This is a genomic window from Paenibacillus sp. MER 180, from assembly GCF_023713665.1.
GTDB lineage: Bacteria > Bacillota > Bacilli > Paenibacillales > Paenibacillaceae > Paenibacillus_B > Paenibacillus_B suaedae.
In genome coordinates this window covers 1-83734 of the sequence record NZ_JAMAVT010000024.1, presented here as the reverse complement: position 1 = coordinate 83734, position 83734 = coordinate 1, and the positions used below count along the sequence as shown (strand labels likewise).

Below are 83734 nucleotides of genomic sequence, written 5' to 3'. Positions count from 1 at the left end.
GACTTCCCTGCTCGGTACGAGCATCTTCGCAAATTGCACTCAAACGATTGAACCGCCGTATACCGAACGGTACGTACGGTGGTGTGAGAGGTCGGCTACTCAATTAATGGGTAGCCTCCTACTCGATCATGCTCATTCAAAATTAGGGGCACCCTCTGGTTCCATTGTGTAGGAGTTATAAGAGAATTAGGTGAATCATAGAGATGCCCAATCCGAGCTTATGCTTGTAAATCCGGCCAGCGCAGCAGCAAGATCGATTGCGAGAATCCGCCGCCGAATCCATACAGTAAAGTGAGTGCTCCCGGTTTCAGACGGCCGTCTGCTAATCCTCCCGCTATCGCCAGCGGAATACTGGCTGCAGATGTATTACCATAATATTGGACACTAGTAAGCGTGCGCTCAAGCGGAATCCCACTTCGTTCACATATGGACTCTATCATCCGTAGATTTGCGCTGTGTGGCACAAAGATGTCAATTTGCTCTGTCGTGTAGCCAGTGTCTTGAAGCAATTGCTGAATGCCTACCGGAACTTGGCGGAGCGCCCACTTAAGGACTTCGCGCCCATTTTGAACTAACGTACTGTCAGGTTTCATCTCCACATCGCCAATCCGATCGGCGACAGCCTTGCGATGCAAGATCCCGCCTAAGTCTCCTGTCGTTAATGATCCAGAAGCAAGGAAACAAGATTGCTGCTCAGCAGTCCCAGCTTCTAGAAGAATCGCTCCAGCCCCATCTCCGAATAAGATGCAAGTGCTTCGATCCGTGTAATCAACCGTGCGGGTGAGCACTTCGGTTCCAATTACTAATACTTTGCGATGCATACCAGCATCAATGAGTCCTATCGCCAATTGCATGGCACTAACAAATCCTGCACATGCATTCGATATATCAAGCGCCATTGCTTGAGGGATGCCAAGTCTTCCTTGAATGATGCCAGCCGTGCTTGGGAAGAAGGCATCTGGTGTTGATGTTGCTACAAGTACTGCATCAACCGTTTGCAGATTAACATGATACGTGTCTGCCAGATTCTTAGCAGCTTCGAACGCAAGATCGCTGGCATATGTTCCTTCATCTACAATCCGTCGTTCAATCATGCCCGTTCGTTGAACAATCCATTCATGGTTCGTATCAACCATGTGCGACAGATCCTCATTTGTTAAGCGGCGCTCAGGCACATAGGTGCCGAATGCTGTAATTTGCGCTTTGGTGTGCAGTTTCACCGTTTGCATGCTTATCCTCCTTCTTTATGTTCGGACCGAAAGGGAGCGTGCGATCCAAGTAAATCGAGATGAATGAACGCCTAAACAAAAATTAGTGTATATAATTTAAATTAGTACCAGGTACTATAGTCTAATACTAATATGATAATACGTCCGGTAAAAAATTGTCAATCCATGCCTTTGTAATTTGCACGATTGGGGAATTCGTCATTCTTTTTAGGACAAGCTGATAACAAGATGCAAGGAGTGGAAGTATCGGAAAAACCTATCGGCATAACATCAGGCGGTCAGCGCATGCTAACATTGTTGGCACCTCAATTATGAACTGAACAAGGAGGAACATTGATGCGAGCAAAAGCAGTTTTGCTAACGTTGACGGCAGCATTAGTGATGACAATGGGGCTTACAGGTTGTGGAAATCGGGACAATATGTCCACGAAGAGTGTGCGTCAGCATAATATGAATTATGGCAATGATGGTGTAAGACCGCTCGGAACGGATCATCGTTATAACGCGAACCGCTACAATACGAACTTCTCGGGTGATGGACTACGTTCCTATAACATGAATCAGTTCAGCCCAGATGGTTATACACGTGGTTACGGTTATGATGGAGGTTACCGCACCAATAATTTCAACAATGGTACGTATGGACAGTATGGTACGTATGGTAACAATGGTACGTATGGTAACAATGCCTTTAACGGAGGGCGCTACGGCACTCATTCCGCGAACAAGCTGGAAATGAACCAAAAACTGGCCAAAAAAATCGCTTCCATTAAGGGTGTGAAGTCGGCACATGTCATGATGACGAACAACAACAATGCTTATGTTGCTGTTGTAACTGATCATTCATCTAAAGGAGTTCACAGCAAGAGCGTTAAGCCAGGACAAGGACCACGGCCATACTCTGCTGGCAGCCTCGGTTCTTATGACGGTACGTCTAATGTGAATGATAACATATCTGGTGACTTGAAGGCACACATTGCCAACGCGGTGAAAAAGGAAGATCCGAGCTGCAATAATGTGTATGTATCTGCCAATCCAGACTTCGTCAACCGCATGAATGAGTACAGCAAGCAAGTAAGTGCAGGCCATCCGATTGCAGGATTTGCTAATGAATTCTCTGAGATGGTGTACCGTTTGTTCCCAACCAATGTAACAAATCAATCGTACAATCATCCAACTCGCTTGCACAATATGGCTCCAGGAACAGGAACAACAGGAACTCGTTAATTTCACGCTTCGAACGGACTTCATTCCTCACTCTGTTGAGGGCGGAGTCCTGTTTACATATTCGGATAAGGGTAGCATTCGACGAACATAAGGAATTATACGGTTTTAGCCAAACAAACACGTTAGTTAGCCCATTTTTGCGCATTACCGCACCAAGTGTAATGGCTCTTCATAGTATAAATTTGACTGTATCCCTAAACCTTGTTAAATTACAAAAACTCGGGCAAGGAGGGGTGACACTTGAAGGGTAGCGATCACAAAAATAAGTTTCTACTGACTAATCGTGAGCGCGAAGTTTTTGAATTATTAGTTCAGGACAAAACGACCCGTGATATTGCACAACAATTGTTCATTAGTGAGAAAACCGTTCGAAATCATATTTCGAATGTGATGCAGAAATTGAATGTAAAAGGTCGTTCGCAAGCGGTAGTCGAGCTAATCAAGCTTGGGGAGTTAAAAATCTAACAATAAGCTAAGCCCATCGCCCTGACAATTCAGCCTTCTGGAACACATCGGTTGATGTGGGAAGGAAGGTCTTTGATGAGTAGGTCCGGATGACAGACTCGGATAGATTCGAGCGTATACCCATGCTGCATAGAACGAGCATCGTGGCAAGTACGCTTTATTTTTTGTTCCGATGGTCATGCCCTGCAATCAACAAATGGCTTCCCGAATACGATGCAGGTATCGTTTCGGGAAGCCATTCTTTTTTATGCGGATATGGTTGTAACCAAGGTATGATAACAACAGCTGCTTACATATGCGTGCTGCCTTTTACCCATACGCGTTCAATGTCCAGATCAGCATCTGTCCATACCAAGTCAGCTTGCTTGCCAACTTCGATGCTGCCTGTATAGCCGTCGATTCCAATTTGCTTCGCAGGATTCAAGCTTGCAAGGCGTGATACTTCATGCAGCGGGAGTCCTGTAAATTGAATCATATTCTTCACAGCCTGAATCATCGTAAGTGTACTGCCTGCGAGCGAACCGCCGTCAGTCAATCGGCATACGCCTTCCTTCATCGTTACAGCGAGACCGCCAAGATCATACTGTCCATCAGGCATACCAGCTGCGGACATCGCGTCTGTAATCATTACGAGCTTGCCGGAAGCCTTCGTACGGCTCAGCATCTTGATGCAAGCAGGGTGTACGTGAATTCCGTCGGAGATAATCTCAGCTGTAATGCGGTCATCGGTAAGCACGGCTCCGGCTACACCTGGATCACGATGGTGGATTGGAGTCATTGCGTTGAACGTGTGAACCGCTTGGTTCAGACCAGCATTGGCTGCGGCCGTCACTTGATCGTACGTAGCTGCTGTATGTGCTGCAGCAGCATTTACGTCGTGAGCGCGAAGCCAGCGGATGGCTTCCGTAGCGTTGTTACGCTCAGGCGCTAAGCTCACTTGCTTCATCAGGCCAGGGAAGCGTGCATGCCAATCCTCGAACCAGTCGATTTGAGGATCGATCATGTAGATATCGTTCTGTGCGCCCTTGTACTTCGGATTCACGAACGGACCTTCCAAGTGAACGCCTGCCAATTGAGTATACTTCATGCCTTGCTTGATGTAGGCATCAACCGCTACCATAACACGATCCAGTGCTTCATGAGATTGTGTCATCGAAGTAGCGAGCATAGCAGTTGTACCGTGCTCCATATGGAACTTCGTAATTTTATCGTAAGATTCGGCATTTGCATCCATGAAGTCTGCGCCGAAGCCGCCATGAATATGCAGATCGACAAAGCCTGGTAGCACCCAGCCGCCCTTAGCGTCTACTGCTTCCTTGCCCCAAGCATCCTGCTCAGGCTGTGCCAATTCTGACCACTTTCCAATAAAGGAAATAAGGCCATCTTCTACCCGAACGACTCCATCATACAATACGCCGTTCGGTGTTACGACATTTGCATTGGTTAGGGTAAACGTTGAATTAGCCATGGAAATGTTGTGCCGCCTCCTTGTCAAGCAAAACTACTACATTCGGATGAGTTTGCAACAATGATGCCGGAATTTCTGTTGTAACCGGGCCAGTCAAAGCGCGATGAACAATGTCAGCCTTGTCCGCACCGCGAACAACGAGCATAATCATTTTAGCCTTCAAGATCGAGCCAACGCCCATTGTTACCGCTTGTGTTGGCACTTCATCAATGGAATCGAAGAAGCGCTTGTTCGCTTGGCGAGTCTCTTCTTTCAATTGGACAAGATGTGTGCCTGCATGCAGATTTTGGTCTGGTTCGTTGAAGCCAATGTGACCATTGTGGCCAAGGCCAAGCAGCTGCAGGTCGATGGATGCATCAGAGAGCATCTCATCATATTGCTTGCACTCTTGTTCCAAGTCGGCTGCATTGCCGTTTGGTACACGAGTGTTCTCTTTATTGATATCGATATGATCGAACAATTGCTTGTTCATGAACGACATGTACGATTCTGGATGGCCTTCAGGCAGACCAACGTATTCGTCCAGGTTGAAGGAACGCACATTTTTGAAGCTTACATACTTTTTCTCATTCAGGCGAATCAGCTCTTGGTAGATGCCGATTGGCGTACTGCCAGTTGCCAAGCCGAGTACGGCATTAGGCTTTGTCTGGATGAGGCTTGCAAAGATGCCTGCAGCGATTTGGTTTAATTCCTCGTTTGTTTGGAACGTTAAGATGTTCATGAACTGAGTTACCTCCCTTTATCTTTACGGTACTTGCGTACCATGCGATACGACTGTTCTAGCTTCGGAATATGATCATCGAACTGCTCCGTGACCATTCCCGCGAACAAAATATCAATTATATGGAGCTGTGCGATACGGGAAGCCATGTCACCGCGACGCATGCCTTCTTCGAGAGAAGAAGCAGATAAATGAATATCAGCAAGACTAGCGAGGCGATTAGAACCAACCTTCGTTAGTGAGATGGTGGTCGCGCCGCGCTCCTTGGCGCATTGCAGCGCATCGATCGTCTCTGGTGTCTCTCCAGAATAGGAGATGGCGAACGCCACATCAAGCTCATTCAAGTTGGCGGCGGATGTAATCTGCATATGCGGATCGGAGAAGCAGGTCGCGCGTTTGCCAACACGAATCAGCTTCTGGTAGAAGTCCAGTGCTACGATACCGGACGTTGCCATTCCGTACAGATCAATCTGTCTTGCCTGCTGAAAAGCATGCATTGCCCGCTCCAGCGTAACCATGTCTAATAGCCGCGTCGTGTCGGATATCGAGCGTATATGATTGGACTCGATGGCCGTAATAATATCGCGCAGCGGATTACCTGCGATAATGTCCTGATAGGATAGTGGTGTGGACTGCTGTGCCATGTCGGCCGCCAGCTTCGTCTTGAAGTCCGGGAATCCACGGAAATGAAGGGTTTTACAAAATCTAGTGACGGTTGCGGGTGAAGTGCCGGATTGTTCAGCCAGCTCTGTGATGCCCATCGTCACTACATTGCCCGGAAACTGCAAAATATAGTCCGCCACTTTGCGCTCCTGCGGGTGAAAATCTTGAACCTGCTGCCGGATCGCATGCAAAATGCTCGACAAAAATATCATCCTCTTACGTGAAAAATGGTGAAAATAATTTTAACCATATATCTAATCTTGATGAAAATTATTTCAATATCATCATAGTCAATCCACAGCAGAAACACAAGCTGATTATGCAAAATACCACAATTTCCTCACAAATCATTTCGCGACCGTCAATTGCTCGAATCCGCATGGTTGTCCAGCTGCCGCTGCTCCCGGAAATCACGTGGCGCTATGCCAAGGCGAGTTTTGAACGTTCGATGGAAATAGGAGTAACTTTGAAATCCACACATTTCAGCAATTTGCTCCAACGGCATATATCCATGCAAAATCCGTTCGCAAGCCATCGTCAATCGGAGTTGGATGGCATAGTCCATGACGGATTGATGGAATGTTTCCTTGAAAATATGTGATGCTCTGGACACACTTAGCTGCACGCGGGTTGCAACATCCTGCAGCGTAAACGGCTCTGTAACATTCATTTCAATATAATGCTTCATTTGATGGGCGACCTGCTCACTGCGATTGCGATTCAAATAAGAGGGATGTGCGCGTTCATTTAAGGTTCTCTCCAACATGCGGAAGTAAGCAAAGCTTAGGTGTCTAACAATATCGTTCATGTTGTGGCTTCCATAGAGCCGCTGCTCCTGCATAATCTCCCGCCATATCGACAGAAGACGATCGTCGATTCCGATGTCTACCTTGCCCTGAGTGGCAACCTGGTTCCACCACGCTTGTACCCATGGACCATTCAATATGAAGTAGTAGTCGAGGCTGTGCACTTTTTTGTGAGGGATGCCTGATTCGGGGTGGCGGTACCCTATTTTCAAATCATAATGAGAGCCCGGAGACAGCATGAGCATATCGCCAGGTGTAATTTCCGTATATTGATCATCCATCCAGACATGAGCATTGCCTTCCAACTGTATGCGAATGAGGTAATGCTCCAGCTTGGGGATGACGAGAGTGAATGGCTTCGTGTGTCTCGCATGCCCGGAGTACATAATCGTAAATTCTTCTTGATTGATAGCAGATTGCGACATATTCTCCTCCATCATGTCCATATATGTGTCTACGCTCTTTACAAAGAGTATAGCAAAGATAGCAAGATTGTTCATGTTAAAAGGATATCCTTCATTCACACCCCGAAAGCAATGTGGCACAATGAAATCAGTTCATTGAAAACCTTTTCAAAAAGTAAGCCGATATCATAATCGTTCATAACGATTTATACAAAATGAGGTGGATCCATTGAAAATTGGAGTACAGCTTTATACATTGCGCGATGAGATGCAAAAAGACTTTATCGGAACACTGGAGCAAGTGGCGTCTATGGGCTATGAAGGTGTAGAATTTGCCGGCTACGGCGGATTGGCGCCGGAGAAATTAGCAGGTGAACTGAAGCGCCTGAATTTGAAGGCGGCCGGGTCTCATGTCAGCATCGAGCAATTGACTGAACACCTAGATGAGCAAATTGAAATGAATCTTGCCATCGGCAACCGGAACATCATTTGTCCGGGAATTCCGAAGCTGCACGAAGCCGATGAAGACATCTTGGAAGAGTCGGTTCGCGCGCTTGCAGCTGTTGCAGAGCGACTTGCAGCGCATGGAATTAAGCTGGGCTATCACAATCATGGATATGAATTTGAAGCTAAGATTGGGCAGGAGACGGTTTTTGATTTGCTGTTCGGCAAGCTGCCTGAAGACAGTCTCTTCGCGGAACTGGATGTATGTTGGGTGAAGCATGGTGGTTTCAACCCGTTGGAAGTAATCGCTCAATATTCAGGTCGTGTTCCGTTCATTCATTATAAGGATCTCAAATATGATGGAGACGGCAAGCCAATGACAATGGAGCTTGGTCAGGGTGAACTCGATTTAGTGGGTGTAGCTCAAACTGCTCGAGAAGCAGGAACGGAATGGCTTATCGTAGAGCAGGATGATTGTCAGCGTGCACCACTTGATAGCGTGCGCGGAAGCCGTCAATGGATTAAGGACAATCTCGGACTTTAATAGAAGACTTCAAGAGAAAACTTCAAGAGAAAACTTCAAGAGGTACGACCTCTACACATATTACAGTTGAATACATGACCTACACCATCAATCTAAACTCGGGAGGAATAGATTCATGTCAAAAGTATATAAAATTGCGATTATCGGATGCGGCGGCATTGCCAATGCCAAGCACATGCCTAGCTTGGCCAAGCTGAAAAATGTTGAAATGGTAGCATTCTGCGACATTGTTGAGGAGCGTGCGGTTGAGGCGAAGGAAAAGTACGGCACACCGGATGCTAAAGTCTATACCGATTATAAGGCTGTATTGGAAGATAAGAGCATCGACATCGTTCATGTATGTACGCCGAATGATTCCCATGCAGAGATTACAATTGCTTCGCTGGAGAGCGATAAGCATGTATTGTGTGAGAAGCCAATGGCGAAGAAGGCGGAAGATGCACGCCGCATGGTTGAAGTGGCGAAGCGTACAGGCAAGAAGCTTACAGTAGGCTACAATAACCGCTTCCGCAGTGACAGCCGCTATTTGAAGAAGCTGTGTGAAGAGGGCACCTTGGGTGAGATTTATTTCGCCAAAGCGCATGCGATTCGTCGCCGCGCGGTTCCTACATGGGGCGTGTTCTTGGATGAAGAGAAGCAAGGCGGAGGTCCGCTTATCGATATCGGTACACACTCGCTGGATATGACGTTGTGGATGATGGACAACTACGAGCCGCATATCGTGCTTGGCAAGGCTTATCATAAGTTGAGCGGCCGTGAGAATGCAGCGAACGCTTGGGGTCCATGGGATCCAGCGAAGTTCACGGTTGAAGATTCCGCGTTCGGGATGATTGTGATGAAGAACGGAGCGACAGTTATTTTGGAATCCAGTTGGGCGCTTAACGTAACATCCAACATCGAAGCGAAGTGCACGCTATGCGGTACAGAAGGCGGCGCAGATATGAATGACGGCTTGACGATTAACGGGGAAAGACACGGCCAACTGTACGATCAAAAATTCCATTTGACTGCAAGTGGCGTTGATTTCTATGAAGGTGAGTCTGATAATCCGCCAGATGTAGAGATGCATATGTGGATTGATGCGATTGAAAATGACAAGACGCCAATCATTACGCCGGAACAAGCGTGCGTCGTTTCTGAGATTTTGGAAGCCATTTACGAATCCTCGCGCACAGGCAAAGCAATTTACTTTGACTAATCGGAATAAGCAGCACGAATGCACATGAATCGTACCGAAGGAGGCAAAGAACACTCATGAAATTAGGCGTATTCTTAGTTCTGTACGGACAATTGCCATTAGAAGAGGCATTGGATACAGTAGCAGCTAAAGGTGTGGAAGCTGTTGAGATAGGTACTGGCGGGTATCCAGGTGCGAAGCATTGCAACCCGCATGAACTGTTAGCTAGTGAGGCGAAGCTCAAGGCATTTAAGGAAGCTGTTGCTTCCCGGGGCTTGACGATCAGTGCGCTAAGCTGTCATGGCAATCCGCTTCACCCACAGAAGGATATTGCGAAGCAGTATCATGAAGATTTCATGGCGACGCTGGATCTCGCTGCGAAGCTGGAAGTGCCAGTTGTGAACGGCTTCTCCGGCTGCCCGGGTGACCATGAAGGTGCGAAATACCCGAATTGGCCTGTGGCACCATGGCCTACAGACTATCAGGAAATTCTGGACTGGCAGTGGAAGGAAAAGGTTATTCCGTACTGGACAGAGGTGGGCAAGTTAGCCACTGAACGCGGCTTGAAGATCGGACTCGAGCTGCACGGCGGCTTCTCCGTTCACTCGCCAGGTACGATGCTTCGTCTCCGCGAAGCGGCAGGCGAGGCAATCGGAGCGAACCTTGACCCGAGCCATATGTGGTGGCAAGGCATAGATCCGGTACAGGCAATCCGTATTCTGGGGCAGGCGAATGCCATTCATCACTTCCATGCCAAGGATACGACCATTGATCCTGTGAACATCCATAAGCACGGGATAACAGATATGCAGTCTTATACGATGATGTTGGATCGCGCTTGGCAGTTCCGTACTGTTGGTTATGGTCATGATACGAAGACATGGGCTGATATAATTAGTGCCCTTCGCCTTGTCGGTTATGACTATGTTGTGAGCATAGAACATGAGGATGGCTTGATGTCCGTTGATGAGGGCTTCACGAAAGCTGTTGAGAATTTGAAGCCGATTTTAATGAAGGAACCGATTGGCGAGATGTGGTGGGTCTAGGCCTCAAATCATGCACGCCAAGTAACGTGATATAGGCATCGCATCTTCCTCGTTCTCGTGCATCAATGGATGAATGGAAGGTGCGATTGCTTTTCTAACTAAGATGTTATCATTAATGAGCTTATCTATATGAATGGACAAAGGAGCATGCAGCGATGACAAAACAAAACGTAACGATCTGGAATGAATACAGACATGAACAACACAACAAGACCGTAGCTGATATTTATCCGCAAGGGATTCATACAGCGATCGGCGAGGGACTGGGTCAGGAGTTTCATGTGCGCTATGCAACGCTCGATATGCCTGAACATGGGTTGACTGAGGAAGTATTGAATGAGACAGACGTATTGATTTGGTGGGGGCATAAGGCACACGAAGAGGTGGACGAGGCGATTGTAGAGCGTGTCTATCAACGCGTGCTTCACGGGATGGGGCTAATTGTACTTCATTCCGGTCATTTCTCGAAAATTTTCAAAAAGCTTATGGGAACCGGCTGTGATTTGAAATGGCGTGAAGCGAACGACAAGGAACGGTTGTGGGTCGTAGCTCCAGGGCACCCGATCGCAGAAGGAATTGGGGAGTATATTGAGCTTGAAGCGGAAGAAATGTACGGCGAGCACTTCGACATTCCGGCACCGGATGAGCTTGTATTCGTCAGCTGGTTTACTGGCGGAGAAGTATTCCGCAGCGGCTGCTGCTATCAGCGCGGCATGGGCAAAGTTTTCTACTTCCGTCCAGGTCATGAGACATATCCAACCTATTACAATGAGCAAATCCGTCGTGTCATCGCCAATGCGGTGAAGTGGGCGAAGCCGTCGGAACGCACATATCCGAAGTATGGCAACGCTCAGCCGCTTGAACCATTGAATTAATGGGACAAGTTAGACAACATGCACGGATTTCGTTGGAGTTATCATCATACAGCCTAATGTAATTTGAAAGAAAGAGTGGGTATAAACATGACATCAATTGAATCTTCACAACCATTACGCGTCGGAGTTGTTTCAACAGGCAACATATTCCGTGGGGCGCATATGCCTGCATTTCTCTCAAATCCGCATGTTCAGATCGTCGCTGTATGCGATCCGCATAAGCCATCTGCTTGCCAAGTTGCGGATCAAATTGGTCAGGTTCGAGTCTATGAAGACTGGCAGGAGATGCTTGAACACGAGGAGTTGGATATTGTAGATATTTGCTCCCCGAACTATTTGCACGCTCCAGTTGCGATTTCTGCCTTAGAAAAAGGGTTGCACGTATTCTGCGAGAAGCCTGATGCGACGAATCCAGAAGATGCGGTACGTATGCAGCAGGCTGCCGAGAAGTCGGGCAAAGTGCTGATGGTCATGCGGAATAATCGCTTCCGCTCGCGTTCTCAATTTCTAAAACAGTACATTGATGAAGGACAGATGGGGCAGATATACACGGGAAGATGCGGCTGGGTGCGCAGATATGGCATTCCAGGTGCAGGAGGCTGGTTCACAACCAAATCCAAATCTGGAGGAGGGCCTCTGATCGATTTGGGTGTGCATATGATCGACTTGGCCATCTGGCTGATGGGCAATCCGAAGCCAGTTGCAGTATCAGGAGCGACATACGGCCATTTCATGGATAAAGCCGCTCCATCAGGTAGTCGGGATACGTTCAATGTAGAGGATCTGGCAACTGGATTCATTCGCTTTGACAATGGGGCGACGCTCCAGTTGGAAGTAAGCTGGGCTTCACATATCGAGAAGGAACAATCGTTTGTGGAGCTGCGCGGGACACAAGCTGGCTTCAGCCTGCATGATAATGAGCTTCAGATGTTCACAGTTGCAGCTGGCAAGCATATGAACATGAAGCCGGAAGGATTTACAGACGGATCAGGACATAAGGAGAATGTGGATCACTTTGTCGATGTGATATTAGGCAAAGCTGATCCGATATTCACACCAGAACAGGGTGTAGACATGATCCGCATACTAAATGCGATTTATGAATCAGCGAAGCTTGGCCAAGAAGTAAGATTGTCTCTATAGCCATTCATGCTGATGTAAACCTGAGAACAAATGTGCTTTACGCTCATTTGTTCTCAGGTTTTTTTGTGTTCAACAAGCACATCCTAAAATTTACGTATGGTTCATGGTATGGACAACTCGCGACTATTGTCGGGAAGCCTTGTTGCCTATTCTGTCATGAAGTCGTCGGTGTTCCAGGCTGTCCAGAAGCAGGACAAGCATCCCATCTTCATCGGCCATCGCGAAGGGTGGACACTGGAGGGGGAAGTATGGCATCCTGAGAAGGATGGACGCATTCATATGAGGCCATTTCCTTGGAATGCAAAATGGAAGCATTCATATATTGCCATCTCCTTGGAATGCAAATCGTTCCGTACTGACGATCAGATCTGGGTTCGATTTGAGATAGAGGCTGTATTTGGATTGCGCTATTTGCAATCACTGTACTTATATGGAGAGCGATTCAGCGGAGACGGAAATAACGGAAACTAAGGGAGGAGCCATCTCCAATGAATTTGAAGAGAAATCGATCGATAGGTATAAAGATCATAGGGGGCGCCTTATTCATTGCATTAATATGGGTTGCTGCGGATATGTGGTATTCAGACACGAAGCAGGTTGCTGCTGTTCCTCTGCAGCTAACGGAGCAGCAATCGCCGCTCCTGTTGTTTGTCGCGAAACACATGATGAGCAGCGATGGCGGAGTCTTTACGAATTTGCGTGACGACTTGCCCGAGTCAGAGCATCAAGCAGCCAATCATCAGATGCTCTCAGAATCAACAGGGCTGATGATGTTGTATGCAGTACAGATGAACAATCGTAATCTGTTCGATAATCAGCTCGCGTTTTTGCAGCGGCGTCTATTAGCGGAGAAAGGCTACGTCCGCTGGCGCTACTCCCCTAAGCATGAACCGACTGACGTTAATGCGGCGGTCGATGATCTGCGTATTGCTCGGGCACTGCTCGATGCGGATCAATTATGGGGGGTCGAGGAAGCAAGACGGATTGCGAAGGGAATCAGCAAGACGCTGTTGGATGGCAATGTGAGCAAGGACTACATGTTCGACCATTATGATTGGAAGTATAAATCCCGCTCAGACCGTGCAACGATCTCCTATATGGATATTCATACGATGGGAATGCTGGCTGTGTTCGATAAGAAGTGGGAGACGGTTCGGAATAACAGTTTGCAGCTAATGAAGAAGGGCTCGCTTGGGAACGGGTTGTTCAAGACGTACTGGACACCTGATCAAGGTTATTCCTCAACGGGATCCATCAATATGATCGATTCCTTATATACTGCGTTGTACTTGGCGGAAGAAGGCGAGGATGTAAGTGCGACAATCCGATTTCTGAAACAGGAATGGAGCCTCCACAAAGGGAAGATCCCGAGTGTATACGCAGAGGATGGGAGTGTCCGAGAAACCTTTGAATCTCCATCAGTTTATGCGCTTGCTGTTCGGATCCTCCAGCTGAAGAATGAGCATGGACTTGCGGAGCAATTGAAGCGGAGAATGTATGAATTTGCCGTGCAGCGTTCCTCCTCGCCGAATTTCGGCGGCTTTGTCGAAGAGAAGGACAATAGTGCCTTCTCATTCGACCAGCTGCAAGTATTGTTGACGGAAGTCAATCCTGTAGGAAGCAAGAAGAATGAAATCAAGGGAAAGTGAAGTAAACGGAAACGAAATCTACAAGTAGATACGATGATGGATGAACTGGTTTAGGTTATAGGAAAGGGACTGCCATGGCAGATAGTCACTTATCTGTTGGGCGGTCCTTTTACATAATAGAAATAGGTAATGCTGTAGGAAACATTGCTTTTAGATCCTAACTCGATACAATGAAATGGAGAAATAAATTGAGGTGACAGGTATGAAAGAATGGTACGAGCGGAGTTTCGGTCGCGACTATTTAGTTGTATATAAACATCGTGATTTTCAAGGGGCCGCACAAGAAGTGCATCGGATGATGAAGTGGCTGGAGCTGCCCGAAGCAGCCTCTGTGCTGGATCTATGCTGTGGGATGGGCAGGCACTCACTGGCGCTCGCGGAAGCTGGGTACAAGGTGACAGGAGTAGATTTGTCTGAGGTGCTTCTACGAGAGGCGGCGAAGCTGGATGAAGAGCATGTCGTAACCTTCTTGGCAGGGGACATGAGAGAGCTACCAGTGGAGGGGGCGTTTGATGCCGTTGTGAATTTATTTACGTCTTTTGGATATTTCCAAGCGGATGAAGACAACGGCCAGGTATTCCATGAAATTCATCGGGTGCTCCGGCCGGGCGGGCAATTTATTATAGACTTCTTAAATCCGAGCTATGTTATGCAGCATCTGGTTCCAGTATCTGAGCGCCAAGATAAGGGGACATGGATTCAAGAGAAGCGGCATATTGAGAATGGATTCGTGAAGAAGGAAATTACGTTGACGGATGAGGGCACAGGGGAACAGCGCCATTATGAGGAGCGTGTTAGACTGTATGAATTAGGCGATTTCCATCATATGATTGAAGAGGCAGGGTTGCAAATGGAGAAGGTATATGGTGGGTATGATGGTTCCTTATACAATGAAGCCGTTTCTTCTCGACTCATCATGGTTGGAACACGTCCGGAGTAAGTCCGAACTAGCAATTGGCAGCGATAACATGGGTGCATTAGACCGGTATAGATGATTAAATGTTGACTCAATCTTTGGATGAGGGGGAACAAGTAATGAAGTTGCAGCAGGTGAATGCGAATATTTATGTAGCCAGAATGCCGCTCCCTAACTCACTTCGGTGGGTGAATACCTATTTGCTTCATGGCTCAGCAGGCTGGACTATCATTGATCCGGGGCTTCGTAACAATGAGACAGAGAGTGCATGGGTCAGCTTAATGGGGGAAATGGACATTCATGCTGGCAACACGGCTTCCATTGTGCTGACACATTACCATCCTGATCATAGCGGGATTGCCGGCTGGCTTCAGCAGCAGTTGTCCGTACCCGTATGGTTGTCGGAAATAGGCTGGAATCACGTTGAGAGACTGTGGGATGGGAGATCTCCTATGACTGTGGACATGCAGCAGTTGTACCGTAAGCATGGGGCGCCGATAGCGGTAGTGGAATCCATCGGAGTTCATATGGATAGCTTCATTCCCCAGGTAACCCCGCTGCCCGATATATCGTTCATTAGGGATGGAGATTTGGTGACGCTAGGGGATGATGCTTGGCAGGCACTTGAGACAGGAGGGCACGCACCAGGCCATATGAGCTTCTATCATGCGGAAGAGCGTATAATATTGTGCGGTGATCACGTTCTGCCGCAAATAACGCCGAATGTCAGCTTCATGCCGAATAGTGATCCCGAGCCACTGCAGTCCTTCCTCATCGGGCTTGAGCGTCTTGCTGCTCTGGATGTAGAACTGGCGCTTCCAGGGCATCGACATCCATTCCAACATTTCAGGAGTCGTGCGGAAGAGTTAATCCAGCATCATGAAGCACGTCTGCAGGAGATGCAGGACGTGCTCCACAAGCCGATGACAGCCTACGAGCTGTGCTGTGCCAGCTTCGGTACGCTGGATCGTCTAACTGTGCACCAATTCCGCTTTGCAATGGGCGAGACTCTGGCTCATCTCGTCGAACTTCAACGGCGCGGCTTAGCGATGACTACTTCTGCTTCTGGCGAGTTCATGCTGTGGAAGTCATCATAAACTACATAGATTGCATTTCTTGCTCGCGTTCCGCCTGCTTGCGGTGAGCAATTCGACTGCTTGCCGCAGCGGCAATGGCGCCTACGATATCATCAAGGAACGTATGGATCTGCCCGCTATCCTTATTGTTTAATCGTTCCAAGACTCCTGGCTTCAGTTTATCAACATATCCGTAATTGGTGAATCCGATGCTTCCATATACATTAACAATGGAGAAGGCTAGAATTTCGTCCACGCCATACAGTCCCTCATCATTCTCAATCATTTCCTGCAGCGCGGGTGTCAGCTTCCCTTCTTCTGCCATGATATCAAGCTGGATACCGGTCAGAACCGCATTTTGAACCTCACGTTTGCGCAGCACCTGTTCCACATTGTAGATACAATAGTCGATTGTCAATTCAGGGAAATATTTTTGTTGCAAGAACATAACCAACTCTGCAATTTCTTCTACGCGAACTCCCCGTTTATGCAGCCACTCGCGTGTCTCAGCTTCGACTTTCTCACTGTCTAGGCTATACGCCTTGGCAGTATGTTTATGATCTGTCATGGAAGTCACCTCTATCTCTTTGTCATCATTCCTATACCTATCATTTTGCACCATTGCATGAGGAAAGTATACGACAATGATATACCCAATCCCTGCTTTCCTTACTCTCTTTCTCTTGTATTTTCTCGTTGCAATATAGAAACCTCGTCATGTTTTGGACAGCCCTCTCGTATATATAGGTGTATGACGAAGGGACGCCTTATGCACGCATTATATAAGGAAACGGGCTCCCGCTGATCACACGATAGATGCATAGAGGAGGTTGCTTCGCCTATGGTGCGGACACAATATTTCCGACAAGGTGTACTGGCAGCAGTACTGACGCTGCCCTTGCTATTAACAGCTTGCAATGGCACGAGCGGTGCGATCGATCCGCCGCCAGCAGATGTTGAGGCTAAGATGATGACTGCAACAGATGGTAAGAGCGAATTAACTGTTAATCCAATGGATGCAGCGCAGCAGCAAGCGAATATGACGATATATGCACAGGATCGCCATGGCTACTTGGCTCCAATATCGTATCAATGGAATTCCGAGGATCCGGCGGTAGTGGCGCAGGCGTCACTGGAGATGCTGGTGAAGGACGGGGTGCATAAGGGAATGCTGCCTCCGGGCTTTACGGCCACGCTGCCGAAGGGGACGAGCTTGAAGGTAACGCTCAAGCCGGAGCAGAAGACTGCATTTGTGGAATTATCGAAGGAGTTTGCCACTTACGACAAGAACGATGAGCGCAAGGTGATGGAGTCTATCACGTGGACGCTTACTTCTCTGCCGAATGTAGATCAGGTGCAATTATGGATGGATTCTAAGAAGCTGTCTGAGATGCCAGTAGACCACACCCCAATGGATACGCCGCTTTCCAGACAATTAGGAATTAATTTAGAGAAGGATTTGTCGGTCAATTATCTGCGCTCCATGCCGGTTACGTTGTATTTTTCCAGTTACAGTGAAGAGGGGAAGGCTTATTTTATTCCTGTGACTAGACTGGTTGAGCCATCATTGGATTCAGTGAGAGCAACACTGGAACAGATGATATCCGGGCCGTTGAATAAGAAAGCGATGAACATGGTCATGACCAAAGAAACGAAAATTAATGATATTATGGCCAACGGCGATACACTGACAGTGGATCTCGCTGATACGATGTTCGAAAAAGGGGATCAAGTTCCTGCGGAATTGGTGAAGGCGGTTGTTCTATCGCTTACTGAACGGCAAGGAGTGAAGAAGGTTCAGTTGAAAATAAACGGCAATATGGATATTCAAGGAACAGACAAGATAAACTATTCGGAGCCGGTCACGCGGCCTGTTGTAAATATGGCTTGGAAAGGATAGATGCTTTTCGCCAAGCTCTTTGGTAGAATAGGGGATGTTACTTTTTACGGACGACAGTGGAAATGTAGGAGGCACTATTAAATGAGAAGCAACGGACGCAAGGCGGATGAACTCCGCCCGGTTACGATTCGAACAAACACGAACAAATACGCGGAAGGATCCGTATTCATCGAAGTAGGCGACACGAAGGTGCTGTGCACGGCTACGGTTGACGAGAAAGTTCCTCCTTTTATGAAGGGGCAAGGTAAGGGCTGGATTACGGCAGAATATTCGATGCTCCCACGTGCAACGCAGACACGCAACCAGCGTGAAGCGAACCGGGGCAAGTTAACTGGCCGTACGATGGAAATTCAACGGCTGATTGGGCGGGCTCTACGCTCGGTTGTTGACTTGCATGCATTAGGTGAGAGAACAATTACGCTTGATTGCGACGTTATTCAGGCTGATGGTGGTACACGTACCACTTCTATCACCGGTTCCTTTATTGCGATGGCAATGGCGATTCATAAAGTGGCGAACCAGCATTCATTGAATAAATACCCGATTACAGATTTCCTTGCATCGGTTAGCGTTGGTGTCATTCAAGGAAATACGCTTCTTGACTTGAATTACGAAGAAGATTCTTCAGCGAAGGTCGATATGAATGTTGTGATGACAGGACAAGGCAAGTTCGTTGAAGTGCAAGGTACGGGGGAAGAGAGTCCATTCTCACGTGAAGAGCTTAACCAACTCCTTGCCAGCGCGGAGAAAGGGATCTTGGAGCTTGTTGAGATGCAGAAGGAAGCACTTGGCCCTATTGCAGACAAGATCGCTGCACGGGCAGCATTGGAGCGTGGGGAGGCAGCCGGTCATGCATCTAGCAAGTAATACGATCATTATTGCGACGAGCAACCAAGGCAAGCTGAAGGAATTTCAGCTTGCTTTCGCCTCGCTTGGCAAGCGTGTGCTCAGCATGGCAGACTATCCGCAATTGCCTGAAGTAGTAGAAGACGGAGATACCTTCAAGGCAAACGCGCTGAAGAAGGCACAGGAAGTCGCTGAAGCGATTCAACTTCCTGTTCTTGCTGATGATTCAGGACTTTGTGTGGAGCGCTTAGAGGGTGCCCCTGGCGTGTATTCTGCACGATATGCTGGTGGGCATGGCGATACGAAGGCGAACAATGCCAAGCTTCTCGAAGAGTTGGAGAAGCTGCCGGTATCCCGTACAGAACATGAGGAGCTGGGAGAAGTAGCAGAGCATGTACGGAGTGCGGCTCAATTCGTCTGCTGCCTCGTGCTGTATGATCCAGCAGAGAAGCGGTATGTCGATGTCACGGGCACATGTGATGGATTCATCATTGATGAGGCGCGTGGAGAGCATGGATTTGGCTACGATCCGCTCTTCTATGTTCCTGCATTCGGCAAGACGATGGCGGAGCTGTCTCCAGAGCAGAAGCAGAGCATTAGCCATCGCGGCAACGCGATTCGCAAGCTGCTTGAAGTGATGAAGGCGGAGCAAGCGGAAGTATAGCGGGTAGCCGCAAGATGCATCTTGATCCGCGTGCTGAATCCTGATTACTACATGTTACATAGCTGCATAATGTATGTTCCTCTTGTAGAGAACAAACGCACAGAAGCATTTTTAACCTATTTACAACGGAATAACAAGCATCGGAGGGCACCTTACTGCATAGTTAGTTAAGGTGTCCTTTTTTTCACATCAAAATACTCAGAATTGATACTTTCCAACATCGGAAAAATATGAGAAAATATTGGGCAATAAGGCGAAGGAGGATTGGTTAAAGATGAGTGAAGCTCCACGTGAATTTGGATTGGAAACTTTAGCTGTGCATGCAGGACAGGAGGTTGACCCGACTACATTGTCCCGCGCGGTTCCGCTGTATCAAACAACGTCTTACGCGTTTAAGGATACTGATCATGCTGCGGACTTATTTGCTCTGAAGGAATTTGGCAACATTTATACACGGTTGATGAATCCTACAACAGATGTGTTTGAGAAGCGAGTCGCTGCCTTGGAAGGCGGTGCAGCGGCGCTGGCCACTGCCTCTGGTCAGGCTGCGATTACGTACGCTATATTGAATATCGCGGGAGCAGGGGATGAGATTGTCTCTGCGACGAGTCTGTATGGCGGAACGTATAATCTGTTCTCGACAACATTAGCAAAGCTCGGCATTACGGTTCGGTTCGTTGATTCCAGCGATCCGGAAAACTTCCGCAAGGCGATTACGAGCAAGACGAAGGCGCTGTATGCGGAGGCGATCGGCAACCCTAGGGGCGATGTTCTCGATATTGAGGCAGTAGCCGATATCGCACATGATCATGGTATTCCGCTCATCGTAGACAATACATTCCCAAGCCCATTCCTGCTTCGCCCCCTTGAGCATGGTGCGGATATTGTAGTTCATTCCGCAACGAAGTTCATTGGCGGTCATGGCACCTCGATTGGCGGGGTAATCGTAGATGGAGGCAAGTTCGATTGGGCTGCCAATGATAAGTTCCCGGGATTGACAGAACCGGATCCTAGCTATCATGGGGTTGTATATACGGATGCTGTTGGGCCAATCGCATACATTATTAAGGCCCGTGTGCAATTGCTGCGCGATATGGGTGCTGCCATTTCTCCATTCAACGCATTCCTGCTTCTTCAAGGGCTCGAGACGCTTCACCTGCGTATGGAGCGCCATAGTGAGAATGCATTGAAGGTTGCTCAGTTCCTTGAAGCACATGAAGGTGTACAGTCGGTCAGCTACAGTGGTCTGTCTAGCCATCCATCTTATGAGCTTGCGCGGAAGTATTTGCCGAAGGGCCAGGGTGCCATCTTAACATTTGAGATTAAGGGCGGAATCGAAGCAGGACGCCAAGTGATCAATCACGTCAAGCTCTTCTCTCATCTTGCGAATGTTGGTGATTCGAAGTCGCTCATTATCCATCCTGCCAGCACAACGCATCAGCAATTGAGTGAAGATGAGCAAATTGCTGCAGGTGTAAATCCAGGACTTATTCGTTTATCTATCGGTACGGAATCCATTGACGATATCTTATTTGATTTGGATCAGGCGATTCGTGCAAGTCAGCCTGCTGCTGTCAAATAAGAAGCCATAAAAACAAAGACACACGGACGATACGCTGCTGCGTATCCCGTGTGTCTTCTTTTTATTGGATGAATGAGCTCTTGTGGGCTTCAGGTTACCATGCTACACGAATGCGGTATTCTCGCAGCCAAGTGTCCATTTGAAGCAAATAAGCAAATAATTGAGGGCCGGACATCAGTTGACCGAACCAAGGAAAGTTCGAGCTCGCTTCCTCGGAGGCTGCGATACTGCGGATTCGCTCCACATTCACAAATTGATGGAGTGGGGATGATGTATCATCCAGCCGCTCCAACGCAAGACGACGAACGGTATTCAAGTAGTTCGGATTGTGGGTTTTCGGATAAGGGCTCTTCTTGCGGTACAGTACATCTTCCGGCAATACGCCTTCAAGTGCTTTGCGAAGCAGACCCTTTTCTCGCCCACCATATGTCTTAATGCTCCATGGAATGTTGAATACATACTGGACGAGGCGGTGGTCTGTATAAGGTACACGAACTTCTAATCCTACCCCCATGCTCATTCTGTCCTTGCGATCCAGCAAGGTAGGCATGAAGCGGGTAATATTGAGATAGGACATGACCCGCATCTTGGCGGCTTGTGCATCTTCGCCAGGCAGCACAGGGACTTCGCGAACGGCATCTGCATACCGATCGGCTACGTACTGCTCTGCGCGAAGCAAGGAAGCGACTTCAGGCTTCAGGAGGCTGGAACGCAGTGGGGTAGCTAGTGCCCACGGGAAGGTACCGGCATTCAGGGCATCTTCTCGATGGAACCAAGGATATCCGCCGAATACTTCATCGGCTGCCTCGCCGGAGAGAGCGACAGTGGCGCCTTGCTTGATTTCCTTACAGAATAAGAGGAGAGAACCATCAATATCGGTCATGCCTGGCAAATCACGAACCTTCACAGCCTGTTCTAGGGAGGCGACAAGCTCAGGGGTATCGAATTTGATCCAATGATGGGTTGTGCCAAGTTCCTCCACCATACGGTAAATCCAGGGCTCATCGGCATTGGGCTGAAATGCATGAGATTGGAAGTACAGATCGTTATCAACATAATCGACCGAGTACGTATGCACCTGGCCAAGTTTATGCCGCTCGTAATGTTGAACGGTAAGGGCCGTCAGCGCACTGGAGTCCAGCCCGCCAGATAACAAGGTGCAGACGGGTACATCAGAGATGAGCTGCCGCTCAACGGTATCCTCCAGCAGCTCACGCACATGTCTAGCTGTCTGTTCGGCGTCCTCTTCATGCGGGATGCTCTCCAGCTTCCAGTAGCAATGAATTCTAAGACCATCCGGACTGTACTTCAAGGTGTGGCCTGGCCGCAGTTCTGATAGCGCTTGGTATATACCGTGTCCCGGAGTTCGAGCGGGACCAATCATCCATATTTCAGCGGCTCCCTCCAGCCCGATGACCGGTTCGATGTCCGGGTGAGCAAGCAATGATTTAGGCTCAGAACCGAATGCGAACCAGCCCTCGCCCTGTGAATAGAACAATGGCTTTACCCCGAGCCGATCACGAGCCATGAACAGATGTCTTTCCGATTCATCCCATATTGCAAAGGAAAAGATACCGTTAAATCGTTCAACACAAGCCTCTTTCCACTCCAAATAGGCAACAAGCAGAACTTCCGTATCACACTGCGTGACAAATGAATGCCCGCGGCTGATTAATTCTGTTCTTAATTCCTTCATATTGTACAGTTCGCCATTATATACAATGGCAAACACCCCTTGCTCCGTGTGCCGAATCATCGGCTGGGCGCCATTCGCGGGATCAATGACAGATAAGCGCCGGTGCCCCAGCGCACATGAACTGGTTAACCATGTTCCCTTCGCATCCGGCCCACGAGCGGATAATGTTGCGGTCATTTGTTCGACAACACCAGAACATTGGGTCAAATCACGGTTCCAGTCAATCCATCCTGTAATTCCACACATGTTACGTTCATCCTTTCCGCACCAATCTGTCCATCCGGAAGAACGAGCACCGGCATGCTGGAAGATTGAGATAATACCATGGGTATGCGCAAATCGGCATAAGATGTATGTCCATCGGGAGATGATAAAAAAAGCTTCACATAAAAGCTGAACCCCGAAGTAAACAGGGCGAGGCAATGGCCCTTAAATGGAAAGGAGGTGCTCCATGGAGCGCCAGCCTTATTATGTATCCGTACAGAATCATTCTGTTGTTGCGGAACAACATGCAGGGAGTTATGAATTTGTAGTCCATGTAAATGAAGCGGAAAGGGATGAGCTTCAAAGGCTGCTGAATGAAGTGGGGGATGCCGAAACGGATCAGATGCGGGATAGCCTCTTGTTATTGACAAGCCTATCGGATGATACGATTAACGTTCCGTATCAGCATAACCTCAACAAAGTATATGCCTACATATACAAATTCGGGACTACTGATACCAAGCGGTTTGTGGAGCAAATTTTAAATAAGGAGTGAGTCAAAAATGGAATTTAAGGCTGCAAAATTTCGTCGTCCTGTTGAAATCGAAGGGCGTCTGTGTGCAGAAGTAGGACTTATCCCTGATGATGACAAGGAGACTCCTCTACTTGCGTATGTGGCTCCTGTACGAAATGGTGGTTATGAGATTGTTCGCCTTCTGCGCAACGATGCGCATTATGAAGCAGATTGGTATGACAACAATTTGCATAACGCCTTCGAGGAAATCGCTGCGGAGGAATTCATTATAAGCAATAACGAAATCAGCTGCAGTGATCGCGATTCGATTGTTGATGCTGTCTTAGGTTCCACAGAAGTTCGAGCAGCGGTGGACGAGTTGTTTCAATTAGACACGTAATGCTATCCGTTATCATGCAGCGGAAATGGTTCGCTTTCTTATCATCGGCTTCGTGGAAAGAAATGATCAAGGAACGATGAAGGGAGGTGAGAAACGATGTCAGAGCAATTCAAGCAAAACAAGGGCAATAAATATGCCCATCAGAAGAAACATGCGGATGCCGTACTATCGAAAAACTTCAAGCATCCAGGCGAGAAGAACCATTGGGAGTTTCACAATAAGTAAATAAGTAAGTTCTGTATCAAAAGAAGGCGGCAATTATACAAGGCTCTGCGATAAGCAGAGCCTCTCATGCAGAGGTATTCTGGGATCGATGTGAGTGGGAAATAAAAAAAAGCCTCACCAACCAATAAAAGGTTCTGTGAGGCATGTTCATGTTATATTAGTAAGCAAATGAATGGCGTCCCAGGAGGGATTCGAACCCCCGACCGACGGCTTAGAAGGCCGTTGCTCTATCCAGCTGAGCTACTGGGACATGAATAAGTTAAATTTAGAACATAAATGATTGTATCAAAGAAATTGACTCTTAGCAATAGGAAAATGAAAAAATATTAATTTACATATCTTTTACAGTTTGAGTATCAGGAAAGCACATATGGTGACCGCGCAGGATAAAGAGTGAATATGATATAATGCATCATATAAGAAGCTCACCTAATTGAGGGAGAACGAGCTGCATACATAGGAGAGATTATCGTAATATATAGGCGCAGTACAGAAAGCAGGTGTTCGTATGACAGAAGATTACAAAGAGCCGGCAAAGAATAATGTCATCCTGTTTCCGAAAACTCATGATTACTACCAAATTGAGCTGACACGGATGCTGGAATCTGAGCGTTACGGCGAAGCAATTGCCTTTCTTCAATTCCTGCTGACATGTGATGGTGAGGACGAACGGATTCGGGAAGAGTGGGACGCGCTGCTGCAATGGCTCGTGTCGGCGTTCCCGGAGGCAGAAAATGCTGCTCGTGATTTGAATATGGCTGAGGGAATAGCCAGTTGGCCGGAGTCCACACCGGAAGAGGAGTCTGAAGAGACCGAACAAGATATCCTGCGACGCCAATTCCAGCAGAAGCTGAATGCGGATGGACAATATACAGAGCGATTGTTTGCTACCCTTGTAGAGGGAGAGATGGATGACCGCAAGCTCCTTATTCTTGAGCAGCTTGCAGCAGCAGAAGATCCGGGTGTTGATGAAGCTTTGGCTAAACTGCTCAAAGAGGAGAACCTTAACTCCTTGCTTCAATTCGGAATTCTTCAAGTTATGAAGAGACGGGGAATGCATGGAGAAATCCGCTTCCCTCGCGGGCAGGAGTCGCTGGTCGTACAAATAGAGGATACTCCGCTTGATAATTCGGGGTTCCCAGAGGCCGCCAAGGCACCAGCGGTGCGTGTGAACGAGGCTGCTTCTGTAAGAGAGCCTTCTCTCGCTTATTTTGCTCAGGAGATATGGCAGCAGTATTTGAAGCATATATACGGTTCTCCATCCTATGAACAGTTGTGCGGGCATGGGCAAGATGATTCGAACGCTTGGGCGGCGGCGCTGCATTTCATCGTGGCTCGAATGCTACGTGTCGACGAAGAAGTAGAAGTGAAGCAGCTGTACGGTGTCACGAATGAACTGCGTGTGCAATATGAGCTAGCGCTCCGATCATTAAATCGATCATTGCGCGTACAGTCATAGGATCTGAGGCTAAGCAATGAACGGTCGATAGCGCTTTCGTAGAAGGACGAATGTGGGAATGACGCCCTCCTTGAAAAAGTTATCGTAGTCGGCTATACTAAAATGGTTATTCTGGACGTGTTATGTTAGGTACACTCTAGCCATGATCTTTTTTTGGAGGGGAAGGCATAAAATGAAAGCAACTTGGGAAAAAATAGAGAAGAACATTGGGGTATTGGAAGTAGAGGTTAATGAAGATCGCGTAGCAGAAGGATTGGACTTGGCATTCAAAAAAGTGTCCAAGCGTGTTAACGTTCCTGGCTTCCGCAAAGGTCGCGTACCTCGCCCAATTTTCGAAGCAAAATATGGTGTGGAAAGCTTGTATCAAGATGCGATTGACATCATCTTGGGCGAAGTTTACACACAAGCTGTAAAAGAAACAAACATCCAACCGGTTGATCAGCCGGAAATCGAAGTTGAACAATTTGCAAAAGGCAAAACGTTCAAGTTCAAAGCAAAAGTAACAGTTAAACCTGAAGTGAAGCTTGGCGACTACAAAGGTCTTGAAGTGGAAGCTAAGGAAGCTGAAGTTACTGAAGAAGAGCTTGACGCTGAATTGAAGCGTCTGCAAGAGCGTCATGCTGAACTCGTTATTGTTGACGAAGAAACAGCACAAAAAGGCGACAGCGTTGTTATGGACTTCGAAGGATTCGTTGATGGCGAAGCATTTGAAGGCGGCAAAGGCGAGCGCTACACATTGGAGCTTGGCTCTAACACGTTCATTCCTGGATTCGAAGATCAATTGGTTGGCCTTGGAACAGGCGACTTCAAAGATGTTGAAGTTACATTCCCTGAGCACTACCATGCAGAGAACTTGGCTGGCAAGCCTGCAACATTCAAAGTAAAAGTTCATGAAATCAAGCGCAAGCAGCTTCCGCAGCTTGATGATGAGTTCGCTAAAGACGTTAGCGAGTTCGAAACTTTGGATGAGTACAAAGCTGATCTTACAAAACAGTTGAAAGAGCGCAAAGGACGCGAACTGGAAGCAGCTCGTGAAGCTGAGCTCGTTGAAAAAGCATCTGCAAATGCAGAAGTAGAAATTCCACGTGCGATGATCGAGACTGAAATTCAGCACATGGTTAAAGACTTGGACAACCGTCTTCGCATGCAAGGCATGAACATGGATATGTTCTTGACATTGTCTGGCCAAACGATTGCAGACTTGCGCGAGCAAATGCAACAAGAGGCTGACAAGCGTGTGAAAAACAACCTCGTTCTTGAGCAAATCGCGAAAGAAGAGAACATCACAATTTCCGAAGAAGAGCTGCAAGAAGAGCTTGATAAAATGGCAGCTTCTTACCAACGTTCTGCGGACGAAATCCGCTCCATCTTGGAGAAGAACGGCACGATTGAAAACTTGCGTGAAGAGGCTGCTCTTCGCAAAACAGTTAAGTTCATTGTGGATAACAGCAAGAATTAATTGCATATCGGCTGCAACTGCATCATGCATGTGAGAGCGGCGTAACAGGATAAGGCACGTTACTTTTTAAGGGCGTGCCTTATTTTTTACCACCTGTCTGGTGAAAGTTTGCTGGATTGTAAGTTCTTGATTCACTACATAACGTTTCACCACCCAGTAATGGGTGTACATAATCAGTATGTAACATATTAGGCGATTCCGACCCGCGAGAAGTCACGAATATAGAGCTTAATTGCAGGGATTACGGGCATTTGCCGCACATAGAATAATGGTAATCGGTGTAAAAATGACACCACGTTCAGAAAATGTTAGAATAGAAATGTAAAGCTATGTAAAGAAAAGAGGTCGGTACCATGAATTTAATCCCGATGGTCATCGAACAGACAAATCGCGGCGAACGCTCTTATGATATTTACTCGCGTCTGCTGAAAGATCGCATTATCTTTCTGGGCAGCGCCATCGATGATGACGTAGCGAACAGCGTCATTGCGCAGTTGTTGTTCCTTCAAGCAGATGATCCAGAGAAGGACATTTTCTTGTATATCAACTCACCGGGCGGTTCAGTTACGGCCGGCATGGCAATTTACGATACGATGCAGCATATCAAACCTGACGTATCTACAATCTGCGTAGGCTTGGCTGCAAGTATGGGTTCGCTCTTGCTGACGGCTGGGGCACCAGGCAAGCGCATTGCTCTGCCGAACAGTGAGATCATGATTCACCAGCCGCTGGGTGGCGTGCGCGGTCAAGCGTCCGACATTAAGATTCATGCGGACTGGATCTTGAAGACAAGACATAAGCTGAACCAAATATATGTGGATCGCACAGGTCAGCCGATTGAGAAGATTGAACGCGATACGGATCGTGACAACTTCATGAGCGCTGATGAAGCGAAAGAATACGGTCTTGTTGACCAAGTTTTACATCCGGCAAGCCCGGGGCTCAAGTAAGGGGGGACACCGATTGTTTAAATTTAATGATGAGAAGGGGCAATTGAAGTGCTCGTTCTGCGGCAAGTCGCAGGAGCAAGTACGCAAGTTGGTTGCCGGTCCTGGCGTATATATATGTGACGAGTGCATCGAGCTGTGCAATGAGATTGTAGAGGAAGAGCTCGGTCACGAAGAGGAAGTTGATCTGAAGGATATACCGAAGCCGAAGGAAATTCGTGCGATTCTGGATCAATATGTCATTGGTCAAGAAATAGCGAAAAAGTCGTTGTCCGTAGCGGTATATAACCATTACAAACGGATTAACACCCAGAACAAGATTGAGGATGTTGAGCTGCAGAAGAGTAACATCTTGCTTGTGGGGCCTACTGGTTCCGGTAAGACACTCTTGGCGCAGACCATGGCTAAAATCTTGAACGTGCCATTCGCAATTGCGGATGCCACATCGCTTACAGAAGCAGGTTATGTGGGCGAAGATGTTGAAAATATTCTGCTGAAGCTGATCCAAGCGGCAGACTATGACGTGGAGAAGGCGGAACGCGGTATTATTTACATCGATGAAATCGATAAAGTAGCTCGCAAATCCGAGAATCCTTCGATTACACGCGATGTATCTGGCGAAGGGGTACAGCAGGCATTGCTGAAAATTTTGGAGGGAACCGTTGCTTCTGTTCCGCCGCAAGGTGGCCGTAAGCATCCTCACCAAGAATTTATTCAAATTGATACGACGAACATCTTGTTCATTTGCGGCGGTGCGTTTGACGGACTGGAGCAAATTATCAAGCGTCGTGTAGGGAAGAAAATTATTGGCTTCAATGCTGATGGTGGTCAGAAGGATTTGAAGCCTGGCGAATACTTGACGATGACACTTCCGGAGGATTTGCTGAAATTCGGACTTATTCCTGAATTTGTTGGGCGTCTTCCAGTCATCTCGACGTTGGAGCCGCTTGATGAGCATACATTGGTTCGTATCTTGAGCGAGCCGAAGAATGCGCTGACGAAGCAGTACCAGAAGTTGCTTGAGATGGACAATGTGAAGCTTGACTTCGAGTCTGGCGCACTGGAAGCCATTGCTCGCGAAGCGATCAAGCGCAACACTGGAGCGCGTGGATTGCGTGCCATCATCGAGGGCATTATGCTTGACGTGATGTATGAAGTGCCATCGCGCGATGATGTAACAACATGTGTCATTACGGAGCAAGTAGTAAAAGAACGAATGATTCCGGAACTGACGACAGATAAGAAACAAGAGGAAAGCGCCTAATAGGCGCTTTTCCGTCCGTTTCCGACATGGGAGAGAATGTATCATGTATTTGCGACATCAGACTAGAGCTGTAAAAGTGGGCGATGTAACGATTGGCGGCAACAATGAGGTTGTCATTCAGAGCATGTGCACGACGAAGACGGCAGATGTAGAAGCCACTGTTGCGGAAATTCATCGACTTGAAGAAGCTGGATGCCAGCTTGTTCGGGTTACGGTCAACAATGAGGAAGCAGCGGATGCGATTAAGGAGATTAAGAAGCGTATCTCGATTCCGCTCGTTGCTGACATTCACTTTGACTACAGGCTCGCTTTGAAGGCGATTGAGAACGGTATTGACAAGGTCCGGATCAATCCGGGCAATATTGGGCGCCGTGAGAAAGTGGAAGCGGTCGTGAAGGCGTGCAAAGAGCGCGGCATTCCGATTCGAATCGGTGTTAATGCAGGATCGCTGGAGAACCACCTGCTCGAGAAGTATGGATATCCAACGCCAGAGGCGATGGTCGAAAGTGCTCTATTCCATATCGGAATTTTAGAAGAACTTGATTTCCACGATATTATTGTCTCGTTGAAGGCATCAGATGTGCCTATGGCCATCGCTGCCTATACAAAGGCTTCTGAGGTAATTCCGTACCCGCTTCACTTAGGGATTACAGAAGCTGGAACACTGTTCTCAGGGACGATTAAGAGTGCGGCAGGGCTCGGAGCCTTGTTATCACTTGGAATTGGCTCGACGGTTCGTGTCAGCTTGAGTGCGGATCCAGTAGAAGAAGTGAAGGTTGCGCGTGAGATGCTGAAATGTTTCGGCTTGATTTCCAATGCAGCTACACTTGTATCATGTCCAACATGCGGCCGACTTGACATCGATTTGTTCTCGATTGCGAACGAAGTAGAGGAGTATATCTCCAAAGTGAAAGTTCCAATTAAGGTATCGGTGCTTGGTTGTGCGGTAAACGGTCCGGGCGAGGCTCGTGAAGCGGATATCGGCATCGCTGGAGCTCGTGGTGAAGGGCTGTTATTCCGCTACGGAGAAATGATTCGTAAAGTACCGGAGGCAGAGCTTGTCTCTGAGTTGAAGAAGGAAATCGACCATATCGTCGCTGAATATGAGCGTACGGGTCAGATTCCAGGGCGTAAGCACTAATCGAAATATAAGAAGCTATCTTGTTATCATATGATACAAGAACACCCACATGCAGCAGTGGCGCATGTGGGTGTTTTCTTTGTCTGTATCCAAGTTTCTAATTCAATGATCTCGTTCATGTGTCAGACGAGTTAGTAACCTCAGCGATAGGAGCATTGGTTAGTGAGGGAGCATTTTGCTGCATTTTGCTGTTTCCGTTGAATTTGCCGCCTTCTTTGATAATGAAGGATTGGCACAATACATTGCCTTCCAATCTGCCAGAGCTCTCGATGATGACACTTTCTGTGACGTTGACATCACCTTGCATGAACCCTGCGATAACTAGGCTGGAAGCTTGAATATGGGAATAGGCTTTGCCCGACTCTCCAATAATTACGTTCTGACTGCAATGAACATCACCAGTAATGGTTCCCTCGATCCGTAGGTCAGTTTCGCATACAAGCTTTCCTTCAATTGTAGTAGCCTGTCCAATTAAGGTGTCGGTTCCGCTAATTTTTTTGCCAGAGGATTTGGCGAACATATCGTGCTCCTTTCTTATATAAAAATCTTATTCAGGAGTGTTTACATAAGTCATTGGATCAATAGGCTGTCCGTTCTTACGAATTTCGAAATGTAGATGAGGCCCTGTGCTCCGACCTGTTGTACCGATTTTGCCAATGAGTGTCCCTTTTTTCACCGAATCTCCGCTGGCCACAACTCTCTCGCTTAGGTGCAAGTAGCGTGTAGTAAGTCCGCTGCCATGATTCACGATGATATAATTCCCCTTCAGCTCATCCCTGTCGGAATCAATGACGACCCCTTCGGCAGTAGCGTAAACCGGATCGCCTGTATCTCCGCCTATATCTAATCCAGCATGGAATGCTTCACTGCGTTGAAACGGATCACTGCGTTCTCCGAAAAGAGAGGTGATTCGTGTGCTACCTGTTGGCCATAGGGTTGGTGTAGCGTTCAACTGCTGCTGGAAGGCTTCGGCATTCTTAAACAGAGAAGGCATTGTTCGTTCCCAATCCTGCCACTTCTTATTCATATGATGGAGCTGCTTATTCGTGTTCTCCCATGCTTCAAGTGGTGAGACAGGCTTTTGGTCGCTGCTGTTCACTTCTGTGGCGGCAGAACGAAGCATCGACAACTTAGATGCAGGAAGCATAATATATTCACCGCCTAGCGGCAAAGGCAAGGAAGCGGTATCGCGCTTGGATGACATCGAATTGGGCTTACCCATGCTAGGAGACTGCTTGCTATTCTTTGGGTGGTTAGCGCCAGTTGGAACTTGTAAATAGGATTGCAATTGCTGTTCCCATTGTGAGATTTTGTCCATTTTCTGTTTCATATCGTTGGAAGAAGCGGTAATAATGGATAATTGCTTGTCCATCTCTGCTAACAGTTGATTCTTCTCCTGCAGCTCAAGCTGTAATTGTTCATGACGAGCAACAATATCATGCATGGTAAATCGTTGAATGACTAACGATAAAAGTAATGCGCTAATCCCGCCAATGACAATAAACATGACAAGTTTAACCACAACAGTTGGAATACTGTATTGAATAACTGGCCGATTTGGTCCTCGCATGAGCATCCACGTCCAGTGGCGATCGTTTGATTTCGTCATATTTCAAGGATTCCTCCTTAACGACACAAAGGTAAAATAAGCTAGAAACGTTTACATAACATTCCTATTGTACATGATTTTCGGTGAAAAGTAAGTAGATAATGCAACGATTCGACATAAAAATCGGTTTGTGTCGAATGACAAAAAGGTAAATTTTATCACTAATTGAAAAATGATAAAAAACATTTTGCCATCGCCCGCGATTTACGCTACAATCAGTTAGTACCGTGTTAGCAAAGTTGACATATGCGTACGACAGGACTAGACAATAAGAGAGGTGCGATATATTGATCGATCAACTTCAGGATTGGATCGGGAAGTTTAATGATTTGTGGTATTTGATGCTTATATTTGTCCTAGTAACAGCAGGATTATATTTCTCATTCCGCACAGGCTTCGTGCAGCTTTCTGCAATTAAAGAAACATTCCGTCTTATTTTGGGACGGGATAAAGGAAAGCCATCCGGTGAAAAGCAAGGCGTTTCCTCTTTCCAGGCATTCGCAATGAGTACAGCCTCACGTGTCGGTACGGGGAATTTGGCTGGAGTCGCTATTGCTATTTCGTTAGGTGGCCCTGGCGCTGTATTCTGGATGTGGATGATTGCCATTATTGGTGCGGCTTCGGGGTTTGTCGAATCGACATTGGCACAAGTGTACAAAGTGCGTGATGGCAAGCATTTTAGAGGCGGCCCGGCTTACTATATGGAACGGGCGTTGAACGCACGTTGGTTAGGCATTATTTTTGCAGTCCTCATTATTTTCAGTTTCGGATTCGTCTTCAACTCTGTGCAGGCTAATACTGCAAGTGCAGCATTCCAAGATATATTTAACTTGGATCCGATTTGGATGGGGATCATCTTGGCGGTTCTTGTTGTCCCAACGATATTCGGAGGGGTTCAGCGGGTTGCGCAGGTTACTGCGACCGTAGTTCCTATCATGGCGCTAGCATATATGGCCATTGCTTTGTTCGTCATGCTGGTCAATTTTAGCGAAATTCCGGAAGTGTTTGCTTCTATTATAAAAAATGCCTTTGGATTTGAGGAGGCGCTGGCTGGCGGTGTAGGCGCAGCGGTGATGAACGGAATTAAACGTGGTCTGTTCTCGAACGAGGCCGGGATGGGTAGTGCTCCGAATGCAGCGGCGACAGCCAATGTTAGTCATCCAGTCAAGCAAGGATTGATCCAGTCGTTCGGGGTATTCGTCGATACATTGCTTGTTTGTTCGTCAACAGCGTTCATTATCCTGTTTTCTGGGATTTCAACGACAGGCGAGCAGAACGGCATTCGATTGACTCAACATGCGCTTGCGACTCAGGTTGGGGATTGGGCGCACATTTTTATTGGCTTAGCTGTCTTTTTATTCGCATTTACTTCACTTATTGGAAACTACTATTACGGTCAAAGCAACATCGAATTCATTACAAAGAAAAAGGGATGGATGCTTGCCTATCGGTTAGGTGTTGTAGCGATGGTTCTCTTCGGTTCTGTTGCGAAGATGACTCTAGTTTGGAATTTGGCAGACTTGTTCATGGGCTTCATGGCGTTCATTAATCTTATTTCCATTATGCTGCTTGGTAAAGTGGCTTTTGCGGCTTTGAAAGATTATATGGGTCAGCGTAAGCGTGGCGAGGAGCCAGTCTTCTATGCGGATTCTGTTCCAGGACTGAAGCATGCAGAATGTTGGGAAAGAAATAATAACTCATAATCGCATACGCTTATAATGCATCCGGCAAAGGGTAATACTACCAAGTAGTAAACTTTGCCGGATTTTTTTGTCCTTGCGAGGGCGTTATGGGAGGATGAAACGATGAATTTAAGCGTAATATTGATGCTGATCAATGCGTTCTTTGCCGTAGTTATTGGCATATACTTCTGGAATCTGCTGCGCAGTCAGAAAGGAAATCGCACAGCTGTTGATCGAGAATCGCGCAAGGAGATGGATAAGCTGCGCAAGCTAAGGTCTATTTCCTTGACGAAGCCGCTAGCAGAGAAGACAAGACCTGCGATCATGAGCGATATTGTTGGGCAGAAAGATGGATTGAAGGCGCTCAAAGCTGCTTTGTGCAGTTCGAACCCGCAGCATGTGATCATCTATGGCCCACCAGGCGTAGGTAAGACGGCTGCTGCGAGAGTAGTGCTGGAGGAAGCGAAGAAGAATGCGAGCTCGCCATTTACAATGGAATCCAAGTTCACTGAAATAGATGCGACGACAGCAAGATTTGATGAACGTGGCATTGCCGACCCATTAATTGGCTCGGTTCATGATCCTATTTATCAAGGTGCTGGTGCGATGGGAGTCGCTGGGATTCCACAGCCGAAGCCGGGAGCGGTGACGAAGGCACATGGGGGCATGCTGTTTATTGATGAGATTGGTGAGCTTCATCCGATACAGATGAATAAACTGTTGAAGGTACTTGAAGATCGTAAAGTATTTTTGGAGAGCGCTTATTACAATTCGGAAGACTCGAATGTACCTTCGTATATTCACGATATTTTTCAAAATGGATTGCCTGCGGACTTCAGGCTTGTGGGAGCGACGACCCGCTCTTCCCAAGAACTCCCGCCAGCGCTTCGTTCACGTTGTATGGAAATCTACTTCAGGCCGCTGCTTCCTGATGAAATCGGAGCTATTGCAGAAAACGGGCTGAAGAAAATTGGCTTCCCGCACTCGCCAGAAGCGGTAGATATGGTGAAGAAGTACGCGACCAATGGGCGTGAGGCGGTGAATATTGTCCAACTGTCGGCTGGACTGGCGATGTCAGAAGGGCGGACATCGATTGATGCGGCTGATGTAGAATGGGTTGCCAACAGCAGCCAGATTGCTCCGCGTCCTGATCGCAAAGTTCCCGCAGAACCACAGGTTGGTCTCGTGAATGGCTTGGCTGTGTACGGTCCTAGCATGGGAGCGCTGCTGGAAATTGAAGTGAGTGCGATCCGTGTGAAGAGTGGGCACGGCAAGTATACAATTACGGGTGTTGTCGAGGAAGAAGAGCTGGGCGGTGGAAGCCGAACGCTGCGCCGCAAGAGTATGGCGAAGGGGTCTATTGAGAACGTATTGACCGTGCTTCGCAGCCTGGGACATGAGACATCCAACTTCGATTTGCACATTAACTTCCCAGGCGGATCGCCAGTAGATGGTCCATCCGCGGGCATGGCAATGGCGATAGCCATCGCATCAGCATTGAATGGATGGCCTGTGGACAATAAGCTTGCGATGACAGGTGAAATCAGTCTTCATGGGCGCATTAAGCCGGTCGGCGGCGTACTTGCGAAGGTGGAAGCGGCTTTTCAAGCAGGAGCAACTCGCGTGCTTATTCCGAAGGAGAATTGGCAGGATATCTTCGCAGGCTTGGATGGAGTGCAAGTCATACCCGTCGAACACATTGAGGAAGGCTTCCAACATGCATTCGGCAGTGAATGGAAGGGAGATGCAGAGCATAAGCCGCAACCGTTCGAACGTGCCGTGGGCACCTCGCTGCCGTTGCTGCATGCAGAAGGATCGGAGAAGAATAGCAGTTCTTCTGATGGGAGCAGCTATAGCTGATCGGCCTGTGGAAAATTGGTGTTTTACTTGAACATTTGATAAAATGTTGGATGCAATGTACTAGATAGATCATGATAGCCATGGGGGTGCCGAACGATGGGGCTTAAATCGAACAAAGACCGCCGCCTGCCTCTGCTCCCGCTACGAGGCTTGCTCGTGTACCCGAGCATGGTGTTGAACTTGGATGTGGGGCGCGATAAGTCGGTACGGGCACTTGAACATGCGATGCTGGAAGATCAATTGCTGCTGTTGTGCACGCAGTCAGAGGTCAGCATCGAGGAGCCTTCTCAGGATGATATTTTCCGTATAGGCACGATAGCGAAGGTTCGTCAAATGTTACGTCTGCCTAATAACACAATACGTGTGCTTGTTGAGGGTGTTGAGCGCGCTGAGATCGTTGAATATGTGCCTAATGAGGAGTTCTATGAGGTTCAGGTGCATGTATTGCATGAAGAGACGTCGGGTGATCCTTCAGAGACAGAAGCGCTCATGCGCATGGCATTGACCCAGTTCGAGAACTATGTGCAAATGTCGAAGAAGGTGTCGCCTGAGACACTAGCTTCCGTAACGGACATCGAAGAACCGGGGCGGATGGCGGATGTAATCGCCAGCCACTTGTCCATCAAGCTCAAAGATAAACAGGCGCTTCTGGAGACGGTGGATAGCAAAGCCCGTCTGCATAAGCTGCTTGAGCTGCTCAATAATGAGAGCGAAGTGCTGGAGATGGAGAAGAAGATTGGCCAGCGCGTGAAGAAGCAGATGGAGAAGACACAGAAGGAATACTATTTGCGTGAGCAAATGAAGGCGATCCAGAAGGAATTGGGAGATAAAGAAGGCCGCACGGGCGAGGCCGAGGAGCTGCGTGCCCAATTGAAGGAGCTCGAGGCTCCGGATAAAGTTCGTGAGAAAATCGGCAAAGAAATCGATCGATTGGAGAAAATGCCGGCTTCTTCCGCAGAAGGTTCGGTGATTCGAAACTATATCGATTGGCTGCTTCAGATTCCGTGGGCTCAGCTCTCGGAGGATGATCTGGATCTGAGCAAGGCAGAATCCATTCTGGAGGCCGATCATTATGGACTTGAGAAGCCGAAGGAACGTGTCCTTGAATATTTGGCTGTACAGCAGCTAGTCAAAGAAATGAAAGGGCCGATTCTATGCCTTGTTGGTCCGCCGGGTGTCGGGAAAACGTCGCTTGCAAGGTCAATTGCGAAATCGCTTGAACGGAAATTTGTTCGTATCTCGTTAGGTGGGGTGCGTGACGAGGCGGAGATTCGCGGTCATCGTCGTACCTATGTAGGTGCGATGCCAGGACGAATTGTTCAGGCGCTCAAAAATGCGGGCACGATGAACCCAGTAATGCTGCTTGATGAAATCGACAAGATGGCATCTGACTTCCGTGGGGATCCGGCATCTGCACTGCTGGAGGTATTGGATCCAGAACAGAATAATGCATTCAGTGATCATTTCGTTGAGCTCCCGGTCGACCTGTCCAAGGTTCTGTTCGTGACAACTGCCAATGCGGTTCACAATATACCGCGTCCGCTGCTAGATCGGATGGAACTGCTGTCCTTGTCTGGATATACGGAGCTTGAGAAGCTGGAAATCGCGAACAGGCATCTGCTTCCGAAGCAGAAGGAAGCCCATGGATTGCAGGCGAATCAGCTGACGGTTCAAGAGGACTGCCTTCTGAAAGTGATTCGTGAATATACACGTGAAGCGGGAGTTCGTCAACTGGAACAGCAATTGGCTGCGCTATGCCGCAAGGCTGCAAAGCGAATTGTATCTGAACAGGTGGAAGACATACAGATTCACGCCCAGCAATTATCCGAATATTTAGGTGTAGCTCGATATCGCTATGGTCTGGCAGAACAAGATGATCAGATAGGAACGGTGACAGGTCTTGCGTGGACCGAAGCGGGAGGGGATACGCTTAATATTGAGGTTACCGTTGTTCCTGGTTCCGGCAAGCTGCAATTGACAGGCAAGCTTGGCGATGTCATGAAGGAGTCTGCACAGGCTGCATTTAGCTACATCCGCTCGAAGGCGGCGCAGTGGGGATTGGAGCCCGACTTCCATGAGAAGCTGGATATTCATGTCCATGTCCCAGAAGGAGCGATTCCGAAGGATGGCCCTTCCGCCGGAATCACAATTGCGACGGCACTTGTATCGGCGTTCACTAATCGGTATGTATCCAAGGATGTTGCAATGACCGGTGAGATTACATTGCGCGGGAGAGTACTCCCGATTGGTGGATTGAAAGAGAAGTCGCTGGCCGCGCTTCGTGCAGGAATCAAGACGGTTCTGTTCCCGCATGACAATGAACGCGATCTAGCGGATATCCCGGATACAGTACGGCGGGAGCTGACCTTTATACCAGTAGCTCATATGGATGAAGTGCTGCAGCATGCGTTGCTGGAGGCGACTTCATCATAATGGCATAGCAACAAGACGGATGCGCGTGCAGCGCATCCGTTTTTCTTTTTGTGAAATGACGGGAATCGTGTACAATTGTACAATAGACAGAACAGAATGTAAGGTGAGGATAATCGCGTATGAAAATAACAAATGCTGAATTTATTATTAGTGCTGTTGGATCTGCACAGTATCCAGATGACGGGTTCCCGGAGATTGGTCTGGCAGGCCGATCGAATGTAGGGAAGTCATCGTTAATCAATCGCATGATTATGCGCAAGAACTTGGCGCGTACAAGCTCGCAGCCGGGAAAGACACAGCAGTTGAACTACTATCGCATTAATGACAATATGTATTTCGTGGACGTGCCGGGATACGGGTATGCAAAGGTATCGAAGACGCAGCGCGCTGCGTGGGGACGCATGATTGAAGCGTACTTCCAAGAGCGTGAGACACTTCGCCTTGTGCTGCTGGTTGTTGATTTGCGCCATGCGCCTACAGCAGACGATTGCATGATGCATGACTGGCTTACGCATTACGGCGTCCCGGTATGTGTGGTTGCGACGAAGGCTGATAAAATATCGAGAAACCATCTTCCGAAGCATGTGAAGCAAGTTCGTACCACCCTTGGGTTGTCATCGGATGCTCCGTTTGTCATGTTCTCCGCGGAGACAGGACAAGGCCGTGAAGAGTTATGGGACATTATTAACCAGCATGCAAGCGTTAATTCGTAAGCATGTTGGATAAAAAGCGGGGTAGTTCCGGCCTCAGTCCGTTTTTTTGCGAAATGCACCATAAAATGGCGGCTCATGAACAGGAATTCATATTCTCCCTGTAGTATAATAAACATGTATAAATATTATATGTTGAATACAGGTAAGGAGAGTTTTTATGGCTCGGCGGTTAGCCACAGAGTATGTGAAAGCCAGTTTACAGTTAACGGAAGCTCAATTGACCCGATTTGTGCAATCGCTCGCGAAGCAATCTATTGTGGGGCGGGTGAAAGTATTAGAAAACGGTAATCAAGAGGTGGTTCTTGAGGACGGCCAGGGTGATGAGATCATATTCCTGTTCGAGAAACAAGGCAATCGGTATGTCTGTGTAACGTCTTGCCGCTTGGTTCATCCGAAATTGACACAAGTGATGCATAAGCTTGTGGCGACATTTCGTGGCGAAGCGGTAGTCAATCGGATTTTTGCGGGATTTACAATCACTTATTATTACGCAGATGGGGCTGTTCGCAAGATTGTAGAGCAGAAGGAAGAGCCTCGCGTTATTTTCGAGCATAAGGATACGGTACAGGACTTGCATAACATGTATCGTAACGAACATGTAGAAATACGAATTGCGAGTATTAAGGAGCGCATCAACAATTTGCTCGATAAGCGCAATCGAAGCCTGTCAGCAGATGAGGTTCAAGCTGTAGATCAGCAGCTAACAGCACTGGCAAAGCAATTGTTCATCTTGGAAGCCTGAGCGGCACTTGAATATGAAAGAACTTAAGGCGTATGCCTTAAGTTCTTTTTTTGTTCTACAGCGAATATTGGGCGGGCGTACTAGACACCTATTAGAGGCTTTCGCCATATAGTAGACAGGGAAAATGGAATAGTCAGGGGATAAGTGGATAAAAAAGTGTTGCATTTATGTGAGTAAGATGTTATTTTTAATCTCGTTGAAAACAATATAGGAACCAGGATTCACTCAGGACATTGCATGTTGCGAGAGATTTTTCCCTCGGGAAGTGAATGACGTAGGTCCTAGCGGATGAAATTATTTTTTCAAACATTTTATTCCTAGGAAGGGGGAACCGAAAGATGGAATACTCAACTTTCGGAAGACATGTTGCTGTTGACACGTGGGGAGTCGACTTCGATTTGCTGAACAATGCTCAATTGCTTGAAGCACAACTGGTAGAAGCCGCTGAAGCGTGTGGTGCAACGGTCTTGTCTGTTCAATCTAAACAGTTTGACCCACAAGGGGCAACAGTTCTAGTTATGTTGTCAGAAAGTCATCTTTCAATCCACACTTATCCTGAACGTGGATTTGCAGCAATCGATTGTTACACTTGCGGAGAAACAGTAGACCCGCAGCTAGCCATTGATTACCTGGTCTCTGTGTTGAAACCGGAGAAAACGTACGCGAAGAAACTTATTCGCGGATTAGGCGAATTGCAAGTGGTTACTCCGGATATGAAAGTATCCGAATTGGTATAAACGACAATAAAGTCCCGCTCATCCTCGTGCTTGGCACAGGGTGGAGCGGGCTTTTTTTATTCTTATAGAGAGTCAACCTCATAGCTCGGTTATTTGTCCACTTGTTGCTCCATAAGCTATATACATAATCATATATAGTAGGAGAATGCTGATGAGACCTAGACGATTTCGAGGCGGTATCGTATGGATGGTTGTGTTGTTCATGCTGTTAATATGGCCTTCCATTCAAGTGTACAACTTATTCTCTCCGAAGGCAGAAGCGTCCGATCCGCTTAAAATGCTGTACGAAGTAGCTCAATTTCAAACGAACCTGTTAAAAGGATCATTGCAGGAAGCGGCGCGATATGACTCGACAGAACCACTTCAAAAATTGAAGCTTGTTGCTTATTCAGCAGCATTTGCACATGAAAGACTGGTTCGTGCGGCAGGGAAGAAGCAGCTGCCAGAGCTGCCAAGCCTAAATAAGGTTGTAGAAACCATCACATTGATGCAGTTAAATGGCGATCGCCCATTAACGGACAGTGAAAAAGAGATGATCAGCATGAGCGCTGAGGCAATGACCCGACTCTATGACAGCTATGCGCTCGTCTATAACAGCAGCGGGGGATGGATCGCATCCAAGCGTGAAGAACTGGTTAGCGCAGACAAGGATTTGAAGGAAGTGCTGGAATCTTATTTTACACCGAAGTGAACTGGCAAAAAGTACATAAAAAAAGAATGACATTGGGGCGTTGCAATGATAGTATAAGGTGCAGTTAGCCCGTACAAACTAAAATTTGACATGCATTTCATAATATTTTCAAATTACGAACGAATGTTCTTGTTGATCTATGTTATAATGATTATCATCTGAGAATGTACTAAATTTTGAAAAGCAGGTGAAATGAATGCACATCATCGTCGTCGGCATGAACTATCGTACGGCGCCCGTAGAAATTCGGGAGAAGTTTGCGGTGCCCGAAAGTGATTGGCAAGAGGCGCTGAGACAATTGAGACAGACGAAGAGCGTGCTCGAATGCGTGATGGTGTCGACATGCAATCGCACAGAACTGTATGTGGTTGTCGACAGATTGCACATGTGCGGTCACTTCATCCGCAGCTTTATGGAGACGTGGTTCGGCATTTCCAGACAGCAATTTACACCGTACCTCTATATATATGAAGATGATCAGGCTGTCGAGCATTTGTTCCGAGTCAGTTGCGGCTTGGATTCCATGGTCATCGGCGAAACGCAAATTTTAGGCCAAATCCGTAATGCCTTCTTGTTCGCGCAAAATGAAGGGGTAACCGGGACGTGGCTGAATACAGTATTTAAGCAGGCGATAACACTCGCGAAGAGAGCACATGCCGAAACAAGCATTAACGAAAATGCGGTATCGGTCAGCTATGCCGCAGTGGAGCTTGGCAAGCGAATATTCGGATCGTTCCAAGGAAAGAAGGTGCTCATTCTAGGCGCAGGCAAAATGAGCGAGCTGACTGTGAAGCACTTATATGCCAACGGGGCTGCGGAGGTAATGGTGGCAAACCGTACCCTATCTCGCGCGGAAGAGCTGGCGAAGCAGTTTAACGGCCGGGCAGGTACGCTTGATGCGGCCGAACAGATGCTGGTTGAGGCTGATATTGTGATTAGCTCAACGGGTTCGAAGGAATATGTACTGACAGCGGATGATGTGAAGCGGGCGATGAGCAGGCGCAAATCTCGGTCGCTGTTCTTCATTGACATTGCCGTGCCGCGTGACCTGGATCCGGCGATTAGTGACGTGTCGAATGTATTCTTATATGATATCGATGATCTGCAAGGTATTGTGGAGAGCAATCTGGCACGTCGCCGCAAGGAAGCGGCGAAGATCGAAGCTTTCATCGCAGATGAACTCGAGGAGCATCGTCATTGGCTCAAAATGCTGGGTGTAACTCCGATGATTCGGTCTTTACAGTCCAAAGCAGAACGTATCCATCAGGATACGCTGCAAAGCTTGTTCAATAAGCTTCCCGAGCTGTCTGAACGGGAAGAAAAATTGATACGCCGTCTGACGAAGAGCATGTTGAACCAAATGATGCACGACCCAATTAATCAAATTAAAGAGCTCGCCGCTGAGAAAAATGGGGACGAGGCATTGCGGTTATTTTCGCAAATTTTCGCACTGGAGCAGCCAGAAGCAGGTGGCAAGGAGGAGCGAGGCAAGGAACAGCCCTCATCCCAAGTCACCGTGAATCGAAATACGGAACCCGAGCGGGGGAAGTCTGTGCTGTCTTGGGCAGCCGTCACATGGTAGAGGAAGAACAGGAGGCGGCAGGCATCGATGGTTACGAATAGTTGGATTTACGATGCGATTATCTACACATACGCCCTGAGCCTTCTGTTTTATTTTTCCGATGTGGTAGGAGTCAATCGGAAAGCGAAGCGGATGGGTGCAGGGCTTCTTACTTTTGTATGGGTACTTCAGACGATCTTCTTGATTGTGAGAATGGTGAGGCATCAGGATGTACCCGTTTTTAGTAGTTTTGAATTTATGTTTTTATTTTCATGGTTCCTCGTGACCGTATCCATTGTCATTAGCAGGTTCTTTCATATCGAATTTATCGTTTTTTTCGTCAATCTTATTGGGTTTGCCTTATTGCTCGTGAACATGCTTAACGACCCGACAATGCCTGCATCGATGAAGGAATGGGAGATGATGCGCAATTTGCTCTCTTTCCATATCTCGCTTGTAGCCTTTGGTTTCGCGGCCCTGACGATTAGTGCCGTATTCGCGGGCATGTATGTATTTCTTCATCATAAGCTGAAGGCCAAGCAATGGTCTGACGCAGTGCGGCGCTTGCCTAGTCTTGAACGAATTGAACGCTTTTCGTTTCTGGCTGTCGTAATTGGCATTCCGATGATTTTACTGTCGCTTGCCGTAGCAGTTGGGGCTATTCTGCTCGACAATCGTACGGAATTGCTGATTGATTTTAAGATATGGTTTACGTTATTAGCGCTTTTATTCTATGGCTCTTATATTGTGAAACGCTCGCGTAATGATTCAACAGGATTTCGACTTTCTTTGTTGAATTTAGGATGTTATGCGGTAATGATGCTCAATTTCGCATTGAATTCATTGTCGACATTTCATCGCTGGATTGGAGTGTAGCGAATGGGAGATTCCCCTCTGTATCCGATTATGCTGAAGCTTGTTGGCAAGCCATGTACGGTGATTGGCGGCGGCAAGGTAGCTGCGCGCAAGGTTCGTCACTTGCTGGCGAGTGGTGCTGAAGTGAAAGTGGTCAGTCCCGTATTGACTGCAGAGCTTTGGCACTTTGTCCATGAAGGTAGCATTGTTCATATCGCAAGAGAGTATGAAGAGGGGGACGCCATTGGAGCGCTGCTTGTGTTTGCTGCGACAGATCACTGTGAAGTGAATGAGCGAGTAGCTGAGGAAGCGAGGCGCCGTGGGGCGCTCATCAATATTGCTCATAGTCCGGAACAGAGTGACTTCGCCAATCCTGGGACGGTGCAGCACGGAGATGTTCATCTCGCTGTATCAACTGGCGGCGCTAGTCCAACCTTGACGAGAAGCATATTAGCCAAGCTGTCCAAGTTAATGGACGATGAGTTGGCGCAAGTAGCGGAGATGCTGCTGCACGCACGCAAGGCTTCGCATGATGTGCTGCCAGACACGGTAGATCGCCAGCGAGCAATGCGGCACTATGCAGAAGAATGCTGGCGGGCCTATGAATGTAATGTCACACTTCCCAAATGGGAGGACTGGGTCATGGCGTGGCTCGCAAATATCAATAAATGAATGAATACTATAGGCAAGCAGGAGGGGAACTAGATGCGTACTATCATTGTTGGGACAAGGCAGAGCGCCTTGGCATTGACGCAGACCGGGCATGTGATTGCGGCGTTGGAGACCATTTGCAAAGAGAACAACCTTCCGTTCCGATTCGAAATTAAGAAGATCGTAACGAAAGGAGATCGCATCCTGGACGTCACCTTGTCCAAGGTTGGCGGCAAAGGGTTGTTCGTGAAGGAGATTGAACAAGCGTTAATGGATAAGGAAGTGGATATCGCGGTTCACAGCATGAAGGACATGCCTTGGGAACTTCAGGATGGACTGACGGTTGGCGCTGTGCCCAAGCGGGAAGATCCAAGAGATTGCTTGATTATGAAGTCTGGCACCTCGATTGAGGATTTGCCTATAGGTGCGAAGGTAGGCACGAGCAGCCTGCGCAGAGCTTGTCAATTGCAGGCGCATAGACCGGATTTGCAGATCGAGCCATTGCGCGGCAATATTGATACACGGTTAAAGAAGCTAGAGACGGAAGGATTCGATGCAATCGTTCTTGCTGCAGCAGGACTTCATCGGATGGGATGGCAGGATCGTATCACATCCTATTTGCCGACAGAACTGTGTCTCCCAGCGGTAGGGCAAGGGGCATTGGGGATTGAATGCCGTGCAGATGATGAGGAAGTATTGTCGCTGCTTACGCGTTATCACGATGTAGATACTGCTCGTACCGTTCAGGCGGAGCGGGCTTTTTTAGGCCGCTTGAATGGCGGGTGCCAAGTGCCGATCGGAGCGTATGCAGAGCTTCATAAAGCAGATGACACGATACGCTTAACAGGTCTTGTTGGATCTGCGGAAGAGAATATGATTTTGAGTGACACAATGGAAGGTGGACAACCAGAGGAACTTGGCATTGCAGTTGCTGAGCGGCTGCTGGACCGAGGAGCGGAACAAATGCTATCCCAATTAAGGGGCTGATATGAATGGAACGGCATTCCTCTGAAATAGGTATTGTCTATCTGGTAGGCGCTGGGCCAGGTGATGTGGGATTGATTACGGTCAAAGGCATGAATTGTTTGCAGGAAGCAGATGTTGTTGTCTATGATCGTCTCTCTAGCCCTCAATTGCTCAGATATATGAAGCAAGGCGCTCGCAAAATCTATGTAGGCAAGCTGCCTGATCGACATGCGATGAAGCAGGCGGATATTAACCAACTGCTTGCTGATTTAGCTCAGGAAGGAAACAAGGTTGTTCGCTTAAAGGGGGGCGATCCTTGTGTGTTCGGTAGAGTGGGAGAAGAAGTAGCTGTACTGAAGCAGCATGGAGTTCCGTATGAGATCGTTCCGGGTGTCACCTCCGCTGTTGGGGTTCCTGCGTATGCGGGCATCCCTGTGACTCACAGGGACTACGCATCTTCCTTTTGTGTAGTGACTGGTCATGAGAACCCGGACAAGCTGGATGAGTTCATCGAGTGGGAGCAGATGACCCAATCTGCTGGAACTTTGCTGTTCCTTATGGGTATCGGCAAGCTGCGTGTAATAGCCGAACGATTGATGAGTCACGGGCGGGCAGCGGATACGCCTGTTGCATTAGTGCGCTGGGGAACAAGGGCTGAGCAGCGCACGCTCGTAGGGACTCTAGCGACGATTGCGGATGAGGCAGAGCGTGCTCGCTTCGAGTCGCCGGCAGTCATTGTTGTGGGGGATGTCGTGAAGCTGCGAGAACAGCTAGCTTGGGCAGAGGAGCGCCCGCTGTTCGGTAAGAGAGTACTTGTCACGAGGAGTCGTTCGCAGGCTAGCGAGCTTGTTAAGCCCATTGAACAGCTTGGAGGGGAGACGTATGAATATCCCGTCATTGAGATGCGGGCGCCTGTCTCTCATGGGAAACAGCAAGCGATTCATCAGGCTTTTATCCATGCACAGCAATATCAATGGCTAGTTCTGACGAGTGTGAATGGCGTCAAGTATTGGTTCCAACACTTGCAGGAGCAAGGACAGGATATTCGCCAATGGGCGAATGTACGAATCGTAACGGTAGGCCCCAAGACTGCTGAAGCGCTTCGCGAATATGGAGTGCAGCCAGATGTATCTGCTGCTCAGTATAGCCAAGAAGGGGTATGGGATGCCCTTCGTCCATTAATCTCGCCAGAAGAACGCGTGCTTCTTGCGCGGGGTGATCTGGCGCGCCCTTGGCTGAAGGAGATGCTGCAGCAGCATGGCCTGCTTGTGGATGAGGTCGATTTGTACGAGACTGTGCTGCCTGAGTACGATGATCCTTATTTAGTGGAATTGCTGGAAGAGAACGCGATTCATCTGATTACGTTTACAAGTTCCTCGACGGTTACGAACCTGATCGCCGCACTCGGACGCATGGGGGTTCCTGACCCTGTAGCGAAGCTGAGTGGCGCTCAAGTGGTGTGCATCGGGGAGATTACAGCGCGCACGGCGCGTGATGCAGGCTTGCAGGTTGCTGCAGTCGCAGAACGATCTACCATTAGCAGTATGGTGGACGAAATGTGCAGACTTAGCAGTGCTGACAAGGCGCATATACACATTCAAGGAGGTTGCTAACATGGTATTTCCAACTACAAGATTACGCCGCCTACGGAAGACGGCAGCTCTCCGCAATATGGTTCGCGAGACTGTATTGACAGTCAATGACTTGATTATGCCTATATTTGTGACGCATGGTACAGGGATTAAGGAAGAGATTAGCTCCATGCCGGGAGTTTATCATTTCTCCCTTGACCGTATGGATGAAGAAATAGACGAAATTGCTCAGTTGGGTATACCAGCTATTGTGCTGTTTGGTGTCCCAGCTTCGAAGGATGCTGTCGGAAGCTCTGCATTCGCCGCGGATGGAATCGTCCAACAAGCGACAAGACGAATTAAGGCGGCTCACCCTGACCTGCTTATTATTGCGGATACATGTCTATGCCAATATACCGATCATGGGCATTGTGGAATGGTTCATGTGCATGAAGTGAATGGATGCGAGGTAGGCGAGATTGATAATGACGAGTCGCTCGAGTACTTAGTGCGTACGGCGGTGTCTCAAGCAGAAGCGGGGGCTGATATTATAGCGCCATCCAATATGATGGATGGATTCGTGCATGCGATTCGTGCAGGTCTTGATGAGGCAGGTTATCATGATGTGCCGATCATGTCCTATTCGGTGAAGTATGCATCGGCATTCTATGGTCCATTCCGAGATGCGGCTCATTCCGCGCCTCAATTCGGTGATCGCAAGACTTATCAGATGGATCCTGCCAATGTGCGCGAAGCAATTCGTGAAGCAGAAGAGGACGTTCTGGAAGGCGCGGACATGCTTATGGTGAAGCCAGCCATGGCATACATGGATGTTATCCGTGTGATGAAGGATCAATTCGATTTGCCGCTAGTGGCTTACAATGTGAGCGGCGAGTATTCCATGGTGAAGGCAGCGAGCAAGCTTGGATGGGTTGATGAACGCGCTATTGTGAGCGAACTGCTGCTTGGTCTGAAGCGCGCGGGAACAGATATGATTATTACGTATCATGCGAAGGATGCTGCACGTTGGCTGTCTGAGCGAGCGTAACAATTGTTGCAGTGGGGCTTGATTAAAAGAAGCGACTTCTGTATAAATAGCAAACTCCCCGTGGCAAAGTTCGTTGAATGTGCCGACGGGGAGCTTGTCTACCCGATGTATGGAGCTAGCTAACGTAAGGACTCTGGAACAGTCGGGATACGTCCAGCGTGTATTCGGTCGGCTGCAGCGTCAGGATACGCTGATGCTCGAGATCACGAATCACTTGTTCTAATACGTTCCGATGTACGCCAGCAAGACCTGACATGGCATCAGCGTCGAAGGCGGCACGGATGTAGATTTTATCTCCGCGGCGCTCGCCTTGTTGCTGAGCGATGCGAACGATGTTCTTTACGATGCGGCTTGGTGCATCTAAGAACGTTAAGTCATAGACATATCCGTTCGTCGAGCGCAGTCGACCGCATAGTTGAATCATAACCTGCTTCGCAATATCGTAGTGGGCGCGCAGCAGTAAGTGGAAGCTCTCGGATGTGACGGTAAAGAGAACCGTATCCTCTAATGTCTCTGCTGTTGCAGAACGCGGCTTGCCATCAATAAGCGCAAGTTCACCGAAGTTGTCGCCGCTCTGAAAGACAGAGAGGATCTTCTGCTGGCCTTTCTTGTTGGATGTGTATACTTTGACGGCACCGCGAAATACGATGCAGAATGTGTGCCCTGGATCTCCCTGCTGGAACAAGATCGTATGTGGGGCATACTCCCGGCGGGATGTGATGGACGATACGATTTCCAGCTGTTCATCAGTCAAATCAGAGAACAGTGGGACGCGTTTGAGCAATTCAATCATGACTTTCCCCTCTTTGCCAAGCCGATTTTTTATTAGTGTAACATAGAACAGAGGAATAAATAAGAAGGAGCAACCAACATGTCTGAAAAAAAATCTGGCCGTGTAGACACACGTTCGCAGGCAGCATTTGCAGAAGCAAAGAAATACATACCTGGCGGTGTGAACAGCCCTGTACGCGCATTCAAATCCGTCGGTCTGACACCTGCTTATATTGAACGGGCGGAAGGATCCCGGCTGTATGATATCGATGGCAATGTATTCGTAGATTATGTATGCTCATGGGGGCCGCTAATTATGGGTCATGCGCATCCCGAAGTCGTGCGTGCGATCCAAGAGACGGCAGCGAAGGGGACAAGCTTCGGTGCGCCTACGGAGATCGAGACGGCTATGGCGAAACTGGTATGTGAGCGTGTACCTTCCGTAGACATCGTTCGTATGGTGAATTCCGGAACGGAAGCGACGATGAGTGCAATCCGATTGGCGCGCGGTATTACGAAGCGGAGTAAGATTGTGAAATTCGAGGGCTCCTACCATGGTCATGGAGACAGCCTGCTCATCAAGGCTGGTTCGGGTGTAGCGACATTGGGACTACCAGACAGCCCGGGGGTGCCTGAAGGGGTTGCCAGCAATACGATTGCGGTTCCGTATAATGATCTGGAAGCAGTGAAGCTGGCCTTTGATCGATATGGCGAAGATATTGCCTGTGTCATTGTAGAGCCGGTTGCGGGCAATATGGGGGTTGTACCACCTCAGGAAGGGTTCTTGGAAGGCCTGCGGCATTTGACGGAGCAATATGGAAGTCTGCTTATTTTCGATGAGGTTATGACAGGATTCCGTGTGGGCTACAGCTGTGCGCAAGGGTTGTTTGGCGTCACACCGGACTTGACTTGCTTCGGCAAAGTTATCGGCGGTGGACTGCCAGTAGGTGCATACGGAGGCAAACGCGAGTACATGGAGCAAATTGCACCGAGTGGCCCGATCTATCAAGCAGGTACGCTTAGCGGCAACCCGCTGGCGATGGCTGCCGGTTATACGACATTGTCTTTGCTTACGCCGGAGGTGTATGCGGAATTGGATCGTAAGGGTGCCAAGCTTGAGGCAGGCTTTATCCGCAATGCGCAAGAACTGGGAGTGCCGTGTACAATCAACCGTGTTGGCTCGATGGTATGCCCGTTCTTTACGAATGAGCCGGTAACGAATTTTGATACGGCTCGCACGTCCAATCAAGAGCTGTTCCGTACGTACTTTAAGCATCTACTCGATGAAGGGGTTAATGTAGCGCCTTCGCAATTCGAGGGGATGTTTGTGTCGGCGGCTCATACCGATGAGGACATTGAATTTACAATTCAAGCCAACTATGCTGCGCTAAAGAAATCAATCTAAGTATATGCAGGCTTGAATATAGGATGGTATGGTCAATCTATACACATAAATAGGACGAATACGAGCCCGGCGATTCCGCGTTAGAAGTGGAGTGCCGGGCTTTGAAATGGATAGGAACGGAGGAGATGCGTCGTGACACGATATTGGAGACGCCAAGGAGAATGGATAGAATTCATGCCCGGCAAAGCTTCGCTTCAAGATGAACAATCTACACTGGCATGGCTGATTAGCGAGCTACGTTTGCCAAAAAAATTCGTTCATAGAATGAATCATGCGGGAGATATTCGCACTGCAGGAGATAGGCTGCGTGTGAAATGGTTTGTTGCTGAAGCGGATGCTTATGAGCCCGCTGACGCACCTGCCGAGGTGCTGTATGAAGATGATGCTTGCTTGGTTGTATATAAGCCTGCAGGTATGGCGGTTCATCCAACGACACCGGAGCAGGATAAGAGGCGGGATAGTCTTGCCCATGCTGTGGCATGCCACTATCTATGGACGGGGCAGGCTTCCAAGGTGCTGCATATACATCGCTTAGATGTTGATACAACCGGGCCGGTGCTGTACGCGAAGCAGCCTTGTACACAAGTGATTCTGGATGAGATGATGCGCGAGAAGAAGATTGAGCGCATCTATCATGCGATTGTTCAGGGAACGCTGACGCCGGCTTCTGGAACGGTAGATGCGCCAATAGGGAAGGATCGTCATCATCGCGGCAAATATCGGGTAAGCGATAGTGGAGCTCCTGCGATTACCCACTATGAAACACTGCGGCCCGGCTCAGAACTGTCCCTCGTGCGCCTAACGCTGGAGACGGGTCGGACACATCAAATTCGGGTGCATATGAGTGCGAAGGGGCATCCGCTTGCGGGAGATACGCAATATGGGGGCGATGGCAAGCTCATTAGCAGACAAGCGCTTCATGGGGAGAGTTTGCGCTTCATCCATCCGCTGTCAGGAGAACAGATTGTTGTAGACGCCCCGTGGCCTGAGGACATGTTGCGCTTGCGGCAAAAAATATAGTCATGCTCCTCTCTTTCCTCCCATATAGATGAAGTAGTGATACGAGTCTGACTTTGCGACTGTAGCTTAACATCGTTGCCATATCGCATGTACGCTGGTCACAAGGGAAGATGGCATATGAACTGCGGGAGGAGGAGCGGTCTGTGAGCGAAGAATCATATGGATTGCGCTTTGATATTTATGAACGTGTGCACTTGTCCGACGAAGTAGTCGGCATTGATCAATTGGAAGAAGTGGAGTTGACACCGCACATTCAGGTCATTCCTGCTGGTGACCAGGTGACAGTGCGTGGCAGCTTGCTGCTGGCTGGGGCATATGTAGGTGCTGATGAACTGCGCAGCAGTCATTCGCTTGAGCATTGGATCCCTGTTGAAATCACACTCCCCTTAAATCGGGTGCGCAGCTTGGATGATATTTCGGTCGATATTGAGCACTTCGATGTAGACCTTTTATCAACACGTACATTAAATATTACAGGAATTTTATCGCTGCGCGGCATCTCAATGGAAAGTATAGAGCCTGCGGCTTGGGAGCCGGAGCAATTTACAGTTGTACATCAAACGGAGCTCGAGCACGATGGGGAAGAGCCAGCGTGGCTGCGTGACTACGGTACATATACACCGGCGTTCACGAAATCAGCAGAGCATGGGACTGAAGAAGTTGCAACTGAATCGGAAGTTGCGACTGAATCGAAAGTAGAAACAGAAGCTGATTATAGAGATTTCAGTCCTGTTAGGGCTTCGGAGGAACAGGAGCAAGAAGAACAAACAGAAGAACAAACAGAAGAACAGGCAGAGGAACAGATGGAGGATCAGGCAGAAGAAGAGTTGGAAGAGAACTTCGATCGAGCTGCTGAAGACGTGGAGGTTCGCAAATTCGAAGGGGAGAGGCTGCTGCCTGCACAAACCAATCATGATGCATTTGATGGAGATTCTCCCCAATCTGAACGTATTCCGCTCACATGGAGTGGTTCTCAGTGGGCTAGAGAGACGCGAGATGAGGAGGAGCGGTTAGAGGTTCAGAGTGCCGAGGGGCAAGGCGAAGCAGGGCGAGCGCCGGGCAGAGCAAGTGCTGCCACGGATAGCGCAGAACACGAGCCAGCAGCGAAAATGACTCAGTTGGAGTCTCATTCACCGACCCTCTCGAATGAAGCAAATACGAATGAGCCTGTTGCGAGAAAGGAAAACGTGCAATCCATCGAAGTAGATGCAGCTGTTCAATCAGAGGGTGAAGGTGAATCGCTCGCCTCGAATCAGGAAGTGGAGCGGGACGATATTGAAGCAGCTACTCCATTGAATGAGCCGGAGGATGTTCCAGCAACTTCCAAGCAAGAGATGAAGATTGCAATCGGCAAGTCGAAAGCGAGTGAGCCGGAAGCAGCGGAACCAGTTGGATTCAGTTCGTTGCTGCAGAAGAAGCGGGAGTCTCAAGAACTGGAACGTATCCAGAAGGAAGAAGAGGCAGCGCAGCTAGCAGCAAAGAATGAGGAGACAACTGGTGAGGAAGTAAAGTGGCAGTCGCTATTCCTGCAGCGTATTGATGATGAGCGGGCTTTCAAGAAGGTGCGCTTGTGTATTGTGCAGCGTTCTGAAACACTCGATACAATTGCTGACCGCTATTGCATGAACTCGAGAGAAATTGCGCTCTACAACCGCTTAGCGGAATCGGATATATCCGAAGGGCAAGTTCTGTATATTCCCACCTCGTAACGATATCTCCACTTCCTAATAGATAGGCAAGAAACCCGTATGGCTCAATGAGCGACGGGTTTCTTTGTGTCTGCATGCAGTTGTACAAGAGTACAAGCTTCAATATACATCCCACAAAAATCCAATGAAGATGAGGAATAATACAAATAGCAAAAATACGTCAAATGCTGTTGGCAGAAGCAGCGTGCGAACAAATTGCAAGCAAATGATGGGGAAAAGAACCCCTTTAATGGAACCTCGAACACGACACCACCACCGTTCCATGTAAAACACCTCCTATAGTACATGTTATGAAAAATGAAAAACAGGATATGACTAATAGTGCGAGTTCAAAAAGGCCGGTTTTCAGCACCGAAGCTTATGCTTCCGATGTGCGTTTTTTCAAAACGCCTCAGTTGGATGAAGCTAGGGCCTGAGGAGCGGAGCGTACGTTTTGGGTACATGAGCACCTGAGATGTTTCCGCAGGAAACATACTTCGTAAGCATCTGCTTAGGCCCGGCTGAATTCAAGATTTGATGCCGAGTCCACTTCATGATTTACTTCGTGATCAAAAGCGGACTTTTTGAACATCCTCTAATAGGGAAAGCATTTGTCGGTATCCTTTTGTGCTTGGTCTATTGACTCGCTCGGTATGCGAAGGTACAATATATCGTAAATGTTATTGTTTATTTTTATAAAGATCTGATTGAAAGACTATGAACAGGATTAGTAAGCGATTGGCCCCTTACAGAGAGCAGAGCGACACGGTGCAACGCCTGCAGGATTGTCCCGCGCTGAAGTCACCTGGGAGTTGCCCTTTTGAACGTGTCACGGTAATGTATGAACACGATGTTCATCATGTTCCGGATACGCTAGAATAGGCCGGCCGCAGCCGTTATTTGCAACTGAAGTGCCGCTCACACGATCTGTAAGATGTAAGGATCTTTACTGGGAGCGGAATAAAGGTGGTACCACGGAAGCTAAACCTTTCGTCCTTTGCGGCGTAAGGTTTTTTTATTTGCCTACGTAAGCGAATTGTCCTTGCAAATACCGAGCTATACGCTTAGAGAAGCATGCATGGACCGAACAGTATGATTTGCTTCGATTATATAGGCTGAACATTGTCGATTAGATACTCATGATTATGTAACGGAGGGATTTGCTTGGCAGAGAATCAAGAGCAACTGTCTATGCCTACGACGTATGATCCGAAGGCAGCGGAGCAGAAATGGTATGATTTCTGGATGAAAGGCGAGTATTTTAAAGCAGGTGATCGTAAGGATGCTGAACCATTCACAATCGTAATCCCGCCTCCGAACGTTACGGGTATGCTGCATATTGGTCATGCACTTGACTTTACATTGCAGGATATTTTGATTCGTTTCAAGCGGATGCAAGGATATGATGCTTTGTGGCTTCCAGGTTCTGACCATGCAGGTATTGCAACGCAGACGAAGGTAGAGCAGAAGCTGCGCGAAGAAGGAATCACACGCTATGATCTTGGGCGTGAAGCATTCTTGGAGCGTGTATGGGATTGGAAAGAGAAGTATGCGAATACGATTCGTGAGCAATGGGCGAAGATGGGACTGTCATTGGACTTCTCCCGTGAGCGCTTTACGCTGGACGAGGGTCTGTCTCGTGCGGTTCGCCAAGTATTCGTGAAGCTCTATGAGAAAGGTCTCATCTACCGCGGTAAGTATATTATCAACTGGGATCCGGCAGCACGTACGGCATTGTCTGATATCGAAGTTGAATATAAGGAAGTGCAGGGGCATCTCTATCACCTGCAATATCCTCTGAAGGATGGCAGCGGCACAATCACTGTGGCGACAACACGTCCAGAGACGATGCTTGGCGATACAGCAGTAGCTGTACACCCTAAGGATGAGCGCTATAAGCATATGATTGGCAAAATGTTGGTACTGCCGATTGTTGGCAGAGAGATTCCGGTCATTGCTGATGATTATGTAGATAAAGACTTCGGAAGTGGTGCGGTTAAGATTACGCCTGCCCATGATCCGAATGACTTCGAAATGGGACTCCGCCATCAACTGCCGCAAATTACGGTAATGGATGAGTCCGGTAAAATGAACGAGCTGGCTGGTCAATATCAAGGGCTTGATCGTGCAGATTGCCGCAAGCAGATCGTGAAGGATTTGCAAGAACAAGGCGTGCTGATCAAGATTGAAGATCATGTGCATCAAGTTGGTCACAGCGAGCGCAGCGGCGCAGTTGTAGAGCCGTATTTGTCTACGCAATGGTTCGTGAAGATGAAGCCGCTCGCGGAGCGTGCAATCGAAGCACAGAAGTCTGGCAAAGGTGTTAATTTTGTGCCTGATCGCTTCGAGAAGACATATTTGCATTGGATTGAGAATGTACGCGACTGGTGTATTTCCCGCCAGCTATGGTGGGGACATCGCATCCCTGCATGGTACTGTGAGGATTGCGGACACATTCATGTTGCAGAAGAAGACGCGACTGCATGTACGTCATGCGGAAGCAACCACTTGAAGCAGGATGAAGATGTACTCGATACATGGTTCAGCTCTGCATTGTGGCCGTTCTCCACACTTGGATGGCCGGAACAGACAGAAGATCTGAAGCGCTACTATCCAACGAATGTGCTCGTTACAGGCTATGACATCATTTACTTCTGGGTATCCCGCATGATCTTTACGGCGTTGGAATTCACAGACGAAATTCCGTTCAAGGATGTGCTGATGCACGGCTTGGTGCGTGATGCTGATGGTAAGAAAATGTCCAAATCGCTTGGGAATGGTGTCGATCCGCTTGAAGTTATCGAGAAGTACGGTGCTGATGCAATGCGCTTCATGATTTCGACGAGCAGTACACCAGGCCAAGACTTGCGCTTCCGCTGGGAACGTGTAGAACAGGCTCGCAATTTTGCCAATAAGATTTGGAATGCATCCCGTTTCGCTCTGATGAACTTGGAAGGGTTCACTTATGCGGATATCGACATCACAGGCGAATTGGGCACAGCTGACCGCTGGATTCTCCACCGTATGAACGAGACTGCCCGCGAAATTACACGCTTGATGGATGCTTATGAGTTTGGAGAAACAGGCCGTGTACTCAATAACTTCATCTGGGATGATCTGTGCGATTGGTATATTGAATTTGCGAAGCTTAGCTTGTATGGCTCGAATGAGCAAGCGAAGAAGAAGACGCAATCCGTTTTGGCTTACGTGCTTGACCATACAATGCGCATGATCCATCCGTTCATGCCGTACATCTCAGAGGAAATTTGGCAGCATCTGCCGCACTCCGGCGAGACGGTAACACTTGCGGAATGGCCAGTATACCGTGCTGAATTCGAAGCGCCTGAGGCGGTTCGCGAGATGACACTTCTTATGGATATGATTCGCGCAGTACGCAATATTCGTGCTGAAGTGAACGTTCCGATGAGCAAGAAGGTAGAATTGATTGTGAAGCCGACTGATCGTATGGTAGAAGCGAACATTACGAACAACCTTGAGTTCGTGGAACGCTTCTGCGGTACTTCGAAGCTGGAGGTAAGCATAGAAGCTGCTGCTCCGAACAAAGCGATGACCGCTATTGTGACAGGAGCCGAGTTGTACTTGCCGCTCGCTGGCCTTCTTGACATTGATCAGGAGATTGCACGTCTTCAAAAAGAAGTCGAGCACCTGAACAAAGAAGTGGAGCGTGTCGATAAGAAGCTTGCTAATCAAGGCTTCATCGCGAAGGCGCCTGCTTCGGTCATTGATGAAGAGCGTGCCAAGCAGCGTGATTACAGTGAGAAGAGAGACAAAGTACTGGCGCGTATTACCGAATTGAAAGAAGCGTAAACAACCTGTGCGATATGTACGACCGATCCGGACGTGAGCGCTGTCTCATACCGGTTCGGTCGTTTAATGACATCTGATAAAGGATGAGGAACTATGCCTACGACAAGCGAGACGGAAGCAACCGATTTTCCTTTTGTTCGGGTAGAAGACGCAATTGATTGGATTAATTCTTTAATTCCTTTTGGAATCCGTCCTGGATTGGATCGGATCGAACTGTTGATGGAGCGGTTAGGTTCTCCGCACCGTCGCTTGAAGTTCATTCATGTTGCGGGCACAAATGGTAAAGGCTCGACCTGTGCGATGTTAACAAGTGTCCTGCTTGCTAACGGATATGATGTCGGCACATTTACTTCTCCTTATATTGAGAAGTATACGAATCGTTTAAAGTACAACAACGAGGACATTCCTGAAGATACGCTGCTTCAACTTGTGAACAAGCTGAAGCCGTTGGTGGATGAAATCGCACAAACGCCGCTCGGTTCGCCGACGACGTTTGAAGTATCAACTGCGCTCGCCATTATGTACTATGCGACAGTGACGTTCCCGGATGTCGTCGTATGGGAAACAGGACTTGGCGGACGGCTTGATGTAACGAACATCGTGACGCCGATCGTATCGATTATTACGAATATCGGCCATGATCACATGGACATACTTGGGGATACGATTGAGAAGATTGCTGCCGAGAAAGCAGGAATTATTAAACCAGGGGTGCCAGCGGTGACGACGGTGGAGCAGCCAGAAGCGCTTAAAGTGATTAAGCAGGCTGCTGAGAAAAACCAATCTACGCTGTATGTCATGAACGAACAGTTCCGGGTGGAACTGCTCCATGCGATTGAAAATGAACAGAACTTCACATTCTTCGGCCCTTTCCGTTCGATGGAAGGAATGTCGCTTACGATGAACGGGGCACATCAGTTGAAGAATGCGGCTGCCTCATTAATGGCGCTTGAAGTGCTGCGACAATATATGGCTTTCATGTTAGAGGATGCTACCACGCAAGAAGGGCTGAAGCGTGCAGCATGGCCAGGGCGCTTAGAGATGGTATGCGAGAAGCCTCGCATGCTGCTCGATGGAGCGCATAATCCGGAGGGGGCAGCAACGCTTGCGCAAGCGCTGCGCGATACGTACCGGTATGAACGGCTTCATATTATGATGGGTATGCTGTCGACAAAGCATCATCCCGATGTTCTACGACATATACTACCTTTAGCAGATACCGTTATTTTTACAGAACCAGATTTCCGCAAGAAGATGGATGCGGAGAGCTTGAAGCATATTGCCGAGCAGGTGATGGAGGGCGAGGGCGATATACAATGTCCAACCATTCTTGTAGAGCCGGATTGGCATAAGGCTTTGGAACAGCTACAAGCGATGACAGAGCCAGGAGATTTAGCAGTAGTTACGGGGACATTATATCTGATTGCAGACGTGCGTTCTTTCGTTCTGCATCGGACCGAATCTGAAAAGGGTTGGTGAGTTCGTTTTGAATACGACGGAACATATTCATTTTATCGGCATCGGGGGCTATGGGATGAGCGCCATCGCTCGTGTCATGCTGGAAATGGGGTACACCGTCACGGGGTCCGATGTGGCCGAACAGGATTTGACGGAAAAGTTACGCAAAAAGGGAGCGACTGTACATATCGGGCATGACCCTGCCTATGTTCAGAACGCAGACACAGTAGTATACTCTACGGCTTGTCCGAAAGATAATGTAGAGCGAGTTGCAGCTGAACAGCAAGGGATTCCAGTCATTCACCGCTCACAGATGCTGGCGCGCTTGCTGAATGCTAAGAAAGGCATCGCTGTAGCTGGTGCTCACGGGAAGACGACGACATCTTCCATGATTGCTTTTGTCATGGAACGCTGTGGCGTAGATCCGACTTATATTATTGGCGGCGAAGTGACGAACCTAGGAACGAACGCCCAAGCAGGAAATAGTGAATATGTAGTAGCTGAGGCGGATGAGAGTGATGGCTCCTTCTTGAATTATCACCCTCATATAGCGGTTGTACTTAACATAGAGGCAGATCATTTAGAGAATTATGGCGGGGATTTCGAGCGATTGAAGGAAGCTTATGTCCAGTTCCTGTCTCAAGTAAATCCGGAAGGATGCTCTGTAGTGTGTGCGGATGATCCAATTGTTGGTTCTATGCTTCCGAACTTGGGCGCAGGTGTTGTGACTTACGGCATTGAACAAGCGGCTGATTATACAGCTACAGAGATTATCGCGGAAGATCGCGGCATGACCTTTACGATGAATCATCAAGGCAAGGCGCTTGGCACAGTACAATTGTCTATTCCAGGTACGCATAATGTGTTGAATGCAATGGCGACCATTATTGTTGCTATGCGGGCAGGCATTCCATTCGAACAGGCATCTGCTGCCATCGTGGACTTTATTGGCGCTAAGCGCCGTTTCCAAGTAATTGGGGAAGAGCAGGGCGTACTTGTTGTAGATGACTATGCTCACCATCCGACGGAGATTGAGGCAACACTTACTGCTGCCAAAGCAACAAACCGTCGTATTGTTGCCGTATTCCAGCCGCAGCGTTATTCGCGGACTTATTTCCTGTTCGATCAGTTCAGCCGCGCATTTGAGGGTGCAGATGAACTGATTCTGACAGATATCTACTCTCCAGCTGGGGAGAAGCCGATTGAAGGGGTACACTCTTCGAAACTGGTTGACCGGATTCGCGAAAACAGCAACAGCAACGCACAGTACATTGCGGATAAGAATGATGCATTAGAGCATCTGAAATCAATTGTGAAGTCCGGAGATTTGGTAATCACAATGGGTGCAGGTGATATTTGGAAGACAGCTCGTGACTTAACCGAGGCATTGAAATCGTAGCATCTCTGGCGGTGAGTCAGCAATGTTCCAACAGTGGGATGTAAGTCTGTAAATAACTAGAATAGCAAGAAAAGATCGAGCTGGGGGTCAGGATTTTGGCCCTTCGTTCGATCTTTTTTTCTGTTGACTTATTGTCTTTGCATGAGTGGATTACACAAGTCTAATAGCAACTACAGCTGCAAATAGAATACGACGAATAAAGAAAAAGCCCCGGCGCTGTACACGTAATCGGAAGGAGATAAGCCCCGAGGATAAGATTCTGCCAACCAGTACTTCTCCAGTAAACAGAACGACAATCACGCGACGGCCGATATTTCGTCTAACGAATCGACGTACCTCAGCTGGGGTCAAACGCAAGTTGCTTTTCTTGCTTTTCTTGCTGTTCATTCTATTCCCTCCTTTGCTGCGGGATTGTATATCATATGCTAGCGTTGCAAGATTTGATAGGACTCATATAGGAGGACGGACGCACTTTCTAGCCAATAATTTGTAAGGTAGGTTCTATTGGATTCGAATCTAGCATAAATCTACTAGTAACCAATAGGACAAGGTAGGTGTTCGGATATGACCAACATGCGAACGAAGATGACGTTTCGATTCGATGATTCCCAGCCTGTGAAGGATAAACATGAGATTCAGGGCATAGAGGCGAGCAAGAAGAAAGAGCGGCTTACAGATTGGGAGGAGATGTCTGATGGTACGATTGTGAATGGGGCTTCAGTTGAGCGGGCGAGCGTATCAGAACTTGAAGAGTATAGTGAATCAACTCCTATAGAGAATCGGCATCATATAGAAAAGGTCGAAATAGATGCTCCGAACAATGACCGGGAACAAGAAAAGGTTGAGAGCGAAGATGAACGAGTGGAGCGCTGGATTCGGGAGTCGGATCGTCAGCCTGAATATGACATTCCGAAGAACGGTTATGCGATCCCAACCTCTATTGAAGATCCTGCCTCTAGTTCACTTAGTGATCAAGGCGAGTTGTTATGGCATGGTATTCATACACGTTCTCGCAAGCCCCCGGTGTGGAGAGTCGTTGCTTCCGTTGCGGGCGCGCTCGCAACGGGTGCCTTGTTCGGATTTCTCGCTCTGTCTCTATTCAAGGGCGAAGTATCGATGCCTAATCCAAGTGATGCTATTCCAGTATTCGCGAATGATAAGCAAGGAAAAGGTGGAGAGCCAGCATCTAAGGACACGGCATTGAACGAACAAGGAACGGTGAAGGCAGGGGATTCAGGAAGCAAGTCCTCATCTACTAGCAATGGAGGGAATTCGGCTGCAGCCGCAGCAGGTCTGTATGTGACGGATGTGAATATTCCAGAGAAAGTGTTTTACATGCTGCAATATGGTGTGTTCGCTCAGGAAGAAGGGGCTCAGAAGGCAGCGACGGAGCTGAGAGAACTCGGGCTGGCTGCGATGGAGGAAAAGTCAGAGCAGCATCGCGTGTATGCCGCGATCGCACCTTCGAAGGAGGGTGCGATGGGGTTGAGCGCGTTGCTGAAGAACAAGCAGGTGGACTTGTATGTGAGAACCTTGAACCGTCCGGCGATTACAAAGTTGGCATTCCAAGGTGACTCAGCCTCCGTGGAGCAATTTTTAGGCCAAAGTGGCGTGGTGAATGAATGGTTAATGTCTCAATCGATTGCGTATTTAGAAAAAACCAATACCGAAGCATTCACTCAAGAGATCACGGAACAGCTTCGGAAGGAGCATCAGAAGTGGACACAGCAAATGAGCACCGTGCAAAAAGGGATTCCCGACCAGTCCAAGAAAGCTTGGACGGAGCTGGTTCAGAGCATGAACACAGCAATCAGTGCAGTGAATGAGTATAATAAGCAGCCTTCGTCCTCGCATTTATGGAGTATCCAGCAGGCGGTTATGCATTATCGGAATGCAGAGGCGGTTTGGTTGGGTACGATGAAGGTGTAGCCGAGAGCGGAATAGATCACATGCCAATTATATTGTTGGGAACAGAGTCTTTTGATAGGAGCGTAGCTCTTTGAAGGGGCTCTGTTTTGTACATAAGAACTTGCATTCGCATTGTTGTGAGGGGAAGGATAGAAAACTGCATGAATTTGGGATTGTTGCATAGATTACCATAAATTGTTCATCTAAATCTTGCAAAGATCATCATTTGAATGTTTGTTTCGACAGCCAGTTACGCGTATAATAGAACAGTGTCAAAAAATGGCGAGGAGCGACTACGAAAATGAGTATATCCAAATTTGAGCGACCAACGATCGTAATGGCTTCCTCCTCACCACGGAGACAAGAGCTTGTCCGTTCACTCGGTCTTCCTTATGTCGTACATCCTAGCGATGCAGACGAGACAGTGGATCCCAATCTGGATCCTGACTGTATTGTTGAGACGCTGGCACTGCGCAAGGCACAGGCGGTAGCAGATGTCCGCAAGGCGGCTGGTGAGCACGGTATTGTCATCGGTTCAGACACCATTGTCGTCTTGGATGGCGAAGTGCTGGGCAAGCCAGTGAATGAAGAGGATGCGGTTCGTATGTTGACTAGGCTGCAGGGAAGATCGCACAAGGTGTATACCGGCGTGGCGATGATTGATTCAGCGGACGAACATACAGAAGTTGCGCATGGTGTAACCACAGTCCATATGAAGCCATGGACAGATGAACAGATACATCGCTATGTTGCAACTGGTGAACCAATGGACAAGGCAGGGGCCTATGGGATTCAAGGAATTGGCTCAACACTTGTCACGCAAATTGAAGGCTGTTATTTCAACGTAGTTGGATTGCCGTTGTCGCTTGTTAGCGATATGCTGGCTTCGTATGGCATTATCATCCCGTAATGGGCGCTGCCAGTATGGAGCAGCAAGGTGGAGCAGTAATTGTAAATGAGATAAGATGAGTATGAAATGTTGAATGCAAGACGGTCCTAGGAACAGCGGATGCCGACCAATGGTGCTTCGTCGGTGCATGATGGCGACCGGACAATCGACTACAGGGGGTTGTAAGATGGGACATAGTCCACTTCTACGCGATCTTCCCCATGAAGAACGTCCGAGAGAACGCATGATGCAATATGGGGCAGAGTCATTAAGTCATGCTGAATTACTTGCAATATTACTGCGTACAGGCACGAAAAATGAATCGGCCATTACATTAGCGCAGCGAATATTGAATCACGTAGGACAGCTTCGGCATTTGCACGATATGTCTGTGACAGAGTTGACAGCGATTCGTGGTATTGGCGACGCTAAGGCACTGCAGCTAAAAGCAGGATTAGAGCTTGGACGCCGTATGTCGCGTTCTCGTCTTGAGGATGCACTGCAGGTACGACGGCCGCAAGATGCAGCCGATCTGCTTATGGAGTCGATGCGATACTATGACAAGGAACATTTTATTTGTTTGTTTCTGAATACGAAGAATCGAATTATGGCACAGGAGACGGTTACGATCGGAATCCTGGATGCATCTTTGGTACATCCCCGCGAAGTTTTCAAGGCTGCCCTGAAGTGTGGTGCAGCTTCCATCATTTGTGCTCACAATCACCCAAGCGGAGATCCAACACCGAGTCCAGAGGATGTAGCGCTTACTAGGCGGCTCATGGAAGCTGGAGAAATTGTTGGTATCGAACTGCTGGATCACTTGGTTATTGGCGATAACCAATATGTGAGTTTGAAGGAACGCGGGCTCATGTAATATAATGATTGAGATTGAAGGTTATAAAAAGGAGATTAACATCATGTTGGGTGGCTTTACGAAAGATTTAGGTATTGACTTGGGAACTGCTAATACATTGGTCTATGTACGCGGTAAAGGTGTCGTCGTGCGCGAACCGTCTGTGGTAGCAATCCGCACAGATTCGAAGACGATTGAAGCGGTAGGAGAATCAGCGAAAAATATGATTGGACGTACGCCGGGGAATATCCGTGCAATCCGTCCAATGAAGGATGGCGTCATCGCTGACTTCGACACAACTGCTACTATGATAAAATATTTTATTCGGCAAGCTCAGAAGCAGCGTTCGCTGTTTCCGCGTCATCCGAACGTAATGGTATGTGTGCCTTCTGGTATTACTGCTGTTGAACAGCGTGCAGTTGAAGATGCTACGAAGCAAGCAGGTGCTAGAGAAGCTTATACGATTGAAGAGCCGTTCGCGGCAGCAATTGGTGCTGACTTGCCTGTATGGGAACCAACAGGAAGTATGGTCGTTGATATTGGTGGCGGTACAACTGAAGTAGCGGTGATCTCCCTTGGAGGTATCGTGACATGCCGTTCCGTTCGCGTTGCAGGCGACGAAATGGACGAAGCAATTATTCAATTCATTAAGCGCCAATACAACTTGATGATTGGTGAGCGTACAGCTGAACAGCTGAAGATGGATATCGGCTCGGCTATGGGGCTTGATGAAGAAGAGCAGATGGAGATTCGCGGTCGCGACTTGCTGACAGGTCTTCCGAAGCCGCTCACGATCTCCTCGAACGAAATTACAGATGCTTTGGCTGATACAGTGAGCTCTATTGTTGAAGCTGTTAAGGTAACATTGGAGAAATGTCCTCCTGAGCTTGCAGCTGATATTATGGATCGCGGTATTGTATTGACAGGTGGCGGCGCTTTGCTTCGCAATTTGGATAAGCTGCTTGCTCGTGAGACTGGCATGCCGGTCATCGTGGCAGAGAACCCGCTTGATTGCGTAGCGATTGGTACTGGACGCGCGCTTGATAATATTCATTTGTTCAAGGGACGCAGCAGCTCTGCGCTTCGTTCCAAACGATAAGAATACGCCCATGAGGGAGTCTGATACCCGCGTCGATTCGTTCCAACGACGCGGGCATTGTTATCACTGAAGGTTGCTGCCAAGCCTGATGCTTGGGCATAAGCTTGCGGAAACGACTTCATGATGGCAAGTGGACATCGTGAGCGACCTCTTTTCTGAGGGAACGAGTACCTCTTTACGATGAGAAGGTGTTAATACTGTTTAAGCTTCTGGGGAACAAACGTTTATTTTTGATGTTGTTTGGCCTTATTTTGTTTATTGCGTTAATGGGGTTTACACTAGGCGGACGCCTAAACCTTACTTGGCCAGAGAAATTTGTGCATGATACGGTAACCTTTGTGCAGCAAATATTCTACAGACCGGCATCGTATGTATCGAATTTCGTGAAGGATGTCTCTAGTCTGAAGGAACTGCACGAAGAAAACGAGCAATTGAAGATGATGCTCGTGCAATATACAAGGGATAAGGCCTACTACAATTCGGTTGCGGCAGAAAATAAGAGACTTCTAGACGATCTGGAATTTACGGAGCGTCAGAAGCAGATGAATATGCCTTATAAATACCGAATTGCACAAGTGACGTCGATCAATGTGGCCGATCCATTTAACCAGACGTTGAACTTGAACCTTGGCTCGAAAAATGGAGTTCGTCAAGGGATGCCGGTTATATCGACGGAAGGCGTAGTCGGGATTGTCAGCCGCGTATTCGAATTCTCCTCCACAGTCCAGTTGTTGACGAATATGGATGAGAAGGATCCGAACTCACCAGCAATATCAGCTACTGTACTTGGCAAGGAAAACAAGTCTTTCGGCGTGATTGAGTCTTATGACCACAGCAGTGGTACATTCTTAATGACACGTATTCAAGAGGATGATGAGCTGGAAGAAGGAGATACCATTGTATCGTCCGGCCTTGGCGGTTCATTCCCGAAAGGTCTCGTCCTCGGCCAAGTTGTATCGCGGCAAGTAGGGGATATCGGATTGACGCATTCTGCTACGGTTAAGCCTGCTGCAACCTATCGTGACTGGCGTGAGTTGTTCATCGTTATCACACCGGACATGAATGAGACGGGGAAAGAGGCGCAGCAATGAATCGAAACTGGATGATCGTATTTATGTTCATTCTCTTCCTGCTGGAAGGTTCGCTGCTGCCTGTATTTATTCCAGATGCGTGGCAAGGACGGATTGTCCCGCAACTGGTATTCATCGTAATACTGTATCATGCCGTATATCATCATCGGCATGCTGCGTTGATGATGGGATTGGGATTCGGGTTTCTGCAGGATATTGTATATTATGGCCATATGCTGGGCCCACACACATTTAGCATGGGGCTGCTCGGATATTTGACTGGATTACTTTTTGCGTCTCGCAACACATCCATGATTACGATGATAATCATTTCGGTATTCGGCAGCTTTGCCTATCAGACGATGCTGTATGCAGCTTACAGACTGTTTGGCTTGCATGGAATGACATTCGAATATGCGATATTCGATTTTATGATTCCAAGCTTGATTGTACAGCTTGTCTTCTCGCTGGCCATATATGTTCCGATGCGAAGATGGTTCGACCATTTGTCTGGGAAGAAGTCTGCCGAAGATGAACAGGGGTAATAGCCGTCTTGGAATATGTTTCCAGACGGCTTATGCCTTTTTGTTATCGATAATTTCTTTTTCAACCCGGTGTTGCAGGAACTTTCCTCTTCCATCTCGAAAAAGATAAAATTGGGGAGGGACCTTTCATGACGGCCAAGTCACTGGTAACGATTAAAGGCATGAAGGACGGCCTAGTGTTCCTGCTTGACGATAAGTGTGAATTTGCAGTCTTGTTGGGCGAATTGCGCGACAAGCTTGAACATACACCGCATTTTTTCGACGGACCGATTGTATATGTCGATGTCAAGTTAGGAGCCCGCGCTGTAACAGACGAGCAGAAGACTGAAGTGCTGGATGTACTGCGTCAGCGGGGGAATTTACTCGTACGTTCGATTGAATCTTTTGAGGACAAGAAGGCGGAGCAGAAGGGGTATCGTATTGAGACGAGAACCGGCATGGTACGTTCTGGACAGGTGCTGCGCCACGAAGGAAATTTATTGTTTTTGGGAGATGTCAATCCTAGCGGAATGATTATATGCACTGGCGATGTAATGGTCCTAGGAGCGCTGCGTGGAATGGTTCATGCAGGGGCAGAAGGAGAGCTATCTGCCGTTATTGGGGCCTCGTTATTTGCACCGACGCAACTACGCATCGGGGAAATTATTAGCAGACCGCCAGATGAATGGGGTGTAACCCAATCGCATATGGAATTTGCTTATGTGCATGAAGGTGTCATGCAAATTGATAAAATCTCGCAGCTACATCGCGTTCGCAAGGACATCAATATGTTCAAAGGAGTGTAGAAGGATGGGAGAGGCAATCGTCGTCACTTCGGGCAAAGGCGGCGTCGGCAAGACGACGACATCCGCGAATATTGGTACCGCGCTTGCTTTGCTCGGCAAAAAAGTGTGCATGATCGATACAGATATCGGTCTTCGCAACTTAGACGTCGTGATGGGGCTTGAAAATCGTATCATCTATGATATCTGCGATGTTGCGGATGGCCGTTGCCGATTGAATCAAGCGCTTGTGAAGGACAAGCGCTTTGATGAGTTGTATATGCTGCCTGCCGCTCAGACGAAGGATAAGTTGGCAGTGTCTCCAGAACAGATCAAGGATATCGTTCTGGAACTGAAGAAGGAATTCGAATACGTTATCATTGACTGTCCAGCTGGCATTGAACAAGGATTCAAAAACGCGATCGCAGGAGCAGACCATGCAATCGTTGTTACGACGCCTGAGAATGCTGCGGTTCGTGACGCTGATCGGATCATTGGACTGCTGGAGAATTCGGAAGTCTCCTCACCGAAGCTGATTGTGAACCGTGTTCGCGCCAATATGATGAAGAAGGATGGAGGCATGCTTGAGCTGGATGATATTTTGCAAGTGCTCAATATCGACTTGCTAGGCGTTGTTCCTGATGATGAAATGGTTATTAAAGCGGCTAACTCTGGTGAACCTACGGTCATGAATCCAGATGCGCCTGCTGCTGTGGCTTATCGGAATATCGCGCGCCGCATCCTGGGGGATACAGTACCACTGATGCCGCTTGAACAGAAGAAAGGCGTGCTAGACCGTGTGAAGAAGTTTTTTGGAATGGGATGATTAATCAGTGTTTAACAAGCTGAAACGAATTGATTGGATTATAGTCGGTATTTTGCTCGTGTTCTCGGTGTTCAGCCCACTGGTCATCCTAAGTGCAACGCATGGGGATGCAATGTTCAGCGATACATCCATGATGATGAAGACGATTATATTCTATATTCTTGGATTTATCCTTATGTTTGCCGTAGCGCTGTTCGATTATCGATTGCTATTGAAGAGCTGGCCGATTTCAATGGGGATCACGATCCTGCTTCTTGTTGGCGTGTTTTTCCTAGGGGCGGATCTTAACGGGGCTGTTGGCTGGTATAAGCTTCCCGGAGGGCAGACTTTTCAACCAGCTGAGCTCGCGAAGATTACGCTCATATTTGCACTCGCGCAATTGCTAGGAAGACGGAATGGTGATCCACTCTCACTTACGAAGGACTTGCTGCCAATTGGATTGGTAACGATCCTTCCATTTGGACTAGTAGTGATTCAGCCTGACCTTGGTAACGCCATTATTTATATTGTAATATTGATTGGTATGCTATGGATCGGAGCGGTGAAATACCGGCATGTCCTTGTGGCGCTCCTCTGTGTTGCGGTCATAGGGGGAGCGGTCTACGTATCGTTCACGACCTTCAATAAAGAAGTCAAGGATTTCTTCGTGAATAAGATCGAGAAGAAGCATTGGTATGAGCGGATAAACACATTTATCAACCCAGAGGAAGCAACCAACGATGCGAAGCATCAATCCAACTATGCGATGATTGCGATCGGTTCAGGCGGACTCAGCGGTGATGGCTACATGAAGGGCGAATTGAAGCAGCGCAGCTTCATACCGTATACGTATTCGGATGCCATCTTCGTGGTAATCGGTGAGGAGTTCGGGTTCCAGGGCTCAGCCCTACTGCTGCTGCTGTACTTCCTGATGATATACAGGATGATTCTCATTTCCTTCCAGTGCTATGACTTGCGAGGGTCGTACATGATAATCGGCATTGTGTCGATGTTCGTGTTCCAAATATTCGAGAACATCGGAATGATGATCGGCCTTATGCCGATTACCGGGATTACGCTGCCATTCATCAGTTATGGCGGTACATCACTTCTCTTGAATATGATTTGTATTGGACTGGTGATGAGCATACACATTTATCAAGAGAAATATCAGATTGAGCCTTAATGGAGTCGAAGATTAGGGTCTTGGTCTCATCATTTACGAAATTAGCGCTAAGGCGGCAAAACGTCCATAACGGATGTAGTGCCGCTTTTTTGCGTACATCTGCTTGTTCTCAGGCTCACTGCTCATATCTGCTGTAGGCTTGTCATACACATGTGATAAGCACATCATTCAGCTGATGCATATTGTTGAAATGGGTTAAGAAGGGATGAGACGAGCATGAAAGAAGATATTCGGCGCCGAAGAGAAGAACGAATCCGTGACATTCTAATGGCTGAAGAGATGAAACGTAAGTCGCATGCGAAGGAAGCTGTGGAAGGTAATCTGTCTTCCCATTCACTTGTTCAACCAGATGTCGTGTTGAATACTCCCTCTGCAACGGCTGTCTATAATAACGGAGAGCAGCGAGAGGACTACGAATTCAATCAAGAGTATACGTATGATCCTGAGCAGCAGTGGAAGATAAGCCGTTCGAAGTGGAATGAACGCTACGGCTGGGAAGAGCCTCCTACAGGAAGAGGCAATGTATGGCGCTCCTTGCGCTCCAGACTTCTCGTATCCATCTTGTTGTTCGCTGCAGCTTATGGAATCACATCCTTCCCGGCGGAATGGAATGCACCTATGCGCGCTTGGATTCAATTGTCCCTTCATGATGAGATGGACATGCGGCCGATTGCGGCGTGGTATGAGCGAACTTTCTCCGGAACACCTGTGTTTATCCCTTTGTTTCCACGAGATAAGGAATCAACGAAGGCTGTACAGTCCACACATACCTATCCATCCCCGATTAAGGGGCAGATTGTGCAGCCGTTTGCTATGAATCTGAAGTCTGTCGCGATTGCTCCCGATCATGCGAGTGGTGCGGCGATTGAGGTTCAGAATATTGCTACGGGCAAAATTGAACGGGTAACTTCAGACGAGAAGTCAGGAATTACAGTAACTGTCCAACATGCCGATGGTCTTGTGACGGTGTATAGTGGGCTTACAGCGACTTCCGTGCAACAGGATGACTGGCTTGAGCCCGGAGCAACAATTGGTACGATACAGAGTCAGGAGAACCAGTCGGGGGTAAGTGCTGAGCCTGTACTTACATTTGCGATGCAGCAGCGCGGCGTTTATATTGACCCGGCGGATGTGATACGAATTGATTAAATGGGGGGGAACCACCTACTCACTTCATCCGCTATTTGTGATCCTTATGGCTGCAGCTGCAGCTACAGGCTATATATTTGAATTGCTTACGTTATTTACGATCGTGCTGATTCATGAACTGGGACATGTAGCTTGTGCTAAGGCGTTTGGATGGACCATCACGGAAGTGAAGCTGCTGCCCTTCGGAGGGATGGCGGAGACGGATGATGGAGCACTATCGCCTGCTTGGCAGGAGTGGATTGTAGCGGTAGCGGGGCCATTACAAAATGGTCTCATGATATTAATTGCATGGTATGCGGAAGCGATGGGTTGGTGTAGTCCAGAATGGGCGAAAGGGTTTATTCAGGCCAATGCGTTCATTGGATTGTTCAATTTGCTGCCGATTCTTCCGCTTGACGGCGGACGGATGATGCAAGCAGCATGTTCGTTATGGATGAGCTATCATCGAACCTTGCTTGTTGGTGCGAGGGTCAGCCTTGGATGCAGTGCCATTATGCTGCTGTACAGTGTGTGCCCGGTAGTTGTGGGAGGCAAGCTGAATTTTAATCTCTTGATGCTAGCTCTCTTTTTGCTGTGGACCAACTGGGTGGAACATCGGAATGTTCCTTTTCGTTTCATACGATTTTTGATGAATCGTCCAACGAGGTTGCGCGAGTGGGAGAGTTCGGTCGCACTAGGACGCCCAATTGTAACAGAAGGGGGGCGTTCGTTGTCTAGAATCGTTCGTCTGTTCCGCAGAGATGACTACCACTTCATTTATGTAATGGGTGATGAAGGGCGAATCCAACGGATCGTTCCGGAACAGCAATTAATTGATGCCTTCTTCGATGAGCCTCCGCCTCAGAATCGTATGAAATCATGAGCGCCATCTAGGTAAGTTCGGTCTCAATTTTGGAGGTGAAAAGAAACGGTTATCATTTTTTCTAGCCTGTTCCATAAACCGGCATGTTCACCTTATCCTGCTTCATGTTACAATGGAAGATGACGCGCTGTAGTAGAGGTGATACCATGAATCAGATGATTGTTCACTGTGAGGAACAAGTGACGCAGATGGCGTTGCTTGAACATGGTCGGCTCGTCGAATTTGCAGTCGAACGTGCAACTGGCACAACGCTGGTCGGCAGCTTATTTAAGGGGCGGGTAGTGAATGTGCTTCCTGGAATGCAGGCTGCGTTCGTGGACATCGGGCAGAAGAAAAATGCATTTTTATATGTCGATGATTGTTTACATCCTCATTTGGAGAAGCAGCCTAAGCAGAAACCGCCGATAACGAGTCTGCTTCGAGTTGGACAGGAACTTATCGTGCAAGTGATGAAAGATCAGCTAGGAGGCAAGGGAGCGCGTGTAACCACGCATTATTCTCTACCTGGCAGATATTCGGTGTTTATGCCATATGCCGATTATATCGGTGTATCTAAGAAGATTGAGCAGGAATCGGAACGCAATCGATTGAAGCAGCTTGCTGAACAGCTTCGCCAGGGCGAAGAGGGGCTGATCATTCGAACCGTTGCTCAAGGTGAATTGACGGAGACGCTTGAGGGTGATATTGAGTCACTCCGCGAGTTGTGGGAGACGATTGGTTATCGTGCCAAGGAAGCTCAGGCTCCCGCGTTGCTGCACCGTGATCTAAGCATGGTGGAGAGGCTTGTTCGGGATGCGTTCTCACGCGAGATTGACCAGCTGCTCATTGATGATGTTCGCCAATTGAAAAAGGTGCAGTCGTTTGTTCGTTCGTTTGACCCTGAATTGGAAAATCGGATTCATGTATACAAAGACAGTGAACCGTTATTTACCCGTTATCGGGTGAAAGATCAGCTAGATAAGGCTTTCCAGCGTAAGACATGGCTGCAGAGCGGAGGATATCTAGTATGGGATCAGACGGAAGCACTGACGGTTGTTGATGTGAACACGGGAAAATATACGGGGACAAGCGATCTGGAGGAGACCGTATTCTTAACGAATCTGGAGGCGGCCGAAGAGATTGCGCGTCTTATTCGTCTTCGCGATATCGGCGGCATTATCATTGTTGATTTCATCGATATGGATACGGAAGAACATCGAGTGCGTATTGTGGAGCGATTGGAAACGATGATGCGGAAGGATCGTACGAAGTGCTTGGTTGTCGGTTGGACGAAGCTTGGTCTAATGGAACTGACACGCAAGAAGGTTCGTGAGCAGGTCATGCACCAACTGTTCCAACCCTGTGCCGAGTGCGAGGGAAGCGGAGTTGTTTTGTCCTCGCTTTCTCAACGGGAACCGGAAATTATACGTTGATTTTTATTGCAGAGTGTGCTAAGATCTACGGGTATGTGTTAAGTCTAGTGCTGCACATGCTGTAACCGCTCCAGACAGGTATGAAGTGTGAAGCGATGCTTCACCACCTGATTTAGGCGAGTCTGAGACATGAGGAGGTGCAACACAATGTACGCAATTATCGAAACAGGTGGCAAGCAGTACAAAGTTCAAGCTGGTGATGTATTGTACATCGAGAAGCTGAACGCTGCTGAAGGCGAAAGCGTGACATTTGACCGTGTATTGGCAGTATCCAAGGACAACGGCTTGGTCACAGGTACTCCGGTAGTATCCGGTGCTACTGTTACGGCGAAAGTTGAAAAGCATGGAAAAGGCGCGAAAATTGTCGTGTACAAGTACAAAGCGAAAAAGAACTACCGTCGTAAGCAAGGTCATCGTCAACCGTATACAAAAGTGACGATTGAGAACATTCAGGCGTAAGAAGGTGCCATATGATTCGCATTACAATACGGCGCAAGCCGGATCATTCAATTGAGAGCTTCTCCATTGAAGGACATGCGAATTATGCTCGCCACGGAGAGGATATCGTATGTGCGGGAGTCTCTTCGGTATCGGTGGGTACGGTGAACGCCATTGAAGCATTGACGGGCATTGAGCTGAAATGCAAGATGAAGGATGGATTTTTGAGTGGACGTGTTCCACGCATTAATCAGCCGGATATCGAAGCTAAGGTTCAATTGCTGTTGGAGTCGATGATCGTCAGTTTACACACGATCGAAACTTCATACGATTCGTATCTTCAAATAGAAGACAATTAAGTGAGCAAGGAGGTAGACTATAATGTTGAAACTGAACCTTCAGTTGTTCGCATCCAAAAAAGGGGTAGGTTCCACAAAGAACGGCCGTGATAGTATCGGTCGCCGTCTTGGTGTGAAGCGCTCCGACGGTCAAGTAGTTTCTGCTGGCAGCATTTTGGTGCGTCAACGTGGTACGAAAATCCACCCAGGTAACAACGTGGGCATCGGTAAGGACGACACTCTGTTCGCGAAAGTGGATGGCGTTGTTAAGTTCGAACGTTGGGGCCGCGATCGCAAAAAAGCGAGCGTCTACCCGGTTGAAGTTGCACCTGTTGCAGCAGCTGTGGAGAACTAAGACGACTGAAGAACCCTCGGCTTGAGCCGGGGGTTTTTTTAATGAATAAGAGACGACAATGCGTTGTCTGGCAAAGTGCAAGATATGTAGAGCCTGTGCACAGCTTATGTAGAGCTTATGCCAAGCTTGTACCAAGCCTGTGCGAAGCCGAAGTTGTTGTTCGTTCGAGAGATAACATAGTCGCTCATCTGAGGAAATGCTTCGAAGGGGCTATGCCACATCAATTCCTTTTTGTCTGCTCATTATTTCCCGCATAATGCCGCCATCAGCGCGGTCCACATTGTTTCTAATTCTGTTGTTACTGGAATGATTTGTGCAAATCCTTTATTTCTTAGTATGATTTTGTTTGGACGCGGTTTCAGGCGCGTGATATACTGAAATTCGGGGAGTTTGTACATAACTGGAAATGTGTGAGTATCGGGGAGCGAAGTGATGAATAGGACAAGCTTATGGATCGGCTGTTGCTGGGCTGTCGCTGCAGCTGGGACAGCAGCTATCATTGGTTGGAATATGCACATCGGGTGGCGTATTGGACTCGCATTCGTTGTGGCTGCCAGTATTGGCGGAGCATTTTTGCTATTCTCGCGACAACAACAACGACAAAGAGAACGAATGCTTCAAGAAACCCAATTAGCGGCAATTCACTTAATGAATCATCAGCGGCATGATTGGATGAACGACTTGCAGCTTTTGTATGGATATGTTCGTTTGAAAAAGTACGATAAATTACCGGACTGCGTGGAAACAATAAAAGAAAGAATGGCGGAGGAAAGCCGAATTGCCAAACTAGGTTTTCCGGAACTCGTTATGTTTTTGATGCAGCACCGTACCTCTGGCGGTACGATGCCGCTCAAGGTAATGATTCCAGAGCCTCTTGAACTCGACCGATTGAACCTGGAAGTGGACACTGTCCGCTTGACGAATATGATTATCGAGACGGTTAACACATTCCGCTTCGCATCCAAGGAGCAGGGGGACGCTTATTGCCCGCTGCAGCTTGCGATATGGTGTGAATCGAGCCAGCTTAACATTCAATATCAATTAGAGGGTAAACTGCTTCGGCCGGGCGAAGTGGCCGAGAAGCTGAGACGAATTGCGATGGAACGCGGCGTGCGGCTGGAGCAGTTGTCGGCGAATCATCATGATGGGCAGGACGCCTACCAAATAGTCGTGCCATGCAGTGCATAATGAGGTGACAGCATGTTTGTAGATAAGACGAGGATTTATGTTAAAGGCGGCGACGGAGGCGACGGAATCGTCTCGTACCGCAGAGAGAAGTATGTGCCAATGGGTGGTCCCGCTGGCGGTGACGGAGGACATGGCGGCGACGTTATTTTCCGTGTAGATGAAGGATTGCGTACGCTTGTCGATTTCCGCTACCAGAAGCACTTTAAGGCGGATCGCGGGGAGAAAGGCCGAAATAAGAGCCGGCATGGAGCGAATGCGGAGGATATGATTGTCCGCGTTCCCCCTGGAACGGTAGTCATCGATGATGATACGAAGGAAGTTGTCGCTGACCTTACCCGACAAGGCCAAGAGGTTGTAATTGCCAAGGGCGGCCGTGGAGGACGAGGCAACATCCGCTTCGCAACAGCGAACAATCCTGCACCGGAACTTGCAGAACATGGAGAAGAAGGTCAGGAGCGCTGGGTTATCCTTGAATTGAAGGTCATGGCTGATGTCGGCTTGGTCGGATTCCCGAGTGTCGGCAAGTCAACTCTCCTGTCTGTTGTATCTGCGGCGCAGCCGAAGATTGGTGCTTATCATTTTACGACGATTACACCGAACTTAGGCATGGTGGATGTCGGAGAAGGACGCAGCTTCGTTATGGCCGATCTTCCTGGGTTGATTGAAGGAGCCCATACGGGTATTGGATTGGGTCATGAATTCCTTCGTCACGTTGAACGTACCCGCATCATTGTTCATGTTGTGGATATGGCGGGCATGGAAGGTAGAGATCCATTCGATGATTGGGTGAAGATTAACGAGGAATTGAAGTTATACAATGAGAAGTTGTCCGAGCGGCCGCAAATTATCGCTGCTAATAAGATGGATATGCCTGAGGCAGAAGAGAATTTGGCGGTATTCCGTGAGAAGGTTCGCGAGATGACGGGAAGCGATATTGAGATTATGCCAATCTCCTCGCTGACACGGCAAGGTATTCAAGAGCTGCTCTATCGAGCGATGGAGTTGCTTGAGCAGTTGCCTGATGCTCCTGAAGTCGAAGAGGTGGCAGAGGTTGATGAGCGTAAAATCTATCGCTTCGAGAAGACAAGACATGATTCAGAATTTACAATTCGCCGCGAGAACGATACGTTCGTGGTCGAGAGCGAAGCCGTTGAGAATATGCTGAAGCGCATGCAAATGAACTCTCATGATGCGATCTTGCGCTTTGCGCGGACACTGCGCCACATGGGAATTGATGAAGCGCTGCGCAAGCGTGGTGCAGTTGATGGGACGATTGTCCGCATTGCTGATTTTGAATTTGAGTTCGTAGAAGGCAGCAGCTACTATTGAAGTTCATAAGAAAATGATTAGAACGCCTGACCCTTTTTGGGTCGGGCGTTCTTTTTTTTTGTTTATTGAGTCAATGGAAGTGGCGCTTCGATCAAGTGGGAGTATTGGCCTGATCAATATTCGTAAGACGAAGCAGGTCAGCTTCATCCAGCAGAATATCCATTCCGCGTACACTGTCTTGAATAGAAGAAGGCTTGGTGGCTGCCGGAATGGGAATGAGATTAGGGGATAGTGCAAGCAGCCACGCAATCACAATCTGATAAGGGCTTGCCGAATACTTCTGTGCCAGTTCTGACAATACAGGATGGTTCTGCAAATGGATGGAATTGCTCGGCCCACCGAATGGGCTATACGCAATGAAGCTGATCCTATGCTCATCACAGTATCGAAGCACGTCATTCGAGTGTCTGTCATGAAGATGGAGACGGTTCTGAATACAAGTGATGGGTGCGATTTGCTGGACACGCTGACACTCGCTCACAGTAACATTGGATAGGCCTATATGGAGAATTTTGCCTTCTTCCTGAAGTCGGCTTAACGCCCCAACAGATTCTTCAATAGGAACAGAAGGATCGGGAGCGTGCAAAATGTATAGAGGATGGCATTCACGCTTTAGAGTATGTAAGCTGAGCTCGCATGCAGAGCGAAGAGAATCGGGTCGGCCGTCGCAAATCCAGGACCCATTCGGACGAGCTAGACCCCCCTTTGTAATAATTAGGTACTCTTCAGTGGAGTAGGCAGATAGTGCTTCTTGCAGCAATTGTTCATTGTGACCGAGATCGTGATCATCAAGGCAGTACGTATCGGCAGTGTCAAATAACGTGATTCCGCTTTCGAAGGCAGCCTGGATGGTCGCGATAGCTTGCACTCGGTCAGGTCTGCCGGCTACAGATAGTGGAGCGCATCCTAGGCCGAGCTTAGACACCTGTATTTGAGTAGTACCAAGCAGTGTGTGCATCATGAATAACTTTACCTCCTCTAATGGAAAAATGAAGCAGGAAATTTAATCATTTGTATACTGTTACTGTGAAGGGAAGAGAAGGTTTCGTTTTTATTTTCGTCAGAACGGTTTTCATTATTTTTAAATAAAAACAAGGAAGACGACAGGGATAATCGTGTATAATAGATTAAACTTTTTATGCCTGTAAAATGGATTAGAGAAAATATTTATAGATTGGCCTATTGCCAACTTGCGCACATATCCGCTATAATGTCCTCTATAAATAAACAAAAGTCTTTATACGGAGGACTCAATCATGGCAGAGCGATATTACTTGGTGAGAGAAGACATATTGCCAGAGGCGGTAGTGAAGACGGTAAGAGCGAAGCAATTGCTCGCGACAGGTGAAGTGAAGACGGTTCATGAAGCTGCAGAACGAGTTGATTTGAGCCGCAGTGCTTTTTACAAATATAAAGACGGTATCTTTCCGCTCAATCAATTGGAGCGCGAACGGATTGTAACGATCTCAATGGATTTGGATCACCGTTCAGGCATTTTATCTAAAGTGCTTGGTTCTGTCGCTTCCTATGAGGGAAACGTATTGACAATCAATCAGACGATACCCCTGCAAGGAATTGCGAATGTTGTAATCTCGGTTGAAACGTCACTTATCGCAGAGCCATTCGGCAATATGCTGGATGCGCTTCGGGATATCCCTGGGGTAAAGCGTGTGACGATCATCGGACAAGGGTAAGTGTACTTGCTTAATTACATCGGTATTACTCTATAACTACATTAGATACAGACAGCTGCTGGGAGAAGGGGAGGAACTGATTTATGAAGCCGATTAAAGTTGGATTGCTAGGATTGGGGACGGTAGGAACTGGTGTTGTACGTATTGTGGAGGGGCATCAAGAGGATTTGTCCAGCCAAGTGGGCTCACCGATTGTAATTGAGAAGGTACTCGTGAATGACATTCATAAGGAGCGCAGCATTAGCATTCCTGAACATAAGCTAACAGAACATGCAGAAGATATTATTAACAACCCGGATATTGATATTGTGATTGAAGTCATGGGTGGTCTTGAGCCAACGAAGCAATATATTATGGATGCGCTGGAGCGCGGCAAACATGTGGTTACGGCGAACAAAGACTTAATGGCGCTGCATGGGCGTGAAATTATGGCCAAAGCGAAAGCGAATCATTGCGATGTATTGTACGAGGCAAGTGTAGCTGGAGGCATTCCGATTATCCGCACCTTGATGGAGAGCTTCTCATCTGACCGGATTAAGAAAATTATGGGGATTGTGAACGGAACGACGAACTTCATTCTGACGAAGATGAGCAAGGAAGGCGCGGGCTATGAGGAAGTGCTGAGGGAAGCGCAGCAGCTTGGATATGCAGAAGCTGACCCTACTTCGGATGTAGAAGGGCTTGATGCTGCACGCAAGATGGCCATCTTAGCAACACTTGGCTTCCACGCGGACGTGGCGTTGGAGGATGTTGAAGTTCGCGGAATTTCACAAATCAAAAAAGAAGACATTATGTTTGCGAAGCGTCTCGGTTATGAGATGAAGCTGCTCGGTATCGCAGAACGTCAGGATGATCAGATTAGTGTTGTTGTGCAGCCTACGATGGTCAGCAATGCTCATCCGCTTGCTTCGGTCAATGGCGTCTTCAACGCTGTATATGTGTATGGCGAAGCCGTTGGCGAGACGATGTTCTATGGCCCTGGTGCTGGTGAGATGCCTACAGCCACTTCTGTTGTCGCAGACTTGGCGGCTGTCATCAAAAATATGAAGCTCGGCGTGAACGGATTGCGGGCGCTGACTCCATATAAGGAAAAGAAATTGAAAACAGATGATCAAATTTCATATAAGAACTTTATTCTTCTTCATGTGGAAGATAAGGCGGGGGTATTGGCACAGATTACGCAAGTATTCGCGGAGTACGATGTGAGCCTCGATTCCGTCGTCCAACAGCCGAATTCGCATAATCCAGATGCTGAAATTATCATTATCACACATCAAGCCAGCCAAGCGAACATGAAGAAAGTGTTTAAGCATTTTGAAAACTTGGATGTTATTAAATCCATCAAGAGTGCATATCGGGTAGAAGGCTAATCCACCAATCAGGCAGCAGAAAAGGGGTTATTTCGATGAGATACATGGGACTACTAGAAGCATACAAATCATATTTGCCTATCAACGACAATACGCCAAAGCTGACACTGCATGAGGGGAATACACCGCTCATTCGCGCGGATCGTCTATCCGAAGAGCTTGGATTGAATTTGTATTTCAAATATGAGGGATTGAACCCTACTGGATCGTTCAAGGATCGCGGCATGGTTATGGCAGTAGCGAAGGCGGTAGAGGAGGGGAGCCGCACAATCATGTGTGCTTCTACAGGCAATACATCTGCTGCGGCTGCAGCTTATGCAGCTCGTGCTGGCTTGAATTGTATCGTTCTCATACCGAACAATAATATTGCGCTCGGCAAGCTCGCTCAAGCAATGATCTATGGTGCCAAAATTATTGCGATTCAGGGCAACTTCGACCGTGCTTTGGAGATCGTGAGAGAGATTACGGCCAAGCACCCGATTACACTCGTGAATTCGGTAAATCCATATCGAATCGAGGGTCAGAAGACGGCGGCTTTCGAAGTGTGTGATCAATTGGGGAAAGCGCCCGATGTGCTTGCAATTCCGGTTGGCAACGCTGGCAATATTTCGGCTTATTGGAAAGGGTTCAAGGAATATCATGCTGCCGGCAAGACAGACTCCCTGCCGAGAATGGTAGGGTTTGAAGCAGAAGGTGCAATGGCGATTGTAAAGGGTGAACCGATTGCGGAGCCGGAGACGGTGGCTACTGCTATCCGAATCGGTAATCCGGCAAGTTGGAAGACGGCAGTAGAAGCTGCTGAACAATCGGCTGGCCAAATTAATTACGTAACCGACGAACAAATCCTTGAAGCTTATCAATTAATGGCTGCGAGGGAAGGGGTATTTGCTGAGCCGGGCTCTGCTGCTTCGCTTGCTGGTGTGCTGAAGCTTCATAAGGAAGGATACTTCAAGGGCGGAGAGACTGTGGTGAGCGTGCTTACTGGACACGGTCTGAAGGATCCGAATATCGCAATTAAGACAGTAGCGAAGGAACCGCTCGTCGTTCAGGATACAGAAGAAGCTGTTATGGAAGCAATTGCGAAGCTGGAGCGTGAACAATAATGTGGCGGGAAGAAGGGGTGCTCGTGCGTGTACCGGCGAGCACCGCGAATTTAGGGCCAGGATTCGATACATTGGGCATGGCGCTTCAACTTCATCTGTGGGTTGCGATGAAACCAGCGGATCAAGCTATCATTCGATTGCACGGCTCTGATCTTGAGGGGGTACCGACGGATGAGAGCAATCTTATCTATCGAATTGCACAATCAGTATTTGATGAGGCGGGAATTGATCGTCGCCCGATTGAAATGGAAGTATATAGTGAAATCCCGTTGACAAGAGGACTCGGAAGCAGTGCCTCAGCTATTATTGGCGGTTTGGTAGCGGCGAATCAGCTGATCGGTGAACCGCTCGATGTGGGTCGTCTCTACGACATGGCGACGGCTATTGAACGCCATCCTGACAATGTTGGAGCCTCCATCATAGGCGGGATTGTAGCAGCTGCATGGGATGGAGAACATACGACTTATGCTCGTGTTGAGCCGGATAGATACCTATCCACTGTGGTCGCTATCCCTCAGTTCCAGCTTGAAACAAAGCAAGCTCGAGGTGTGCTACCGAGCCAAGTAGACATGGCCAAAGCCGTATTTAATATCAGTCGGTCTTCACTTCTTGTAGCTGCGTTGAGCAGTGGGAGATACGACATCTTGTCTGAAGCGATGAAGGATTGTCTCCACCAACCATACCGTGCTCCGATGATTCCAGGTATGACTCATATTTTGGAGCATGCTGTGCAGCATGGTGCTCTTGGTGTCGCGCTCAGCGGCGCGGGCCCGACTCTGCTTGCGTTTATTGACAAGCGCAGTGACAGCCAAGAACTCATTTCGTTTATGCGAGATACTTTTAGTGAGCATCGAATCGATGCTGTTGTGAAGGAATTGGAGCCGAGTCATGAAGGTGCAGTATGTATTGGTACATGGGGCGATATGGAATCAATCTTATCTGCGCGCATGCTTGAATAGTCTACGAAGGAGTTAGCGTACATGGCACGAATTGCATTATTGCCGGAAGGCTCCGTTTCGCATGAAGCGGCATTGCATTTAGCAGGACATGATCATCAATTTGTACACTATAAGCTGATTTCGGATGTGTTTCTTTCGACTGCGCGTGGCGATTCAGAATATAGTGTCATCCCCATTGAGAATACAATTGAAGGTTCGGTCAACCTACATATGGACTGGATTGTTCATGAGGTGGATTTGCCGTTTCAAGCGGAATGGGTCTTTCCGTCTATTCAGAATTTGATTGGACGCCGTGAGGAACTGCAGGGAGATTGGGGCAGTATTCAAAAAGTAATGTCACATCCTGTAGCGATGGCACAGTGCATGCAGTACATTCGCAAGTATTTGCCGCATGCGGAACTCGAACATGTGAGCAGTACAGCTGAGGCAATCAATATTGTGAAGCAGAATCCAGGTCGCGGCTGGGCAGCTATTGGAACGACTGTAGGTGCGCATACGCATGGGTTGGATATATTGGCGCCAACAGTGACGGATCATAATAACAACTTTACTCGATTTGTGCTCATTGGGAGGAAGCCACTAGAATTACCTCCTTCAACTGCACATAAGACGACCATTTTGGTTACCTTGCCTGAGGATTTCCCGGGGGCGCTTCATCAGGTTTTGTCTGCATTTGCTTGGAGACGAATTAATTTATCTCGCATTGAGTCCCGTCCAACCAAGAGGAAATTAGGCAGTTATTACTTTTACATTGATGTAGAAATGGCGTTAGATACCGTTCTGCTCCCTGCTGCCATCGAAGAAATTGAAGCGATCGGCTGCCAAGTTCGTATTCTTGGTTCCTATCCAAGCTATTCGTATGAGTTTTCATTAGCGGATTCAAATGGCTGAGGGAACAAATAAATTAGGGCGTTCTTGGTTTAAGTATGGCTTGATGTAAGTCGTAAGAACGAGATAAAGAAAAATCACGGCGCTGCAAGCTGCAATGATATAAGTAGTTTTGTAGTGCTGTGCGAGTATTCCGGATCGTTGTCCTCCCTAACAAGGGAGGATTTTTTTGATTTTATTGCACACATGGATGTCAAACGCCTATTTGCTGCATAGGATAAAGTAGGTGATTTCGGGCTTATGTCCGGTAAGAGTAGGATGACGAACGTGTGGGAGGTTGCATGAAGTGAAAATACACATTGTCAAGAAAGGCGACACGCTATATGCGCTGGCGAAAAAATACGGAATTACTTTAGAAGAACTTATTGCTATGAACAGTCAGCTTGCTAACCCGAGTGAACTGGATGTTGGCATGAAAATTAAAGTCCCGTCGACTCCGGTTCCCTCAAGTGGACATGAGATCGTTCACAAGCACGTTGTAAAGGAAGGGGACACCCTATGGAAATTGTCTAAAGCATGGGGAATACCTCTTCAAACTTTAATTGATGCGAATCCGCAGCTCAAAAATCCGAATGTGCTGGTGATCGGTCAAGTTGTAAACATCCCTAAAATGCAGTCAGATGGCAATGTTCCGGCCCCTAATGTTAATAAGCCGCCATCCTCTAAGGAAGAAATGACGAAGCCCAAGTCTGAAGTAACGAAACCGAAAGAAGAGGTAACGAAACCGAAAGAAGAGGTCGTGAAGCCGAAGGAAGAAGTAACGAAACCGAAAGAAGAGGTCGTGAAGCCGAAGGAAGAAGTAACGAAACCGAAAGAAGAGGTCGTGAAGCCGAAGGAAGAAGTAACGAAACCGAAGGAAGAGGTCGTGAAGCCGAAGGAAGAAGTGGAAAAGCCAAAGGTTGAAATCACGAAGCCAAAAGTAGAAATTGTAGAGCCGAAAAAAGAAGTTATGCCGCAAACCAAAGTTCCTCAACCGAACGAAGAGAACAAGCAAGTGAATGAGCTAAAACCTATCCAAGAGATTGTACAGCCCAAGAAAGAGGTCAAGAAACCACACCATGCAACTGAATTTGTATATGAAATGGAAAAGGTGGACTATGGAAGTACCAAACATGCGCATCCATGGGTAGGGTACAATCAGCCTATGAACTACCCGTCAAACTTTGACCCATCTATGGGGAATCAATCTTTTCTAAACCAGCCAAACATGCAACAACCTTATGCCGCTCCAGTTCCATCATTCCCGCCAAGCTACGAAATTCCTGTCCCAGTTATGCCGCAATATGTGTCCCCTGTACAGTATGAGCCTTGTGGTTGTAATCATATAGCTAGTAATTGGTACCCTACCAACATCCAACCGAATATCGAACCTTACGTACAATCGGACATCCAACCGAACATTTATCCAAATGTACAACCGAACATCCAACCGAATATCGAACCTTACGTACAATCGGACATCCAACCGAACATTTATCCAAATGTACAACCGAACATCCAACCGAATATCGAACCTTACGTACAATCGGACATCCAGCCGAACATTTATCCAAATGTACAACCGAACATCCAACCGAATATTGAACCTTACGTACAATCGAATATACAGCCGAATGTATCGCCGATCACAGAGTCGAATCAACCGTTTTCTCCTTATGAGTGTTACTGCCCACCGACACCTGTCTTCTGCAATCCTGGCTTTCCGCCTGTACCAACTGCTATCTATCCGCCATATCCTCCTGTGTATGGTGGTGCAGTATCGACGATTCCGGGATATATTCCTTCTGCAATTCCGGCTGCAGTACCAACAGCAGTATGGGGGCCGATTGCTCAACCATTTGTCTATGCTTGTGGTTGTGGAGAAGAGCATGGCAAGCATCCGTATGCGAATCAGTCATTAATGAATGCAGCTAATATGTATGCCCCAGCAGGTACACAAGGAAACGATTCTTATGAGCAGCCAACAGGGTATGGTTCGGACGGTATGCACTTCTACAATCCAAACTTATACGGATCCATTCCGGGATTCGCCAATTCGTCTTTGGGGAGTAACGCTTCAATCGGAGCGGGTGGTCATGGCAAACGTGCAGAACATGAAGTGGAGTTTAACAGAGAATCGGCATCCACAACGGACAAAGAAGGGCATGTATCCAGTGTAGGTACAAAAAAGGAACAACAGGCGAGGATTAAAGGGTCGCCTTCCCGGACGACAAAAAAGAAGAGCACGGAAAAAAAGAAAACGGCGCAGAAGCGTTCTAACGTGAACTCGAGAAGCATTCCGTGGATCAACGGATAGTCCAAAGGAAGCTGGAGTATCAACTATGAGAGAGACTGCATTAAGCAGAATGATCATGGTTGATATTTCCTGTTGTCAAGATGGGACAGGCCATGATATATTATAAATCCAGTCGCGAGATGCGGCGGCGCAGTAGAGCTTCAACGCTTCAAACGAATCTTCTAAGAAAAAAGATTTTAAAAAAAGTGTTGACAACAAATTAGCTCCTGTGATAAGATAAAGTTCCTGTTGCGAAAGATGTTGAAAAATGTCGGAGCAGCAAGAAATGAAGATTGTTCTTTGAAAACTGAACAACGAGCAACGTTTGTGAATGAGGTAGCAATACCTCGTCAAAAGATATGAGCAGTTCAAACTTAACTTTAACGGAGAGTTTGATCCTGGCTCAGGACGAACGC

The 83734-nt window shown here is 48.0% G+C and carries 78 protein-coding genes, 1 tRNA gene and 2 other annotated features; of the genes, 65 read left to right on the top strand and 14 right to left on the bottom strand.

Translation table 11 applies throughout. The features are described from left to right. Nucleotides 1–218: 218 nt before the first annotated feature. Nucleotides 219–1229: a ketoacyl-ACP synthase III gene (locus M3661_RS26665; RefSeq protein ID WP_251490003.1), complete on the bottom strand. Its 1011-nt coding sequence runs from the start codon at nucleotides 1227–1229 to the stop codon at nucleotides 219–221. 336 nt (nucleotides 1230–1565) lie between these two features. On the opposite strand from M3661_RS26665, the gene M3661_RS26660 reads away from it, so the two are divergent. Together M3661_RS26660 and M3661_RS26655 are read left to right on the top strand one after the other, a co-directional pair. Next, entirely contained in the window at nucleotides 1566–2456 is an 891-nt protein-coding gene (locus tag M3661_RS26660) for a YhcN/YlaJ family sporulation lipoprotein (protein ID WP_251490001.1), read from the top strand. A gap of 240 nt (nucleotides 2457–2696) precedes the next feature. Beyond that, the gene (locus M3661_RS26655; RefSeq protein WP_005547175.1) at nucleotides 2697–2921 is read left to right on the top strand and encodes a helix-turn-helix domain-containing protein; all 225 of its coding nucleotides are present in this window, start codon (nucleotides 2697–2699) and stop codon (nucleotides 2919–2921) included. A gap of 289 nt (nucleotides 2922–3210) precedes the next feature. Here M3661_RS26655 and nagA read toward each other — a convergent pair whose 3' ends face one another. From nagA to M3661_RS26635, 4 genes are all read right to left on the bottom strand, one after another. Then, a complete protein-coding gene (gene nagA, locus M3661_RS26650; RefSeq protein WP_251489999.1) occupies nucleotides 3211–4389 on the bottom strand; it encodes an N-acetylglucosamine-6-phosphate deacetylase in 1179 nt (392 codons plus the stop codon). After that, nucleotides 4382–5110, bottom strand: coding sequence for a glucosamine-6-phosphate deaminase (gene nagB, locus M3661_RS26645; RefSeq protein WP_174807769.1), 729 nt, complete (start codon nucleotides 5108–5110; stop codon nucleotides 4382–4384). The genes nagA and nagB overlap by 8 nt, the downstream gene beginning before the upstream one ends. 8 nt (nucleotides 5111–5118) lie before the next feature. Beyond that, nucleotides 5119–5976 carry a MurR/RpiR family transcriptional regulator gene (locus M3661_RS26640; RefSeq protein WP_021252358.1) on the bottom strand — a complete coding sequence of 286 codons (858 nt, stop codon included), beginning with the start codon at nucleotides 5974–5976 and terminating at the stop codon, nucleotides 5119–5121. A 158-nt stretch (nucleotides 5977–6134) separates the two neighbouring features. Continuing rightward, nucleotides 6135–7079, bottom strand: coding sequence for an AraC family transcriptional regulator (locus tag M3661_RS26635; protein ID WP_251489997.1), 945 nt, complete (start codon nucleotides 7077–7079; stop codon nucleotides 6135–6137). 133 nt (nucleotides 7080–7212) lie between these two features. Here M3661_RS26635 and M3661_RS26630 point away from each other — a divergent pair, with 133 nt between their 5' ends. From M3661_RS26630 to M3661_RS26590, 9 genes are all read left to right on the top strand, one after another. Next, a complete protein-coding gene (locus M3661_RS26630; RefSeq protein ID WP_285853324.1) occupies nucleotides 7213–7971 on the top strand; it encodes a sugar phosphate isomerase/epimerase family protein in 759 nt (252 codons plus the stop codon). A gap of 115 nt (nucleotides 7972–8086) precedes the next feature. Further along, a complete protein-coding gene (locus tag M3661_RS26625; protein WP_251489992.1) occupies nucleotides 8087–9169 on the top strand; it encodes a Gfo/Idh/MocA family protein in 1083 nt (360 codons plus the stop codon). 56 nt (nucleotides 9170–9225) lie between these two features. Next, the gene (locus M3661_RS26620) at nucleotides 9226–10194 is read left to right on the top strand and encodes a sugar phosphate isomerase/epimerase family protein (protein ID WP_021252354.1); all 969 of its coding nucleotides are present in this window, start codon (nucleotides 9226–9228) and stop codon (nucleotides 10192–10194) included. Nucleotides 10195–10349: 155 nt separating this feature from the next. Next, nucleotides 10350–11069 (top strand): ThuA domain-containing protein, encoded by a 720-nt coding sequence (locus tag M3661_RS26615; RefSeq protein ID WP_065292008.1) that lies wholly within the window; start codon nucleotides 10350–10352, stop codon nucleotides 11067–11069. 87 nt (nucleotides 11070–11156) lie between these two features. Next, a complete protein-coding gene (locus tag M3661_RS26610) occupies nucleotides 11157–12212 on the top strand; it encodes a Gfo/Idh/MocA family protein (RefSeq protein WP_251489990.1) in 1056 nt (351 codons plus the stop codon). A gap of 108 nt (nucleotides 12213–12320) precedes the next feature. Beyond that, nucleotides 12321–12683: a hypothetical protein gene (locus M3661_RS26605; RefSeq protein WP_251489989.1), complete on the top strand. Its 363-nt coding sequence runs from the start codon at nucleotides 12321–12323 to the stop codon at nucleotides 12681–12683. Nucleotides 12684–12700: 17 nt separating this feature from the next. Continuing rightward, a complete protein-coding gene (locus tag M3661_RS26600; protein WP_251489987.1) occupies nucleotides 12701–13861 on the top strand; it encodes a glycosyl hydrolase family 8 in 1161 nt (386 codons plus the stop codon). 202 nt (nucleotides 13862–14063) lie between these two features. Next, entirely contained in the window at nucleotides 14064–14801 is a 738-nt protein-coding gene (locus M3661_RS26595; protein WP_036590195.1) for a class I SAM-dependent methyltransferase, read from the top strand. 95 nt (nucleotides 14802–14896) lie between these two features. Beyond that, nucleotides 14897–15874 carry an MBL fold metallo-hydrolase gene (locus tag M3661_RS26590; protein ID WP_251489984.1) on the top strand — a complete coding sequence of 326 codons (978 nt, stop codon included), beginning with the start codon at nucleotides 14897–14899 and terminating at the stop codon, nucleotides 15872–15874. A gap of 1 nt (nucleotide 15875) precedes the next feature. Here M3661_RS26590 and M3661_RS26585 read toward each other — a convergent pair whose 3' ends face one another. Continuing rightward, nucleotides 15876–16421, bottom strand: coding sequence for a phosphatidylglycerophosphatase A family protein (locus M3661_RS26585; RefSeq protein WP_065292011.1), 546 nt, complete (start codon nucleotides 16419–16421; stop codon nucleotides 15876–15878). 273 nt (nucleotides 16422–16694) lie between these two features. On the opposite strand from M3661_RS26585, the gene M3661_RS26580 reads away from it, so the two are divergent. The 4 genes from M3661_RS26580 (at nucleotide 16695) to M3661_RS26565 (ending at nucleotide 20845) form a co-directional block, all read left to right on the top strand. Continuing rightward, nucleotides 16695–17753 (top strand): GerMN domain-containing protein, encoded by a 1059-nt coding sequence (locus M3661_RS26580; protein ID WP_251489982.1) that lies wholly within the window; start codon nucleotides 16695–16697, stop codon nucleotides 17751–17753. 81 nt (nucleotides 17754–17834) lie between these two features. Continuing rightward, nucleotides 17835–18620, top strand: coding sequence for a ribonuclease PH (gene rph / locus M3661_RS26575; protein ID WP_021252346.1), 786 nt, complete (start codon nucleotides 17835–17837; stop codon nucleotides 18618–18620). Beyond that, the gene (locus M3661_RS26570; protein WP_251489980.1) at nucleotides 18604–19263 is read left to right on the top strand and encodes an XTP/dITP diphosphatase; all 660 of its coding nucleotides are present in this window, start codon (nucleotides 18604–18606) and stop codon (nucleotides 19261–19263) included. The genes rph and M3661_RS26570 overlap by 17 nt, the downstream gene beginning before the upstream one ends. 274 nt (nucleotides 19264–19537) lie before the next feature. Then, nucleotides 19538–20845, top strand: a complete 1308-nt coding sequence (locus tag M3661_RS26565; RefSeq protein WP_251489978.1) for a homocysteine synthase — start codon at nucleotides 19538–19540, stop codon at nucleotides 20843–20845. Nucleotides 20846–20939: 94 nt separating this feature from the next. Here the strand turns inward: M3661_RS26565 and asnB are convergent, their stop codons facing one another. Beyond that, on the bottom strand, nucleotides 20940–22787 hold the full coding sequence (asnB, locus tag M3661_RS26560; RefSeq protein WP_251489976.1) for an asparagine synthase (glutamine-hydrolyzing): 1848 nt from the start codon (nucleotides 22785–22787) through the stop codon (nucleotides 20940–20942). A 205-nt stretch (nucleotides 22788–22992) separates the two neighbouring features. Between asnB and M3661_RS26555 the strand changes: the two genes are divergently transcribed. The 3 genes from M3661_RS26555 (at nucleotide 22993) to M3661_RS30400 (ending at nucleotide 23884) form a co-directional block, all read left to right on the top strand. Next, complete coding sequence (locus M3661_RS26555) at nucleotides 22993–23301, top strand: hypothetical protein (RefSeq protein WP_021252342.1); 309 nt, start codon at nucleotides 22993–22995, stop codon at nucleotides 23299–23301. A gap of 7 nt (nucleotides 23302–23308) precedes the next feature. Beyond that, a complete protein-coding gene (locus M3661_RS26550; RefSeq protein WP_021259075.1) occupies nucleotides 23309–23659 on the top strand; it encodes a hypothetical protein in 351 nt (116 codons plus the stop codon). Nucleotides 23660–23755: 96 nt separating this feature from the next. Further along, on the top strand, nucleotides 23756–23884 hold the full coding sequence (locus tag M3661_RS30400) for a hypothetical protein (RefSeq protein ID WP_260612424.1): 129 nt from the start codon (nucleotides 23756–23758) through the stop codon (nucleotides 23882–23884). A gap of 173 nt (nucleotides 23885–24057) precedes the next feature. Here the strand turns inward: M3661_RS30400 and M3661_RS26545 are convergent. Beyond that, nucleotides 24058–24134: transfer RNA gene (locus M3661_RS26545), tRNA-Arg, on the bottom strand. Between the two features lie 258 nt (nucleotides 24135–24392). Here M3661_RS26545 and M3661_RS26540 point away from each other — a divergent pair. The 5 genes from M3661_RS26540 (at nucleotide 24393) to ispG (ending at nucleotide 30154) form a co-directional block, all read left to right on the top strand. Further along, nucleotides 24393–25343, top strand: coding sequence for a hypothetical protein (locus tag M3661_RS26540; RefSeq protein ID WP_251489974.1), 951 nt, complete (start codon nucleotides 24393–24395; stop codon nucleotides 25341–25343). A gap of 172 nt (nucleotides 25344–25515) precedes the next feature. Beyond that, nucleotides 25516–26802, top strand: coding sequence for a trigger factor (gene tig / locus M3661_RS26535; RefSeq protein ID WP_065292018.1), 1287 nt, complete (start codon nucleotides 25516–25518; stop codon nucleotides 26800–26802). A 353-nt stretch (nucleotides 26803–27155) separates the two neighbouring features. Continuing rightward, nucleotides 27156–27752, top strand: a complete 597-nt coding sequence (gene clpP, locus M3661_RS26530; RefSeq protein WP_021252338.1) for an ATP-dependent Clp endopeptidase proteolytic subunit ClpP — start codon at nucleotides 27156–27158, stop codon at nucleotides 27750–27752. Nucleotides 27753–27765: 13 nt separating this feature from the next. Continuing rightward, the gene (gene clpX / locus M3661_RS26525) at nucleotides 27766–29013 is read left to right on the top strand and encodes an ATP-dependent protease ATP-binding subunit ClpX (RefSeq protein WP_021252337.1); all 1248 of its coding nucleotides are present in this window, start codon (nucleotides 27766–27768) and stop codon (nucleotides 29011–29013) included. Between the two features lie 43 nt (nucleotides 29014–29056). Further along, complete coding sequence (gene ispG, locus M3661_RS26520) at nucleotides 29057–30154, top strand: flavodoxin-dependent (E)-4-hydroxy-3-methylbut-2-enyl-diphosphate synthase (protein WP_021258198.1); 1098 nt, start codon at nucleotides 29057–29059, stop codon at nucleotides 30152–30154. Between the two features lie 115 nt (nucleotides 30155–30269). Here the strand turns inward: ispG and M3661_RS26515 are convergent, their stop codons facing one another. After that, nucleotides 30270–30674 (bottom strand): bactofilin family protein, encoded by a 405-nt coding sequence (locus tag M3661_RS26515; RefSeq protein WP_251489972.1) that lies wholly within the window; start codon nucleotides 30672–30674, stop codon nucleotides 30270–30272. Nucleotides 30675–30701: 27 nt separating this feature from the next. After that, entirely contained in the window at nucleotides 30702–31763 is a 1062-nt protein-coding gene (locus tag M3661_RS26510) for a M23 family metallopeptidase (protein ID WP_251489971.1), read from the bottom strand. 287 nt (nucleotides 31764–32050) lie between these two features. Here M3661_RS26510 and M3661_RS26505 point away from each other — a divergent pair, with 287 nt between their 5' ends. The 13 genes from M3661_RS26505 (at nucleotide 32051) to hemB (ending at nucleotide 47273) form a co-directional block, all read left to right on the top strand. Beyond that, complete coding sequence (locus M3661_RS26505) at nucleotides 32051–33466, top strand: alanine/glycine:cation symporter family protein (RefSeq protein ID WP_175400529.1); 1416 nt, start codon at nucleotides 32051–32053, stop codon at nucleotides 33464–33466. A 102-nt stretch (nucleotides 33467–33568) separates the two neighbouring features. Continuing rightward, nucleotides 33569–35305: an ATP-dependent protease LonB gene (gene lonB, locus M3661_RS26500; RefSeq protein ID WP_065292021.1), complete on the top strand. Its 1737-nt coding sequence runs from the start codon at nucleotides 33569–33571 to the stop codon at nucleotides 35303–35305. A gap of 96 nt (nucleotides 35306–35401) precedes the next feature. Continuing rightward, nucleotides 35402–37738 carry an endopeptidase La gene (gene lon / locus M3661_RS26495; RefSeq protein ID WP_174808179.1) on the top strand — a complete coding sequence of 779 codons (2337 nt, stop codon included), beginning with the start codon at nucleotides 35402–35404 and terminating at the stop codon, nucleotides 37736–37738. Between the two features lie 119 nt (nucleotides 37739–37857). After that, nucleotides 37858–38451, top strand: coding sequence for a ribosome biogenesis GTP-binding protein YihA/YsxC (gene yihA, locus M3661_RS26490; protein WP_021252330.1), 594 nt, complete (start codon nucleotides 37858–37860; stop codon nucleotides 38449–38451). Between the two features lie 157 nt (nucleotides 38452–38608). Then, on the top strand, nucleotides 38609–39193 hold the full coding sequence (locus M3661_RS26485; RefSeq protein ID WP_065292023.1) for a non-ribosomal peptide synthetase module: 585 nt from the start codon (nucleotides 38609–38611) through the stop codon (nucleotides 39191–39193). A gap of 338 nt (nucleotides 39194–39531) precedes the next feature. Continuing rightward, nucleotides 39532–39930: an adenosylmethionine decarboxylase gene (speD, locus tag M3661_RS26480; RefSeq protein ID WP_021252328.1), complete on the top strand. Its 399-nt coding sequence runs from the start codon at nucleotides 39532–39534 to the stop codon at nucleotides 39928–39930. Between the two features lie 151 nt (nucleotides 39931–40081). Continuing rightward, nucleotides 40082–40621, top strand: a complete 540-nt coding sequence (locus tag M3661_RS26475) for an S-adenosylmethionine decarboxylase (protein ID WP_065292024.1) — start codon at nucleotides 40082–40084, stop codon at nucleotides 40619–40621. 196 nt (nucleotides 40622–40817) lie between these two features. Then, entirely contained in the window at nucleotides 40818–42203 is a 1386-nt protein-coding gene (gene hemA, locus M3661_RS26470) for a glutamyl-tRNA reductase (protein WP_174811270.1), read from the top strand. A 27-nt stretch (nucleotides 42204–42230) separates the two neighbouring features. Next, nucleotides 42231–43058, top strand: coding sequence for a cytochrome c biogenesis protein CcsA (ccsA, locus tag M3661_RS26465; RefSeq protein WP_021252325.1), 828 nt, complete (start codon nucleotides 42231–42233; stop codon nucleotides 43056–43058). Between the two features lie 3 nt (nucleotides 43059–43061). Continuing rightward, a complete protein-coding gene (locus tag M3661_RS26460) occupies nucleotides 43062–43709 on the top strand; it encodes a precorrin-2 dehydrogenase/sirohydrochlorin ferrochelatase family protein (RefSeq protein WP_251489969.1) in 648 nt (215 codons plus the stop codon). Between the two features lie 33 nt (nucleotides 43710–43742). Continuing rightward, nucleotides 43743–44675: a hydroxymethylbilane synthase gene (gene hemC / locus M3661_RS26455; RefSeq protein ID WP_251489967.1), complete on the top strand. Its 933-nt coding sequence runs from the start codon at nucleotides 43743–43745 to the stop codon at nucleotides 44673–44675. Nucleotides 44676–44680: 5 nt separating this feature from the next. After that, nucleotides 44681–46267, top strand: coding sequence for a uroporphyrinogen-III C-methyltransferase (gene cobA, locus M3661_RS26450; protein ID WP_251489965.1), 1587 nt, complete (start codon nucleotides 44681–44683; stop codon nucleotides 46265–46267). 1 nt (nucleotide 46268) lies between these two features. Beyond that, nucleotides 46269–47273: a porphobilinogen synthase gene (hemB, locus tag M3661_RS26445; protein WP_065292030.1), complete on the top strand. Its 1005-nt coding sequence runs from the start codon at nucleotides 46269–46271 to the stop codon at nucleotides 47271–47273. Nucleotides 47274–47388: 115 nt separating this feature from the next. Here hemB and M3661_RS26440 read toward each other — a convergent pair whose 3' ends face one another. Then, on the bottom strand, nucleotides 47389–48066 hold the full coding sequence (locus M3661_RS26440) for a Crp/Fnr family transcriptional regulator (RefSeq protein ID WP_021252320.1): 678 nt from the start codon (nucleotides 48064–48066) through the stop codon (nucleotides 47389–47391). 78 nt (nucleotides 48067–48144) lie between these two features. Here M3661_RS26440 and hemL point away from each other — a divergent pair, with 78 nt between their 5' ends. The 3 genes from hemL to M3661_RS26425 all read left to right on the top strand — a co-directional run bounded on the left by hemL (nucleotide 48145) and on the right by M3661_RS26425 (nucleotide 52178). Next, complete coding sequence (gene hemL, locus M3661_RS26435) at nucleotides 48145–49449, top strand: glutamate-1-semialdehyde 2,1-aminomutase (RefSeq protein ID WP_072731586.1); 1305 nt, start codon at nucleotides 48145–48147, stop codon at nucleotides 49447–49449. Nucleotides 49450–49581: 132 nt separating this feature from the next. Then, nucleotides 49582–50469, top strand: a complete 888-nt coding sequence (locus M3661_RS26430; protein ID WP_251489963.1) for an RluA family pseudouridine synthase — start codon at nucleotides 49582–49584, stop codon at nucleotides 50467–50469. Between the two features lie 143 nt (nucleotides 50470–50612). Continuing rightward, entirely contained in the window at nucleotides 50613–52178 is a 1566-nt protein-coding gene (locus M3661_RS26425; protein WP_251489961.1) for a LysM peptidoglycan-binding domain-containing protein, read from the top strand. 99 nt (nucleotides 52179–52277) lie between these two features. On the opposite strand, the gene M3661_RS26420 is transcribed toward M3661_RS26425, so the two are convergent. Further along, nucleotides 52278–52442, bottom strand: a complete 165-nt coding sequence (locus tag M3661_RS26420) for a hypothetical protein (protein WP_162833933.1) — start codon at nucleotides 52440–52442, stop codon at nucleotides 52278–52280. Between the two features lie 423 nt (nucleotides 52443–52865). After that, nucleotides 52866–53158: a binding site (T-box leader), on the top strand. 190 nt (nucleotides 53159–53348) lie between these two features. On the opposite strand from M3661_RS26420, the gene M3661_RS26415 reads away from it, so the two are divergent. The 3 genes from M3661_RS26415 (at nucleotide 53349) to murC (ending at nucleotide 58842) form a co-directional block, all read left to right on the top strand. After that, nucleotides 53349–55985, top strand: coding sequence for a valine--tRNA ligase (locus M3661_RS26415; protein WP_175400611.1), 2637 nt, complete (start codon nucleotides 53349–53351; stop codon nucleotides 55983–55985). 93 nt (nucleotides 55986–56078) lie between these two features. Further along, on the top strand, nucleotides 56079–57464 hold the full coding sequence (locus M3661_RS26410) for a bifunctional folylpolyglutamate synthase/dihydrofolate synthase (RefSeq protein WP_251489959.1): 1386 nt from the start codon (nucleotides 56079–56081) through the stop codon (nucleotides 57462–57464). A 7-nt stretch (nucleotides 57465–57471) separates the two neighbouring features. After that, a complete protein-coding gene (gene murC, locus M3661_RS26405; RefSeq protein WP_021254212.1) occupies nucleotides 57472–58842 on the top strand; it encodes a UDP-N-acetylmuramate--L-alanine ligase in 1371 nt (456 codons plus the stop codon). 150 nt (nucleotides 58843–58992) lie between these two features. On the opposite strand, the gene M3661_RS26400 is transcribed toward murC, so the two are convergent. After that, nucleotides 58993–59229, bottom strand: a complete 237-nt coding sequence (locus M3661_RS26400) for a hypothetical protein (protein ID WP_021254213.1) — start codon at nucleotides 59227–59229, stop codon at nucleotides 58993–58995. A 177-nt stretch (nucleotides 59230–59406) separates the two neighbouring features. Here M3661_RS26400 and M3661_RS26395 point away from each other — a divergent pair, with 177 nt between their 5' ends. The 17 genes from M3661_RS26395 to obgE all read left to right on the top strand — a co-directional run bounded on the left by M3661_RS26395 (nucleotide 59407) and on the right by obgE (nucleotide 75029). Further along, nucleotides 59407–60771: an SPOR domain-containing protein gene (locus M3661_RS26395; RefSeq protein WP_251489957.1), complete on the top strand. Its 1365-nt coding sequence runs from the start codon at nucleotides 59407–59409 to the stop codon at nucleotides 60769–60771. Between the two features lie 280 nt (nucleotides 60772–61051). Next, nucleotides 61052–61660 (top strand): Maf family protein, encoded by a 609-nt coding sequence (locus tag M3661_RS26390; protein WP_065293526.1) that lies wholly within the window; start codon nucleotides 61052–61054, stop codon nucleotides 61658–61660. A 166-nt stretch (nucleotides 61661–61826) separates the two neighbouring features. After that, nucleotides 61827–62513: a RadC family protein gene (gene radC, locus M3661_RS26385; protein ID WP_065293527.1), complete on the top strand. Its 687-nt coding sequence runs from the start codon at nucleotides 61827–61829 to the stop codon at nucleotides 62511–62513. 43 nt (nucleotides 62514–62556) lie between these two features. Then, nucleotides 62557–63591, top strand: coding sequence for a rod shape-determining protein (locus M3661_RS26380; RefSeq protein WP_021254217.1), 1035 nt, complete (start codon nucleotides 62557–62559; stop codon nucleotides 63589–63591). Between the two features lie 188 nt (nucleotides 63592–63779). Beyond that, nucleotides 63780–64682: a rod shape-determining protein MreC gene (gene mreC, locus M3661_RS26375; protein ID WP_311279641.1), complete on the top strand. Its 903-nt coding sequence runs from the start codon at nucleotides 63780–63782 to the stop codon at nucleotides 64680–64682. Further along, nucleotides 64679–65206, top strand: coding sequence for a rod shape-determining protein MreD (gene mreD, locus M3661_RS26370; RefSeq protein ID WP_021254219.1), 528 nt, complete (start codon nucleotides 64679–64681; stop codon nucleotides 65204–65206). The genes mreC and mreD overlap by 4 nt, the downstream gene beginning before the upstream one ends. A gap of 128 nt (nucleotides 65207–65334) precedes the next feature. Beyond that, entirely contained in the window at nucleotides 65335–65991 is a 657-nt protein-coding gene (gene minC / locus M3661_RS26365) for a septum site-determining protein MinC (RefSeq protein ID WP_065293529.1), read from the top strand. A 4-nt stretch (nucleotides 65992–65995) separates the two neighbouring features. Continuing rightward, complete coding sequence (minD, locus tag M3661_RS26360; RefSeq protein ID WP_021254221.1) at nucleotides 65996–66793, top strand: septum site-determining protein MinD; 798 nt, start codon at nucleotides 65996–65998, stop codon at nucleotides 66791–66793. 7 nt (nucleotides 66794–66800) lie between these two features. Continuing rightward, complete coding sequence (locus M3661_RS26355) at nucleotides 66801–67958, top strand: FtsW/RodA/SpoVE family cell cycle protein (RefSeq protein ID WP_065293530.1); 1158 nt, start codon at nucleotides 66801–66803, stop codon at nucleotides 67956–67958. Nucleotides 67959–68174: 216 nt separating this feature from the next. Further along, a complete protein-coding gene (locus M3661_RS26350; protein ID WP_251489955.1) occupies nucleotides 68175–69107 on the top strand; it encodes a M23 family metallopeptidase in 933 nt (310 codons plus the stop codon). Next, nucleotides 69100–69969: a site-2 protease family protein gene (locus M3661_RS26345; protein WP_065293532.1), complete on the top strand. Its 870-nt coding sequence runs from the start codon at nucleotides 69100–69102 to the stop codon at nucleotides 69967–69969. The genes M3661_RS26350 and M3661_RS26345 overlap by 8 nt, the downstream gene beginning before the upstream one ends. 146 nt (nucleotides 69970–70115) lie before the next feature. Then, complete coding sequence (locus tag M3661_RS26340; RefSeq protein ID WP_021254225.1) at nucleotides 70116–71381, top strand: Rne/Rng family ribonuclease; 1266 nt, start codon at nucleotides 70116–70118, stop codon at nucleotides 71379–71381. 53 nt (nucleotides 71382–71434) lie between these two features. Further along, nucleotides 71435–71515, top strand: a sequence feature (ribosomal protein L21 leader region). 13 nt (nucleotides 71516–71528) lie between these two features. Then, entirely contained in the window at nucleotides 71529–71840 is a 312-nt protein-coding gene (gene rplU / locus M3661_RS26335) for a 50S ribosomal protein L21 (protein ID WP_005547385.1), read from the top strand. Nucleotides 71841–71851: 11 nt separating this feature from the next. Further along, nucleotides 71852–72178: a ribosomal-processing cysteine protease Prp gene (locus M3661_RS26330; protein ID WP_251489953.1), complete on the top strand. Its 327-nt coding sequence runs from the start codon at nucleotides 71852–71854 to the stop codon at nucleotides 72176–72178. 22 nt (nucleotides 72179–72200) lie between these two features. Continuing rightward, nucleotides 72201–72512, top strand: a complete 312-nt coding sequence (rpmA, locus tag M3661_RS26325; RefSeq protein WP_021254228.1) for a 50S ribosomal protein L27 — start codon at nucleotides 72201–72203, stop codon at nucleotides 72510–72512. A 432-nt stretch (nucleotides 72513–72944) separates the two neighbouring features. Beyond that, a complete protein-coding gene (locus tag M3661_RS26320; protein ID WP_021254229.1) occupies nucleotides 72945–73700 on the top strand; it encodes a Spo0B domain-containing protein in 756 nt (251 codons plus the stop codon). 12 nt (nucleotides 73701–73712) lie between these two features. After that, on the top strand, nucleotides 73713–75029 hold the full coding sequence (gene obgE, locus M3661_RS26315; protein WP_065293533.1) for a GTPase ObgE: 1317 nt from the start codon (nucleotides 73713–73715) through the stop codon (nucleotides 75027–75029). 91 nt (nucleotides 75030–75120) lie between these two features. Here the strand turns inward: obgE and M3661_RS26310 are convergent, their stop codons facing one another. Then, nucleotides 75121–75990 (bottom strand): aldo/keto reductase, encoded by an 870-nt coding sequence (locus M3661_RS26310; protein ID WP_065293534.1) that lies wholly within the window; start codon nucleotides 75988–75990, stop codon nucleotides 75121–75123. Nucleotides 75991–76285: 295 nt separating this feature from the next. Between M3661_RS26310 and M3661_RS26305 the strand changes: the two genes are divergently transcribed. The 6 genes from M3661_RS26305 (at nucleotide 76286) to M3661_RS26280 (ending at nucleotide 83339) form a co-directional block, all read left to right on the top strand. Further along, nucleotides 76286–76723 (top strand): ACT domain-containing protein, encoded by a 438-nt coding sequence (locus M3661_RS26305; protein ID WP_021254232.1) that lies wholly within the window; start codon nucleotides 76286–76288, stop codon nucleotides 76721–76723. An 83-nt stretch (nucleotides 76724–76806) separates the two neighbouring features. Further along, nucleotides 76807–78093, top strand: a complete 1287-nt coding sequence (locus M3661_RS26300) for a homoserine dehydrogenase (RefSeq protein WP_065293535.1) — start codon at nucleotides 76807–76809, stop codon at nucleotides 78091–78093. Nucleotides 78094–78128: 35 nt separating this feature from the next. Continuing rightward, entirely contained in the window at nucleotides 78129–79196 is a 1068-nt protein-coding gene (gene thrC, locus M3661_RS26295) for a threonine synthase (RefSeq protein WP_251489951.1), read from the top strand. Then, the gene (gene thrB, locus M3661_RS26290; protein WP_065293537.1) at nucleotides 79196–80155 is read left to right on the top strand and encodes a homoserine kinase; all 960 of its coding nucleotides are present in this window, start codon (nucleotides 79196–79198) and stop codon (nucleotides 80153–80155) included. Before thrC ends, thrB begins: the two co-directional genes overlap by 1 nt. 21 nt (nucleotides 80156–80176) lie before the next feature. Continuing rightward, entirely contained in the window at nucleotides 80177–81046 is an 870-nt protein-coding gene (gene pheA, locus M3661_RS26285; protein ID WP_021254236.1) for a prephenate dehydratase, read from the top strand. A gap of 283 nt (nucleotides 81047–81329) precedes the next feature. Then, the gene (locus tag M3661_RS26280) at nucleotides 81330–83339 is read left to right on the top strand and encodes a LysM peptidoglycan-binding domain-containing protein (RefSeq protein WP_251489948.1); all 2010 of its coding nucleotides are present in this window, start codon (nucleotides 81330–81332) and stop codon (nucleotides 83337–83339) included. The last annotated feature ends 395 nt before the right edge of the window (nucleotides 83340–83734 follow it).

Coding starts and splice junctions, on each gene's coding strand:
- M3661_RS26665 (WP_251490003.1), bottom strand. CDS start 1,229: ATGCAAACGGTGAAACTGCACACCAAAGCGCAAATTACAGCATTCGGC.
- M3661_RS26660 (WP_251490001.1), top strand. CDS start 1,566: ATGCGAGCAAAAGCAGTTTTGCTAACGTTGACGGCAGCATTAGTGATG.
- nagA (WP_251489999.1), bottom strand. CDS start 4,389: ATGGCTAATTCAACGTTTACCCTAACCAATGCAAATGTCGTAACACCG.
- nagB (WP_174807769.1), bottom strand. CDS start 5,110: ATGAACATCTTAACGTTCCAAACAAACGAGGAATTAAACCAAATCGCT.
- M3661_RS26635 (WP_251489997.1), bottom strand. CDS start 7,079: ATGAACAATCTTGCTATCTTTGCTATACTCTTTGTAAAGAGCGTAGAC.
- M3661_RS26625 (WP_251489992.1), top strand. CDS start 8,087: ATGTCAAAAGTATATAAAATTGCGATTATCGGATGCGGCGGCATTGCC.
- M3661_RS26620 (WP_021252354.1), top strand. CDS start 9,226: ATGAAATTAGGCGTATTCTTAGTTCTGTACGGACAATTGCCATTAGAA.
- M3661_RS26615 (WP_065292008.1), top strand. CDS start 10,350: ATGACAAAACAAAACGTAACGATCTGGAATGAATACAGACATGAACAA.
- M3661_RS26610 (WP_251489990.1), top strand. CDS start 11,157: ATGACATCAATTGAATCTTCACAACCATTACGCGTCGGAGTTGTTTCA.
- M3661_RS26605 (WP_251489989.1), top strand. CDS start 12,321: ATGGACAACTCGCGACTATTGTCGGGAAGCCTTGTTGCCTATTCTGTC.
- M3661_RS26600 (WP_251489987.1), top strand. CDS start 12,701: ATGAATTTGAAGAGAAATCGATCGATAGGTATAAAGATCATAGGGGGC.
- M3661_RS26595 (WP_036590195.1), top strand. CDS start 14,064: ATGAAAGAATGGTACGAGCGGAGTTTCGGTCGCGACTATTTAGTTGTA.
- M3661_RS26590 (WP_251489984.1), top strand. CDS start 14,897: ATGAAGTTGCAGCAGGTGAATGCGAATATTTATGTAGCCAGAATGCCG.
- M3661_RS26585 (WP_065292011.1), bottom strand. CDS start 16,421: ATGACAGATCATAAACATACTGCCAAGGCGTATAGCCTAGACAGTGAG.
- M3661_RS26580 (WP_251489982.1), top strand. CDS start 16,695: ATGGTGCGGACACAATATTTCCGACAAGGTGTACTGGCAGCAGTACTG.
- rph (WP_021252346.1), top strand. CDS start 17,835: ATGAGAAGCAACGGACGCAAGGCGGATGAACTCCGCCCGGTTACGATT.
- M3661_RS26570 (WP_251489980.1), top strand. CDS start 18,604: ATGCATCTAGCAAGTAATACGATCATTATTGCGACGAGCAACCAAGGC.
- M3661_RS26565 (WP_251489978.1), top strand. CDS start 19,538: ATGAGTGAAGCTCCACGTGAATTTGGATTGGAAACTTTAGCTGTGCAT.
- asnB (WP_251489976.1), bottom strand. CDS start 22,787: ATGTGTGGAATTACAGGATGGATTGACTGGAACCGTGATTTGACCCAA.
- M3661_RS26555 (WP_021252342.1), top strand. CDS start 22,993: ATGGAGCGCCAGCCTTATTATGTATCCGTACAGAATCATTCTGTTGTT.
- M3661_RS26550 (WP_021259075.1), top strand. CDS start 23,309: ATGGAATTTAAGGCTGCAAAATTTCGTCGTCCTGTTGAAATCGAAGGG.
- M3661_RS30400 (WP_260612424.1), top strand. CDS start 23,756: ATGTCAGAGCAATTCAAGCAAAACAAGGGCAATAAATATGCCCATCAG.
- M3661_RS26540 (WP_251489974.1), top strand. CDS start 24,393: ATGACAGAAGATTACAAAGAGCCGGCAAAGAATAATGTCATCCTGTTT.
- tig (WP_065292018.1), top strand. CDS start 25,516: ATGAAAGCAACTTGGGAAAAAATAGAGAAGAACATTGGGGTATTGGAA.
- clpP (WP_021252338.1), top strand. CDS start 27,156: ATGAATTTAATCCCGATGGTCATCGAACAGACAAATCGCGGCGAACGC.
- ispG (WP_021258198.1), top strand. CDS start 29,057: ATGTATTTGCGACATCAGACTAGAGCTGTAAAAGTGGGCGATGTAACG.
- M3661_RS26515 (WP_251489972.1), bottom strand. CDS start 30,674: ATGTTCGCCAAATCCTCTGGCAAAAAAATTAGCGGAACCGACACCTTA.
- M3661_RS26510 (WP_251489971.1), bottom strand. CDS start 31,763: ATGACGAAATCAAACGATCGCCACTGGACGTGGATGCTCATGCGAGGA.
- lonB (WP_065292021.1), top strand. CDS start 33,569: ATGAATTTAAGCGTAATATTGATGCTGATCAATGCGTTCTTTGCCGTA.
- lon (WP_174808179.1), top strand. CDS start 35,402: ATGGGGCTTAAATCGAACAAAGACCGCCGCCTGCCTCTGCTCCCGCTA.
- yihA (WP_021252330.1), top strand. CDS start 37,858: ATGAAAATAACAAATGCTGAATTTATTATTAGTGCTGTTGGATCTGCA.
- M3661_RS26485 (WP_065292023.1), top strand. CDS start 38,609: ATGGCTCGGCGGTTAGCCACAGAGTATGTGAAAGCCAGTTTACAGTTA.
- speD (WP_021252328.1), top strand. CDS start 39,532: ATGGAATACTCAACTTTCGGAAGACATGTTGCTGTTGACACGTGGGGA.
- M3661_RS26475 (WP_065292024.1), top strand. CDS start 40,082: ATGAGACCTAGACGATTTCGAGGCGGTATCGTATGGATGGTTGTGTTG.
- hemA (WP_174811270.1), top strand. CDS start 40,818: ATGCACATCATCGTCGTCGGCATGAACTATCGTACGGCGCCCGTAGAA.
- ccsA (WP_021252325.1), top strand. CDS start 42,231: ATGGTTACGAATAGTTGGATTTACGATGCGATTATCTACACATACGCC.
- M3661_RS26460 (WP_251489969.1), top strand. CDS start 43,062: ATGGGAGATTCCCCTCTGTATCCGATTATGCTGAAGCTTGTTGGCAAG.
- hemC (WP_251489967.1), top strand. CDS start 43,743: ATGCGTACTATCATTGTTGGGACAAGGCAGAGCGCCTTGGCATTGACG.
- cobA (WP_251489965.1), top strand. CDS start 44,681: ATGGAACGGCATTCCTCTGAAATAGGTATTGTCTATCTGGTAGGCGCT.
- hemB (WP_065292030.1), top strand. CDS start 46,269: ATGGTATTTCCAACTACAAGATTACGCCGCCTACGGAAGACGGCAGCT.
- M3661_RS26440 (WP_021252320.1), bottom strand. CDS start 48,066: ATGATTGAATTGCTCAAACGCGTCCCACTGTTCTCTGATTTGACTGAT.
- hemL (WP_072731586.1), top strand. CDS start 48,145: ATGTCTGAAAAAAAATCTGGCCGTGTAGACACACGTTCGCAGGCAGCA.
- M3661_RS26420 (WP_162833933.1), bottom strand. CDS start 52,442: ATGGAACGGTGGTGGTGTCGTGTTCGAGGTTCCATTAAAGGGGTTCTT.
- M3661_RS26415 (WP_175400611.1), top strand. CDS start 53,349: ATGCCTACGACGTATGATCCGAAGGCAGCGGAGCAGAAATGGTATGAT.
- M3661_RS26410 (WP_251489959.1), top strand. CDS start 56,079: ATGCCTACGACAAGCGAGACGGAAGCAACCGATTTTCCTTTTGTTCGG.
- M3661_RS26400 (WP_021254213.1), bottom strand. CDS start 59,229: ATGAACAGCAAGAAAAGCAAGAAAAGCAACTTGCGTTTGACCCCAGCT.
- M3661_RS26395 (WP_251489957.1), top strand. CDS start 59,407: ATGACCAACATGCGAACGAAGATGACGTTTCGATTCGATGATTCCCAG.
- M3661_RS26390 (WP_065293526.1), top strand. CDS start 61,052: ATGAGTATATCCAAATTTGAGCGACCAACGATCGTAATGGCTTCCTCC.
- radC (WP_065293527.1), top strand. CDS start 61,827: ATGGGACATAGTCCACTTCTACGCGATCTTCCCCATGAAGAACGTCCG.
- M3661_RS26380 (WP_021254217.1), top strand. CDS start 62,557: ATGTTGGGTGGCTTTACGAAAGATTTAGGTATTGACTTGGGAACTGCT.
- mreD (WP_021254219.1), top strand. CDS start 64,679: ATGAATCGAAACTGGATGATCGTATTTATGTTCATTCTCTTCCTGCTG.
- minC (WP_065293529.1), top strand. CDS start 65,335: ATGACGGCCAAGTCACTGGTAACGATTAAAGGCATGAAGGACGGCCTA.
- minD (WP_021254221.1), top strand. CDS start 65,996: ATGGGAGAGGCAATCGTCGTCACTTCGGGCAAAGGCGGCGTCGGCAAG.
- M3661_RS26350 (WP_251489955.1), top strand. CDS start 68,175: ATGAAAGAAGATATTCGGCGCCGAAGAGAAGAACGAATCCGTGACATT.
- M3661_RS26340 (WP_021254225.1), top strand. CDS start 70,116: ATGAATCAGATGATTGTTCACTGTGAGGAACAAGTGACGCAGATGGCG.
- rplU (WP_005547385.1), top strand. CDS start 71,529: ATGTACGCAATTATCGAAACAGGTGGCAAGCAGTACAAAGTTCAAGCT.
- M3661_RS26330 (WP_251489953.1), top strand. CDS start 71,852: ATGATTCGCATTACAATACGGCGCAAGCCGGATCATTCAATTGAGAGC.
- rpmA (WP_021254228.1), top strand. CDS start 72,201: ATGTTGAAACTGAACCTTCAGTTGTTCGCATCCAAAAAAGGGGTAGGT.
- M3661_RS26320 (WP_021254229.1), top strand. CDS start 72,945: ATGAATAGGACAAGCTTATGGATCGGCTGTTGCTGGGCTGTCGCTGCA.
- obgE (WP_065293533.1), top strand. CDS start 73,713: ATGTTTGTAGATAAGACGAGGATTTATGTTAAAGGCGGCGACGGAGGC.
- M3661_RS26310 (WP_065293534.1), bottom strand. CDS start 75,990: ATGATGCACACACTGCTTGGTACTACTCAAATACAGGTGTCTAAGCTC.
- M3661_RS26305 (WP_021254232.1), top strand. CDS start 76,286: ATGGCAGAGCGATATTACTTGGTGAGAGAAGACATATTGCCAGAGGCG.
- M3661_RS26300 (WP_065293535.1), top strand. CDS start 76,807: ATGAAGCCGATTAAAGTTGGATTGCTAGGATTGGGGACGGTAGGAACT.
- thrC (WP_251489951.1), top strand. CDS start 78,129: ATGAGATACATGGGACTACTAGAAGCATACAAATCATATTTGCCTATC.
- thrB (WP_065293537.1), top strand. CDS start 79,196: ATGTGGCGGGAAGAAGGGGTGCTCGTGCGTGTACCGGCGAGCACCGCG.
- pheA (WP_021254236.1), top strand. CDS start 80,177: ATGGCACGAATTGCATTATTGCCGGAAGGCTCCGTTTCGCATGAAGCG.